This window comes from Bradyrhizobium sp. A5 (assembly GCF_042076515.1).
GTDB classification, from domain to species: Bacteria; Pseudomonadota; Alphaproteobacteria; order Rhizobiales; family Xanthobacteraceae; genus Bradyrhizobium; species Bradyrhizobium cosmicum.
In genome coordinates this window covers 4,738,494-4,853,072 of sequence record NZ_CP148990.1, presented here as the reverse complement: position 1 = coordinate 4,853,072, position 114,579 = coordinate 4,738,494, and the positions used below count along the sequence as shown (strand labels likewise).

Here is a 114,579-nt window from a genome sequence, read left to right as displayed (position 1 = left end):
GACCTGGTCGGCCTCGCCAACGACGCGCTAACCCGCAAGCATCCGTTGCCGGCAGGCGCCACCGAGGTCGAGCCGCTCAACGACGACCCCCGCGCCCACGCGGATACCCCCGCGCAAAAAATCCGCCACCCCCGCAACGTCCGCATCCTGCCGCCGTCGCGGGATTTCCATTGAGGAGGGGGCGGGATGCCGCCGCACTGACGAATTTGTTGAGACGACCGCGCCACAAACTCGGTGTCATACCCCGCGGAGGCGAGGTATCCAGTACGCTGCGGCTTCTCGGCTCAATCGCTGTCGTCTCGGAATACTGGGTCGCCCGGTCAAGCCGGGCGACGACAGTGTGCCCGCCTCAAAAATTCACCCGGTTCGAGATCGCCCCATCCACGACGAGATTCGAGCCCGTGGTGAACCCCGACACCGGGCTCGCCAGAAACACCGCCGCGCTCGCGATCTCCTGCGGCGTCGCCATGCGGCCGGTGGGGTTGCGCTTCATGGCATCATTGTAACGCTCGGGCATGTTCTGCTCGATCATGTTCCAGACGCCGCCCTTGAAATAGACGGTGCCGGGCGAAACGACATTCACGCGGATCTTTTTCTTCGCGTATTGCCGAGCCAGTCCCTTGGCCATGTGGATCAGCGCCGCCTTGATCGGGCCGTAGGAGCTGGCGAGATCGGCCTGCGCCGCTGAGATCGAGGAGATGATCACGAAGGCCGCATCGCCGCTCTTCTCGCCGCTGGCTTCGAGGAACGGCCGCGCGGCATCGAACGCATGCACGGCACCGAGCAGGTCGAGCCGGAAGTTCTGCTCCCAGGACGCCGCATCGTGGCCTTGCGCCATTGCGCCGGCGTTGGAGAACAGCATGTCGATGCCGCCGAGCTCGTTTGCTGCGCTCTCGATCCAGGATTTCAGCGCCGCGCCATCGGTGACGTCGACCGCACCGCCGGTGGCGTTGATGCCGCTTGCCTTTAATTCGGCAACAGTGGCCGCGACCTGATCAGCATTGCGCGCGCATACCGCCACATGGGTGCCTTCACCGGCCAGCGTCGCCGCAATCGCCCGCCCGATGCCGCGCGTGCCGCCGAGCACGATGGCGTTCTTTCCTTTGAGACCGAGATCCATTGGTTGGTTTTCCTTTTTGTTGATAGCAAGAAGTGTAGCTGTTTCAGAAGACCCGCAGAAGCCTCCACGTCGTCACTGCGAGCGTAGCGAAGCAATCCAGGAATGCATCAGCGGAACCAGTCCTGGATTGCTTCGCTACGCTCGCAATGACGTGGAGGAAGGAGTGGCCCGCCTCACTCCGGCGCCGCCCCCACCGGCGGGCCGCCGGGTGGGCGGTGCAGGAAGGTCAGCGACGCGTACGCGCCGGCCCAGGAGCCGATCGCGGCGAAGGCGACGTAGAAGGCGTTTTCGGTATAGCTGATCACCGCGTAGGAGGAGAGCAGATACCACACCGCGCTCCAGTTCGCCGCCGGCACGCGCTTGCGCGCGATCACGGCCGAGGTGAACATGACATAGACCGCGTCGGTGGCCGCCGTTGCGATGAATACGGCGCCTGCGGTGAGGGGATCGATCGCGGCCATTGCAATCCTTTCTGCGGTCATGACATGGTCGCGAAAAGTAGAGGGAGAGACGCGGTATGCAAAGTCCCGCCGACATTCTCAACGATATCTGGACCTCTGCGGGCGGCGAGCCGGCTGCGCTTGCGCGTGTCCGGCTGACCGGCGAAGAGCCGCAAATCCCGTCGTCGTTTCGCGTCGCCGTCCCCGGACAGACCACGATCGCTGCCGCAGGTCTCGCCGCCGCCGAGATCTGGCGGCAGCGCAGCGGGCAGGCACAGGACGTCTCCGTCGACATGCGCCACGCCGTCGCCGAATGCCGCTCCGAGCGCTATTTGCGCCTCGACGACAAGCCGCCGCCCCCGGCCTGGGACGTCATCGCCGGCGTCTACAGGACCGGCGACAACCGCTTCGTCCGCTGCCACACCAACTTCCCGCATCACCGCGACGCCGTCTGCAGGGTGCTCGGCTGCGAACCCGAGCGCGAGAAGGTGCAGGCCGCGCTGATGCAGTGGAAGGGCGAGGATTTCGAGACTGCGGCTTATGCTGCGGGCGGCGTCGTTGCGCTGATGCGCTCCTACGACGATTGGTCCGCGTTGCCGCAGGCGTGTGCGCTCGCCAAACTGCCGCTGGTCTCGATCGAGAAGATCGGCGAGGCTCCGCCAAAACCCTGGCCCGAAGGTGATCGTCCGCTCGCGGGACTTCGCGTGCTCGATCTCTCCCGCGTCATCGCGGGCCCCGTCGCTGGCCGCACGCTCGCCGCTCACGGCGCCGATGTGCTGCTCGTCTCAGGTCCGGAGTTGCCCGCCATTCCCTGGCTCGCGATCGACACCGGTCGCGGCAAGCTCACTACCTACATCGAGCTGAAGAGTGAAGCGGGCAGGGCGCAGCTGCGCGCGCTGTTGCGGGACGCCGACATCTTCTCGCAAGGCTATCGCCCGCGCGCGCTCGCCGCCCTTGGCTTCGCGCCGGAGGAGGCGGCAAGCATCAATCCCGGCATCGTCTACGTCACGCTGTCGGCTTATGGCCACACCGGCCCGTGGGCCGAGCGACGCGGCTTCGATTCGCTGGTGCAGACCACGACGGGCTTCAACCATGCCGAGGGGCAGGCCGCCGGCATCGATGGTCCCAAGGAATTGCCCGCGCAGATGCTCGACCACGCCACCGGCTATCTGATGGCGTTCGGCGCGATGGTGGCCAAGGCGCGCCAGGCCCGCGAAGGCGGCAGCTGGCACGTGCGCGTGTCGCTGGCGCAGACCGGGCGCTGGCTGTGGAATCTCGGTCGGCTCGACGGCGGCTTGAACACCCCTGATCTCACGGGCGAGGCCGTACATGCTGCGTTCATCGAGCCCATGCCATCTGGTTTCGGCATGCTGAAAGCAGTGCGCCATTCCGCACTGCTGTCGGCGACGCCGGCGCAATGGAGCCGTCCGGCGATGCCGCTCGGCAGTCATCCGGCACAGTGGCCGGCGCGAAGCTGACATGAAGCTGACGTGTCGCAAAATTTTAACGCAAACCGAAAGGCGTCCAGCGTTTTTTAGGTTGTTTGAAATCGCAATTCGGCACTATTAGCGCGACCGATAAGGCAGGCGTCTGCCAAGATCGTCGCAGACACGACCGGGCCCCATGGTAGTTGAAAATACCAAGCGATTGCAGGTGGTTACGAAACGACGGGTGATCTCATCCGTAGTTTTACTAGCTCTTGCCGGTGCCGGGGCCTACGGCTTTCTCTATGCGGGGCCCAAGGACAAGAAGCATTCCGAGATCTCCAGCCAGTCGCGCAGGAATGCGCAGAACTTCACGCCGTCGCCGTCCGAATGGGCGACGCTGACGATCGAGCCGGTCAAGGCCAAGACCTTCCGGGCCGAGTATGTCACCGAGGGCAAGGTCGCGGTCGACGAGGACCGTTCGACGCCGGTGTTCTCGCCTTACGCAGGCCGGGTCACCAAGCTGCTTGCCAAGCCCGGCGAGATGCTGAAGCAAGGTCAACCGCTGTTCACGATCGAGGCCGCCGACACTGTGCAGGCCCAGAACGATTTCATCGCCGCGATGACCTCGCAGAACAAGGCGAAGTCGGCGGTCGATCTCGCCGACATCCAGTTCAAGCGCGCCAAGGACCTCTATGAAGGCCACGCCATCCCGCTGAAGGACTATCAGCAGGCGGAAGCGACCCAGGTTCAGGCGCAGAACGATGTGCGCTCCTCGGGCACGGCGCTCGAGGCCGCGCGCAACAAGCTGCGCATCCTCGGCTTCACCGACGAGACCATCAAGGCGTTTCAGGACAAGGGCGCGATAAATCCGGAGGTCACGATCTACTCGCCGATCTCCGGTACGGTCGTGCAGCGCAAGATCGGCCCCGGCCAGTACGTCAATTCCGGCGCCAGCGATCCGGTCTTCGTGATCGGCGATCTCTCCACGGTCTGGCTCACCGCCTTCGTGCGCGAGAGCGATGCGGCCGCGGTGTGCATCGGGCAGGACATCAGCGTCAACGTGATGGCGCTGCCGGACCGTCCACTCACCGCGAAGATCAACTACGTCGCCGCCGCGATCGACCCCAGCACGCGCCGCCTCCTGGTGCGCGCCACCATCGACAACAAGGACGGGCTGCTCAAGCCGGAGATGTTCGCCAACGTCACGATCTACTCCGCAGGCGACCGGGCAGCGCCGGCTGTGCCGAAGCAGGCGCTGATCTACGAGGGCGACCAGGTTCGGATCTGGGTTGCACGCGAGGACAAGTCGGTCGAGCTGCGCCGGATCAAGATCGGCCTCATCAACGGCAATCTCGTCGAAGTCACCAGCAACCTGAAGCCCGGCGAACAGATCATCACCAAGGGCAGCCTGTTCATCGACCGCGCGGCGTCCGGTAGCTGATCGACGACCCAAGAAACTGAAGACCTGAATGGATCGTCTCGTCGCCCTTGCCGTCAACCGGCGCTTCCTGATGGTGGGCATGTTCGTCGCCGTGCTCATCGGCGGCCTGATCGCCTTCAACCAGCTCAACATCGAGGCTTATCCCGATCCGACCCCGCCGATGGTCGACATCGTGACGCAAAGCCCGGGCCTCTCGGCCGAAGAAATCGAGCGCTACATCACGATCCCGATCGAGACCCAGGTCGCGGGTCTGAAGAACATCACGACCATCCGCACCATCTCGCTCTATGGTCTGTCCGACGTCAAAATCCAGTTCTCCTTCGCTTACACCTATGACGAGGCGTTGCAGCAGGTGCTGAACCGCCTGGCGCAGCTCGCGCCGCTGCCGGGCAACGTGCAGCCGCAGATCTCGCCGCTCAGCCCGATCGGCGAAATCTTCCGCTATCGCCTCGTCGGTCCGCCCAACTACAGCGTGCTCGATCTCAAGACCATCCAGGACTGGATCCTGCAGCGCCGTTTCCGCTCCGTGCCTGGCGTGATCGACGTCACCGGCTGGGGTGGCAAGAGCAAGACCTACGAGATCCAGGTCGATTTCAACAAGCTCGTCGCCAACGGCCTGACGCTGCCGCAACTGCTCCAGGCGGTCGGCAATGCGAACGTCAATGTCGGCGGCAACACCGTCAACATCGGCCAGCAATCGGCCGTGGTGCGCGGCGTCGGTCTGATCCGTTCGATCGACGATATCGCGAATACGATGGTCTCGCAGACAGGCGGCAACCCGGTGCTGGTCAAGGACGTCGCCACCGTCACCGTCGGCCAGAAGCCCCGTCTCGGCATCGCCGGCCTCGACGAGTCCGACGACATCGTGCAGGGCATCGTCCTGATGCGCCGCGGCGAGCAGAGCTCGCCGACCATCAAGCGCGTCCACCAGCTCGTTCAAACCATCAACGAGTCCAGCATCCTGCCGCCCGGCGTGCGCATCGAGCGCATCTACGACCGCGGGGACCTGATCGAGCTCACCACCCACACCGTGCTGCACAACATGGTGGTCGGCATCTTGCTGATCGTGCTGCTGCAGTGGATATTCCTCGGCGATCTCCGCAGCGCGCTGATCGTCGGCGCCACCATTCCGTTTGCGTTGTTCTTCGCCGTGATCATCCTGGTGTTGCGTGGCGAGTCGGCAAACCTGCTGTCGGTCGGCGCCATCGATTTCGGCCTGATCGTCGACGCCACCGTCATCATGGTGGAGGCGATCTTCCGGCGCCTGACGCAGACGACACCGATGTCGGAAGCCGAGCAGATGTCGCATGAGACCCTGTTCGGCATGAAGAGCCATGCCATCCTCAGCGCCGCGGCCGACGTGTCGCGCTCGATTTTCTTTGCCGCGGCGATCATCATCGCGGCGTTCCTGCCGCTGTTCACGCTGTCCGGCGTCGAGGGCAACATCTTCGGACCGATGGCGCGCACCTATGCCTACGCGCTCGCCGGCGGCCTGCTTGCGACGTTCACGGTGACGCCGGCACTGTCCGCGATCATCCTGCCCGCGCATGTCCATGAGACCGAGACCAAGGTGATGCTGGTCCTGCACCGGATCTACATGCCGGTGCTGAATTGGGCCGTCGCCAACCGCGGCATCATGCTCGGCGCCGCGGTCGGCCTCGTGCTGATGACGGTGGCGCTCAGCCGGCTGCTCGGTCTTGAATTCCTGCCGAAGCTGGAAGAGGGCAACCTCTGGATCCGCGCGACGCTGCCGCCGACCATCTCGCTCCAGGAGGGCAACTCCTATGTCAACGAGATGCGCAAGGTGATCCGTGCCCGGCCCGAGGTCGAGTCCGTGGTGTCGCAGCACGGCCGCCCCGACGACGGCACCGATGCCGCGGGTTTCTTCAACGCCGAGTTCTTTGCGCCATTGAAACCCGCCAGCCAATGGCCCGGCACCCGCGACAAGGAGGAGCTGACCGCGCAGCTGCTCAAGCAGCTTGACGACCGCTTCCCCGGCGTCGAGTTCAACTTCTCGCAATATCTGCAGGACAACGTCTCCGAAGCCGTTTCGGGCGTGAAGGGCGAGAACTCGATCAAGCTGTTCGGCAGCGATCTCCAGGCGCTCACGGATACCGCCAACAAGATCAAGTCGGTGCTGGCCACCGTCCAGGGCGTGACGGATCTGGCGGTGTTCACCTCGCTCGGCCAGCCGACCGTCCAGATCGACATCGACCGCGCCAAGGCCGCGCGCTATGGGCTCGCGCCCGGCGACATCAACGCCACCATCAAGGTCGCGATCGGCGGCGACACCGCCGGCGATCTCTACGAGCCGGGAAGCGACCGTCACTTCCCGATCATCGTCCGCCTCGCGCCGGAATACCGCCGGAGCGCCGAGGCGATTCAGAATCTGCGGATCGGCGCGCCGGGACCGAACGGCACCGTCACGCAGATCCCGTTGAGCGAGGTCGCCACCATCAGCCTCGTGTCGGGCGCGGCCTACATCTATCGCGAGCAGCAGGAGCGCTATCTGCCGATCAAGTTCTCGGTGCGCGAGCGCGACCTCGGCAGCGCGATCCGCGAGGCGCAGCAGAAGATCGCCGACCAGGTGCAGTTGCCGCCCGGTGCGCACATGGACTGGGTGGGTGAGTTCGGCAATCTCCAGGATGCGATCCGGCGGCTGTCGATCGTGGTGCCGATCTCGCTGGCGCTGATCGGCGTCCTGCTGTGGTTCAATTTCGGCTCGATGGTCGACACGTTGCTCGCGATGAGCGTGATTCCGATGGCGATCTTCGGCGGCGTGCTCGGGCTGTTGATCACCGGCACGCCGTTCAGCGTGTCGGCCGCGATCGGCTTCATCGCGCTGTTCGGCATCGCCGTGATGGACGGCATCATCATCCTGTCGCAGTTCAACCAGCTGATCGAAGAGGGCATGGACCGCATGAGTGCGGTGATACGCACCGGCGAATTGCAGCTCCGGCCCGTGCTGATGACCTGCGTGGTCGCCGGTGTCGGCCTGTTGCCCGCGGCGCTGTCGGAGGGCATCGGCTCGCAGGTACAGAAGCCGCTCGCGGTCGTCGTCGTCACCGGCATGATGCTGGCGCCGGTCGTGATCCTTGTGACCCTGCCGGTCCTGATCTCCTTCTTCTCCCGCCGCGCGCGCTGACCGCCGCCCGTCACAAGATCCGCTGCGCGATTCGTATCAGCATCGTGGTGCCGAGCCCGAGCAGCATCAGGCTGGCGAACCGGCGGCTCAGCGACAGCATCCGCGGCGTCAGCCATGACCGCGCGGTTGCCACCGTCGTGCTGAGCATCGTCCACCATACCGTGGAGCCGACGAATACGCCCGCGATCAGCGGCGCTGCCGCGGATTGTGTGGAGAACGCGTTCAGCGCGGCCAGAAACAGGATCACCGTGAGCGGATTGGTGAACCCGAGCGCGATGGCGCTGAGATAGGCGCGCGCCAGACGCACCTTGTCGAATTCACCGGTCTCCTGAAGCGTGACGGAACCGCGATGGGTCCGGATCGCGAACCACAGCAGGGTGAGTGCGGAGACGATACCGAAGCCAACCGCATTGGCCTCGACCCAGGGCTGCGCCAGCGCGCCGAGCCCCAGGACCGCCAAGGCACTGTAGGCAAGATGCACGGTGGCTGCGCCGAAGCCGGTTGCGAGGCCCGTGGCCATGCCCGATGCCAAGGTGCGCTGGATGCACAGCATGCCCATTGGCCCGATCGGAGCTGCGACGGTGAAGCCAATTCCGATGCCGGAGAAAAGCGCGGCGAGATAATGCGATAAAGGCATGGTTCCGCACGAACAAATGAAATCTGTGCGTGCGTACCGATGAAACGGAATCCTTGCCTCAACCGAAAGGGTGAAAAGCGAAAGCAAAATCAAACACGTTCGTGTGAGTCAGATGTCGTTGTGCTCTCGCGACAACAGTTCCATGACTCGAATTGGAATCACATCGCGCTCCGTTGAACCTAATTGCGCGTGGCGCGACTCAGAACCCGTAGAGCCGCGCAGGATTGTCGACCAGGATCTTCTTGCGCACATCCGCATCCGGCGCCCACACCGGAAGCTGGTTGAGCAGGCGTCCGTCGTCGATCGGATAGAATGGCGCGATATCGGTGGCCTTGCGTCCGGGTACTGGAACGGAGTCCGGATGTGGCCAGTCGGTGCCCCAGACGATGCGGTCGGCGTTGGCCGCGATCAGCGCATGCGCATAAGGCACCATGTCCTGGTAATCGGGTGCGAGCTTCGACGAGCGATAGGCGCCGGAAATTTTCACATAGGCCTTGCCGGATTTGACGAGCGTGATCAGGTCGGAAAATCCGGGCTGCTCCATCCCGAGTGAAGCCTCGACACCTCCAAAGTGATCAAACACGGTGGGCACCGGTGAGGCCAGCACCAGATCCTTGATTGCGGAGATCATCGGCAGCGTGGTGTAGAGCTGCACGTGCCAGCCGCGCGCCTTCATGCGTTCGACTGTGGCAGTAAAGCGCGCCCGCCCGACGTCGGGATTGTTGATGCCGTCGGTCGCAAGATTGATACGGATGCCGCGGAAGCCGTCCGCCTGCATCGCATCGAGTTGCGCCTCGCTGGTCTTGTCGTCGATCACAGCGACCCCGCGCGCAGTCGCGCCGCGCGCTTTCATGCCGAACGAGGTGGATGAGTTGTCGGTGCCATAGACGCTCGGCGTCACGATCACGACGCGCTCGATATGCAGTGCCTTGTGCAGGGCGGCCATTTCCTCCGGCGAAGCTGGCCCCGGCGTGTAGACGCGTCCGGCAAAGAACGGAAACTTCTCGACGTCGCCATGAATGTGCGTGTGGCAGTCGCAGGCATGCGCCGGGACGTCGAAGTTGATCGGCGTCGCGGGCTGTGATGCGCGCTTGTGGGCGTAGCTGGCCATGGGTACTCCGGCGGCGAGGGAGCGAATTGTGTTGTGCGCCTAAGCGCTACGGCAGGATATCACTGCCCCGACGGCGTGCGCAGGCCGTGCCAGGCATCGCGGACCTGCTGGTAGTGCACCTCGGGCAGGTAGTCCGGCGTGTTCAGGCTCAGGGTCTTGACGTCGAGATGGCCGACCGCGCTGAGCAGCGTGTAGGAGGCGATGACGCGGTCGCGCAGTGCGCTGATCAGGCGGGCCTTGGCCTGGATCAGATCGGCCTGCGAGTTCAGCACGTCGACCGTCGTGCGCTGGCCGCCGGCGGCTTCGCGCTGCACGCCCTGCAGCGCGACGGTCGCGGCCTTCACCTCGGACTCCGAGGCCGAGACCGCGATCTTGGCGCCTTCGTTGGCAACCCACGCGCTGGTCGCGGCCGTGCGCGCCTGGTTGCGCACCTGGTCGAGCACGAGCCGGCTCTGCGCCGTGATCTCCTTGGCCTGCCGGGTCTGCGCGGCGGCCTGGCCGCCGTCGTAGATCGGCACGGTGACATTGGCGACGACCGAGGCCTGGTCCTCGGCAAAGGTGCCGAGCGTCGGGTCGTTGTTGCGACTTTTACTGGCGCTGCCCTGAATGCTGGCGCTCGGCAGCAGCGTGCCCTCGGCGAGGCGGATGTTGGTCGAGGCGACATCGACGTCGAAGCCCGCTGCCATCACCGCCGGGTGCTGGCGGATCGCCATCGTCAGCGCGTCCTCGCGGCTCTTCGGCAGATAGCGATCGACGACTTCGGCGGCCCGAAGCTGCGACGGCGCGTTGCCGATCACCTGCGCGTAGACCGCCTGGCTCACCGCGAGCGCGACTTCCGCGGCGTTGAGATCGGCGAGCCCGCGGCTCAGACGGGCCTCGGCCTGCGCGCTGTCGGTCGGCGTGACGTCACCGGCGTTGAGGCGGCGCTGGGTGACCGAGAGCGTCTCGCGCAGGAACGCGACGTTGGAGCGCTGCGCCTCGACCAGCGACTGGTTGGCCAGCACGTTGGTGTAGGCGGTGACCGCGTCGAGCAGCACGCCCTGGCCGACATTGCGCAGCGCCTCGCGGCCGGACTGCACCTGGAGTTCGGCAACGCGCACGCTGTTGCCGGTGCGGAAGCCGTTGAACAGGGTCTGCGTCACGGTGACGCCAATCACCCACGGCTTCAAATTCGCGGTCTGGATGGTGTTGTCGGGCAGCAGATTGCGAACCGATTGCAGGCCGGCGCTGAGGCTCGCCACGATCTGCGGCCGGTAGCCAGCGAGTGCCTGCGGCACGTTCTCGTCGGTCGCGCGTTGCCGCGCGCGTTCGGCGTTGAGCTGCGGATTGGTCTGGTAGGCCTTGGCGAGCGCCTCGGGCAGGGCTTCCGCCCATGCGGCGGCGGGCAGGGCGCAACAGAGCGCCAGCGCGGTCCATGTCGCAAGCACAGGACCCACGCCCGATCGATGCCGCGTCATCACGCGACCAGCTCTGGCGGCACGCCCAATCATGTAATCCCGCAAAACCCCGGCTGTCCGCCCCCGCCGACGGTGGCCTCTTAACTGTTTAACCAGCCGAGGTCCCGCAGGCAAACTGCCGCGGGGGAAACCCCCATGTATTCCGTGCTTGTTGCAGGCGCGTCACAGCATTTTTGCGGGAAGACGCCGGAGCCTTACACCAGCCTGACCGCTCGCAGGTATCACCGGTTCTTGTTCACCGGCTTGCGCTTCTCGATGAAGGCGGCCATGCCCTCGGAGCGATCTTCCAGCGCAAAGGTCGCGTGGAACAGGTTGCGCTCGACGCTCATGCCCTCGGCGAGCGTGGTCTCGAAGGCGCGGTTCACCGCCTCCTTCGCCATCGCGACCGCGGGCCGCGACATCGACGCGATCTTCTCCGCGGCGGCCATGACCTCTTCCATGAGCTTGTCTGCGGGCACAATGCGGCTGACGAGGCCGCTGCGCTCGGCTTCGGCCGCATCCATCATGCGGCCGGTGAGGCAGAGGTCCATCGCCTTGGCCTTGCCGATCGCGCGGGTCAGGCGCTGGGTGCCGCCGATGCCGGGAATGGTGCCGAGCGTGATCTCGGGCTGGCCGAACTTGGCGGTGTCGGCGGCGATGATGAAGTCGCACATCATGGCGAGCTCGCAGCCGCCGCCGAGCGCGTAGCCCGCGACCGCGGCGATGGTCGGCTTGCGGCAGCGCGCGACCCGATCGCCGCCGATCGCGGCGAAATCCTCCGAGAACATGTCGATGAAGCCCTTCGGCTGCATCTCCTTGATGTCGGCGCCGGCGGCGAAGGCCTTTTCGCTGCCGGTCACGACGATGCAGCCGATCGCGTCATCGCCCTCGAGATCGTCGACGGCCGCCGCAATCTCGCGGAAGACGCCAAAGGAGAGCGCGTTGAGCATCTTCGGCCGGTTCAGCTTGATGATGCCGACCGCACCGATGCTTTCGACGATGATATGTTCGAACGTGCTCATGCTCCACCCACGCTTTTGATTGAGCGGGCAATGTGCCCGCTGGCGCGGTGGGCTTCAAGGGGCCAACAGCCGCCGGAACGCGGGACGAACTGCGCGTTCCGGACGAGGCCAGTGATCAGGCCAGAAACTAGGCCATGAACATGCGCGCGGCGGAGGCCAGCGTCAGCAGCGTGCCCACGCCGATGAAGATCTTGCCGATCAGCGAACTCTGGTCCCAGGCCGAACTCTGGCTGCTGGCCATGACCGGGGCGGGCCGCGGCTGCGCGTCGGTTGCGGCAATCACCGCCTTCTGCGCCGGCGGGTTGTCCTGTTGCAGGGCACGATCGATGTCGTTGAGCTGGTCGGGCGCCACCACCTGGGTCCCGGCATCGGGGGCGGCGGTATTATCGGACGCTGCCTGCACATTGTCATTGGCGCGGCCCGTCATCGCGGAGGCTGCAGTCGCGGTCGGCTTGTCGGCGGCGGCGAGCTGCGCATTGGCGTTGGCGACGTCCGGCGGCATCCGGCTGGAGACCGGCACGTCGTTACTCGCCTTGATTTCGGTAGCCTTGGTCTCGGTAGCCTTGTCGTCCGTCTTGGCCTCGTCGGCCTTGGCCGCGGCGTCCTTCCTGCCGGCCTTGTCGTCGGAGGATTTCTCTGCCGTCTTGCTCCCGGAGCGGCGGTGCGCATAGGAGCGCCGCTGCTTGCCGGATTTGACGACGTCCGCCTGTTTGCTCGCGCCGTCCGCTTTGGAGCTTACGGCCGAGCTCGGCGCAGCCTGCGCGGCGCCCCCAAACAGCACGAATACAGCGGCCGTAAGAAGCAATGCCGCACGCCTGCTGGCTTTCAACATGTTGACGATCTCCCCGATTACGCCGTCCCGGGAGCGAACAGAGACCCCGGTGCATGACGACAGCGGGGCAAAAAATGGGAATCTTCGGGCCACACTTGGCGAAAACGGGGCAGTCAGGCTCCCGCGGTCGGCCGCCGGATGCGGACGAGGCCGATCGATGTTATGAGCCTTCGCGGGTTCTTGCGGCCGCCTCGGAACGCAGGCGCCACGCGTCAATCACGAATTCGTGATAATGTGGGCGCAACGTAACAAATTGAACAAGCGGCCGAATTGCAAGGTGAGGGGCGCGCGTGCGCGGACGTGAGGACGAGTGGACCGGCCTGATGCGGTCGGCCATGGCAGGCGATGACGCGGCCTATCATCGCCTGTTGAAGGCGGTCACGCCGGTGCTGCGCGCTGCCGCGAGGCGGGGCCTGGCGCGGGCCGGGCAGCCTCCCGACCAGGCCGAGGATATCGTGCAGGAGATTTTGTTGGCGGTGCATCTGAAGCGGCACACCTGGGACAGCGAAGCCCCCTTTGCCCCGTGGCTGTTCGCGATCGGCCGCAACAAGCTGATCGATACGCTCAGGCGGCGGGGCAGGCGGATCTTCGTCGACATCGACGATTTCGCCGAGACCCTGCCGGGCGAGATGCCCGAGGAGACGGCTTCCGCGGCCGAGGTCGCGATGCAGCTCGGCACGCTGCCGCAGCGCCAGCGCGACGTGTTGCAGGCGATCGCGGTGGAGGCTGCCTCGATCAAGGACACGGCTGCGAAATTTTCGATGAGCGAAGGTGCGGTGCGGGTCGCACTGCATCGCGGACTCGCGGCGCTGACCGCCAAACTGCGGAACCACTAGTCATGGATACCGATCAACTCATTCGCACTCTCGCGGCCGACAATGCCCATCGCGCGCCGCGCGTCGGCGCCATGCTGACCATGGCGCTGCTGGTGGCCGCGCCCTTGTCGATCCTGATCTTCGCGACGTTCCTCGGCGTGCGGTCCGACGTGATGAGCGCGATGCACAATCCGTTCTTCGACATGAAGTTCGCGGTCACGCTGTCGCTCGCGATCCCCGCGATCATCGTCAGCCTGCATCTGTCGCGCCCCGAGGCCTTGATGCGCGGCTGGGGCTGGCTGCTGTTGCTGCCCGTCGGCCTGCTTGCGGTCGCGATCGGCGGCGAGACGATGATGGCGCCGGCGATGCCGATGACGATGCGGCTGATGGGCAAGAACTCCAGGGTGTGCCTGCTTGCGATCCCGGCGATGTCGCTGCCGCTGCTTGCGGGCGCGCTGTTCGGCCTGCGTCACGGCGCGCCGTCTCACCCCGCGCTCGCCGGTGCGCTCGCCGGCCTGGTGTCGGCCGGCCTTGCCGCGACGCTCTACGCCTCGCACTGCACCGACGACTCGCCGTTGTTCGTCGCGACCTGGTACACGCTTGCGACCGCGCTCGTGGCCGCGGTAGGAGCGCTCGTGGGTTCGAAAGTCCTGCGCTACTGAGCGTACCGCCGGCGGCTCAGGCCGCCGACGTCGTGCTCTGCATGCGGTGGAAACGCAGCACCTGCTGCGCGGTCGATGAGCGCAGGGCCTCGTAGGTATCGCGCAGCGTCAGCATGTCGGTCTGCGAGCCGCCTGAGAGCTTCTCGCGCATGGCGACGATCGCGCGCACGCTCGACCATTGCATGCCGGCGACCTTGGCCAGAATCATCACGCCCTCGGTGCGGCTCTCGATCATCATGTTCTCGGCGGTCTCGACCGCGACGCCTGCGAGCGCGGCGAGCCCCGCATTGGTCTCGTCGAACTTGCCCTGCTCGGCAAATGTCGTGACCTGCAATTCGTCGAGACGGCCGTCTTCGTGCAGCGACTTCACCAGCGCGCGCGCCATCTCGGTTTGCCGGGTCATGGCGGCGGCGCGGACGCGCTGGGCTGCCTGCTGGACCGCGCGCGATACTTCGTCAGCGAGCTCCGGATGCGCGGCCTCCAGCTTCCTGCGCACGCTCAAGGAGGCCTTCGCAATCAGTTTCAGGTAATGATGGCGCGGCAAGTCGGGCCGCAGGCCGATGCAGGTGGCGAGGTCGTCGTCGCGTTCGGCGCGTGTGACGAGATCGGTGAGACTTCCCTCCGACAGCTGTGCGCCCGGGTTGCTGACGGTCGATTGCACCACGTCTTCGTTGCCGCGGGTCACCAGCACGTCGGTCAGCGCTTCCGACAGCACTCGCCTCAGCGAGATCGCCTTGAGATGCGCCTGGCCGCGGGTGCGCGCGATCTCCATCAGGGTCGTCTCGTCCAGCCGTTCCGATGTCGACAGCACGGGGCCGGCGACCTCGATGATCTCGTCGAGCGCGAGCGTGCGGATGATTTTCGGCGGCGCTGCTGCGATCGGCGCGAGACGGTCGGCGAGCAGCGCTCTGGCCGACGTCTCGATCTGCTCGACCAGGCAGTGAAATACGTCGTCGAACACGCCGGTGTGCTCGTCGGAATAGTCTACCGCGTTGCCAATGAAGAGATCGGTGACGCGGCGCAACGTCTCGACCCGGCGCGCGACGGTGCCGTGTGAGAGCGCTGCCTGCAATTCCTCCAGCAGGTCCCCGGATGGTTTGGCGGATTTCGATCTCATGGCCCTGTCCTGGAGCGTTCGGTCCGGCAGCGGCTTCTGATGCGCCGGGAGAAAATGAATAGGTCAGCTCGTTGCAATTCGGTTGCGCCCTTGCGCCTTGGCGGAATAGAGCGCGCTGTCGACGCGCGCGAGAAACGTGTCGGCAGTATCATTGTCGCGTAGCGTGGCGACGCCGGCGGAAATGGTAACGTGCATGCTCGGAGAAAATGCGCTCCAGTCGAGATCGGCGACGATCCCGCGGAGCTGTTCGAGCATGCGTTGTGCAGCGTCGCTCGTGGTGTCCGGCAGCAGCAGCAGGAATTCCTCGCCGCCATAGCGGCCAAAGCTGTCGGTCGGGCGGATGTTGGCGAAGATGGTGATCGCAAAGGTACGTAGCACTTCGTCGCCGGTGGGGTGGCCGTGGGCGTCGTTGATGCGCTTGAACCAGTCGAGGTCGATCAGCGCGATCGCGCAAGGTGTGGAGTCCTGCCGCGCCTTCTCGATCTCTGCGTCGAGAAGGCGCATGATACAGCGGCGGTTGTAGGAGCCGGTGAGCTCGTCGAGCTCGGCGAGCTCCTCGATGCGCTGATATGCGGCCTTCAGCTCGATGCTGCGCTGGTACAGGATCTTGCGCAGCGTGGCGCCGAACAGGCCGAGGAAAGCGCATTGGCCGATCACCAGCACGAAGCACAGCATCGAGGCGGTCCGCTGCAGCCTCGTCGCAACGGGCATGCCGATCGGCAGGTCGGAGGCGAGGAACACGGCAGCGAGGCCGATGGCAGCGAGCGCCCAGGTGAGCATGGCCTGAGTGGAGGTCATGCGCAGCGTGCCGAACGCGAAGATCAGGAACAGAACGCTGATGAAGGCGATGCCGACCGTCGGCACCGACAGCAGGAAGACGAACTGCAGCGCCATGTGCGCGGAGATCTGGAACACCGTCAGATAGTGGTCGGTCGACCTGTCCCCGACGCCGGCCTCCGACATCACGACGAAGATGCCGATGATCGAGAGGCCGCCGACCCAGAACAGCGACGGCACGTGCATCGGAACGGCGCCGTCGAAGCCGTAGAGCAGCAGGACGAAGGCGCCCAGCGAGTAGCTCGCGACCTGGCCGACATACATCTGGCGGCGCTGCCGGGCCCGGCGTGCCCGCACCTCGGGCGCGGCCACCGCGGGCGCGAGCACGAGATCCGCGGCGTCAGCGGCATTCCTCTCCGGAAGGGACGTCGCGGCCGTGCTCATGGTCTCGCCGGTGGTGGATGTCAGCCCGAAAATCTACGCGGCAAGCCTTTAGGTTTGGTATCCTTCGAAATCGAATCCGAACCGTGCAGCGCCGAACAGGACGACATTGGCCGGCGGGAGGAATTTGCCGGCGATTAGGTATCGTTTGCGATGCGGTCGAGCCAAAGCAGGGCTTCGTGAGACATACGTCGTGCAGGACTGCTATGGAACCGGACTTGGTCGGCCCATTCGCGCTGGACGGGCATCCCACAGGAAAGTGTTACAGTATTATGTTACCTATCTGGATCCAGGCCGCCAACCGCCGCGGGTGGGACAAGAAAAATGCGCGTTTGTGGGGTGGATCACACAGGCCTCCGTATGACTGCGGTAGGTTGAAGAATTTCGTACCTCCCGTCGAACCGTCCGCCGCGCCGACCCGACCAACTTTGCGAGACGGGCATTGAGCGTGACACAGGCGGCTTCGGACGAGGTCCTGATCGCCAGGATCGCTCAAGGTGACCGGCTCGCCATGCAGGTGCTGTACGGGCGGCATCATGTCAGGGTGTATCGGTTCGGGCTGAGGCTCGTGCGGGACGAGCAGGCGGCGGAAGACCTCATCAGCGAGGTGTTTCTCGACGTCTGGCGTCAAGCCGGCAAGTTCGAGGGCCGATCCGCCGTTTCCACCTGGCTGCTGGCAATTACCCGATTCAAGGCCCTGTCTGCGCTCCGGCGCAGGAAGGACGTTGGGTTGGACGACGAAGCTGCCAACGCGATCGAGGATTCGTCCGACGATCCGGAAGTCGCGGTGCAGAAAAAGGATACGAGTGAAGCGTTGCGGGAGTGTCTGACGGGCCTCTCGCCGGACCATCGGGAAATCGTCGATCTCGTCTACTACCACGAGAAATCCGTGGAAGAGGTGGCCGAAATCGTCGGGATACCGGAGAACACCGTGAAGACGCGCCTCTTCTATGCGCGCAAGAAACTGGCCGAACTGCTCAAGGCAGCCGGCGTTGAGCGAGGCTGGCCATGATGGCATTGAGCAAGAAGATGCTGGAGCAAGAGCCCGGTGAAATTGAGATGCTGCTGCCGTGGCACGCGGCCGGCACGCTGAATGCGCGCGACGCCCGCCGCGTCGAGGAGGCGCTGGCGAATGATCCGGCGCTAGCGAAGCAATATGCCGCGATCCGCGGCGAATACGAAGAGACCATCCATCTGAACGAGAGCCTCGGGGCTCCGTCGGCCCGCGCGATGCAGAAGCTGTTCGCCGCGATCGACGCCGAGCCGGCGCGGGCGACAACGTCGCTGCCGCTGTCGGCGCGCATCTCGACCTTCTTTGCGAGCCTGTCGCCGCGCGCGCTGGCCTGGTCGGCGGGCCTCGGCGCCATCGCGCTGCTGCTGCAGGCCGGCATCATCGGCGCGGTGCTGATGAAGACCCAGACTGCGACCTTCCAGACCGCCTCGCTCTCGACCAGCTCGTCGATCACGCGCGAGCTCGGGGCTGCCGCTGCACCGGCGCGCGCGCTGGTGCGCTTCACGCCCGAGGCGCGCGTCGGCGACATTACCGCGCTGCTCGACAGCTACCAGGCTTCGATCATCGGCGATGCCAAGGGCGGCATGTTCCGTCTCCAGTTCGACAGGGCGATGAGCCAGGACGAACTTGCCTCGCTGCTTGGTAGGATGTCGCGCGAGAAGTTCGTCAACCTCGCCGTCGCGTCGCCGTAGGGCGGCGCTGAACCGATGACGCGCAAGTCCGAGAGTGGGGCAAGATCCGGGGCCTACGCTTCGTCGGTCGGAGCTGGACTGCTGCTTGCTGCCTGTCTTGGCGTCGAGGTCGCGCAGGCGCAGGCGATCATGCGCACGCCCACGATCAGCGTCCCTGCACGCACGCCGACCATTTCTCCCAGCATCGCTGCGCGCGCCAGTCCCGGTGTGGCCGCCAGAGTGGTGGCCGTCGACCGCGGCCCGCCCAGGATCGCCGCCACGACGCCCCGGATCTCGGCGCGGATGGCCCCGACGCCGGTGCTGCCCTATGCGCGCTATTCACCGAACCTCTATCCCGCCTGCACCGCGCCCTATCGAGACGCCGCCGGCGAGTGCCTGGCGCAGCCGGATGCAGATGGCGACGGCACTGGAAAGTCCGGCAAGAAGAGCGCCGGCAACGGCCGCCGCAACAACACGCCGGTTGCCGTGAACCTGCGGACCTTCGCCAACGAATTCGTCGCCGAGATCGACAGCGCGCTGTCGCTGGCCGAGGCCGACGAGTTGGCGCGCCGGCACGGCCTGACGCGCGTCTCATCCGAGAATTTCCCGTTGATCGGGGCCACCATCGGCCTGTTCCGCATCACCGACGGCCGGCCCTCCGAGACGGTGCGGCGCGAGTTCGCCGCCGACGGCAGCGTGCGCTCGATCCAGCCGAACTTCCGCTATGTGCTCCAGGACCAGAAATCGTCCGTGCCGATCGAAGGCGACCCCGCGCAATATGCGCTGGCCAAGCTTCGCCTGCCGCAGGCGCATACCCTGGCGCACGGCGCCAATGTGACGGTTGCCGTGATCGATTCCAGCATCGACGCCAGGCATCCCGAGCTCGCCCATTCCGTCGCCGACAATTTCGATGCGCTGGGCAGCACCGAGGGCCCGCACGTCCACGGCACCGGCATCGCCGGCGCCATCGTGGCGCATGCCAAGCTGATGGGCAGCGCGCCCGAGGCGCGCATCATCGCCATCCGCGCCTTCGGCGGCACCACGGGCGGGGCCCAGAGCTCGTCCTACGTCATCCTGCGCTCGCTCAACTACGCCGCCGAGCACGGCGCGCAGATCGTCAATATGAGCTTTGCGGGCCCCAAGGACGCGGTGATCGAGCGCGCCATCGCCGCGACCGCCGGGCGCGGGCTCGTGCTGATCGCGGCGGCCGGCAACGCAGGCGCCAAATCCCCGCCGCTCTATCCCGCCGCCAATCCCAACGTGATCGCGGTCAGCGCGACCGACCAGCAGGATAAGCTGTTCACGGCATCCAACCGCGGCAATTACATCGCGCTGGCGGCGCCCGGCGTCGACATCTTCCTGCCGGCGCCTGATGGAAAGTACCAGATGACCTCGGGAACCTCGTTCTCGGCGGCCTATGTCTCCGGCGTCGCCGCGCTGCTGCTCGAGCGCAATTACGCGCTGAAGCCGGAAGCGCTGCGCATGACGCTGGCGAAGACCGCGCGCGACCTCGGTTTACCCGGGCGTGATGATCTGTTCGGCGACGGTGAGGCCGATGCTTTTGCCGCGGTCATGGCTATTCCCGCCGACAGCGCGACGCCGGTCGCGGCGGCGTCCGGTACAACAAAACGTGAAGATGCCGAGAAGCGTCGCGACGAGCCCGGCGTTCGCGCCATCGAGCAACCCTCGCTGTCGAGCGCGGACGATAAACCTACGGTTTCTCAGGCGGATAGGCCGGCGACACGATAGCGGCTGCGACAAGATTGCGCGCGCTGCGAAGGTTAAAAAATCGAACGCCGCATTGAACGTCCTGCCCGCTGCCACGACCAAATTATGTGGGAGCGGTCATCCCTCCCCATCAGTCATATTAGGCGCGAGCGCCCATCCACCCCAAGCGCCCATATGGCTCGACCCGTCCGGTTGTCCCCCCGGACGGGTCTTTTCTTTTTGGGGGTCTGTTTCTTTGAAGCTTCCCAGTCGTTCAGCTTCCGGTTGAGGGATCGCGGCCGCGTTCATCGCCATCGCGCGGGCGGCACACCGCACGTCCGCCATGCTTGCGCGAAGCTTGACTCGAAAACCTCGCAAATCTCCGCACGACTACGGTGTTTCCCGGCGAATGCCGTGTCGTCGCTGGACAAGTCAAAACTTTTCCACAAAATATTCATGTCGCGTCTAAATTGATTCGTGTGCGTTGCGTCGCGTCCGTATTTTTTCATCGACGGGCTGGTCCATGACACATCGCCAAGCCGCGGCAGTTAGCCGCGACGTTGCAGCACGCTGGTGCGCTCTCGCCGAACAGCGGCTGGAGCATCTGTCCGAAATGTTCGAGACGGGACGCTGGCGCCGCTATCACTCCGAGATCGCATTCCTCGAAAACATCCAGGAAGCCAAGCGTGCCGTACAGGCCTGGCGCGCGCTTGTAACTGGCGACGACGTCGCCGCGGCTGCTGCGCGGGTTACGCCCGCCTTTGGCTGGTCGCCGGCGGCAATGCCCCGCGCGGCGCCGCGCGAGCAGCCCGCGCAGACCATGCAGCCGAAGGCTGTGCACATCGCCCCCGAGACCGCCATGCCGGTCAGGCTCGATCCCAGGCCGGACGTATTGGCCGAAATCACCGAAGCCCCGCTTGTCCCGACCACGCCGCTTGCGGCTCCTGCTGCGGTGGCCTTGTTCACGGCACCTGATGCCGTCGCACCGCTCAGGGCACCCGCTGCGAGGGCGCCGCTCACCGCACCCGTCGTAAGGCCGCCAGTCGCTGCACACGCTGCCATCGCGCCGTTCACTGCGCCGGCTGTGAAGCCACCGCCCACCAGGCCCGCCGCAATGGCGACGCTGCTGCCCCAGTTCGCCCCGCCAGCCGCCGAAATCGTCACGACCCCCGAGCGCGTCGTCGAATTCACCTTCAGCCTCGACGGCCTGGAAGCGAAGTATCCGCTGCTGCGGAACGCGTTCTAACGCCGAACTGCGTTCCCGCCGACCACGACCTGCGCGAACCGCTGCGCGCCGTCGGCCGACAGGTCCGTCGTCACCGCCCGCGCGTGATCGAGCCCGACCACGGCGCCGCGCGGGGTCTCCGAGATCATGTTGTTGTTGACGAGCGCGGTGGCGGCGCCCGGCACCACGGAGACGCCGATTCCGGCCAGCGCCTTGCGGATCACGTTGCCCGTGATCGCGACGTCGCGCAGATATTTGCCCCAGCCGGCGACGATGCCGTAGGACGGCGCGTTCTCGATCACGTTGCCGGTCACCGATGAATCGGCCTCGATATAGATGCCGACGCCGGCATCGTCGTCGGGCGCGGTGCCGATCGGGCGCTTCGGAATCAGATTGCGGATGATGTTCCCTTGGACCACCGCGATGCGGCCGCCTTCGTTGAAATTGCAGACCGAGACGCCGACGGCGGCACCATCCACGATGTTGTTGGCGATCACCGCGGCCTCGAACGCGAACTCCGAATAGAGCGCGACCTCGCGCACGTCGCTGACGCTGTTGCCGGTGATGTGGATGTTCGAGGCCGAGTTGCCGCGCACGGCCGAGTAATCGCAATTCCTGATGCGGTTGCTGCGCACGATCACGTTGCCGGCGCGGAAGGCGTTGATGGCGTTGCCGTACTGGCCCGAGCCGCCGGGACCGGCCTTGATGTCCTCGATGCGGTTGTCGGCGACCAGCGTGCCGTCGTCGCCGATCGTGGTGCGCAGGATCTCGATGCCGTTGTCGTTGGTGCCGGTGATGGTGTTGCAGGAGACGCTGAGGCCCCTGGCATCGAACGAGACCACGGCCGTCACCGCGATGTTGACAAAGATGTTGCCGGAGATGTCGCCGGACACCTGCTCGAGCCAGATGCCGCTGCCGCCGGAGCCCGTGATCTCGCAATCGGTGATGCGGACGTCACGCCCGCCGAGCACGTGGACCAGCCCGCGCCGCGTCGGCAGCGCAATGCCGCCGCCGTCGAAGGTGATGCCGGTGAGGCCGATCGCATCGGAGCCGTCGCTTTGAATCGCGGAGGCCCCCCCGGTGAAGACGAATTTCGTTGCGCCGCGCACGCCAATCAGTTGCGCGCCATTCGGCAGCCGCAATAGCCCGCTGCGATAGACGCCGGGCGGCAGCGCCAGCGGCACCTGCGCGCGCGCGGCTTCGTCGATCGCGCGCTGCAGTGCGCGCGTCTGATCCTCGCTGCTGCCGGGACGCACGCCGTATTGCGTCGCATCGCGGCCGAGCAGGGACGTCAGCGGCGCGGCCCGCGCGGCATCGGCCGGCATGGCGAGCGCACCGGCGATGCCAGCAGTCGAGGCTCCGATGAGATGACGGCGATTGAGGTCCATGGATGCGTCCTCCGGCGGACGCGGGGTCCGCGCGGGTTAGGTAGCGCAGGGCGGGTGCGGGCGCGGGGATTGTTCGCGGTAGGGTTAAATGTTTACCGCAAGGCGAGGTGCCGTAGGGTGGGCAAAGCGGAGCGTGCCCACCATTGCAAGATCGGATAGAGATGGTGGGCACGGCGCAATGGCGCCTTTGCCCACCCTACGAAACGAGCGTGTTTCGCCCCTTCCGCGCCAACTGCACCATCTCCATCAGCATCGCTTCCCCGGCGTCCACCAGTTCCTCCAGCGTGATCCGCGGCGCGCCCTTGCGCCGCAAGGCGCCGCTGCGCACAAGCAACGGAATATGGATGAACGCCGCAAGCCGCGGCCCATCCGCCTTCACGTTCTCGATCGCGCGCCAGCTCAGATAATTGCAGAGATAGGCGCCGGCATCGCGCGAGGACCGCGCGTCGATGCCGGTGAGGCGCGCGGCGCGCAGCAGCCTTGCCGTGTGCGGACCGAACATCATCGCATCCGCATGGCCGGCAATGCCGCGCTTGCTCGAGCGGGTGTTGGCGGCATCGGGCCAGAGCATGGTGACGGCGTTGCGGGCACGGGTCTCGACGCGCAAATAGGACGTGCGGGAAGCGAGTCCGAACATCAGCAGCGCATCCGGCTTCTCCTTTGCGAGCACCTCCGGCAATTGCCGGTCGACCGCGGCATAGGTCACCGGAAAGATATGGCTCGCGATCGCGACATCGTCGAGCGCCGGACGGCGCAGTTGCGCCAGCCGCGCGACCAGCGGCTGGGTCGGATTATAGGGCGCGCCGGGGAATGGCCCGAAGCCGGTCAGGAGAATGCGGAGTTTTTGGCTCATTGCAGCAACTCCAGAATCTGCTCGGCTGCGATTGCCGGCGTGAGATGGCCCTCGGCGACCTCGGCCTCGATCTTCTTGACCTTCGTCCGTACCGACGCCTCGCTCCGCAGCCGCGCCAGCATGCGCTGCTCCAGCATCGACCACATCCATTTCACCTGCTGCTCGCGCCGCCGCGCGGCGAAATCGCCGGACGCGTTCATCGCCTTGCGGTGATCCAGAACCTTCTGCCAGATTTTTGCGATGCCGTCGCCGGTCAGCGCCGAATAGGTCTCGACCGGCGGATGCCAGTGTTCGGAGCGGGGCGTCAGGATGTGCAGCGCACCGCGATAATCGGCGGCGGTGACGTTGGCGCGCTTGAGGTTGTCGCCGTCGGCCTTGTTGATGGCGATCATGTCGGCGAGCTCGACCAGGCCCTTCTTGATGCCCTGCAACTCGTCGCCGCCGCCCGGCAGCATCAGGGCGAGGAAGAAGTCCGTCATGTCGCAGACCGCCGTCTCGGACTGGCCGATGCCGACGGTCTCGACCAGCACGACGTCGAAGCCGGCGGCCTCGCAGAGCAGCATCGCCTCGCGCGTCTTCGCCGCCACGCCGCCGAGCGTGCCCGAGGACGGCGAGGGGCGGATGAATGCGTCGTCGGAGGCCGACAGCCGCGCCATCCGCGTCTTGTCGCCGAGGATCGAGCCGCCGCTGCGCGCCGAGGACGGATCGACCGCGAGCACCGCAACCTTGTTGCCCTGTTCGATCAGATAGGTCCCGAGCGCGTCGATGGTGGTGGATTTGCCGACCCCCGGCGATCCCGTGATGCCGACGCGAAATGCCTTGCCGGTGTCGGGCAGCAGCATCTGCACCAGCTCGCGCGCCAGCGCCTGATGGTCGCCGCGCCGGCTCTCCACCAGCGTAATGGCCCGGGCGAGGGCCGCGCGGCTGCCGGAACGGAGATCGCGGGCGAGGGATTTGATGTCGAGCGGGGCCTTCTTCTCAGTCATGCCCTGCTTTACAACGCCCCGGCAGGGCAGGCGAGAGCCGCCCGCTGCATTTCACCTGCTTGTTGCCACCGCCGTCTGCGCCGGTTTCACCTTGCGCCAGACCCACACCATCACCGGCCACAGCAGCGCGCCGATCGCCATGGCGGCGAGGATGGCGGCGACCGGGCGCTCGAAGAACGGCAGGATGCTGCCGTCGGATTTGATCAGCGAGGTGACGAAGGCCTGCTCGACCATGGTGCCCATGACGATGCCGAGCACCATTGCGGCCACGGGATAGCCGTTCGCCTCCATCACGTAGCCGATCACGCCGAAGGCGGCGACGGTGACGACGCCGAACATGTTGTTGCCGATCGCGAACGAGCCGACCGCGCAGCACAGCATGATGATCGGCATGATGGCGGAGCGCGGCGCCAGCAGGATGTAGGCGGCAATCCGGATCATGGCGATGCCGAGCGGGATCATCATGATGTTCGCGATGATGAACATCAGGTAGATCGCATACATGCTCGACGCCTTCTCGGTGAACAGCGTCGGGCCGGGATTGAGCCCCTTCATGTAGAGCACGCCGATCGCGATCGCGGCGATGGTGTCGCCGGGAATGCCGAACAGCAACGACGGCACCCAGCCCGAGGCGATGCTGGCATTGTTGCTGGCGCCGGCCTCGACCAGGCCCTCGACATGGCCGGTGCCGAATTTCTCCGGCTCCTTGGAGAAGCGCTTCGACATCGCGTAGGAGACCCAGGCGGCCATGTCGGCGCCGGCGCCGGGCAGCACGCCGATGATGATGCCGACGATGTTTCCGCGCGTCATCTGCCAATGATATTTCTTCGTCAGCTTCCACTGGCCGGCCATGATGCTTCCGAATTTGCGCCGCGGCAGCGGTGGCGGTTCGGGCGTCAGCATCGCGCGCATCACCTGCGCCACCGCGAACACGCCGACCAGCGCCGGGATCGGCTCGATGCCGCCGAACAGATCGGTGAGGCCGAAGGTGAAGCGCGGCACGCCGCCGGGATTCTCGATGCCGATGCAGGACACCAGCAGGCCGAGGAACATGCCGGCGATCGCCTTCACCGGCGAGGAGCGCGCGACCAAGGTGGCGCACATCAGGCCCAGCAGCGCCAGCCAGAAATATTCGTAGGTCGAGAACGACAGCGCGATCTCGGCGAGCGGCGGCGCCAGGATCATCAGCGACAGCACGCCGGCGATGCCGCCGACGGCGGAGAACCAGACGCCGGCCCCGAGCGCCAGCTCGGCCTGGCCCTTGCGGGTCATGGCGTAGGCCTCGTCCGCATAGGCGGCGGAGGCGGGCGTGCCGGGAATGCGCAGCAGCGCGCCGGGGATGTCGCCGGAGAAGATCGCCATCGAAGACGCCGCGACGATGGTCGCGATCGCCGCGATCGGCGACAGATAGAAGGTGACGGGGACGAGCAGGGCGGTTGCCATCGTCGCCGACAGGCCGGGCAGCGAGCCGATCACGAGCCCATACACGGAGGCTGCGAACATCGCGATGATGACCTCCCAGGTGGAGATCAGCGCGAACGCTTCAATGAGGGTCTTCAGCATGGGATCACCAGGGCGTCGGCAGCAGGCCGGCGGGAAGCGGCACGCGCAAGAGCTTGCCGAAGATGAGGTGGATGGCGAACGGGGAGAGCGCCGCGAGCGGCAGCGCCAGCTTCCATTTGGCCCCCAACGCGGTCGAGGTCACATAGACCATGAGCGCGGCGGTGATGATGAAGCCGAGCCGGTCGGCCGCGATCACGTAGAACAGCAGCAGCGCCGGCGGCAGCAGCGCGCGCAGGCCGTAGAGCTTGCCTTGCGGCGGCGGGGCCGCGGCAGTCTGGCCGTCCTCAAGCGGGATCAGCTCTTCCTCCTCCTCGAAGGAATGGCCGATGCCGAACACGATCGCGACCCCGCACAGCGCCAGCCCGATGCCGATCACCAGCGGAAACACGTTGGGGCCGACCGGCTGCCCCGGTACCGGCGGCAGGATATAGCCGCCATAGGCAGAAGCCGCACCGAGCGCGACGAGAAACGATCCCGTGACGGAGTCGGGAAGACGCATGGCAAAAGTCCTAAGAGGTTTTTTCTCCCTCGCCCCGTTCTTACGGGGAGAGGGTTGGGGTGAGGCCTATGTCCGCAATGACGGTGAGGGTTGGACTCGCGGAAGCTCCCCCTCACCCGAATTCGAGCCGAGCTCGAATTCGACCTCTCCCCGCAAGCGGGGAGAGGTGACACGATCACGCCTTGCTCAGGCCCGCGGCCTTCATCGCTTCGCCCATCTGGGCGTCGCCCTTGTCCATGAAGCTGCCGAACTGGCTGCTGTCGCCCCACACCGTGCCGAAGCCGCGGTTGCTCATGAAGTCCTTGAACTCGGCGGAGTCGTAGACCTTCTTCAGCGCCGCGGTGAGTTTCGTTGCGAGCTCCGGCGGCAGGTTTTTGGGCGCGCCGATACCGCGCCAGGCGCCGGTCGCGTAATCGATGCCCATCGCCTCCTTCAGCGTCGGCACGTCCTTGAAGATCGGGTTGCGCGCCGGCGCCATGATCGCCAGACTCCTGGCCTTGCCGGCCTCGATGATCGCGCGTGCCTCCGGCACCGAGCAGGTGGTGAGGTCGAGACCGCCGGCGGCGAGATCCTGCATCGCGGGCGCCGCGCCGTTCGACGGTACCCAGGCGACCTGATTGGCCGGCAGGCCCATCGCCTGCATCCAACCGACCAATGCCAGATGCCAGATGCCGCCCTGGCCGGTGCCCGAGGCCTTGAACTTGCCGGGAGGCGCGGCCTTGATGGCGTCGGCGAGTTCCTTCACCGTCTTGTAGGGCGAGGAGGAGGAGACCTGGATGCCCGGCGGATCCTCGTTCATCAGCGCCAGCGGCGTATAGCTCTTCGGCGTCAGGTCGGTGAGGCCCTGCCAGTGCATCATCGAGATCTCGACGGTGAGCATGCCGATGGTGTAGCCGTCGGGCTGCGCGGTCGCGATTGCGGTATGGCCGACCACGCCGGAGCCGCCGGTGCGGTTGACTACGTTGAAGGGCTGGCCGAGGTCCTTTTCCAGCAGCGCTGCGACGATACGCGCGGTCGCGTCGGTGCCGCCGCCCGCGCCCCAGGGCACGATCACGGTGACCGGCCGGGCCGGATAGGCCTGTGCGCGTGCGGGTGTGAGGCCGAATGCGGCGGATGCTGCAGCCGCAGCGGAAGAGGCCGCAAAGGCGCGGCGCGTAATCTTGGACATGAATGCCTCCCAGCGGCGCCCGTGAAACCGGGCGCTCTTGTCAATGGCGGCATTCTAGTCGGCTTTGCCGGGTCGCTGCAAGGTAGCGCTACCACAGCGCTGTGAGCAACCTGTCGCTGCTCAGGACATGATCACTGCGGCTCGTCCCCGTCCCCCTTCGGCCGCGCGCCGCCGAAGATGCGTGTGCCCTCTGGGGTGAGGTAGGGCTTCAGCGTTTCCCACGGCACGAATGCGACATATTCGCCCTCGGCGTAGGGGCCGACAGCGTAGGGCGGATAGTGGAAGGTGAGGCCGGAGCTCTTGCCCGCTTCGGTCGACGGCGCCAGCGTCACCGCGCCGATCTTGAGCAGGCTCGGCGCCACGCCCTTGAACCATTCATCGGTCGCGGTCTCGCTGGTATCGCGCTTTCTCTTCTCGATTTTCAACGAGGCGATCGCGGCCTTCGCCATCGCCTTCATGGTCGGGCCCTTGTCGACGGTCTCGGTGAAGAATGGACGAATCGAGATGCGCTTGTTCTCGGCCTTGTCCCACAGAATCGTGTTCACATCCGAATTGGGATGCGCCCCGCGGGTGTTCATGTAGTCGTTGCGCAGCACGCTGACATAGCGGTCGGCGACCACCGAGCGGATCGCATATTTGCGCTCGAAATCCCAGCCGCCGTCCTTCAAGAACTGCGGATCCTGCTTGCGCGCGGCGGCGGCTTCGGCGGCACTCTTGTCCAGCCACTTCTTGCCTTCCGTCAGGCAATCCGCCGCCAGTGCCGCATCGGCCTTGATCCTGTCGTCGAGGAGGACGCGCGCATCGATGCTCTTGGTCTTGATGACGGCGTCGGGCTTGGGGTCGGCGGCGAGCGAGGGGGAGACCATGGCGATGGTGGCTATGGCCGAGAGAACCGCGATTGTTTGCGCAATAAAACCCGCGGCAGAGTTCGCACGATGGTTCATGTCATTCGCCGGGGATTTCATGTTCTCTTCCAGATTTTTCCGAGTATGCGCGTCGCCAAGACACATAGCCGATGTATCTCCGCCACGGAAGCGCTTGCCTCAGTTCAGCGCCGTGCCACGTGGTGCCGGATCGACGCGTCCGTGTTTGGCGCTTCTGATGGCGCTCTCTCGGCTGGCGGCGATGCCGCTCCCTGCCGCCCTGTCCGTGATCCGTTCGGCAGCCCAGTTCGCCGCGCACGCTATTAGGATGCCCGCGAGAATGTCGGCGTAATAGTGGCCGCCCATCGAACGGGCGCTGAAGATGATCGCAAATTCGAAAGCCGCGACGAATGGAAATAGTCGAGGGAAACCGCGAAAAGAAAGTCCGATGAGGACTGCGAGGATCGTGTGATACGAGGGAAAGGCGATGATGCCCGTGATGATCTCTGGATCTAGCGCGCGCAGGCTACCGTCGCGGACTGCGACGAATTGTGCGGCCATCGACACCGCGTACGGCGGCTTGAAGAAGGCAACGAAGGCCCCTCCCGCAGGCCATAGCGTTGCTACGGCGAGTGTCAGTGAGAGCGAGAGCGTGTTTGCGAGGATGAATATGCGCAGGCGTCGCGGATCAAGTGAGCCGACAATCGCACAGGCAAGCGGGACCTGGAACAGAAGAGCACGATAGATCAGCGCGACGATCCCGCACATAGTCGGGTCGGAGTTGATCAATTCAAAATGCGCCAACCAATTGTTCCCCAATATCCCGTCGAACCAGATCAGGGGTTGGTCGATCGCTGGGAGATTGAGGCTCGCAAGTGGAAATTGAAGCAGCCAAGCAGCGACATTGAACGCCGAGAACTGCGCAAATGCGTGGAATGGCAGGATGAGAAGCGCGAAGCCCGGTCTAAGAACTCCATATAGTGCGAACGCGAGCGGGCAGAGAACCAGAAGGCCGAGACCTTCAAGCGCGAAACCACCAATATTCAGGTTGAATCCTTGCGACTTGCCGACGATCAGCGCGAGGATGCCTGCGCCGATTGTCAGGCTCCAAGTAATGATAGTTCCAAGATTCATCGTAATAATCCTGAGATTGCATGATATCTTCGATACAATCAAAGGTGTGCCATTCTGTTAATGGCCTCGCGGCGAAGTTGAGTGATACGAGGAAAGCTTGGCGGTGGCGCAGGAAGCAGATCTAGCGATCGCTATGTCTGTAGGCTTGCAATGCTCGGAGATTTCGTAGCTGCGACTCGGTCGCTTGCAGACTGAGCCCGGCCTTGCGAGCAGGCCGCGCTTATTGATGCCGTGACAGCAATGGCTGCAGTTGACACCGCGACACCAGCGAGCATGTCGACCAGATAGTGGCCTCCTCCCAGCGGAGTCGCCGCAATCATCGCGACGTTCCAGGGAATGGCAATTGGTCTGAGCCAGCGCAATGGCCAGAATGACCACATATAGAGGATTGCGGCTGCAGCATGGAAACTCGGAAACGTGCAGACGCCCACGAGCTGCGTCAGATGCAATTCTTGAAGAACTCCTGCACGTACGAGCGGCGCGTCGCGCAGGGTGTCATAGTAACCGGCAGGTTCGAAGTAAGGAAAATCGGAGGCCTGCAAACCCAGCACATGGTAGACGCCGATGGCGGGGACGAGAGCCGAAATGCAGCTTGTCGCCATGAGTGCGAGTACGTAGGCGCATATCATCTCGGCGCCGCGTCGATAGTATCCGGCAATGGGTAGAAGGACCACTGCCATGATCATCTGAACGGTGATCGAACTGTAAGATCGTGCCAGAACGGGGATGAGTTCAGGGTGACGATTGGTGAAATCGAGAAGGCTCTTGAAGTCAAATCCCAGCGCGCGGTCCCAAGCCAGCAGACGGGCATCCTGTAGCGGAAGGTTGATAGAGGCGGCCGCGTAGCTCAAGGTAAGCATCACGGGTATGGCCAACGACATCTGCCCGATAGCGATGAGAGAGAGAAATACTCTCGGATTGGCGTGCGTAGCCGATAGGGCATTGCGCAGTCCGATCCGCCGGTAGAGCGCTGCTAACGCGAAAGTCACGACATAGCCCGAGGGCTCAACATAAAACCGGGTCGCGACAAGCCACGCCAGCACGACGCCGGCTATGCATGCCAGAAGGCTCCAGTTGAATTTGAGCAACTTCCAGGCGGAGACGACTTCGCTATCGAGAAAAGCCAAAGAAGATTGCATTTCGATGGAATCCACTACCGACTGTCGCACGCCTACGGCGCTGTGCGCCGAATCTCCGATCAGCTTTGGTTGATCGAGCTGGTGGTCACAGACCCCTCCGGAAAGGTGTTGTGACGCCAAAGGCACGCTTGCGGGGCGCATTGCCGAATTCCCATTCACGCCCGTAGAAGTACGTATTACAAGTTAAGGTTGCGTGAATCTACGCGGGAAAATATTCCTCATGCTCGGAAAGGTGGTGGTTGTGGAGGTTTGCCGAAACTGTCCGGCCGCGCTGCGACCGTGCTAGCCCCCGGCTTTACGTTGAGGCCTATGACCCCGGACAGCGGGTTCCCGTTGCGGCGGACTTACTCCGCCGCCTCGCTATGCCCGAGCCGCGTATTCAGCTTGTGGATCAGCTCCTCGGCCGCGTCCGCGATCACGGTGCCGGGCGGGAAGATCGCCTCGGCCCCGGCCGCATAGAGCGCGTCGTAATCCTGCGGCGGCACCACGCCGCCGACGATGATCATGATGTCGTCGCGGCCCTGCTTCTTCAGCGCGGCCTTCAGCTCCGGCACCGCGGTGAGATGGGCGGCGGCGAGCGAGGACACGCCGAGGATGTGGACGTCGTTCTCGACCGCCTGTCGCGCGGCTTCATCGGCGGTCGCGAACAGCGGCCCGATGTCGACATCGAAGCCGATGTCGGCGAACGCGGACGCAATCACCTTCTGGCCCCGGTCGTGGCCGTCCTGGCCGATCTTGGCGACCAGGATGCGCGGACGGCGGCCCTCGGCCTCCTCGAAGGCGTCGATCAGCGCCTGAACCTTCTCGACCCGGTTGCCCATGCTGGACGCCTCCCGCTTGTAGACGCCGGTGATGGATTTGATCTCGGCGCGGTGCCGGCCGAACACCTTTTCCATCGCGTCCGAAATCTCGCCGACGGTTGCTTTCGCCCGCGCCGCGTCGATCGCGAGCGCGAGCAGATTGCCGTTGCCTTCGCCGGCCGAGCGCGTCAGCGCAGCGAGCGCGGCGTCGACGTCCTTCTGGCTGCGTTCGGCCTTCAGCCGCGCCAGCTTGTCGATCTGCAGGCGCCGCACATTGGTGTTGTCGACCTTGAGGATGTCGATCGGCGCCTCGTCGGTCGGCTTGTACTTGTTGACGCCGATCACCGCCTGCTTGCCGGCATCGATGCGCGCCTGGGTCTTGGCCGAGGCCTCCTCGATGCGCAGCTTCGGCACGCCGGCCTCGATGGCCTTCGCCATGCCGCCGAGTTCCTCGACCTCCTGGATGTGGCCCCACGCCTTGGCCGCCAGATCGCGTGTGAGGCGCTCGACGTAATACGAGCCGCCCCAGGGATCGATTATGCGGGTGGTGCCGCTCTCCTGCTGCAGGAACAGCTGGGTATTGCGGGCGATGCGCGCCGAGAAGTCGGTCGGCAGCGCCAGCGCTTCGTCGAGCGCATTGGTGTGCAGCGACTGGGTATGGCCTTGCGTTGCCGCCATCGCCTCGACCGTGGTGCGCATCACGTTGTTGAAGACGTCCTGCGCGGTCAGTGACCAGCCCGAGGTCTGGCTATGCGTGCGCAGCGACAGCGAGCGCGGGTCCTTCGGATTGAACGGCTTCAGCAGCTTCGCCCACAAGAGGCGCGCGGCGCGCAGCTTGGCGACTTCCATGAAGAAGTTCATGCCGATCGCCCAGAAGAACGACAGCCGCGGGGCGAAGCGGTCGACGTCGAGACCCGCGGCAATGCCGGCACGCAGATATTCGACGCCGTCGGCGAGCGTATAGGCGAGCTCGAGGTCCTGCGTCGCGCCGGCCTCCTGCATGTGATAGCCGGAGATCGAGATCGAATTGTATTTCGGCATCTTCTGCGAGGTATAGGCGAAGATGTCCGAGATGATCCGCATCGAGGGGCTAGGGGGATAGATATAGGTGTTGCGCACCATGAACTCTTTCAGAATGTCGTTCTGAATCGTCCCTGATAGCTTTTCCGGCGGCACGCCCTGTTCGCCCGCCGCGGCGACATAGAGCGCGAGGATCGGCAGCACCGCGCCGTTCATGGTCATGGACACGCTCATCTGGTCGAGCGGAATCCCCGCGAACAGCGTGCGCATGTCGTAGATGGAGTCGATGGCCACACCGGCCATGCCGACGTCGCCGCCGACGCGCGGATGATCAGAGTCATAGCCGCGATGGGTGGCAAGATCGAAGGCGACCGAAAGGCCCTTCTGACCGGCAGCTAAGTTGCGGCGGTAGAAGGCGTTGGAATCCTCCGCCGTGGAGAAGCCTGCATATTGCCGGACGGTCCAGGGCTGGTTGACATACATGGTCGGGTAGGGCCCGCGCAGGAAGGGCGCGATGCCCGGATAGGTCTCGAGGAAATCGAGCCCGGCCAGATCAGCCTCGCCATAGGCGGGCTTCACCAGAATGCCCTCGGGCGTCAGCCACGGCTCGGCGCTGCCCGTGGGAGACGCGGTTGTGATCCGTTCGAAGGCGATGTCGGCGAAGTCAGGAATGCGGCTCATGGTTTCAACCATATCATAGGGTGGCGCATTGGGCGCTCAATCATGGTCTGGATGCTGATGGCTGACGATGGTCGCCATCTTCGCCGGTCCGTAATTCTGCTGCGTGGTCTGGCTCGGCAGATTGGCGATTCCGACCACCCAGCCGAGCCGGGATTCCGTTCCGTATTGCCGGGTCGGCACCAGCCGGTCGGGGCGATCGAAGGCGCCGGTCATGATTTCGATCCGCTCGCCGTCGATGCGGCCGAAACTCAGGGGCGTGCCGCAGGCGGCGCAATAGCCGCGATCGGCGATCGAGGAGGAGCGGAAGAACGACGGCTGGCCCTTGGTCCAGGCGAAGTCGGTCCGGTTGATGTCGGCGAAGGAGGCGAACGGTGCGCCGCTCGCCTTCTGGCACATCCGGCAATGGCAGATCGAAACCTTGTCCGGTGCTGCCGTCAGGGCAAAGCGCACCGCGCCGCACTGGCAGCCGCCGGTGAGAACGGGTTTGCTGGCCTCGGTCATGCCTGCTCCATTCGGCGATAGGCGTCCTGCAGCGTCGCAAGCGCATCGCCACCAGCGAAGACGAAGCCCGTGACGCCGGCCGCACGCAGCGCGGCCTCGGCATCAGTCGGGCGGCCCGCCAAATAGATATGTTGGCTGCCTGCGGTTTGGAGGGCCTTCGCCGCGGCTTCTGCGTGTTCCGCATAGACCTTGTCGCTGGAACAAAGGCAGGCAAGCTCCGCGCCCGAAGCCTTGAACGCGGCCGCCAGCTTGGCCGGATCGGCAAAGCCCTCGCTGTCGACGGCCTGGATGCCGCCAGCCTCAAAGAAGCTTTTTGCAAAGGTCGCGCGCGCGGTGAAATCGGCGGGCGTGCCGAGATTGGCAAGGAACACGCTTGGCCGCGTGCCACGCGCCTTCAACGCTGCATCCGACTTGTCGCGCAGCGCCTCGAACGGCTGCGCCAGCCGGATCGGAGGCAGCGGATCGAACTTGTACTTCTGCTCGCCGTAAGGTGCGAGCGCGACCGGCGCCATCTTGAGCACGGCCGTCTCGCGCTCATGCAGGTTGGGAAACTCGCTGGCCCCGGTCAGCACGTCGCGGCGTTTTGCGATGTTGGCGTCGCGCGCTTTCCGCGTGGCCGCGACCTTGCTCTGGAACACGCCTTGCTGAAGCGCGGCGAAGGCGCCGCCGGCCTTCTCGCTGTCCTGGAACAGCGCCCAGGCGGCGTCGCAAAGCTGCGCGGTCAGCGTCTCGATGCCGCCGGCGCCGGCCGCGGGATCGCTGACCTTGGCGAGATTGCTTTCCTCCAGCAGCAGGAGTTGCGTGTTGCGGGCCACTCGCCGCGCGAACGGATCGGGCAGGCCGAGTGCGAGCGTATGCGGCAGCACGGTGATCGCATTGGCGCCGGCAAGGCCCGCCGCGAATGTCGCGATGGTCGCGCGCAGCATGTTCACGTAAGGGTCGCGCTGCGTCAGCATGCGCCAGGCCGTGTCGGCGGCAATGAACAGCGGCTTTGGCGTGAGCCCGCACGCGGTCTCGATCCGCGCCCACAGCAGCCGCAGCGCGCGGAATTTCGCCATGGTCAGGAACTGGTCGGCATCCGCAGAGAGTCGCGCATAGATCATGCCCTGCGCCTGTTCCAGCGGAACGCCCGCACTTTCGATCGCGCGTAAATAGGCGACACCGCAGGCGAGCACGAAGGCGAGCTCCTGCACCTCGGAGCCGCCGGCATCGTGGATCACGCGTCCGTCGGCGGAGGCAAACGGTCCCTTGAAGCCGAGCGCGGCGAGGCCCTTGATCGCGCCGGTGACGGCGGGAACGATCTCGTCCCAGGTATAAGGGCTGTCGCCCCACACCGCGCCGGCCGCCAGCGGATCGAGCCCGAAGCGGATGTTGCAGGCGGCGGGATCGAGACCGTTGCTCTTCACGTATTCCGCGACATGGATCGCGGCCATCCGCGACTGCGGCCCGATCTGGAGTTCGATACCGATACCGGCGTCGAGATGAATGTCCTTCAAGACCCTTGCGACGGCATCGGCCGTCGGTTCCAGGCCGAAGCCATGGCTGCCAGTGCCACCGGCGAATACCAGCGCAAGTCCAGTCGCGCCGTTCTCGAGATCCTGCAAGGCCTGCGCATTCGCCGCTGCCGCATCGGGATGGTCGATCCGCTGCACGATCTGCCACGGCGCGGCCGCGGCCCGTCCGACCACGGCGGCAACGCCCTTGGCGCGCGGATAGAGCGGATCGATCTTCAGCCCGTCATAGGTCTTGCCGACCAGCTTCTCGAACGGCGCGCCCTTCAGCACGCCATCGACCAGCTTGCGCCAGTCTTCGACGGTCGCCTTGGGAAAATCGGCCGCCAGCGGCAGGTCGTCAGTCACGGAGGTCATGCGGCGAGGGGCTCCCGAACATCTTCTTGATCGCAGGCGAAATTGCCACGGCCGGGCGTCGCTGCAAACGGTTGTTTTTGGTTAACCGGTATCCGGAAGCCGCTCAATGCCTTGCGTCGAGACGCTGGCGAGCCCGTCGCGGACACGAATGCCCGAGATCATACGGTCGGGCGCGATTTCGGCGAGCGGCACCAGCACGAAGGCGCGTTCGAACAGGCGCGGATGCGGCAAGGTCAGATCAGGCTTCTGCATGGACACATCGTCATAGGCGATCATGTCGAGATCGAGCGTGCGCGGACCCCAGCGCCGCTCCTTGGTGCGCGTGCGGCCGAATTTCTGTTCGACCCTCTGCAGCACGAACAGCAGCGCGTGCGGATCGAGGCCGGTCTCGATCTCGACGCAGGCGTTGATGAAGGGATCCTGGTCCTCGTCGCCCCAGGGCGGCGTCGCATAGTCCGAGGAGCGCGCGACCAGCACGCCTTGCGTCATGCCGCAGACATGCGCGATCGCCTTTCCGAACGTCGCACGGACATCGCCGACATTGCCGCCGAGCGCAATGAGGACGCTCGCCATCTCAGGGATGCCGCGAGCGCGTCAGCATGATGCCGACATCGTCGAAGATTGCGGCGATTGGCGCATGCGGCTTGTGTACGGTGATCTTCACGGCGCGAATGCGCGGGAAGTGCGACAGGATGGCGTCCGCGACCGCGCCGGCCGCGCGCTCCAAGAGCTTGTAGTTGGTGTTCTTGAATGCGGCCGTCGTCGTCGCCACGACCTCGGCGTAGGACACCGTATCGGAAAGCCGGTCGCTGCGCGAAGGCTCCGACAATTCGGTATAGAGTTCGAGGTCGATGATAAAGCGCTGGCCGACTTCGGTTTCGTGATCCATCACGCCGTGGCGAGCGTGGATCGACAGGCCGGTCACGAAGATCGTATCGGTCATTGCTTGCTCTCGATTGCGTGCGCCACCCGCAGGGCCTGCAAGGTCTCGGCGACATCGTGGGTCCGGATGATCTTGGCGCCGCGCTGGGCGGCGATCAGGTGCGCGGCGATCGAGCCGGCGAGCCGTTCTTTCGGCTCCGACGGCGACACTGAGGCAATGAAGCGCTTGCGCGAGGCGCCGACCAGGATCGGCAGGCCAAACATGTCGAATTCGCGTAAGCGCGCCAGCGCGATCATGCTCTGCTCGGCGGTCTTGCCAAAGCCGATGCCGGGATCGAGCACGATCTTCTCGCGCGCAATGCCGGCTTTGGCGGCGATATCCAGCGAGCGGAGGAAGAACGTCTTCATGTCCGCGACGATGTCGATGGCGGAATCGACGTTGTCGCGGTTGTGCATGACGATGACGGGGACGCTCCTGGCGGCGACCAGCGGCGCCATGGCCGCGTCGCGTTGCAGGCCCCAGACGTCGTTGGCGATCGCAACGCCCTGGTCGAGTGCGAAAGCCACGACCTCCGCCTTCATGCTGTCGATCGACACGGGCACGCCGAGCGCCACCAAGTCGGCCAGCACCGGCTTCAGCCGGGCGATCTCGTCCGCCGCTGTGACCGGCCGGGCGCCCGTGTAGGGCCGGGTCGATTCCGCGCCGATGTCGATGATGTCGACGCCGGCATCGATCATCGCCCTTGCCCGCTGCAGCGCCGGCGCGGGCGCGATGAACTCGCCGCCGTCGGAGAACGAGTCCGGGGTGACGTTGAGCACGCCCATCACTGCCGGGATCGGCCGTTCCAGCAATGTCCGCAGCACATCAGGCCCGGCCGAGCCAGCCTGGGGGACGGATGGGGATGGCGAGGCGTTCATGCCGCCCGCTTTAGCGGTCGGGGAGGGGGGATTCAAGGCGGGATTAGGGAGCGATCCGGTCGGCTCGATGCGCTCCCGGGGCCCGTGAGGGGCTATGCTCCTGCCCACACCCCGTCATTGCAAGCGTAGCGAAGCAATCCAGGCTGCCGCTGCGGAGAGACTCTGGATTGCTTCGCTACGCTCGCAATGACGACCTGGGAGTAGCAGTGCCCCATCTGGTCAGCTTCATCCCTGGATCAATACGTAATCTTCGGCGGCAGCTTCTTCGCCTTGGCGATGATGTCGCAGACCGACTTCTCGGAAGGCAGGATGCGGACGAGCTTCTTCTTCTCGTTGGCTTCGCGCATGCTCTGGGCGAGCCTTGCCGGATTTCGATAGGCGAGCTCGCGCACGGTGGTGACGCCGGCGGCGCGAACCAGGCCGACCTTGGCACGGCCCATGCCGGGGATGCGCATGTAGTCGGAGACGTTGGCCCATTCGAGCAGCAGCTGCTCGCTGATACCGGTCCTGGCGGAAAGCGCCTTGCGGCCCTTCACGGTAGAGGCCGCCTCGAGCAGCGCGTCGGTCGTGCGGATTCCCTGCGCCTTCAACTTGTTGGCGGCAAAGGCCGGCAGGCCCTCAATCTCGGAGATCGGATATGTCATGATACTCGATATGAAAAGCGTCGCTCAGGCGAATTGGCTGAGGCCCGGCGTCCCCGCGATGATCTTGCCCATCTGATCCGCTCCGATTTTGTCTCGGCCGTAGCGGAAAAGTTCACGGGCAATGGTCTTAATCTCGGACATGCCAAGTCCGAGGCCCATCAGGCGCGTGCCGACAGCCATCAGACCGCCGCCCATCAGTCGCGACAATCCACCGCCGCTCTTGGACGCCTCGATCGCAGCTTCAGCACCGGGGATCTGATCGATCAGGGTCTGCACGCTGTCGGAAGGTCCCTCGTTGCGGAGGAAGCCCAGGATAATGCCGATGGTCTTTTCAGCGACAGCACTATCTATGCTGGCGTTTGACGCCAGCCGCCCGATCAGTTCGTCCATAAGGCCCGCCCCTCAGCCGGTTTGCACCCGGAGTATTGCTTTCGAAAATGATCTTGAGCCGGTGTGATGTGAAATACAAGCGATGAACGCGGCCAACGTTCCGATTCATTCTCGAAGACGCGAAAGGTGTTGCAACGATGCAAGAGCGGAGATGGAATCGGCGTAAAATTGCCGCGGTGCGAATGCGTCGTTCCTACTTTCGGCGGATGCCATGCCGATGTTTCCGGCAATGTCGCATGCTGGGGCACGTTGAACGGTTTCAATCGGCACGCGACATGCGTTAAACTGCGGAACAGGTGCATTCGCGTTTCAATATGCGAAACACGGCAGAGAGATCAGAGAGAATAAATGACGGCTCAGGACAGCAAGCTCGGCGACACCGGCGACAAGATCTTCGTCGGCAAGGGAGACGAGCAGGCGTGGCTGACGCTGGCGCTCGCCAATCGCCACGGCCTCGTCACCGGTGCAACCGGAACCGGTAAGACGGTATCGCTGCAAGTCATGGCGGAAGGATTTGCGCGTGCCGGTGTTCCGGTCTTCGCGTCCGACATCAAGGGAGACCTCTCCGGTATCTCCGAGGTCGGCGAGGCCAAGGATTTCATCGTCAAGCGCGCCACCGAGATGGGGTTGACGTTCCAGGCCGACCAGTTCTCGACGGTGTTCTGGGACGTGTTCGGCGAGCAGGGCCATCCGGTGCGGGCGACCGTCACGGAGATGGGGCCGCTGCTGCTGGCGCGGATGCTCGACCTGAACGATGTGCAGGAAGGAGTGCTCAACGTCGCCTTTCGCGTTGCCGACGACAACGGGCTGACCCTTATCGACATGAAGGATTTGCGTGCGCTGCTCGATGCCATCGTGCCGGATGCCGGCAAGAAGGCAGCGGATGCCGAGGAAAGCCCGCTTGCCGCCATCAAGAAGGCGGCGCAGGGATTTGGCAATGTCACCAAGGCCACCGTCGGCACCATCCAGCGCCAGCTTCTGGTGCTGGAGAACCAGGGCGGCACCAAGTTCTTCGGCGAGCCCGCGCTGTCGCTCAAGGACTTCATGAAGACCGACCGCGACGGCCGCGGCATGGTCAACATCCTCGTCGCCGACAAGTTGCTGCAGAGTCCACGGCTCTACGCGACATTCCTGCTGTGGATGCTGTCGGAATTGTTCGAGGAGTTACCCGAGGCCGGCGACCTGCCGAAGCCCAAGCTGGTGTTCTTCTTCGACGAGGCGCACCTGTTGTTCAACGATGCGCCGAAGGCGCTGTTGGACAAGATCGAGCAGGTGGTGCGATTGATCCGGTCCAAGGGCGTCGGCGTCTATTTCGTCACGCAAAACCCGATCGACGTCCCCGACCGCGTGCTCGGGCAGTTGGGTAACCGTGTGCAGCATGCGCTGCGTGCCTTCACCCCGCGCGACCAGAAGGCGGTCGCCGCAGCGGCGCAGACCTTCCGGCCCAACCCGAAGCTCGACACCGCCAAGGTGATCACCGAGCTCGGCAAGGGCGAGGCACTGGTGTCCTTCCTCGAAGGCAACGGCACGCCGACCATGGTCGAGCGGGTGATGATCCGGCCGCCATCGGCTCGCATCGGACCGATCACGCCGGAAGAGCGCAAGGCGATCATGGATGCGAGCCCGGTGAAGGGCAAATACGACACCGCCGTGGATGAAGAGTCCGCCTACGAGATGATCCAGAAGCGCATCGCCGGCACCGCGGCGACGGCGGATGCTCCTGCGGGCGCAAGCGGCGGCGGCATCCTCGGCCAGATCGGCTCGATCGTCGGCACCATCTTCGGCACCAATGTCAAGCGCGGCCGCCTGTCGGCGGGCCAGGTCATCGCGCGGGACGTGACGCGGTCGGTGACCAACCAGGTGATCGGGGGTATGGCCGCCAATCTCGGCAAGTCGGTCGGCGGCCAGCTCGGCGGGTCGATCGGCCGCACGCTGGTCCGCGGCGCGCTCGGCGGGCTGCTGCGGAGGTAGGCAGGAAGCCCTGTTTGAGGCAATTCGCCCGCAACTGCGGCCGCTTCCGCGAAGAGGTCGAGCGGGCGGCCGGTACAAATTCAGGTGAGGGGGGCTCTCCAAGCGTCTGTCGGTCTGCTAGGTCCTGTGTTCCCTGACTGGACCACATTGTGACCTCAACCGACCCGTACCCCAAATCCGGCGCGCTCAGAAAGCTGTCGTTGCGCGCGCCGCTCGACCTGCTCTTTCTGTTCTGCTGCGTCCTGTTGACTGCCGACGTGCTCGTTCCCGAGATTTTCGGCCACGGCAAGACCAAGGATTACGGGCTGTGGTACTGGGCCGGACAGCAGGTCCTGGATGGCGGGCCGCTCTATCCGGGCGATGTCCGCGAGTATTTCGAGTTCATCTATCCACCGCTGCCGGCGATCCTGCTGGCGATCCCGAGCTGGTTCGGCAAGATCCCGCTCTATGTCGTGCTGTCGATCCTGAACGCGGCGGCGTGGTGGTACACCGGCATGTTCTCCAATGCCATGACGGGATCGGGCCGCTGGCCCGGCCCATGGCTGGAGGCGCTGCCGGCCCTGGTCACCGTGACCTTCGTGTTCGACATGTTCGACCTCGGTCAGCCGAACCTCGTGCTGCTGGCGATGATGCTCTGGGGCTTCTGGTGCTTGCAGCATCAGCGCTCCTGGCTCGCAGGCTTCGTGTTCGCGCTCGCCACCGCGATCAAGGTGTTTCCGATCGCGGTGCTGCCCTATCTGGTCTGGCGGCGGAAGTGGACCGCCGCCGTCGCGACGGTCGCCTTCACCGGCATCCTTCTTTATATCGCGCCGGCGCCGATCCGCGGCTTCGAGCGCAACGCGGCCGAACTCAAGACCTGGTATCAGGGCATGGTCGGCTCGAGCTCGGAAAAGGGTTTTGGCCAGCGTGACGAGCAGAACTGGTCATGGGTCAACCAGTCCCTCATCGCCATCACGCACCGTCTGGTCCGGCCGATCAACTACAATCAGGAAGATCCCAACAAACCGCCGCGCACGATGAATGTCATCGACGTCGACTACAAGACGGCGAACTGGATCGTGCTGGCGCTGTCGGCGCTGCTCGGGCTCGGCTTCGTCGCGGTCATGCCACCGCAAGCGAAGCGAACGGCGCGCTCGGATGCCGAGGAGCTCGGCATCCTGTTCTGCCTGATGACGGTGGCCTCGCCCCTGGCACGCCAATACTACTTCATGTGGCTGTTCTTCCCGATGACGGTGCTGATGCATCGTGCCGCCTTCGACGAGCGGGCGAATGTGCGGCTGGGGACCTGGCTCGCGCTGGGCGCGGCCGGAATCCTCATGCTGCTGGCGCTGCCGTGGTTTCCCAATGCCTTCCAGGCCTGGGGCAACAACCTCGCCGCGACCGCCGTTCTCGCAGGTACCCTCGCATGGCACATCCGGCATCCGTCGGTTGCGGCTGGCTCCGAGCCCGCGGCGGCGCTAAAACCCGGTACTTCCTAAGACTCAGAAGCAGGGAATACGACCATGGCCAATGCGCAGCTCCAATCCGTGCTCGACCACATCGACAAGGATTTCGACAACAGCCTGGAGCGCCTGTTCTCGCTATTGCGGATCAAGTCGATCTCCGCGGATCCGGCCTTTGCCAACGACTGCAAGGCCGCGGCCGAGCATCTCGCCAGGGATATCGCAAGCCTGGGCGTCGCCACCGAAGTGAGGCCGACCGCGGGACATCCCGCGATCGTCGGCAAAACCGGAGCGGGCGGACGGCCGCACGTGATCTTCTACGGTCATTACGACGTGCAGCCGGTCGATCCGCTCGATCTCTGGCACCGCCCGCCGTTCGAGCCCGTCGTGACCGACCACGCCGACGGCCGCAAGATCATCGTCGCGCGCGGCGCCGAGGACGACAAGGGCCAGGTGATGACCTTTGTCGAGGCCTGCCGCGCTTGGAAGAAGGTGACGGGCTCGCTGCCGATCGACGTCACCTTCCTGATCGAGGGCGAGGAGGAGGTCGGCTCGAAGAATTTCGTGCCGTTCATCGAGGCCAACAAGGACGAGTTCAAGGCCGACTACGTGCTGGTCTGTGACACCGGCATGTGGGACCGCAACACGCCCGCGATCACGACCTCGCTGCGCGGCCTGCTGTATGAAGAGCTGAAGATCACCGCCGCCAACCGCGATCTGCATTCCGGCGTGTTCGGCGGCAGCGCCATGAACCCGATCCGCGTGCTCACCAAAATTCTCGGCGGCCTGTTCGACGACGACAACCGCATCACCATTCCGGGCTTCTATGACGGCGTGAAGGACCTGCCGCCCGATATCCTGGAGCAGTGGAAGAAGCTCAATCTCACGCCCGAGATGTTCCTCAAGCCGATCGGCCTATCGATCCCGGCCGGCGAGAAGGGCCGGCTCCTGATCGAGCAGGCCTCGTCGCGCCCGACCTGCGACGTCAACGGCATCTGGGGCGGCTATATCGGCGAGGGCTCCAAGACGGTGATCCCGTCGCATGCCTCGGCCAAGGTCTCGTTCCGTCTGGTCGAAGGGCAGGATCCCCAGAAGATCCGCAAGGCGTTTCGCGACTACGTGACGGCGCGGCTTCCTGGTGATTGCAAGGTCGAATTCGGCGACCATTCCGCCGCGCCCGCAGTCGCGCTCGACTGGAACATGAAGCCGCTTGCGGCCGCCAGCAAGGCGCTGACGGAGGAATGGGGCAAAGAGACCGTGCTGATGGGCTCGGGCGCCTCGATCCCGATCGTCGCCGACTTCAAGCGCACGCTGGGGCTGGACTCGCTGCTGGTTGGTTTTGGATTGGACGACGACAACATCCACTCGCCGAACGAGAAGTACGACCTCCGCAGCTTCCAGAAGGGCATCCGCTCCTGGGCCCGCATCCTCGCCGCGCTGGCGGAGGTGAGGTAGGCACGGTGCCGTTGGGTCGTAGGGTGGGCAAAGCGCAGCGTGCCCACCACTTCCCAGGCGAGCCGCAAGATGGTGGGCACGGCGCTATGCCCACCCTACGAAGCGGCTTCAAACAAAAACGCCGCCCAGAATTGGGCGGCGTTTCATTCCAAAAGGCGTAGAGGTTCGTTGAACGCTACCCTAAACCAAATCCGGTAAATCTCAAGACCGATAACCCGGCAGCTCGCGGTCGAGCTTGCGCAGCAGCGGCGGCCACACCAGCTTCGTGGCGCGCAGCTCGGCGCGGTCGCGGTTGGCGAGCAGCTCGGTGTTCTTGTCGATCGCGACGTGGTCGACCGGATAGACCGGCGTGCCCAGCGCGCGCGTGCGCACCTGCATCGAGCAGGCCCGCTCGAGGTGGTACATGCGCTCGAAGGCGGAGGCGACCGAGCGGCCGACCGTCAGCGTGCCGTGATTGCGCAGCAGCATGTGGTTGTGGTCGCCGAGGTCCTTCTGCAGCCGCGGCCGCTCGTCGTGATCGAGCGCGATGCCTTCATAGTCGTGATAGGCGAGGTCGTGGGTGACGAGCTGGGCGGTCTGGTTCAGCGGCAGCAGGCCTTCGGCGCTGCTCGACACCGCGGTGCCGTCGAGGGTGTGGAGATGCAGCACGCAGATCGCGTCTTCGCGGACCTCGTGGATCGCCGAATGGATGGTGAAACCGGCCGGGTTGATGCTGTACTCGCTCTCGGAGAGCTGGTTGCCGTGCAAATCGACCTTGACGAGGCTGGAGGCCGTGATCTCGTCGAACATCAGCCCGTAGGGGTTGATCAGGAAGTGATGCTCGGGGCCGGGCACGCGGGCGGAGATGTGGGTGTCGACGAGGTCATCCCAGCCGTACAACGAGACGAGGCGGTAGCAGGCGGCGAGATTGACCCGTTGCTGCCACTCGGCCTCCGTCATGTTGGAGGGCACTTCCCTCAGGCGCGCTTCTGCTGGTGACATTGCTGATCTCTCCGAACCCAGTTGTTGCGGAGCGAGAGCCTAGTCTTGGCGGTGGTCGGCGGCAAGGCGGTCAAATCGCAGCAGCCAAGCGTAGCCCGCATGGAGCGCAGCGTAATGCGGGGGCCACGACAAAGGTCCCGGATTTCGCTTCGCAAAATCCGGGCTACGGTTCAGGGAGAAAATAATTACGGCGCCGGGATCGACAGCAGGCTGGAAATGCTACGGCCGCGGATGTCGTAGACGCGGGCGAACACGACGTCGTCGCGCTTGATCTCGACCATCACGGGCGCGGTGAGGCCCTTGCAATAGAACTCGCCGAGCGTCATGGCGAAATCAGCGGCGTTGGAATCCCATCCGATGGTGAAGTCGGGGCCGAGCGCGACCTGCGCCGGGCGCTGCGGACCACACACCGCGACCTTCCACTTGCGATTGTTGGGCGCCACTTCCTGGCGCTCGATGATCTGCTCACGCAGCTCGTCCGAGGCCTGCTTCAGCGCGAGGCCCCAATAGTCGAGCATGAAGCGGCTGTCGGCGCCGCGCACGGTGCCGGCGATGTGGTTGAAGTGGGTGTATTGGTAGGGATGCAGCCGGATCATCTCGGCGAGCGGGAGCGCGAGGCCAAAGCAGAAGGTCGCGAGCACGACCGGCTGCCAGGTGCGGTGGTTGGTGCGCAGGCGCTCCATGGTCCAGGCGAAGGCGACGCCGCCGAGCACCGCCATCGGCGGGATCACGAAGACGAAATGGCGGATGCCGTTGTACAGCGCCGGCCGTTTCACCATCGCGATCGCGAGCGGCAGCGTGGCCGCGAGCGTCAGCATCAGCATGACGGTCTTGCGGCGCGCCGGAACCTCGCGGCGCGTCAGCATGGCAAAGGTGCTGACCACGGCGCCGCCCATCAGGACCAGCATCACCTCGGGCAATTGCAGCGCGAACAGCGTCGGCAGATAGGACCAGGGCATGTCGGGCACGGACACGATCGCGCCGTCGAACATCTCCTTCCAGGGCTTCTCGAAGAAGTGCGAGAAGTAGGTCAGCGCCTCGAAGGGATTGCCGGGCTCCATGATCGACCATGGCCAGATCAGGCCCATCACGAGATAGCCGAACACGAGGCCGGGCAGCAGCACGTAGGCGACATGGGCGAAGCGGCGGGCCGCCTCGCGGGCGCCTTCAGTGCGCAACTCCTCCAGGAACAGCGGGATGAAGCCGACCATGGCGTAGACCAGCGCAAGCCCGCCGAGGATGCGGCAGCCGATCGACAGGCCCGCACCGAGGCCGACTATCAGGATCGTGCGCGGCGAGGGCTTTGGATATTCTTCGGCGAGCCGGACGAGGCCAAGCATCAGGATGATCATGGCCACCGCGAAGGGCGCATCCTTCGGGTTCATGAACATGTGGCCGTAGAAGATCGGGCAGAGCGCGAGCAACAGCAGCGCCGCGAGCCCGGCAAGCGGTCCGCCGATGCGGCGGCCGAGCCGCCACGTCACCGCAAGTCCAACCACGCCGACGATCGCGCCGAGCAGGCGTCGCGTCTCGAACAGCTCGAGCGGAATGACCTTGTGCAGCAGGGCCGCGACCATGTCGAAGCCGCCACCGTACATATAGAGGTTGGCGAAGGAGAGCGCCGCGGTATCCCTGAAGCCGGAACCGAACAAGCGCAGCAACAGGTCGGCATATTCAGCGTGGGTGTAGTCGTCCCAACCGAGCCCGTAGTCGCGGAAGGTCAAGCCTGCGGTAATGGCGACCGCAGCCAGCACCAGCATGGCGAGATCGTCGCAAGTCCGTTCAACCGAGCGCCGAAGAGGCGTGTCGATCGCCGAAGTCGTGATGGATGTCATGGCTATTGGTGACCCGGAATCCCCTCTTGGCCCTGCCGGTGCGCGCGGGCCACTTCCCCAGAATTCCTATAGCGCAGTTCCATTACCAAGTAATTGGGCATTATGGCTAAATTCCTGATGCGACGCAGCAAATCCTTGCAACTCGGAGTGCATTAGCAGTAGCGAGCCGTAGCTGAAGGGAATGTGAATAAGTCCCTGATTTCCTTCCCTTAGGAACGCAGGGTGCAATTCGCCGTTGGCGAGGAACACCGTATGACGGTATCGTGCCGCGACGGGTGTCGCGTGTGGATGCGCGGCCGGGGGTGAGTTCGATGACCTTGGCATTGTTGATCGCTGGGATTTTCGCCGTTGTGGCGGGCCTCCTTGCGATCCTGTTTGGCTACGCCAACAGGGATTTCAGCGTTGGCAGCACCCTCATAATCTCCGGCACAATTGCCGTCTGCTCTGGAATGCTACTGGCCGGCCTCTATACCGCCGTCGTGGAACTGAAGGGCATCGCCCGCCGGCTGGCCGGATCCGCCGCGGCGCCCGAGGTGCGCGTCAGGCCGGTGCTGCCGGCCCTCGGGGTGCCTGGTGCGCCCGAGCCGGCGCCCGCCGGGAGGATCGAACCATCGGCCCCGCCGCAACCACCCGCCGCGGGTCCGCCGCCCTGGCTGGGCGAAGCCAGCGCGCGCGAGCGTCCGCGCGTCGAGGCGCCGCCGGAGCCGGAAGCTCCAACGCCCCCTGCGGCTCCGGAGCCGCCACGCCGCCGCAACCTGATGTTCGCCTCGACGTCGCGCAAGGAGCGCGAGCGCGCGGAGTCGAAGGCGTCCGATGGTTCGCCGACGCCTCCTGAAGAGCCCGCGGCAGCGGCCGTCCCGGAGATTCCGCCGGCGAGCTTCGACGATGCCTGGCCGAAGCCGGACCGCATGCGTCCACCGGAGCCGCCGGCCGCTTCGCGCCGCCCGCCTCAGCGCTCGCCGTCGATATTTGCGGAAGCGGCCCCGTCGTCGCCTGTACCCGACCCGGCACCGGCGGTCGATCAGCCACCCGTGACGGTGCTCAAGTCCGGCGTCGTCGACGGCATGGCCTATTCGCTCTATTCCGACGGCTCGATCGAAGCGCAGATGCCGGAAGGCATGATGCGCTTTGCCTCGATCGACGAGCTGCGCGCCCATCTCGACCAGCGGGGCGGCTGAAGCCTGCGCTCGATCAAAGCGCCACCGTTCTTGTCACACGGTCGGTCATCAGCTCATATTCGTCAGTCGTCCTGTTTCAGCCGAACCTCTCGTCGACACAAAATGCTTTGGTGGCGTCTTTGCCATGAGACGCAGCGTTTAAGGAAAGGTCGGGCCCATGTCGGATGCCGGGGCTAAGAATTTCATCGAGCTGACGGCGAGCATCGTCTCGGCCTATGTCGGCAACAATCCGACGCCGGCCGCCGAGATTCCGAACCTGATCAGCCAGGTGCACGGCGCCTTGGTGCGGGTCTCGACAGGCCGCGCCGAGACCGTGCCGCTCGAGCCGGCAAAGCCCGCGGTCTCGCTGAAGAAGTCGATCGCGCCGGACTATCTGGTGTGCCTCGAAGACGGCAAGCGCTTCAAGTCGCTGAAGCGCCATCTGCGCACCCAGTACAACATGACGCCGGAGCAATATCGCGACAAATGGGGCTTGCCGGCCGACTATCCCATGGTCGCGCCGAACTACGCGGTGGCGCGCTCGCAACTGGCGAAGCAGATGGGATTGGGACAACAGCAGCGGAAGCGGAAGTAAATTCCTAGGAAGCTTCCGCGAGCGCCTCTTTGGCGTCGGTCTTGATGCGTTCGACCATCGAGCGCAGGCCGTTGGAGCGCTGCGGCGTCAGATGATCGCGAAAGCCGAACTCGTCGAACACGGCGATTGCATCGGTCGCGAGAATTTCCTGCGGCGTGCGGCCCGAATAGAGCGAGAGCACGATCGCGACCAGGCCGCGCACGATATGGGCGTCGCTGTCGCCGCGATACTTCAGGATCGGCGCGCCATTGCTGCGATCGACCAGCTTCTGCAGCCAGACCTGGCTGACGCAGCCATTCACCTTGTTGGCGGCGGAATGTTCCGCCTCGGCCATCGGTTCCAAGGTGCGCCCGAGCTCGATGACGTACCGGTAACGGTCGTCCCACTCGTCCAGAATCTCGAAATTATCCCTGATTTCGTCGATCGTCGTCATGCTGGCCCAAGGTTCCCGCTTCCCGCCAAATATAGGGACGCAAGGCCGCGAAATCGATAGGGCTTGAAGCCTAATTCGCGGGCTGCGGGCCGCGCCATTCCAGCGCGAGGTCGTCCTGGGTCAGGGTCTCGTGCTGCATCTCGTTCGATGCGGCATCGCCTTCGCCGGCCAGCGCGATCGAGCCGGTGTGGTCGGGCGCCTTCTTGTCGGTCTTCTCGAGCTGATCCTTCTTGTCGTTGATGATCTGGTAGATCTTCTTCGCGCCGTCCTGCGCGCGCTGGCCGATGATGGTCGCGGCCTGTCCGCCGACCTCGCAGGCCGCCGGTTGGCGCTTGCAGAACTGGGTCATGTCGGAGACGGCCGCGGTCGCAGCCTGCACCGCGTCGGCAGCGCCGATCTGCGGCAGCTTGTCCGATTCGGGTGTCTTGTCCCGCGGCAGGAGCACCAGCACCAGCCCGAGCCAGAATGTGATGCGGAGCAGAAAGCGCATCTTGTCGACCTGTATGTTAGATCCCGCCGCGGCGATTCCCGCAGAGCGCATCGGACCTAGCAACTCTCGATAAATCGCAAGTGATTGCCTTCCGCTTAATTCGCGGAAAATTGACGCAAAAATCTTCGCAAGCGCCGGTCTCGTAAATTTTCGGTTGACGCCCGCGCCCGTGATTCTGCCGGGGTCCCTCATCCACCAATTCGAAACCATGAGGGGGACGGTGAAACCCTGTGTTCACCATCCCCGATGATGACGTCGTCAAATTGTCTAAAAATCTTCGCGATGACACGGTGTCCGGCGGCAGACCCATCCGCCTTAGCACTCGTTTAAGGTCGCTCTGACACGGTGGCTCAACGATAAGGAGGCGTTCCGGCGCGTCTTCTCGACGAATGAGCCGAAGCGCGAGACCCGTGACAGTTTTGAGTATCATCCGCGATTGTCTCGATGCGCTGCTGCATCCCTCCGCGCGTTACGATGCGCTGACGCGAGCGCGCCATCGTGCCTTCATGGCGCCGCGGCTTCTGGGAAGCCTGGCCGCCTTTGCCGCATTTCCCGTCTATCTTGCCATGCGTGGCGCGCCGAATGCGATCGAGGTCGCCGCCTTCGCCTGGCTGATCGCGCCGATCATGCTGTCGTGGTTCCTGTCGCGCACCGGCCGTTATGAAGGCGCGCATGTGCTGTCGTCGCTGGCGCTCGCCGGCCTGATCATGGTGATTGCGGCCACCACCGGCGGCATCGAATCGTTCGCCGCGGTCTGGCTGGTCGTGGTTCCCCTCGAGGCCGCGCTGTCGGCCTCGCGCCGCGTCGCGGCCTTTGCATCGCTGCTGGCCTTGTCCTGCGCCGGGATCCTGATCCTCGTCAGCCAGTTCGGCTGGTTGCCGCACGCAGACCCCAGCGCCGCAGAACGCGGCGTGCTGATGGCGCTTGGCGTCGCGTCGGCGACGCTCTATGCCGCGGGTCTCGCCTTCGGCGCGGAGTCGCTCGCGCGCACCAGCGTCACGCTGCTGTCGCGCGAGGAGGAGCGTTATCGCCTGCTGGCGCGCAACATGAGCGACGTCATTTCCCGGCATCGGCGCAACGGCGCGGTGCAGTTCATCTCGCCGGCGGTGGAAGCCATGCTCGGCATGCCGGTCGCGCAACTGCTCGGCCATGGCCTGTTCGATCGCGTCCATGTCGCCGATCGCCCCGCCTATCTCACCGCCTTGTCGGATGCCGCGCGCGGCGACGTGCGCAGCGTCGAGTTCCGGCTGCGGCGGGAGCCTGATGGCTCCGAGCGCGGTCAGGTCGATTTCATCTGGGTCGAGATGCGCTGCCGCCCGCTCGACCAGAATCCGGGCCGTGATGCCGCGCAAGAGGCCGAGGTCGTCGGCGTGATGCGCGACGTCACCGATCGCAAATTGTCCGAGCAGGCGTTCGATCAGGCGCGCAGCGCCGCGGAAGCGGCCGACGCCGCCAAGACGCGCTTCCTCGCCACCATGAGCCACGAGCTGCGCACGCCGCTCAACGCCATCATCGGCTTCTCCGAGATGATCGCGCAGGAGCAGACCTTGATGCTGAGCGCGGCCCAGCGCAAGGAATACGCCCAGCTCATCAACGATTCCGGCCAGCATCTGCTGTCGGTCGTCAACGGCATCCTCGACATGTCCAAGATGGAATCGGGCAATTTCGAGATTGCGTCCGAGCCGTTCGCGCCGCGTGCCTCGCTGATGCATTGCTGCAACCTGCTGGCGCTGAAAGCGCGCGAGAACGGCGTCGATCTGGTCACCGACGCGCCGCAGGACCTGCCCGTCATGACCGGCGATCCGCGCGCCTTCAAGCAGATCGTGCTCAACCTCGTCGCCAACGCCATCAAGTTCACCGAGCGCGGCGGCCAGGTGTCCGTCGTGGCCGCGGTGTCCGGTTCGCAGCTTGCGCTACGCATCAGCGACAACGGCGTCGGCATCGCGCCAGACGATCTCAAGCGCATCGGCGCGCCGTTCTTCCAGGCCGGCAAGACCTACCAGCGCCGTCACGAAGGCACCGGCCTCGGACTGTCGATCGTGAAGAGCCTCGTGGCGTTGCATCTCGGCGAATTGACGGTACAAAGCAGGCTCGGCGAGGGCACCGCCGTCACCGTCAAGCTGCCGCTCGTTTACACGCCGCCGCAGGCCAAACCTGCCGATGGAATGCCGACAGAGAGCAAGATCGCGACGCTGACGCCGGCGCTGCGTCAGGAAACTCTGGAACAACTTCACGACCAACCTGCTCTGGTGAAGAAAAGTGCCTAAGAAGTCTGCCAAGGACCAAGCCGCTCCGCGCCGTCGTGGCGCCAAGGCCGCGGCTGTCGATATCGAGACCGAGCGCAACCTCGTGATGCGGGTGCTGCTGCACAGTCCCAAGGACACGCTGGCGGGCCTCGTCGCCGTTGCCGCGATCAGCGCGATCGTTGCGAATGCGCTGTTCCTCCAGACTGGTCGCCATCCCGCGCCGATGTTCGGCACCGTGATCAATCTTCCCGCGCCATCGTCGGTGCCGCTGTCGAACCCCTTGCCGCGTCCGCGCCCCGTCGGTGCCGATACCTCGCCGCTCGAGCCGAAAGCGACCGAGTTTCGTGTCGAGCCGAAACCGGCCGAGAAGGCGCCTGAAAAACCCGTCGAGGCGACCGCGTCGACGCCGCGCGCGGGCGATCCCATGACCAATCTGGTCAAGGCCACGACGTCGACGCCGCCGTCCATCGCCGTCGCACGCCCGCCGGCGCCGATCCCGGTGCAACAGGGCCCGGCCGCGCGGCGCATCGCCGGCGTGCAGCGCGCGCTGTCCGAATACGGCTATGGCAATTTGAAGGTCACGGGCGCGATGAGCGGCGAGACCCAGGCCGCCATCCAGAAGTTCGAGCGCGAGCACAAGATGCAGGTCACCGGTCAGGTGTCCGACCGCCTGTTGCGCGAACTCGGCGCCGCGATCGGCCATCCCGTCGAATAGCGTTCGCGCAGACCTGAAGGCTGGTGCTGATTGCAGCACTGGCTTATCGTGCGCTGATGCGTTTGAAATCAAACATCTGGGTCTCAGCCTATCTGCGCCGGTGCCAGACCGAGGGCGTCTACGGTGCCGTGCGCCGTCGTGGCGCAGAGGAGGCGGGGGCGGTGTTCGTGAAGGTGGCGCTGCTCGACGGCAGTGCGATGCTCTACGTGCCGGCGCCGCAGACCTCCTATGACGACGGCCGGCCGATCGATCGCTTCTTCGTGCCGCTTACCCCGCAGCCGATGCCGGAGCCCGAGGTCGAGGAGCGTCTGACCAAGGAGGTCCGCTTCGATCCCGACGCCTGGATCGTCGAGACCGAAGACCGCGCGGGGCGTCACTTCCTCGACCTTGCGAAGACCTAGCGATCCGACGATCCGTCGGTGCCTGTCCGTACCCCGGGCGCAGAGCCCGGCTGCACGGCCGGCCGCGTCTGGCCTGCGCCAGCACGCGCGCGCTGGCGTTCGCTGTCGTGCAGCGACGACTGATATTTCGCCCGCGTGACGGCGAGCGTGGAGCCGCGCCAGGCCGCCAGCATCACCAGCGCGGAACGGTCGCTGAGGCGATCGTAGAGTCGCGACAGCCGGTAGACCGCATCCACCGAGTTGCCGATCTCCGGCTTGAAGAACAGCAGGATGCGCTGGAAGTTGGGGCTCGGCATGTCGAGCGCGCGCGCGGCGATCGCGAGCGCTTCGCCGCCGGCGTCGTCGACGATCTGCGCCGCGACGCGCGAGGGCAGGATCAGGCTGTCGCCGAGCTCGAAGGTGAAGTTCTCGATGTCGCCGGCGATCGCCGCCATCTCCAGGATCTGGATCGCGCGCTTGGCGCGCACGGTCGGAATCCGCGGCGCGGCCTTCAGCGGGGTCTGCGCCAGATTTTGCAGGATCAGTGCGCGCTGGGACGCATCCGCGCGGAAGAACATGTCGTGGATCTCGGCCGCGTCCTTCGGCTGCATCGCCATATTCGAGGCCATGCGCAATTCCGCGTCGGTCGGCGTACGGACCGGCGAGGGGGCGGATGCGGGTGCGGGGATTTCGCGCGCCAGCGGAACCCTGCGGCCCTCCTGGGCCGCGACGAGCCCGAGCTTCTGCAGCACCGGGACGGGCGTGGAGGGATAAATCGCAAGCCGCGCCTTGACGGCCGCGCGCGTCGCATCGTCGACCTGGTCGATCAATCGTGTGGCGAGCTCGACGAATTGCCGCTGTTCGTCGTCGCTGTGGACGCGCGTCTGGACATAGAGGTCGGTCAGCACGCGCAGCAGCGTCGGGCGGACATCGACGCCTTCGCGACGGGAGAGGCTCATCAGCCCGTCGAATCCGGGAAACAGCGACTTGGTCATGGAGAGATACGCGACCTGAAAAGATACTCGGCCGCCAGCCTATCGCAGGTTCCTTTAAAGGCTCGTTAAGGAAAACGAGGCGTGAAGTTCATGGGGTAAATTGCAGCGTTGGCGTGTCGCAACGGGACGTGGGCAGGCGGCCCGTGCGGTTACGGTCCGGCGGGCGCGTTTACATCCCGTTAACCATGAGCTGATCTTAATGAATGCACATTGCACGAGCGCGCTCGGTCGCGCGGCAATTGATAGAGAGCTGATATGGGGACCATCATCGAATTTCCGGCCGGTCGCCGGGTAGGCTCGTCAGGAGACGCCGCACCGCGTGCGGAAACGGGAACGATTGTGATCCTCCCCGTGATCCGCATCGAACGCGAGACGGACGAAACCAGCGACGGTCGCGGGCCGGAAGCGGGCACAGCGCCGGGGCGCCGTCGTCGTCGCCGCTAGCATCCGGCTTTTGCAATGCCGGACGTCATCCGCCAGATCCGCCCCGTCGTAACGGTCATCCTGCTCGCATTCACGGGCGCGACGCTCGCAGCCTGCAGCGGCGGCGATTTCGGCCGCACCCGCGCCGACATGCGCAGCGACGACATGCATAGCTGGCTCGGCGCCGAGGTCACCTCCAGCGTCGGCTTGAAGCCGTCGCGATTCCAGCTCACCGACGAAGAGCGCCAGCTTCGCGACCTCGCCTATCCCATGATCGAGCCGCCGCTGTCGCGCCCCGCATGGAAGAGCGTGTTCGGCGACTACAAGGCCTTGCCGTCGCCCTGGCGGCAGAAGATCGTATTCGACCGCACCATGTATGGGCGCACGCTGATCGACGAGCCGCACCGCTCGCATTCCTCGCGCTATGCGCAGTTGATCGAGGACGTGCGCAACGACACCAGCCGCTTCGAGCCGTTCTTCGGCTGCGCGATCCGCGTCATCGACCTCGACAAGAAACGCAACGCCAGCATGGCGCGCGTCTCCGGGCTTTCGCCGACGGAGAAGGCGGACGCGGTCGAGCGCATGCAGGAGAACTCGCTGATCATCCAGTGGGTGCAGCTCTCTCTCGAGCAGCGTGTCTCGTCCTACCGCTGGGCGCTCGAACGCCTGGTGATCCAGGCCCCCGACGGCATGGCCGCCGACGCCGACCGCCTGATCGGCGAGCTCGCCGCCCAGACCGCCAACCCGCCGGTTGCCGCGCAGCCGCCCTACGGCCGCGCGGTGGTCTCGAAGGGCTGATGCCTGGCGCTTTCGGGCGCTGCGGCGGCATTGGACCGGGACAAGCGCATCGCCCATCCGTCAGCGCTGCCTGTCGTGCACGGAGATATCGGACGCCTTGAGGCCCCCGAGGTATCGGTCTTCCGAACGATCGTGCCTGGATCGACAGCTCCTGAAGCACGACGATTAATTCCGATCTCACGTGCTTCCGGATTTGTTCGAGATCGCTGCCGACGTTAGTGCGGTTCCAATCTGAAGCGATTCTAATCTGAAGTGATTCTAGTCTGAAGGGATTCTAGTTCGAACGTGCGCAACAGCGCCTGAATACGCTTTCGTCACGTCGCCGTGATTGTTACGGCTGCCCTCGCAATCTCAGTTGGAATGTGAGGCGTGTTGGGAATGAAGAACGCGAAATTTCTGTTTTCGGTTTCGACGATCGCGTTGGCGACCTTGACGTTCGACGTTTCTGCCTTCGGTCAGCCGGCCACTCAACTCGCTCCTGTCGTTGTCGAATCCGCAGAAGCGCGACCTGCAGCCCGTCCGAAACCTTCGCAATCCGCACGAACGGCTGCGCGACGCAACGCGGCACGCGCCGCCAATGCTCAGCCTGCGGCTCCGGTCGCGGGTGCGTCCTCGCCGGGGCGCGAGACCGCAACGGGTCCCGTGCAGGGCTATCTCGCGACCACGAGCGGCACGGGTACCAAGACCGATACGCCGCTGAATCTGACCGCACAGTCGATCTCGGTCGTCAGCGCCGAGCGCGTGCGGGATCAGGGCGTCAGCAACATCCAGGAAACCCTCCGCTACGTGCCCGGCGTCTTTGCCGAGCCGGGCGGCGTCGATTCGCGCAACGATTATTTCAAGATCCGCGGTCAGGACCCGAACGTCTATCTCGACGGCACGCGGGTGAACAACCGTAACAACTTCAACGAATGGCGCGTCGATCCCTACATGCTCGAACGCATCGAGGTGTTCCGCGGGCCCGCATCGGTGCTCTATGGCGACACGTCGACGGCTGGTCTCGTCAACCTGATCTCGAAGCGTCCGCGCGCGGAGCAGGCCAGCGAGATCGGCGTGTCCTTCGACAATTTCGGCCGCAAGCAGGTCCAGATGGACTCGACCGGCAAGGTGACCAGGGACGGCGAATGGCTCTATCGCTTCGTCGGCCTGTTCCGCGACAGCGGCACCCAGGTCGATTTCGTCCCCGACAACCGCATGCTGCTGGCGCCGTCGCTGACGTGGCGCCCGACGACGAACACGAGCTGGACCGTGCTCGGCGTCTACCAGAAGGACAAGACCGGCACTACCAACGGCTTCCTCCCGCGTGAGGGCACGCTGACGCCTGGCATCAACGGCTACATCCCGCGCAACCGGTTCGTCGGCGATCCCAATACCGATCTCTACCAGACCGAGACCGGTGCGATCAGCAGCCTGCTGGAGCACAATTTCAACGACGCGGTGAAGTTCACGCAGAACCTGCGTTACGCCCATGTCGACGGCATCTATCGCAGCGTCTATGCGAACGTGTTCTCTACTGACCCGTTCCTCGACGCGTCCAGGCGGACGGTGAACCGCTACACCAGCAACCAGGAAGTCTCCAACGACAACTACACCGCCGACAACAATCTGCAGATCAAGGCGCTCACCGGTGCGCTCGAGCACAAGGTGCTGTTCGGCGTGGACTACCGCGGCCTCTATGCCCGCTCGTCCGTCGGCGGCGGCTTCGATCCGACGCCGTTCGATCTCTATGCGCCGGTCTACACCAGCGTCCCGCTGCCGGATCTGGTGCGGGGACCGAACGTGCTGCAGACCCAGACCGGCCTTTATGCGCAGGACCAGATGCGCCTCGGTCCCTGGCTCGCGACGCTCGGCGTCCGGCAGGACTATGCCAGCACGCGCATGACCGGCGCGGACAGCGACAGGTCGGCGACGACGGGGCGCGCAAGCCTGATGTACGAAACGCCGTTCGGCTTCAATCCCTACGTGGTCTGGGCGCAGTCGTTCAATCCGGTCTATTTCAGCCCGACCTATGGCGGCAGCAACTGTCTCGCCGGGCCCTGCAAGGACCAGCGCGGCGAGATCTACGAGGTCGGCTTCAAATACACGCCGATGCAGGGCCTCGCGATCAACGGCGCGATCTATGACACCGTGGAGCAGAATCGGCTGGCGGCATCGAATGATCCGTCCAATCCCTACGCATCGACCCAGATCGGACAGGTCCGCATCCGCGGCGCGGAGATCGAGGTCATCGGCAAGGTCACGCCGGATCTCGACGTGATCGGCAGTTATTCCTACATCAATGCCAAGGTGGAAAGGGGCGATAATGTCGGCAAGACCGTCGAGGGCGTGCCCGCCAACCAGGCGTCGCTGTGGGGCAAGTACCGCCTGAGCGCGCTGGGCCTGCGCGACGTCGCGATCGGCGCCGGGGTGCGCTACATCGGCGAGTCCTACGAGGAGACCAACACCTACACCATTCCGTCCTACACGCTGTTCGACATGATGATCGCCTACGATCCCGGCAAGTACAGGCTGCAGCTCAACGTCAACAATGTCGGTGACGAACGTTACGTGGCGGCCTGCTACGCGCGCGGCGATTGCTATTACGGACAGGGGCGGACCATCCTGGGAACGGCGACCGCCCGGTTCTAGGCTGAACCGTCAGGCTTCGATCGCCGCGAAATATCGTCGGCGGGGATGAAGCGGAGCGTGCCGGCACGACGCGTCGGCTTGCCGGTGTCGTTGGTGTGATTGACGCCGTCCATGACCGGAACCTCGTGGAAATCGAACGGGCTGATCCCGTCGAGGCAGGCGACGTTGACGGCATAGAGCGACGTGTCCGATCGCCGCTGATGATGGGTGTAGATTCCACAGACCGAGCAGAAGAAGTGCTGTGCCGATCCGGTATGGAAGCGGTACGTCGTCAGCGTATCCTCTCCCTTCAGGAACTTGATCCCGCCCATCTCCGCCATCGCCACGACGGCGCCGCGCATGCGGCAGTAGGAGCAGGTGCAGCGGCGGATCGACTTGAAGCCGTCGCTGAGCGTCACCTCGAAACGCACTGCGCCGCAATGGCACTGGCCCGCCCGAACGGTCGTGTCGTTCATGGTGCGGCGTCTCCCGTCAATTCGTGAACCTAACGCGCCTCGACCACTTCGCCGTCCTCCTTCACGAACCGGCCGACGGGTGCGTCCAGCAGATCGATAACGGCTTCGGAAGGGCGGCACAATAGCGTGCCTCTGTCCGTCACCACGATCGGCCGGTTGATCAGGATGGGATGTGCCATCATGAAGCCGAGCAGCTCGTCGTCCGTCCACTTGGAATCGGCAAGGCCGAGCTCCTTGTAGGGCGTACCCTTCTCGCGCAGCAATGCGCGCACCGTGATGCCCATCGCCGCGATCAGCCGCTTGAGCGTTTCGCGCGAGGGGGGCGTCTTGAGATATTCGATCACGGTGGGCTCGGCGCCGCTCTGCCGGATCATCGCCAGCGTGTTGCGCGAGGTGCCGCAGTCGGGGTTGTGATAGATCGTAACGCTCATGCGATTATCTCCGCGATCGGGAACGGCCCGTAGGCTGTCATCTATCTTCGTTCACTTGCGTGCCTCGGCGGCCGTGGGAGCTTTGCCGGCGCCCGCTTCATACCAGCCTCTGGTCGCCTTCACGATGCGGACGACGGATAGCATCACCGGGACCTCGACGAGAACGCCGACGACAGTCGCAAGCGCCGCGCCGGAGTCCAGGCCGAACAGGCTGATCGCGGCCGCGACCGCCAGCTCGAAGAAGTTGCTCGCGCCGATCAGGGCCGCGGGAGCGGCGACGCACCAGGCCACGCCAAACCGCCGGCTGAGCCAATACGCCAGGCCCGCATTGAAATAGACCTGGACAAGGATCGGGACGGCGAGGATCGCGATGACGCCCGGCTGCCTGACGATCTGCTCTCCCTGAAAGCCGAACAGCAGCACCAATGTCGCCAGAAGCGCGGCAAGCGAAAGAGGCTGCAGGGTCCGCAGGCTGCGGTCGAAGGCATCGCCGCCCTTTTGCAGCAGCACCCTTCGCCACGCTTGCGCGACGATCACGGGAACCACGATGTAGAGCAGGACCGAGAGCATCAGCGTGCCCCAGGGAACGCTGATGGAGGCCACTCCGAGCAGCAGCCCGACGAGCGGTGCAAACAGGAAGACCATGATCACGTCGTTGAGCGCGACCTGGCTCAGCGTATAGTGGGGCTCCCCCTCGCACAGATTGGACCAGACGAACACCATCGCCGTGCAGGGCGCGGCGGCCAGCAGGATCAGACCCGCAATGTAGGACGGGATCTGGCCCGCCGGCAGCATCGGCGCGAACACATGGCCGATGAAGAACGTGCCGAGCAGCGCCATCGAGAATGGCTTTACGGCCCAATTGATGAAGAGCGTCACGCCGACGCCGCGCCAATGCTCACGGACCTGGCCCAGCGAGCCGAAGTCGATCTTCAGCAACATCGGCACGATCATGAGCCAGATCAGCGCCGCGACCGGCAGGTTGACCTTGGCAATTTCGGCGGTTGCGACCGCGGCAAAGAAGCCGGGCATGACATGTCCCAGCGCGACGCCGGCCACGATGCAAAGCGCGACCCAGAGAGTGAGGTATCGTTCGAACAGTCCCATCGGCTACGCCACGTCGTCATTGGAAAGGGTTGCGCCCTCGGAGCGGCCGATCTCGCGCAGTTTGGTGCCGAGCGAGAGCTTGTCGACGCTCTTCAGCGGCAGGCTCACGAAGGTATCGATCCGGTTCTTCAGGTAGCGGAACGCCGTGACGAACGCCGCCTGCTTCTGCAACTCCGTGCCTTCGGCAGCGGCGGGATCCTCGATGCCCCAGTGCGCGGTCATCGGCTGTCCCGGCCAGATCGGGCAGGCCTCACCGGCGGCGTTGTCGCAGACGGTGAAGACGAAATCCATCACCGGCGCATCGGGCGCGGCGAACTCCAGCCAGCTCTTCGAGCGCATTCCGTCGGCTGGATAGTCCATGCTTTCCAGCGTGCGCAGTGCCAGCGGGTGGACCGCGCCTTTCGGCATGCTGCCGGCGGAGAAGGACTGGAAGCGGCCGGCGCCGTCCTTGCGCAGAATCGACTCGGCGAGGATCGAGCGCGCCGAATTGCCGGTGCACAGGAACAGGACATTGTAGATCTGGTCAGGCACGGACTCGTCCCTTTCGGTTTGGAGCGCAGCAGGCTTGCAGGCTGTCGACCACCGGCTCGCACACCTCAGGCCGCCCGCCGCAGCAATCCCGCAGCAGGAAAACCGCGACGTCGCGGAATTCGGCGAGGTTGGCGCGGTAGACGATCGAGCGGCTGTGCCGCTCGGAGGTCACCAGGCGCGCGCGCGTCAGGATCGACAGATGCGCCGAGAGCGTGTTCTGCGGTACTTCCAGCAGGCGCGCGAGATCGCCGGCTGCAAGGCCGTCCGGCTCGTGCCGGACCAGCGTCCGGAACGCCTCCAGCCGGGTCGATTGCGACAAGGCGGCGAGGGCGAGAACGGCTTCTTCGGTTTCCATATATCCAGACTTATGGAAATGTTGCGCCGTCGTCAATCCGGAATTTCTCGAGCCGCTTCGCGCATGGAATTTCTATTTCGAATATTCTAGAAATACGGTTGACGGAGCCGAGGCAGCGGCTCATATTCGGAGCATGAAGATCGCTGACGCAGCCGCACGTCTGGAAGCCCTGGGCAATCAAACCCGGCTGCAGATCTATCGCGCCCTGGTTCGGGCGGGGCACGCGGGCATGCCCGTCGGCCGCCTGCAGGACAAGCTGAAGATTCCGGCATCGACGCTGTCGCATCACATCAAGTCTCTGGTCGCGGTCGGGCTCGTCAGTCAGGTCCGCGAATCCACGACGCTTGTCTGCCACGCCAACTTCGATGCGATGCGGGGGCTGGTGGATTTCCTGGCGGCGGAGTGCTGTGCGGACGACGTCGGATGCAAGGATGCGCAGACGGCGGCTTGAGTTTTCGTCGTCGATTTATTCGATGATTCTAGAACGATGGGAGTAGTGACATGAGCGGCGCAAAGACAGTTGCCATCATCGGAGCAGGGCCGGTCGGGCTGGCCGCGGCAGCCCATGTGCTCGAACGCGGCCTGTCGCCGATCGTGCTGGAGGCCGGACCCGAAGCGGGGCATGCGGTTCGCCAGTGGCAACAGGTCCAGCTGTTCTCGCCGTGGGAATACAACGTCGACAAGGCCGCGGCGCGCCTGCTCGCACCGACCGGATGGAATTCACCGGACCCGCAGTCCTACCCGACCGGCGGTGAGCTGCTCGATCGATATCTGACGCCGCTTGCGACAAGGACGCCGCTGCGCGATGTGATCCGCACCTCCAGCCGCGTCTCGGCCATCAGCCGCGTCGGCTTCGACAAGGCGAAGACGAAGGGCAGAGAGCAGGCGCCGTTCGAGATCCGCTATCAGAACGGCAAAGGCCCCGAAGTGCTGCGCGCCGATGCCGTGATCGATACGTCGGGCTCGTGGTTCTCGCCCAATCCGGCCGGCCGCAACGGCTTGCCGGCGATCGGCGAGCGTGAATGCGCCGGCCGCATCGCCTACGGCATGCCTGACGTTCGCGGGGCTGCTCGTGCCAGATATGCCGGCAAGACCGTCGCGGTGCTCGGCGCCGGTCATTCCGCGGTGGGCACGCTGATCGATCTCGTGCACCTCGCCGACGAGGCGCCGGGGACGCAAGCCATCTGGCTGCTGCGCGGCGCCGATCCCGCCAAGGCCTTTGGCGGCGGCCGCAACGACAAGCTTGCCGCGCGCGGCGAGCTCGGCAGCACCTTCGCGGCGCTTGTTGCCGCAGGCAGGATCAAGGTCGAGACCGAATTCGGCGTCACGCACCTTTCGGAGTCCGAAGGTCGCCTCACGATCGCGTCCGGCGGCTGCTGCGGCGCGCGGAGCGTGGTCGCGGACGAGCTGATCGTGTCGACCGGCTTTCGTCCCGATCTGTCGTTCCTGTCCGAGCTGCGGCTGCGGCTCGATCCTGCCATCGAGGCGCCCGTTGCCCTCGCGCCGCTGATCGATCCCAACGAGCACAGCTGCGGCACGGTCCGCCCGCACGGCGCGCGCGAACTCGCGCATGACGAGCCGAATTTTTATCTCGCCGGCATGAAGTCGTATGGCCGCGCGCCGACCTTCCTGATGATGACCGGCTATGAGCAGGTCCGCTCGATCGCGGCCGAACTTGCCGGCGACAAGCAGGCCGCTGCGAGGGTCGAGCTCGTGCTGCCGGAGACCGGCGTCTGCACGCGCGGCGGCGTCGAGTCCGCCGAGGTGGCGTCAGGATGTTGCGGCGGTCCGGCGAAGGAGGAGGCGTCCGCCTGCTGCGCCGTCGATGAAACGGCCAGAAAGGCCGGTGCGTCGGGGTGCGGCTGTTCATGAGCCGAGTCCCTGCGGGCCGGGCCCGAGGTCCGTTCGCCATCGTGTTCGCGCTCGGCACCGCGCAGACCATCGCGTGGGCGTCGAGCTACTATCTCCCGGCCATCCTGGCGGCGCCGATCGCGCTCGATCTCGGTCTTTCGCCGACCTGGGTGTTCGCTGCGCTGTCGGGCGCGCTCGTCATCTCCGGCCTGCTCGGGCCGCGCGTCGGCCATGCGATCGATATGTTCGGAGGGCGGAGCCAGCTTGCGATCTCCAACCTGGTGTTCGCGGCAGGCTTGCTCCTGCTGTCGATGGCTCATGGCGCGGCGGTGCTGATCGCAGCCTGGGTGTTGCTCGGGATCGGCATGGGCATGGGCCTCTACGAGGCGGCCTTCGCAACGCTTGCACGCATCTACGGCACTCATGCGCGACGGGCCATCACCGGCATCACTCTGATTGCCGGTTTCGCCAGCACGCTCGGATGGCCGCTCACGACCTGGCTGGACTCCGAATACGGCTGGCGCGTCGCCTGCCAGGTCTGGGCGGCGATCCACATCGCTCTGGCGTTGCCGCTCAATCTTTCGCTGCCACGCGCCGTCCCATTGGATCAGATGCCTCAACCGGATGCGCGGGCGAGCCCACAACCCGGAGCCCAGAGTGAGACCTTCGCGATGGTGCTGCTGGCTTACATGTTCGCGGCGGCAAGCTTCGTCAGCTCGGGCATCTCGGCCATTCTGCCGACCATGCTGGTTGCCTTCGGCGCGACGCCGGCACAGGCCTTGCTCGCGGGCGCGTTGGTCGGGCCGGCGCAGGTCGGCGCGCGCCTTCTGGAGGCAGGGTGGCTCGGCCGGTTTCATCCGCTGCTCTCGGCGAGGCTGGCCATGCTCATGAACCCGATCGGTGTCGTTGCGCTGGTTCTGGGCGGACCCTTGCTCGCGTCGACCTTCACCGTGCTGTATGGCGCGGGCAACGGCATCATCACCATTGCCCGCGGCACGCTTCCCCTGGTGCTGTTCGGGCCGGCCGGATTCGGCAGGCGCGTCGGCATGATCTCGCTGCCTTCCAGGGTCACGGGGGCCGCTGCGCCGCTCGCACTGGGGCTGATGGTGGAGCACATCGGCAGCAATGCGCTGTGGATCAGCGCGCTCGTCTCGGTCTCGGCCTTCCTTGCGCTCTTGCTGCTTCGCACGGAGCAGGCAACATCGGCGCCGATTCAGGCGGGAGGACAAGATTCGTAAGCTACGTGGCCGTTCCCTGATTGCGGTGATGTGCATCGGTCAGGTCGGCAATCTGCTGCCGCATGTGACACTGTCGGCGAACCTGGCGCAGCATTTGATGCCGGCGTGGGGACTCTCGGCCGCCGAAGGCGGTCTGATGGCGAGCGGCTATGCGTTCGGCTACATGCTCGCGGTGCCCGTGCTGACGACATTGACCGACCGGATCGACGCGCGGCTCGTCCTGCTCTGGGGCTCGATCGTCAGCGGCCTCGCGACCGCGGCCTTCGGCATCTTCGCGCAAGGATTCTGGTCGGCGACCGCGATCTGGTCCCTTGCGGGCCTCGGATTTGCCGGCGCCTACATGCCGGGCCTGAAGGCGCTGACGGACCGGCTTCCCGCCGGCGACACCTCACGCGCCGTCACGCTGTACACGTCGAGCTTCTCGGTCGGTGTCGGCCTCTCGTTTCTGGTGGCGCAGCTGATCGCCGACCATTGGGGATGGCGGACCGCCTTCCTCGTCACCGGCTTCGGACCGATCGCAATGGTCGTCGCTTGCCTCCTGATGCAGGGGCAGCGGCCCGCGCCGAAGGCGGGACGCCTGCTTAACTTCGCGCCCGTCTTCGCCAACCGCGAGGCGCTCGGCTATATCCTTGGTTACGGCGCCCACTGCTTCGAGCTCTACGGCATCCGCACCTGGCTTGTCGGCTTCTGGACCTTCGTCGTCGCCCATCAAGGCGCGCCGTCATGGTTGGGCCCCGTCGTACTGAGCTTCTGTTTTGCGGTGATCTCGATGCCCGCCAGCATCCTCGGCAACGAGGCTGCGCTGAAATTCGGCCGTCATCGGGCGATCACGATTGTGATGATCGCGTCAGCCTGCGTCGCGCTGGTCATCGGCCTCAACGCGACCGCGCCCGCATGGGTGCTCGCGCTGCTGCTGCTCGTCTATGGCCTGACTGTGCCCGCCGATTCCGGCGCGTTGACCGCGGGCATGTCGGCCGCCGCCGTCTCCGAACATCGCGGCGCGACCCTGGCCCTGCACTCGACGGTCGGCTTCGGCCTCTCGGCGCTCGGCGCCTGGGGCACCGGCGCCGCGCTCGACGCGGCCGGCGGCCCGCAGAGCGCGCGCGGCTGGCTGCTGGTGTTCATCGTGCTCGCGGCGGGAATCGCGGTGGGGCCGTTGGCGTTGCTGTGGGCGCGGAGGGCTGACGCCCGAGAGAATTTGCCGGGATTGAACTCAAAGTGAGACGACAAGCGATCGTCAGCCGGACCTCACGCGGCAAACGCGTGTGCGTTGCCGCGTGACGTCTGACATCTTCAGAAGCTGACGCCCAGCCGCGCATTGAACGAGCGCCCCGGTCCCTTCACGTTGTAGCCATACGCCGCCGACGATCCCATCATCGAGACGACCTTGTAGTCGACCAGATCTGCGCCGCCGAGCGGCAGGTAGTAGTTCTGGTTGAACAGATTGTCGATGCCGAGGTCGAGGCGCACGTGCTGCCACTGATAGCCCGTGCGCAGATTGACCAATGCATATGATGGCGTCGTCAGCTCGTTGCGGGTCTGGTTGACCTGGTCCTTCGAGCCGATGAGCTGCAGCTCGACGCTGTTGGTCCAGCCGCCGAGGCGATGGTCGAGCGCAAGCTTCGCGTTGACAGGCATCATGTGGTAGAGGTCCGCGCCGTCGGTGCGCTGGCCGCGGACATAGCCGATCAGGCCGCGCAGCTGGCCCTGACCATAGACCGGATTGTCCCACACGCTCAGCCGGCCCTCGAAATTGACGCCGTAGAGCGTCGCGTCGTGATTGGCGAACTGCAGGTAGACGAAGCCGGTGCTGGTCGTCAGGTTGGCCGGATTGCTGGCGAGGCAGCTTGCGGTCGCGCAGCGGTCGACGTCGATATAGTCCTGCACGTAGCTCGCATACGGCGTCACCTTCACGTCCCAGATCCGTTGCGCGGGATCGTGCCATCCGGCGGTGAAGCTGACGGTGTGGGCCTTCTCGGGCTTGAGGTCGAGATTGCCGACATAGCCGTTGCCATCGCCGAACCAGCCGATCATCTGCATCGCCATGGCATTGGTGGACCAGGCGTAGCGCTCGTAGAGATTGGGCGATCGCGTCTTGCGCGCAAAGCCGAGCTCGTACTGGCTGACATCGTTCGGCTCGTAGCGGAGGAGGGCGGAGCCGTCGACATGAACGTCGGTGCGGGCGTGGTTGACGGCGTTGAACGCGGCCGCGTCCGCGCCGTAGTCCATGTCGTTGTATCCCTGCACATTGCCGGTGTTCATCCACACCACATCGTTGCGCAGGCCGACGATCGACGTCCATTGCCGGTCCCAGTGGCGTTCCCACTCGACGAAGGTCCCGACGCGGTCGCGCGTGCCGCCGTTGATGTTGATGAAGGTGTTCGGGCTCATCATCATCGATCCCGCCACAGGGCTCCACCAATCGTCGAGACGGTTGACCGCCAGCTCATTGCCGATTCGCAGCAGGTCGTGACCGGAGAGAGCCACCGTCGCCTTCACCGCGTAGCCGCCGTCGAGACCTTTGGTGTCCATCGGCATGTCGCTGACCTTGTCGGGCGCGATGAACCCCATGGTGTGCCGGATCTGGTGCACGAAGGCGCTGGCTTCGAGCTTGCCCCAGTCGAACACGCCTTCGTAGCGGCCGTTGGCATACAGGCCGCGGTTGTAGACCATGTCCATGTACTGGTTGACGTAGCCCTGGTACGGAATGAACTGGCCACCGATCTGGAACGTGAAGAGGTTGCCGAACGTCTGCTTCGAGACGCTGATCGAATGGTTCTGGGTCTCGTAGAGCGTCGACTTGATCGTCGATCCGTCGCCCGCCTTGTAATCGCTCGCACGGACCCAGCCACCGGTATAGGTGACGCTGGTGTCGCGGTTGGCGACCGTCGCGGTGGCATCGACCCCGTACGCATTGCCGTTGCTGCGGAAGAAGCTCGACAGCTGTGTGCTGGTCACCCAGCCGGCCTGTTCCGGCACGAAGGCCGGCGGCGCGGTCGTCACGTCGATGCGGCTGCCGATATAGTCGCCGCCGACCGACACCGGGCCGACGCCGAGATAGGCCCGCATCTTCGCGATCATCGCCGGATTGACGAACGACAGCGGCGGATTCATTTCGTTGGGACAGGCTGGGCTGATCAGCATCGAGTTGACCGCGACCTGCAGCCTGTCTGCGCCAAATCCGTTGATCGCCGGCAGGCTGGACACGCCGCCGGCGCCCCATGTGGCGCCGCCGGGCAGGTCGGTGACGAGCGAGGCGGAGTCGCTTGACGACAGGCCGCGGTCGAAGCCGGCGCTTGGCGGCAGTTCGGCGGACGCTGGCACTGAATTCCGACGTTCATCTGCCGCCGCCCTGACTCGCTGCGGTGTTGCAGCAGCCGGCGCGGCGGCGACAATGCCACGCGGCTTCCGTTTGCGCTGTTGCGGGGCATCCACGGTCACGGGCGAAAGTTTCTGCTGCGCTTGCGCGAATGCTGATGTGGCGAAGGGTGGAAGCAGGGCGATGGTGGCGAGCAGGGCGGGCGGGACGAGCACCGTCGTCGCGGCCAGGATGGACCGGTGCAGGCTGATTGATGGGTTCGGCATATGCGTGTTTCTATTCTTGGCCAGCGGTTGCGCTGACGCGTGACGGAAGCAGGGCGAGCTTTGGCAGCCCCTGCCGATGATGCTGGAAATAGCGGGTGGACAAGCCGCTCTGACTCCGTGCGCGCGCCAAACGCGGGAGGGGGCACGAGAGCAGAGCCGGTCAGGCGACGTTCGCGCCGGACTGGCGCAACGTCAGGTCAGTGCGGGAGGTCCACGGGACAGGTGGTCGAACGATCGTGCGTGGGCGACGATCCGCTGACGAAAGGAGTAGACCGCACTCGCCGTGAGCGGAATGCGCTCGGCCAGCGTGGATTGGGGCGATGGCAGCGCACCGGAAACATAATGCCCCACGCAGAGCGGGCAGTGCGCGGTCGTCTTGCCGCTGTGCTTGTCGGTGTCGGTTCGCGCGACATCTGCGCTTTCGCTGCTGATGCAGAGCTCATGAGCGCCCGCCGCTGCGAGAGGGGAAATGCTTGCGACGAGAATGCTGGACAGGATGACATTGAAAACCAGAGCGTAGGCCGCAATAAATGCAGCGCCCCATCCGATCCGTCGCTTGAAAGCGAGCCCCGTCATCACTCAATCCCTGTGGATGCACTACCACAGCGAGAGAGCGAGTCAAACGCGCGCAAAGACGCATTGGGCCGAACGTCTCTCAGTGTTGCCTGGCCGCCACGTTGAACCACACGGATCGAGTCGTCTATGGGATTTGGTGCTGCGGAGAGGATAACGGTTCGACGATTTATCGCGATGTCACACGTGATTGCCGTACACTTCCAGACCGTCCGCGACCGCCAATAATTGGCGGCGCTGACATCGCTGCCGCTTCTTGTTTCGAGGCCTCTCGCGCCGCGCTCCCCCGTCAGCTCCCGAGAAGGATCGTGAGAAGGAGGGAGGAATCTTCGATGCCGTCCAGCGAATGGATCTCGCCGCCCGTGAGGTAGACCCACTCGCCAGAACTCAACACGACCGCAGAATCCGCCAAGCCAAGCGATATTCGTCCTTCCAGGCAGTGGAGCATGATGTTGCCGGGCACCTTGTGCGGGGCGATTTTCGTCCCGGCCAGGACGATCAGCCGGACCGCCTCGAAATGTTCGGATTTTATGATCGCTGCCGTTTTGGCGTCCCTTAATTTGCCTCCAAGCGGACGCAAATCGACGATCTCTCCCGGTTTCGCGTGCTGCAATGCCACGACGTACTCCCTCGCTTCGCTTCGACCGGCTACCGACAGCCCACGAATGATGGCAATCGGTCCCGGCCACGCAGCATTACTGCCGTTTCCTCGGCTGCGCAATTAATCGCCCTTTTCCGCGGCTGCATGCGGCAACAGCGGAAAGAGAGCGCTGTCCTACTCCGGATTCTCTCTCGGCTGCGTCGGCCTCATGCAGCGCGAGGATTGACGACCGTATAGCCTCTAAGCGAACGAGCGTGAAGGCGCGTAGCGTGTCCCCCCGAGTTAGCGTCGTATGCCAACCAGGTGTCGCCGCCGATGTGCTGTTCCAAAACAAAGACATGTCCGTGTCGCGCTGCGACCATTCCAGGCGCTGGGGCTGCACGCGGGAAGCGCAGCCAATTGGATGCAAGGTTCAATTCAGGCACGATACGTCCGAACACCCGTACTGCAGCCCCGCAACCACAGAAAGAACGAGGACAACCGGCCGGGCGACCTCCAATCACTCGTCCTCGGCTTACGTCGAGACCGGCAACGGAGATTTGGCTTTCGGAGTTTCGCTCCCTAAGTTGCGACCGTCGCGGATTGGTTTGGCGGCGTTCTTGCGAATAGGAAAAGTCGCAAGGCATGGTCACATTGCATTCGGTTGGATGAGCGGGACGGAAAGTCCGGGCTTCAGAAGCGATCGGCCCAACGAGGGTAAAGACTAACGCAACTAGCGCATTCTTAAACATGCAGGACTCCAAATGTTACAGTCCTGCCCCGCAGCTAGAAACCAATACGAATTAGGCGAAATTTGGTCCGAAATGGCCAGGAGCGCTCATGCTCATGGCGCCGAAGACGCCGCGCGAACTGGCGGAACATCGCTGCATCGGCTACCGGCTCGTCAAGTCAGGTGGCCTCTACGCATGGGATTTTGAGGAGAAAGGACGCCGGTTCGAGGTGCGCGTCGAAGGTCCGCTTGTCTTCAACAATGCAGACCTCATGCGTGATGCCGCCCTCGCGGGCCACGGTCTTGCTTACATGCACAACGATATGATCGCGGCTGACGTGATGGCAGGGCGGCTCAAGCGCGTTCTCGATAAATGGATGCCGACCTTTCCAAGCTGCCATCAGCTTTGAGCACGACAACGTCTGCTACGGCCGGAAGCGGAAGCTGTGTTCCCGCAGGTAGAGTGACGGCTTGGCGCGAGTTCAAGAACACGAATGATCTCAATGCCCCCGCTACTGTGCATGGGGTTGTTTTCGCAGTTTTTGTTTTGAGCTCGAGGAAACGGCCGCGCGTCAGCGCCGTCCGCGCGGCGCCTCGGCCTTGGCGGGCACTTCGGTCTGCGGCGCGCAGGTCGCAGCCTGAAGCGAGGCCTGCGCCTGCGGCATCAGGCCGGGCTCGGCGGCGAGCGCCTTCATCACGATCAGGCCCGTCGCGGTCGGGGAATCGATGATCAGGCGGTCGGCCGCGGTGATCTCTTCGTCCTCGGGCAGCTCGCTGTGCTGCGCTTCCGTCATCAAATCGAGCTCGATCACCTTGCGGCCCGCCGAGCGGTCGTTGATGGCGTAATAGGCGATCTCGTTGCGGGTGTAGAACGACACCGAGGTGTAGGACTGGCTCACCGGCACCATCAGCTTGATCGGCCCGTTCGACAGATCGTAGCGGCAGATCGCCAGCGCAAAGGCCGGGTCCATGAATGGCATCGGCGAAGTGTTGGGATCGGCGAGCGGAAGCTGGGTGACGCCGTTCAGCCGGGTCATCGGCGTCAGCCGCGAATAGGCGTCTTGCGTCGCAATCCGCGGCAGCGCCAGCACGCTGACGAGATGGACCACGAGGCCCAGCACCACACCCGCGACGATGGTGAACAGCAGGCGGATCATGAGCAGCCCACCGTCGAAATCGTCGGCATCGGCGCATCGCGCTGGGTGCGGGTCGCGACCCCGACCGGCGTGTCGTAGAGCCGCAGCATCAGCGAGTAGCGCTCGATGCCGCCGGTCGGCAGCCAATTGCCGGCGCGCGAGCGCGAGGCGATGTGGATCTCGAACGAGCCGTCGGACTGCCGCACGATCTCCTGGCTGGTGAAGCCGTAGCGCTGCAGCGAATTGGCGACGAGGTGACCCTTGCGGTCATACAGCGTCAGCGTCCAGAACCGCGCCGGCGGCGTCACGCCGGAGACGACGATATCGCAGCGGCCATCGAGCGCTTTCTTCTTGTCATCCGCGGTCGCGGTGAAGGCGACGCCGTCGCCGGTGCCGATCGGCAGCTCGCCGTTGCGCACGATGGTGGCGCGCGAATAGGGATCGACGTCGGCGGTGCCGGTGCGCGGGCGCGCGGTCCAGGGGCCGATGGTCAGCGCGCCGATCTCGGTGCCGCGCGTCGTCGTCATCCAGGTCGCGCCGACGCCGACCGCGGTCGCGAGCAGGAGGGCCGTCAATGTGGTCAGGATCAGCCGCACTTGTTTCGATCAGTTCTTGCGCGGGGCGGACGCGTTCGCATTTTCTTCCGCATAGTTCTGCGGGAAGGCGAGCGCGCTGGTCGATGAAGCCGGCTTGGGCTGTTTGCCGTCGTCGGCCGTGGATTTGTTCGCGGTCCTGGCGGCGTCATCGAGCAGCTTCTCGACGCGCACCAGGATGTCGGCGCCACGCTTGGTCAGCACGGGGGGCGGACCGGGCTTGGTCTCCAGCACCTTCGGCGCCGCATTGGCCTGCGCGTTGGCAACGCGTTCCGGCGGCAGCTTCTGTCCCATGCCGACGCCGGGAATTTCCCGGACCTCGACGCCCTGATGCGCCGCGAGCATGATGTCGTGCCAAGTCTGCGCCGGCAGCGAGCCGCCGGTCATACGGTTGGTCGGCGAGTAGTCGTCGTTGCCGTACCAGACAGCGCAGCTGAAATTGCCGGTGTAGCCGACGAACCAGGCGTCGCGATACGCGTTGGTCGTGCCGGTCTTGCCCGCGGTCGGAATGCCGTCGAGCGCGGCGCGGCGCGCGGTGCCTTCGCTGACGACGTGGCTCATCATGCCCGCCATGTCGGCGGCGATGTTCGGCGGAATGGCCTGACGCGGCTTCGGCCCGTCGCGGTCCCAGCGCCAGACGAGATCGCCGGCGCCGGTGCGCACTTCCAGCACCGAATGCGGCGTCACCGACTTGCCGCGGTTCGGGAAGGTCGCGTAGGCGACGGCGTGCTCGAGCACGGTGACTTCGTCCGAACCGATCGGCATCGACGGCGTGTCGGGCAACGGCGCCTTCAGGCCGAAGCGGCGGGCCACCTCGACGATCTTGGCGCGGCCGACCTTGGCCGGGTTCGGCGCCTTGGGCTCGTTCTTCTGGCCGATGGCGATCGACAGCTTGACCGGCACGACGTTGATCGAGCGCGTGATCGCCTGCGTCAGCGTCACCGCGCCGGAATAGGAATGGCCATAGTTCTGCGGACACCAATTGCCGATGCAGACCGGGCCGTCTATCACGATCGAGTTCGGCGTGAAGCCGTTCAGCAGCGCGGTGGTGTAGACGTAAGGCTTGAACGACGAGCCGGGCTGGCGGTAGGCGTCGACGGCGCGATTGAACTGGCTGGCGCCATAGTCGCGGCCGCCGACCATGGCGCGGATGCCGCCGTCGAGATCGGAGACCACGGTTGCCGCCTGCGTCGCGTGATAGTCGCGGCCGAACTGGCGCAGCTGGTTCTCGATCGCGTCTTCGGCGGCCTTCTGCACGTTGGTGTCGATCGCGAGGCGCACCACGAAGACGCGCTCGGTGTAGGATTTCGGGAAGGTGTCGACCAGCTTGCGCATCTCGTCGAAGGCGTAGTCGAGATAGTAGTTCGGCGAAGCCTCGTCGCGGCGGTCGACCGCGAAGGCCGGGTTGCGGCGGGCGCCGAACACCTGGCCCTCGGTCATGAAGCCGGCATCGACGAGGTTGTCGAGCACGACGTTGGCGCGGGCGCGGGCGGCGGGCAGGTTGATGTGGGGCGCGTACTTGGTCGGCGCCTTGAACAGGCCGGCGAGCATCGCGGCTTCCGACAACGTCACGTCGCGCGCCGACTTGTTGAAGTAGAAATGCGCCGCGCCATCGACGCCGAAGGTGCCGCCGCCCATATAGGCGCGGTCGAGATAGAGCTTGAGGATCTCGTTCTTGGTCAGGCGCCATTCCAGCCAGACCGCGAGGAAGGCCTCGTTGACCTTGCGCTCGATGGTGCGCTCGTTGCTCAGGAACAGGTTCTTGGCGAGCTGCTGGGTGATCGAGGAGCCGCCCTGGCGGACGCCGCCGGCCTGGGCGTTGGTGACGAGCGCGCGCGCGGTGCCGGCGATGTCGATGCCGAAATGCTCGTAGAAACGGCGGTCTTCGGTCGCCAGCGTCGCCTTGATCAGGACGTCCGGAAAATCTTCCAGCGGGATCGAATCGTTGTGCTTGATGCCGCGGCTGCCGATCGGGTTGCCGTAGCGGTCGAGGAAGCTCACCGCCAGATCGGACTTCTTCAGCCAGTCCTCGTCCGCGGTCTCGCGGAAGGCGGGAATGGCGAGCGTGAGCATCAGGACCAGGCCGCCGAGCCCGAGCGTCGCGGCCTCCGACAGCGGCTCGATGAACACCCAGCGCTTCCACCGCCCGACATAGAACCGGTCCATGAAGGTCGAGTAGCGCTCATAGAGCTCGCGGATGCCCTTGGCCGAGGAGAACAGCGAGGAGTCGATGCGCGCGTCGAGGTCCAGAAAGAAATTCCGGATGCGGCTCTTCCAATTGGATGGTGTGTTCTGGACCACCTGGAACCCTTGAGGCTCTCTGCGTCAGCGTTCAAGCACCCGGCCGGGGCGGCAGCGAGACGTCTTGCGGGATTGTTGCGGCAAACCCAAGGCGCCCGGTTCGCGTCCGAGGGGACTTGCCGTTCCTTCTAGCCGAGCAGGGTCCATAAACCAATGGTCAGGCTCGCGATTTTGAACAACAGGCCTAATTGAACCCCGGTTCATTACGGGCTTCACGGCGGCGTTGCTTGCAGCATCCCGGCCGCTCGCCCTAGATAGCGCCAGCCGTAGCTCTTTCGAATTTGTTGAGGCGCATGACCGCAGCTCCCAAACGACCTTCAGCCCAGGAAGGATTCTTCTGGAAAACCAAGACGTTGGAAGAGATGTCGGGGCCCGAATGGGAAAGCCTGTGCGACGGCTGCGGTCGCTGCTGCCTGAACAAGCTCGAAGAGGAGGACACCGGGGAGATCTATTACACCCATGTCGGCTGCAAGCTGCTCGATGCCCAGACCTGCGGCTGCAAGGACTATGCGAATCGTTCCGACAAGGTTCCCGACTGTGTCCGCCTGACCCCTGCCAACGTCCGCACCTTGAATTGGCTGCCGGCGAGCTGCGGCTACAAGCTCGTCGCTGAAGGCCGCGACCTCTATTGGTGGCACCCGCTGGTCTCGGGCGATCCCGACACCGTGCATGAGGCCGGCGTCTCCGTCCGCGGACGGGTCGAGGGCAGCGAGGAGGAGATCCCGGATGCGGATCTCGAGCACCACATCGTGCAATGGCCGGCGCAGCTGCCGAAACGGGCACGCATGAAGCGACGCCCGAAGGACTGATCCGCCGCGCCGCCTGGATCACTTGTTCGGGATGGCCCGGGGGTGGGATGCTCCCATGCGCGGCGGTGCCTGCCTGAGAAGAACTTTGCTGTCTACATTGCCTCGATAGAACGAATCCTCCGCGGCGTTGCGCCGCCTCACGGCTTCCGATCGAGATGAACAAGTTCGACCGGCAGAGCAGTTCTGCCGACCTCCAGACGTTGCCCGACGAGATCGCCGAAGAGCTGTCCCGCCTTCCGGGCGAGGTGTTGAGCATCGACGACGCTCCCTCGCTCGCGCCGCCGGCGCCGCTGTCACAGGACGAGGTCCGCACCATCGTGATCAGCCTGATGCTGACGATGTTCCTGGCAGCCCTCGACCAGACCATCGTCGCCACCGCGCTTCCGACCATCGGCCGCCAGTTCAACGACGTCTCCAATCTCTCCTGGGTCATCACCGCCTATCTGCTCGCCTCGACCGCGGTCGCGCCGGTGTTCGGGACGCTCAGCGACATCTATGGCCGCAAGGCCATGATCATCATCTCGCTCAGCCTGTTCGTGGCGGGCTCAGTGCTGTGCGCGATCGCGCCGAACATGCCGATGCTGATCCTGGCGCGCGGCCTCCAGGGGCTCGGCGGCGGCGGCATCATGCCGGTGGTGCAGACCGTGATCTCCGACGTCGTGAGCCCGCGCGAGCGCGGCCAGTACCAGGCCTACTTCTCCAGCGTCTGGATGGTTGGCGGCATCCTCGGTCCGGTCATCGGCGGGGTGTTCGCCGAGCATCTACACTGGTCGATGATCTTCTGGATCAACCTGCCGCTCGCGGCCGCAGCGATCGTGATGTTGCTGCCGAAGATGAAGAAGATCCCGGTGTTCCACCGCAAGCGCAAGGTCGACTGGCTCGGCGGCGTGCTGCTGATGGCTTCTGCCGTCGTCTTCATGCTGGTGCTGACCTGGGGCGGCACGCGCTATCCCTGGCTCTCGCCGACCGTGCTCGCGATGGTCGGCGGCGCCGTGGCGCTCGCGGTCAGTTTCGTCTGGCACGCGCGCCGCGCCGACGAACCGTTCCTGCCCTTGAAGCTGCTGACGGGAAAGGTCGCGCCATTCGCATTGACGGCCGGTGGCTGTGGCCTTGGCGCGATCACGGGTCTCACCGTGCAGCTCCCGCTCTATTACGAGTCGGTCTACCATTTGAGCGCCAGCGAGGCGGGCCTTGCGCTGATCCCGCTCGCGGCGGTCTCGACCATCGGCGCGGCCGTCGCCGGCCGCACCATGGCCCGTGCCAAACACTACAAGCGCGTCGCCATCATCGGCACGTCATGGGCCGCGATTTGCGCGCTGGGCCTCACGCTCACCACCTTGCCGCTGTGGGGCCTGCTGACGCTGATGGCCGCGTTTGCGCTCGGCCTCGGCACGACCTTCCCGGTCTGCGTGGTCTCGCTGCAGAACTCCGTCGCGCGTCCGCAGGTCGGCACCATCACCGGCGCGATGAACTTCTTCCGCTCGCTGATGTCCTCGTTCACGGTGGCGGCCTTCGCGGCAATCCTGTTGATCGCGCTCGGCGCCGACGTTCCGCTCGCCGGCGAGCATTACGCCGCGGGCAGCGTCGCGATTCCCGCCGACGACATGCGGCACGCCTTCCGCTACGTCTTCGGCGCCGCCACCGCGCTGATGGCCACCGCCTCGCTCTGCCTGATCATGATGGAGGAACGGCCGCTGGCCGGTCCCGCCACAGCGACCGGTCAGGTGGAGATGGCGGAATAGGGGGCTATTCGGCTCACGTGCCGGGGCGCGACACCTCGGTCTCCTTGCTGGTGATGAACTCCAGCAGCACCGGCACGCCTTCCCTGGTCTTCTGGATGCCGCGCTTGATCGCGGGGATGATGTCCTCGGGGCGGGTCACGCGCTCGCCGTAGCCGCCGAAGGCGCGCGCCATCGCGGCATAGTCGCCGGAGATGTCGGTCGAGCGATATTTCTCGGTCGAGATCGGCATCACCTTCAATTCGATCGCCATCGAGAAATTGTTGAGCAGGATCGACATGATCGGGATGCGCTCGCGCACCGCCGTCTCGAAATCCATGCCCGTGAAGCCGATCGCCGCGTCGCCCCAGACATTGATGCAGAGCTTGTCGGGCCTGGCGAGCTTTGCGCCCATCGCGAGGCCGAGGCCGTAGCCGAGCTGCGTGGTCTTGCCCCAGCCGAGATAGGAGAGGGGTGTGACCGCCTTCCAGAACGGCGAGAGCTGGTCGCGCGGGCTGCCGGCATCATGGGTGATGATGGTGTTCTCGATGTCCACGGTCTGTTGCAGGTCCCACAGCACGCGATAGGGACTGAGCGGCGCGTCGTTGCTGGTCAGCTTCGGCATCCATTTCGCCAGCCACTCCTCGTGCGAGGCCGCCATCTCCGCCGCGACGGCCGATGCATCGCGGTTCGCGGTGACAGTCTTGCCGATCTCCTCCAGCAGCGCATCGAGCACGAGGCCGGCATCGCCGACGAGGCCGATCTTCGCCTCCACGTCCTTGTTGAGATGGTTCGGATCGAGCGTGGAATGGATGATCGTCTTGCCCTTCGGCATCGCGATGCCGAAGCTTGTCTCGGTGAAGGAGCAGCCGATGCCGAAGATGACGTCGGCCTCGGCGAGGAATTTCGGGACCGCGCGCGGCACCGCGAGGCCGCCGGAGCCGAGCGAGAGCGGATGCGTCTCCGGAAACGACGATTTGCCGCCGAGGCTGGTGGTGACGGGGATGGCCAGCCGCTCGGCCAGCCGTTTCAATTGCGGCCAGGCCTGCGCGTAATGCACGCCCTGGCCGGCATAAATCACCGGCCGCCTGGCGTTGATCAGCAGGCTAGCTGCCTCTTTCACATGGACAGGGTCGGCGCCGTAGCGGGTGCGCAGCACCGGCGTGTAGTCCAGCGGCTCCGGCACCTCCTCGTTCCACATGTCGGCGGGGATCTCGACGATGACAGGCCCGCCACGGCCGTTCTTCAATTTGGTGAAGGCGCGGCGGAAGATGTTGGTGACCTCGGCCGCCAGGATGATCGGCTCGGACGATTTCGAGAACGCCTTCATCGCCTCGCTGGAATTGAAGTTCGGCTCGATATGCGCGAGCCGCCGCTGATAGCCCATCGGCAGCACCAGCACGGGCACGGATTCGCCGAAGCACTGCGCGACGCCGCCCATCGCATTCTCCGCACCGGGCCCATGCTGCATGCAGAACGCGCCGATCGTGCGCCCCGATGTCACCCGCGAGATCGCATCCGCCATGTGCACCCCGACCCGCTCCTGCCGCACCATCACGGGCCGGATCTCCGCCTTTGCCGCGTGCTCGATCAGATGGTTGACGGGATAGCCGCAGAGGATCTCGATCCCCTCGCGCTTCATGATTTCCGCAATGGCGGTGCCGAGCTTCATGGCGTCTCTCTCCCTGGCGAGGCCGGTTGATCCGGCTGGTTGGGGAGAGAGGATCAGGAAATTCGGAGCGGGTAAAGCGCCGCTCGCTGCTCGTGCGGGGAGGTCAGCCATGCAGTTCGGCTTCGCCGATCGGAATGACCGATCGGCTCTTAAGCGCCCGCCAGCAGGCGGCTTGCCGATAACAGGCCGCGTTAGCCGGAGATCACGATGTTCGCATTGCTGCCGGGAAGCGAACCCTGCGGCTGTGGATGCTTCTTGAGCGCAAACTGTGCCGCGAGGGCCAACCCAAATGCCATGCTGAATGTCGTGCCGGTCGCGATGAACTGCAGCTTGCTCGCAACCCAGATTGCGTCGGGCGGTGCAGTCAGGGACAACAGGTTTGGCAGGAGCAGGAGAACCGTTCCGACCGCGAAGACGAAGCAGTTCAGCAATCGCCACCAAACTGTCGCAGCAGAATTGTCGATATCTGGCAGATCGGAGCAGGACTGTCTGTCCAGATAATAGGAGACGTAGACCGAGACGAGCGCAGGCCCCAGCCCCCATTGCAGCATTCTGAAATACAGGTCGGGATACGGCAACTGGCTAAGCGAGGGCTGGCCAAAATAGTGCACCGCAGCCGTCAAGCCTGCCGGCCCGACCACGAACGACACCAGGAAGGTCCAGCAGTACGTGACCAGATGAGACTGACCGGTATCGACTCCCAATGTACTCAGGATCCATCGCAGAAGCAGCACCACGACGATCGCCAGCCCGTAATTGCAGAGTGCATACAGCACCCACGCCAGCAAGCGGTTTGGGTCCTGTCTCAGAACGATGCCCTGGCCGTCGATGAAGTCATAAGCGACGGCCGAAACGATAACTCCGATATAGACCGAGAAGATCAGGGCAATGGCGTAGATGATCCAGTACTGCAAGGGGTTACTATGGGTCGCGGCGTCGATGTCTATTCCAAACTCCTTGGCCTCGGTGCACAAATTGTTTCTCAGGCCATTGCGGTAGATCAGATAACAGGCAACGAGCCTGGCAAAATTGTCGTGAAGTTCCCTGATCGTTTGAGGGAACGTCGTTAGTTCCAAGTCCAGCGCACTGCCGGACTTCCATCGAGCCATAGTAGAAGATGCCCATTGGAACTTTTGAGCGAGCTGCTCGAAAGCAAAACTATCTTCGGTGAAGAAAGTCGCATCTGCTCGGAATTCGCGGCGTTGCGTCAACCACCATCTCATGTAGCAGACCTCCGCCCACATCCGGTCGGGTGTCCTGGGGCCTTTTGAAAAATCTGCTTCCGTCACTCCCGCCGCGCTCGCAATCACTTCTGCGGTCGTCTCGGCGGGCACGCGAAGCGCAAATCTTATCTGCGCGATGATCTGCTTGGCGAGCTGGGGAACGCTGATCCAAGTGTGGATGACGTCACGCATCATCAGGAGGGCGTTCCACGGGGCCTCCTTGGTGAGAAGGTACAGGTAGACGGCACCCATGGCGGCGACGACGATAAGGTAGGGTGGAGACTGGGTCTTGACCGCCTCGAGAATAGCCTCCGGAATCGCCGGAACGAGCGGGGCCAGCATGATGACTTGCCGGTTTTCCTCAACGAGCAACAGGAAGAAGCCGCAGGCGAACAAGACGAAGGCCGAACTTCCGAGCAGGTATTGCCGGTGGCTGGTCATATACTTTGGAAACGTAGGGACGTCGGCAACGGGAACGGCACGGCCGAAGGCCTGCCATGCCAACCGGGCCGCCACGGTCAATCCCAGCAACGTGATAGCCCATTGGGCCACTTGGGGAAGAAAGTCGCCGACGGCGTTGCCCCCTTGATCGGCGAGAGCGGGACTACAAACCAAAACAGCCGTGATGACAACGGGAACAAGGCGTGCCATTTCCGAAACTCCCCTAATGCAATGAGGCGCAGTCTCGAACTGGTTTGGATCCGTGGGGACCCATCCGGACGCTACACCCGAATGTGGAGGTGGTCTGTGAGGGAGTTCACACGCTTCGCGGCGTCGCATGCCACGCAAAGATCGCTGCCGCGAGACGACGATCCGGATAGCGCGTAACCGTTCGGACTTGCCGCCGTTGCCTCAGTGGTGCGGTGCCGCTGGCTCTCACTTGCAGTTCTTGCAGATCGTCAGCTTGCGCTTCAGCGCCTCATCCTCCAGTTCATTCGATTGCCGCGCCGTGGTACCGCTCGTGTCCAGACTGGGGTGGGCGCGTGATTTCGTGGAGCGCGTCGATTGATTGGGCGTGTCATTGTCCTCGACGGTGTCGACGCTCAAGCCATCGTAGTCGACGGCTGGATTCGGTCCCGATGGGAGTCCGCTGATCGCCGGTGTCGACGACACCCTGTCGGATGCTGCGGGTGAATTCCTGGCGCCCACCTGTGGCGGTGCTTTGGGCGGAGCAAGCGAAACCGGCGGAGTAGTTGGAGTCTGCCCTTGCGCGCCATCCTGCGACCAGACGCCAGCCAAGCTGAGGCTGAAAGCCAACAAAATCGTGCGTCTCATCGGCATCCTTCGAAGAACTGGGTTCAATGATGATAGCATGGCGAGCCAAGGCGAAGAAATATCAGCACTCACAGGCCCGTCAAAGTTGACGGAAATGCGGTGCGCGTGGCCGCAGGGCTACGATCCCTAGTGTTACCCGACAGGCGAAACACGCCAGCGCTGGGTCAATGTCGCCTTCATAAAATATTCGTATTTACAGAAATTCGGTTTTGTCGTATGCATCGCGCCATCCCGCCCGCCACAAGGGGCGTTTCGCGATCGTCACGGGACGCGGGCAGGGATGCGGTGGCCGCGACGGCGTCGGCGCGCGAGGTTGGTTGCAGGGCGGAAATCCCGTGAGCAGCTGCCTGCGCGGTACGACACGGCGCTGACAGCGTTTCTGTTCGGTCTCGACGGTGAGCGCACGCCAGCCGTCGGGGGCGCGGGCGGGAATGTGCGCGGACGGAGAAGTCGTGTGGTCCTGACGCCCGGGGTCTGTGCGTCAAGTCCTGCGGTGATGTGGCGGCCAACCGGTGCGCGCATCAGTCATCCGTAAGGGCGACGGGGGCAATAGTGCATCGCTCCCCGAGGAGAGCACGAAGGACACCGTTAAAACCATCCGCGCAGGGAGGGCCGGGCGACCGGCACACCTGTCGTCCACCCCGTGCGCGTTCTCCAGCACACGCGGGACAGTGGGTGCCAGCCGGCGCCCGGCCTTCCCTGCGCCCTTTCTATGAGGGCGACGCAACGAAGCAAAGCTCGGGCGAAACAAGCCGCGAGGTCGCGAAGCCGTGTCCGCAACTGAATGCATCGTCAGGGATGCGCCATCCACCCCACACTCCGTCATTGCGAACGCAGCGAAGCAATGATGAGATCGGGGAGAAGCTATGCCTTCTCCTCCAGCGCGCGCCGCAGCCTCCGGATGATGACGCCGCGGGCGCGGTCGTCGGCCGCCGCGCCAACCTTGTCGCTGATGTCGAGCACGAGTTCGGACATTTCATTGTGCCAGTCGAGATGGGTGACGGCCTCCGGTGCCAGACGCCGGCGATGGTCGACGTCGAGCACGCGCGGTTCGGGCGCGGCGAGTTCATAGATGTCGTCCAGCATCGGCTGGTAGACCTTGGCCGCGGGAACGATGCGTTCGGCGACGCGCTCGGCGAGCCCCGCGATGGCGTCCTCCTCGCCGTGAACCAGGAACAGGCCGCGGGCGATCGGGCGGCGTGCCGCGATCCAGCTGGCCATTCCGGCGCCGTCGGCATGGCCGGAATATTCGTCGATCATGCGAATCCGCGCAGCGACCCTGATTTCCTCGCCCTGGATCCGCACGGCCTTGGTGCCGTTCTGGAGGAAGCGGCCGAGCGTGCCGTTGGCCTGGAAGCCGGCGAGCAGCACGGTCGCACGCTCGTTCCAGAGCCAGCGCTTCAGATGATGGCGGATGCGGCCGGCATCGCACATGCCGCTCGCCGCGATGATGATGTGAAATCCGGACAGCCGCATGATCGCCTTGCTCTCCTCCGGCGTCTCGGTGAACTTGAGATGCGGCGAATTGAGCAGGCGGTCAGCATCGACGGTCGGGTCGAGGCTCGCGGCGTGCTGGCGGAACACTTCGGTGGCACGGATCGCGAGCGGCGAGTCGAGGAAGATCGGGGCCGTCGGAATCTCGCCGTGCTCCATCAGCTCGACGAGATCGACGATCAGCTCCTGGGTGCGCTCGACCGCGAAGGCGGGGATCAGCAGCGCGCCTCCGGCGGCGGCCGCATCGCGCACCTCGGCAGCGAGATGCTGCCTGCGGAGCGCAGGTGTCGTGGGGGCACGGAGCCGGTCGCCATAGGTCGCTTCCGAGATGACATAGCCGAGGTCGGAAGGCGCCTCGGGATCGGGCTGGAGCAGCTTGGCCTCCGGCCCGACGTCGCCGGAAAGCAGCACGCGCAGCGGACGCGGCGAACCTGGCTCGGCGATTTCGAGCTCGATCGAGGCGGAGCCGAGCAGGTGGCCGGCATTCCAGTAGCGGGCGCGGACGCCAGGGATCACGTCGGTCCAGCGTTCGTAGTCGACGGCACGGAACGATTGCAGCGTGGCGATCGCGTCGGCCTGCGTGTAGATCGGCTGCACTTCCTTGCGGCCGCGCGCCGCGTTGCGCCGGTTGAGCTGCGCGACTTCCGATTCTTGGATGCTGCCGGCATCGGGCAGCATGTAGGAGCAGAGGTCGATGGTGCCGCGCGTGGCCAGGATCGGTCCCTCGAATCCCGCGCGCACGAGCTTCGGCAGCAACCCGCTGTGGTCGATGTGCGCGTGCGTCAGCAGCACGGCGTCGATATCGGCGGGGCGGAACGGGAAGGCGCCGTAGTTGAGCTCCTTGAGTGTCTTCTGTCCCTGGAACAGGCCGCAATCGACCAGGAAACGGCCGGATGCCGTCTGAAACAGATAGCTCGAGCCGGTCACGGTGCGGGCGGCGCCGCAAAATCTGACGGTGATGCTCATGGTGTCGTCTCCGGCGAAGGGGTCTTGGTCAGTTCGGACCGCAGGGCGGCCGCGAGGGTTTCGTCGAGCGCGATCGCGTTGGTCGGATGCGGCACGCTGTCGGTCGAACGAACAGACCGGATGCCGGCGTCGGCGAATGCACCGACCATCGCAGGCGGAAACAGCGCGTGGGTGATGACCGCGTCGACGCTGGTCGCGCCCAGCGCTTTGAGCGCCTTCGCCGCCACCATCAGGGTGGTTCCGGAGGAGACGATGTCGTCGGTCATCAGCGCCGGCCGCCCTGCCAGCAGGGCGGCATCGGCAAAATGGATCTCGACGGAGCGATCGCCGCGCCGCAACTTCCGCGCGACCGTATGCTGCAGGCCCAGCCGCCCCGCGAGGTCTTTCACCCAGGGTTCGGATTCGGCATCGGGGCCGATGACGATTGTTGCGGGATCGACGCCGGCTGCCGCCAGCGCGTCGGCAATCGCCGGCATTGCGGACAGGTTCGCGGCCTCGATGCCGGGAAATACGGCGCCGATGTCGGGGGTGCGATGCAGGTGCGCATCCACGGTGACGACGCGGTCCACGATCGTCGCAAGCAGCGTGCCGATGGCATGCTGGCTGATGGCCTCGCCCGCATGAAACGCGATGTCCTGGCGCATGTAGCAGAGATAGGGCGCGACCAGCACCAGCCGCTTCGCGCCGCCGCGGCGCAGCGCCTCCGCGGCGAACAACAGGGCGATCAGCTTGTCGTTCGGCTGATCGAGCGGGGCATAGAGGATGGTGGTGTCTGCAACTGGCGCGACCGCGACGCGCAGTTCGCCGTCCGGAAAGCGGTGCAGCGCGATCTCGTCGCAGGCAAGGCCAAGCCGCGCCGCGAGGCGCCTGGCCGCATCGGTGCCGAAGGGCAGGGTCTGGAGCGAGATGGTGCTCACGATGCCTTGCCCAGGAGGGCCTCGTGACCGTTGACGATGTAGCCGGTCTGCTCTGCGGCCGCAGAGGTAGCCAGATCATGCTCGGGGCGATCGAACGTGTAGACACGATAGAGCGGCTCGCCTTGCTCGACCCGGTCGCCGATCTTCTTGAACAGGCGGATGCCGGCGCCCTTGTCGAGCGGCGCGCCGGCGGTCCGGGCCAGGCGATTGAGGCGCAGGCAGTCGATCGCGGACACCACGCCGTCGCTCGCAGCCTTGACGTCGAAGCTGAGCGAGCCCAGCTCGGTGTTGCATGTCGAGGGCCCCTGCGCGTCGATGATCTTCTGCATCTGTTTCAGCGCCGCGCCGCTGTCCAGGAGTTCGCGCGCCCGCGCATAGCCGGCGCCGCCACGCAGCTTCGGATCGTATTCCAGCAGGTGCGCGGCGAGCCGCAGCGATTTCTCGCGCAGATCGCGCGGTGCGTCCGGATCGTTGCCGAGCACCGCCATTACGTCATTGGCCTCGAGCACGGGCCCGATGCCGTTGCCGATCGGCTGGCGGCCGTCGGTCGTGATCACCTCGACCGTGCGGCCGAACCGGTCGCCGACGAATTCGAACAGCTTTCGCAGCCGCATCGCCTCGACGGCGGTGGTGACCTTCGCGGTCGGCCCGACCGGAATGTCGATCAACAGATGGGTCGAGCCCGCCGCGATCTTCTTCGACATGATGGAGGCGACCATCTGCTCGCGGGTATCGAGGCTCAGGGGGCGCTCGACCGAGATCAGGACATCGTCGGCCGGCGACAAATTCACGTGCCCGCCCCAGATCAGGCAGCCGTTGCACGCCGAGACGATCGCCTTCATCTCCTCGACGCCGACATTGACGCGCGCCAGAACCTCCATCGTGTCGGCGGTGCCGGCGGGCGAGGTGATGGCGCGCGAGGAGGTCTTGGGGATCGGCAGGCCGTGCGCGGCGACGATCGGCACCACCACCATCGAGGTGCGATTGCCCGGAATGCCGCCAATGCAGTGTTTGTCGACGACGATCGGATCCGGCCACGTCAATTGCGTGCCGACCTGCGCCATCGCACCGGTGAGGGCCAGGAGCTCATCGCTGGTGATGAAGCTCGCCGAACCGATCAGGAAGGCGGCGATCTCCATGTCGGAGTAGCGGTAATGTGCGAGGTCGTCGATGATCGCGCGGATCTCGGCCTCGCTCAATGTGCGGCCGCGGATCTTCGCGCGTACCGCCTCGAGGCTCTCGGGAGGAGTGGCGGGTGTGACCGCGACCAGCGTGCCGGCCGGTTCGGCGAAACGGCGGAATGCGGGCTCGGACAGGCCGATCTCGTCGTGGGCGGCCAGCGTGTCGTCATCGGTGATCAGCAGCGTCGCCAGCAGCACCTTGCCGTTGAGGCGGAGCTCGACGCGGCTGAAGCCGCGAAAGATCTCGGCGCGCAGCGCCTTCGATCGCCTCGAAATGACGACGACGTTCTCGCGGCCGGTGTCGAGGTGAACGCGGCGAATCTTCAGTTGGGGACGGTGAGGATCAGGTTGCATGGACGGCGCCGGCGGGGAGGGCTGAATTGATGCTAGACCGCCGGAGTCGCGATGCGCTTGACGCAGATCATGGTCGCGCGGTCGGCGCAACCTGGACGGAGCGCACGATCAGGTTCGCTTCGAACTCGGCTGCCGCTACTTCAGCGACGTACTGATCGAGTTGAATTTGTTGTTGAGGAGCGCGCTGCCCGTGTTGTTCACGACGGTCACGATGGCAAGCGCTATGCCGGCGGCGATCAGGCCGTACTCGATGGCGGTGGCGCCAGTCTCATCGGCAAGGAAAGACTTAATCAAACGCATTGCCAACTCCTGTTCATCCGGCCCAAATCTATGACCGTGTCGTTTTCGAACCGGTAAATTGATCGAATAGAGTTTTATGGCGCGCCAAAACAATTGAGCCCGCAGATGCGCGCCTTCGCCTGATACGATGGCACTCATTAAATTTGGGTTCCATCGATCGATCCAAATGGATGCAAATTGGCCGGCCATCGCGGAACGGGCATGATGACGTGCTTTGTGAGCCCGTCAGCGACGGATCGGGGGGCTCGCCGCGCCATGGAGGCGTCGCTTCAGCGCGCCTGCGAGGCGATCGACCAGATCCTTCACCGTGCCCGGCCGCGACCGCGCCACCGTGTCCGCGGCCTGCTCGTTCGCCGACGCGTCGTTCACGATGCTGATGTAGTTCTTTCTGACGTCCTGCTGCACGGAGTGCAAACCCTGGTTCGATCGGCGAGTTCGACCATGGTCTGCGCAACGGCAATCGGCGGTTAATTTTGTCTCCCGTAGGAATACCCTTGCCGGGGCCGCTTAACCGATTGTTGAGCATATTGATCGCCGTGCCGTCCGTCCGCATTCAGCGCCCGCAACATCGCAATGCGGGCGAACATCAGCCAGCCGCCGCCGGTCTCGGCCGCATGGATCAGGGTCTCGATCGCGGTCTGCCAGTGGGCTTCGTGCTGCGCGTCCTCGGGCAGCTGCATGATGTAGTCCGCCGCCTGCTGCAGCGTCAGCAGTCTGCGCTTGCCGCCGATCTGAACGGGATCGTCGAATGCCGTCGACCAGGGCATGTCAGGCCGGCCGATCGGCGAGGGGAGACATCACGGGGCGATGGCAGACGCGACGCGTCTACCCGGCCTTCTTCGCCCGCGCCGCCGTGCGCACCGGCTTGTCGGCCTTCCTCGAAGCTTCCTTGGGGGCCGCTTCCTTGGCTGTTGTTGTCTTGCCACCTTTGCCGGCGATCGGGAGCAGCATCTCGCGCTGGCCCTCGACGCGCTTCTTCGGCTTCTTGCCCTTGGCGACCTTGGCCGCGGGCGCGACGTCCTTCTCGCTCGCGAGGCTCTTCTTCAGCGCGTCCATCAGGTTGATGACGTTGCCGCTGCTCTTCGGCGTCACCTTGGCCGCGATCGGTGCGCCCGCGCGCTTCTTGTTGATGAGATCGATCAGCGCGGTCTCGTAATGGTCCTCGAACAGCTCGGGCTCGAACGTGCCGGACTTCTTCTCGACGATGTGCTTGGCGAGGTCGAGCATGTCCTTGGTCAGCTTCACGTCCTGGATGTCGTCGAAATAGTCCTTCTCGCTGCGCACTTCGTAGGGATAGCGCAGCAGCGTGCCCATCAGGCCGCTCTCCAGTGGCTCCAGCGCGATGATGTGCTCGCGGTTGGTCAGCACCACGCGGCCGATCGCGACCTTGTCCATGCTGCGGATGGTCTCGCGGATCACCGCGAAGGCGTCGTGGCCGACCTTGCCGTCCGGTACGAGATAGTAGGGACGGATCAGGTAGCGGCTGTCGATGTCGGTCTTCGGCACGAATTCGTCGATCTCGATCGTGTGCGTCGAGTCCAGCGCGATGTCGTCGAGCTCGTCCTTGGTGACTTCGATATAGGTGTCGGTGTCGACCTTGTAGCCCTTGACGATGTCCTCGGAGGTCACCTCGTCGCCGGTCTCGGCGTCGACCTTGAGGTACTTGATCCGGTGGCCGGTCTTGCGGTTGATCTGGTTGAACGACACCTTCTCGGTATCCGAAGTGGCCGGATACAGCGCGACCGGGCAGGTCACGAGCGACAGACGCAGAAAACCCTTCCAATTGGCGCGGGGGGCCATGGGCTACTCCAAACGCAACAGGGACAGACTTATGAGGATACCATCGAGGAACGGCGAATCATAGCAAGGCACGCTGCGGAATCTTGCAACTGCGTTAACCGGCCGCCCGGCCTCCGGTTGCTGCCTGATCCAACGGCAAAGATCGGAACATCGCATCAGATCGGGCGTTGCCACCGTGACAGCCAGAGATTGAGGTCACCATGGCAACCACGCGAGACCAGCATCAGATCGTCGAGACCGCGACCGAAGCGCGCGCGGGCGAGCCCGGGCCGTCGGTCGCAGCCCTGCTCGCCATCTCGACCGGGCTGGCCATCCTGATCCTTGCCGTCATCTGGTTCGTGTTCTTCCGGACCTGACGGCCGCATCGACGGGAAGGGCGGACCTTCCGACTCGCCGCGGTACGCGGCACATTGCGCCCGCCATGCCGCCGGCTCGTCCGCCGGCCTGGCGGGCGCAGTCGCGTCGGCGCGTCAGAGGTCTTATATGACCAAAAAGTAACGCTGCCGGTTCCCCGCGTTCATATTCAGTTCACGCCGGAATTGCTCATCTCTGGCGAGTTCATGCGGCCTATTTCTGGAGAGAAGCGTGCGCCTGCTCGTCGTTGAGGATGACCCCGATCTCAATCGCCAGCTCACCAAGGCGCTGAGCGACGCCGGTTACGTCGTCGATCGCGCCTTCGACGGGGAGGAGGGGCATTTTCTCGGCGACAACGAGCCCTACGATGCCGTGGTGCTCGACATCGGCCTGCCCAAGAAGGACGGCATCTCGGTGCTGGAAGCCTGGCGCCGCAATGGCCGCACCATGCCGGTCCTGATCCTCACCGCGCGCGACCGCTGGAGCGACAAGGTGCAGGGCTTCGATGCCGGTGCCGACGATTACGTCGCAAAGCCGTTCCATCTGGAGGAGGTGCTGGCGCGCATCCGCGCACTGCTGCGCCGCTCGACCGGCCATGCCCAGAGCGAGCTCAGCTGCGGCCCTGTTACCCTCGACACCAGGACCGGGCGGGTCAGCGTTTCCGGCAATCCCGTGAAGATGACCTCGCACGAATATCGGCTTCTGGCCTACCTGATGCATCATTCAGGGCGCGTCGTGTCCCGCACCGAATTGGTCGAGCATCTCTACGACCAGGATTTTGACCGCGACTCCAATACGATTGAGGTCTTCGTCGGCCGCATCCGCAAGAAGCTCGATGTCGATATCATCCAGACCGTCCGTGGTCTCGGCTATCTGCTGACCCCGCCGGCCGCGCCGGGCGCCTGAAGCGTCCGGACTTGACGGGCGATCGAACTGGGGCCTTGGTCGCGTCATGACCACCGACGCCCTGCCGCCTCGCGCCCCCGGGATCATTCCGATGCCCGCCAGCTCGCTTGCCAATCGCCTGTTCCTGTCGGCGACGGCCTGGCTCGTGGTGATTCTGGCCATCACCGGCGTGGTGCTGTCGTCGGTCTACAAGAATGCCACCGAGCGCGCGTTCGACCGCCGGCTCAATCTCTATCTGCGCACCCTCATCGCCGAAGTCGCCACCCCCGACGAGCCGCCGGACCGTCAGTTCCAGTCGCTCGGCGAGCCGCTGTTCGAGCTGCCGCTGTCCGGCTGGTACTGGCAGATCACGCGGACCGATACCGAGAAGCCGGAGGTGCGCTCCTCGCGCTCGCTCTGGGACAAGAAGCTGCCGAAGCTGGAGGAGCAGGGCAGCGAGCTCACCGCCGCCGGCATTCGTCTTGCCTATGTCGACGGGCCCGAGGGGCAGAATCTGCGCATGGTCGAGCGTCCCGTCGATCTTGGTGCCGACGGCAAATATCTGGTCAGTGTTGCCGGCGACGACACTGAGATTTTCGACGAGACGCGGAGTTTCGATTACTATCTCGGCGGCACCTTCACCGCGCTCGGCATCGTGCTGCTGCTGACCACGGTGTTCCAGGTCCGCTTCGGCCTTGCGCCGCTCAAGCGCATCTCGGAATCCATCGCCGACATCCGCTCCGGGCGGGCGGAGCGGCTCGAAGGCGAATTCCCGGTCGAGATCGCGCCGCTGGCGCGCGAGACAAATGCGTTGATCGACGCCAATCGCGAGATCGTCGAGCGCGCCCGTACCCATGTCGGCAATCTCGCCCATGCGATCAAGACGCCGCTCTCGGTGATCGTCAACGAGGCCGGCGCCCATGTCGCCGATCCCTTCGCGGCCAAGGTCATGGAGCAGGCGGACGTGATGCGCAGCCAGCTTGCCCATCATCTCGAGCGCGCCCGCATCGCGGCGCGCGTCTCGGTGGTCGGAACCGTGACGGAGGTTGCGCCCGCCATCGAGGCCCTGCGGCGGACCATGGAGAAGATCCACCGTGACCGCGGCATCATGGTCGAGGCCAACGCCGATCCGTCAGCCAAATTCCGCGGCGAGCGGCAGGATCTGGAGGAGATGGTCGGCAATCTCGTCGACAACGCCTGCAAATGGGCGGCCTCGCGGGTCTTCATCGAGGTTTTGGTGGAGGCGACGCAGCAGGCGGGTGCCGGCCCGCGCCTGCGGATCATCGTCGACGACGACGGGCGCGGCCTGTCGGAGGCGGAACGCGTCCAGGTTTCGCGGCGCGGCCAGCGGCTCGACGAGTCGAAGCCCGGCTCGGGACTGGGGCTGTCGATCGTGACCGACCTTGCCGCGCTCTATGGCGGCAGCCTCTCGCTCAGTGGCGCGCCGATCGGGGGACTGCGGGCGGAGCTGGTGCTGCCCGGAATATAATCCTTTGTTCCGACGTGACTATTTCGCCTGCGCGAGGCCGATCGGCGCGAAACCGGAGGCATTCGCGGCAACTTCCTAAACGGCTTCTTAAGTGGGGCCCACCTATGATCGCGCAGGACGCACCCTACGTCTGCCATTTTACCATGCATTATCCGGGCGCATGAGCCAGACATCGATCGAGCGGCTGAGGGAATATCTCGCGCAGCTCCCGCCGCAGGCGCAGGCGCTGCTGATGCGGGAGTTCGAGCGCGCGCTCGAACGCGGCCAGGACACGGCTGTTGCGACCCTCGTACTCGAGCAATTGCGCAAGATCGTCCGCAAGACGGAAGCCGACGAAGCCCCGCCGCCGCGCACGGACGATCTGTCGCGGCTGCTGTTCCAGTTGCTGGAACCGTTCCTGGTCGAGGCGGGCACGCCGGTCCGGGTCGGCCAGATCCGCCGCTCCTCGCTGCACCCGATCTGGCAATGGCTTGGCCGCGACGGCGCCCCAGACAAGGTCAGCGAATTCGAAGCGGCGCTGGCGCGCATGCCGGTTGCCGACAGTGCCGGCCAGGTCGAGGCCCTTGCGCAAAAACTCCAGGCGGTGGCCGCCGACGCCATCTTCGAACTGACGGGACCGGGCGGCGGCGACAAGTCGCGCGCGCTCGCCCGTGTCGGTCCGCCCAATGTGGTCGAGGACCTCTATTCGATCGGAGCGGTACTTCAGGTCCGGGAAGCCATCGCCACCCTGAACGAGAAGCTGCCACGCTCGCTGCGCGCCTTCGGCGATGCCCAGATCGCGTCGGTGACGGCCACGCTCAATATTCCCGTGCTCCAGACGCCGCAGATGCTGCCATTCGCGCTGTCGATGGTGGTGCAGCGCATGACCGCGCCGTGGCAGATCATCCGCCTCGCCATCAAGATTGCGGCGTCCGACGACGAGATCCGCGTCGCGGCGACGCCCTATGGCGCCGCCGTCACGATCGCCCTGCACGATCTCTCCTGCGTGGCCGCGATCCTGCGCATGGACATCAAACGCGGCCATTTCGACAACGTTGCCGACAACCTCAAGACGCTGCACGACGGTGTGCGCGGCCTGCGCACGGAACTCGACCTGCGCAACGATTCCCCCTGGGGCAAGCAGTTGACCTCGATCCGGGCCGACATTTCCAACGCGCTGCAGTCGGAGATCGACAGTGTTCCCGGCCGCGTGCGCCGCATCCTGCGCCAGCGCCCCGAGAAGGAGATTCCGCCGGGAGCGCGGATCGACAGCACCGAGGTCGAGGAAACCGTCGCGCTGATCGATTTCGTCGCGACTTGCCGAAACTACGCGAGCGAGCTTGCGATCAACGAGGTGACGCTGCGCACCTATTCCGACCTCCAGCAATATGTGGAGCGGTCGACCGAGCAGCTGGTGCAGTCGCTGCGCGCCGCCGATCTCAAAGTCCGCACCTATCGGCAGCAGCAGGTGCAGGCCGCAATCCGTTTCTGCCAGGTGCTGTTCGGCGACGATTACGCCTCGCTGATGAGCCGTGCCGCGGAGAACGCAGCGACGGGCGAGCGCAAATCGTCGCGCGCCAGCTGATTTAAGCGCATTTTTTCGTGATCACAATTTCTGGTTGACCGTGCCGGCGGCGAGCCCTACGGTCTCCGTGCAAGTTTTGGAATTTCTATCTGTGGGCGCATGAAACCCCTTATCAGCTCCATCGAAATTGAAAACCGCGTCATTGTTGCCAAATATCGAAGGCTGATGACCGGCGCGAAGGTGGTGCTGGTCGAGAAGGCAAGCGGTCGGCAGCTGCCTGAGACGATCACCAGGGTTGCATCACCTGTTCCGGTCGGGGCGCTGCGCATCAGATTGCCGGACGCAATCACGCCAGGGACGTACTTTCTGAAGGCCATCAACGGTCACGGCGAGGACGCTGCGCAAAGTGCGGACTTCGAGATCGGCTAAGCCGTTGGATTTTCACCGTTTCGGGACTGTGCGCGGTCGCGGTGAATTGACAATTGTCAATTGCCGCATCATCCGGCCGTGGTGTAAAGCCACCTGTGGGCGCGGGTGGCGCGCTGCCGGAAGCTTGCCAGATGACGCTATGGTTCGTGTTCGCGCTGATGACGGTCGCGGCGATTTTCGCCGTGCTCTTGCCGCTCGGCCGCAGCGGACGCGCGCAAAATCAGGGCAGCGAGGTTGCGGTCTACAAGGACCAACTGGCCGAGGTCGAGCGTGATCTCGCCGCCGGGTTGATCGCCGCGCCCGAAGCCGAGGCCGCGCGCGTCGAGATCAGCCGCAGGCTGCTTGCCGCAGCCGGCACAGAGGCCGCGCAAGCGCCGACGTCGAGCCTCAAATGGCGCCGTGCGGCGGCCGTGCTGGCGCTCGCCGGCCTGCCGCTCGTTGCGGTCGGTGTCTACATGCCGCTCGGCTCGCCCAGGCTTCAGGACTTTCCGCTGGCGCAGCGGGAGCGCGGATCAGGGTCGGGCATGGCGCAGTCGCTCGAGAACCTCGTCGTGCAGGTCGAGCAACATCTGGAAAAGAATCCGACCGACGGACGCGGCTGGAACGTGCTCGCGCCGGTGCTGCAACGGCTCGGCCGCTTCGACGATGCGGTGCGCGCCTATCGCAACTCGCTCACCTACAATGGCGAGAGCGCCGAGCGCCGCTCCGATCTCGGCGAAGCCATCGCAGCCGCCGCAAATGGCGTGGTGACCGCCGAAGCCAAGGGCGAATTCGAGCGTGCACATGCGCTCAACGCCGACGATCCCAAGGCGAACTATTTCCTCGGTCTCGCCGCCGAGCAGGACGGCCGCAAGGACGATGCCGCCAACATCTGGCGCGCGCTGCTGGCGAAGGCGCCGGAGGATGCGCCGTGGCGTTCCCTGGTGCAGTCTTCGCTGGCGCGGGTCGGTGGCGGCACGATGCCGGCGCTGTCGGACGAGACCCTCGCCGCGTCCAGGGACATGAACGAGGGCGATCGCAACGCGATGGTGCGCGGCATGATCGAGCGCCTCGCCACGCGCCTCAAGCAGAATGGCGACGACGTCGAGGGTTGGCTGCGCCTGGTGCGCGCCTATCTCGTGATGGGCGATCGCGACAAGGCGGTGGGCGCATCGGGCGATGCCCGCCAGGCCGTTGCCAACGACGCCGCGCGGCTGCGCCAGCTCAACGAAGGCCTCAAGACGCTCGGGCTCGACGGATGACGATGCGGCGACGAGACCAGCAGGGAACGGATACGCCATGACGCGCAAGCAGCGACGGATGACCATCATCGGCGGCTCGCTCGCCGTGCTCGCCCTCGCGGCCGCGCTGGTGCTCAACGCGCTCAGGGATTCGATCGTGTTCTTCTCGACCCCGACCATGGTCGCCGAGAAGCACGTCGAACCGGGAAAACGGTTTCGTCTCGGCGGGTTGGTGCAGCCCGGCTCGCTCCACCGCGGCGACAATCTGGCGGTGACATTCGAGGTCGCCGATGGCGGCGCAAAGCTGCCCGTCGCCTACAAGGGCATCCTGCCGGATCTGTTCCGCGAAGGGCAGGGCGTGGTCGCCGAAGGCGCGCTCGATGCCAACGGCGTGTTCAAGGCCGATACCGTGCTCGCCAAGCATGACGAGACCTACATGCCCAAGGACGTCGCAGACGCCCTGAAGAAGCAGGGGCACTGGAAGGACGACTACGGCGCCAAAGCTTCTGATAGCGTCAAGCCGGCGGCAACGACGGCGCAGGGCAATTCGCAGGGAGCAGTGCGGTGATCGCTGAATCCGGACATTACGCGCTGGTGCTGGCGCTTGCCCTGGCGCTGATCCAGTCGGTCGTGCCGCTGATCGGCGCCCGCTTGCGCGATGCCGCGCTGATGAACGTGGCGCGCTCGACCGCGCTGGCGCAGCTGCTGTTCGTCGGCGCCTCGTTCATCGCGCTCGTGATGTTGCACGTCAGCTCGGATTTCTCCGTCGCCAACGTCTACGAGAACTCCCACTCGATGAAGCCGCTACTCTACAAGATCACCGGCGTGTGGGGAAACCACGAAGGGTCGATGCTGCTCTGGGTGTCGATCCTGGCGCTGTTCGGCGGCCTGGTTGCGGCCTTCGGCAACAATCTGCCGCTGTCGCTGCGCGCCCATGTGCTGGCCGTGCAGGCCTGGATCGCCAGCGCCTTCTATCTATTTATCCTGGTGACCTCCAATCCGTTCCTGCGCATCGTCAACCCGCCGGTCGAGGGACGCGATCTCAATCCCGTGCTCCAGGACATCGGCCTCGCCGTGCATCCGCCGATGCTCTATCTCGGCTATGTCGGCTTCTCGATCTCGTTCTCCTTCGCCATCGCGGCGCTGATGGAGGGCCGCATCGACGCGGCCTGGGCGCGCTGGGTGCGGCCGTGGACGCTGGTGGCTTGGATATTCCTCACCCTCGGCATCGCGATGGGCTCCTACTGGGCTTATTATGAACTCGGCTGGGGCGGCTGGTGGTTCTGGGATCCCGTCGAGAACGCCTCGCTGATGCCGTGGCTGGCCGGCACCGCGCTGCTGCACTCGGCGCTGGTGATGGAGAAGCGCAATGCGCTGAAGGTCTGGACCATCCTGCTGTCGATCCTGACCTTCTCGCTGTCGCTGCTCGGCACTTTCCTGGTGCGCTCGGGCGTCATCACGTCCGTGCACGCCTTCGCGACCGATCCGACTCGCGGCGTGTTCATCCTGTTGATCCTGTGCCTGTTCATCGGCGGCAGCCTGTCGCTGTTCGCGGGCCGCGCGACCTCGTTGAAGCAGGGGGGCCTGTTCGCGCCGATCTCGCGCGAAGGCGCGCTGGTGCTGAACAATCTGCTGCTCACGGTGGCCTGCGCGGTCGTGCTGTTCGGCACGCTCTATCCGTTGGCGATGGAACTGCTGGCCGATTTCAAGATGTCGGTCGGCGCGCCCTTCTACAATCTCACCTTCGCCCCGCTGTTCACGCTGCTGCTGCTGGCGGTGCCGTTCGGGCCGATGCTGGCGTGGAAGCGCGGCGATCTGCTTGGCGTCACCCAGCGCCTGCTCGCGGCCGGCGTTGCCGGCCTCGTTGTAATCGCCATTGTCTGGGCCTGGACGCGCGGCGGCAGCGCGCTCGCGCCGCTCGCGATCGGGCTTGGCGTCTTCGTCATCGCCGGCGCCGTCACCGACATCGTCGAGCGGACCGGTCTCGTGCGACTTCCGTTCGGAACGGCGCTGCACCGCGCCCGCGGCCTGCCGCGCTCGGCCTGGGGTACGGCGTTCGCGCACGCGGGCCTCGGCGTCGCGCTGATCGGGATCGTCTGCGAAACCACCTGGAACAGTGAATATATCGCGACGATGAAGCAGAACGACGTCGCCCATGTCGCCGGCTACGATCTCAAGCTGGACGGCCTGTTTCAGCGTCAGGGGCCAAACTTCCGCGAGATGATCGCCGAGTTCAATGTCAGTCGCGACGGCGAGACGGTCAGCGTCATGACGCCCTCCAAGCGCAGTTTCACCACGCGCGGCTCCTCGACGACCGAGGCCGCGCTGCTGACGCGTGGCGCAAGCCAGCTCTACGTCTCGCTCGGCGACGCAAACGCGGAGGGCGCCATTGCGGTGCGCATCTATCACAAGCCGCTGGTGCTGCTGATCTGGTGGGGACCGGTGCTGATGGCGTTCGGCGGCGTGCTGTCGCTGTCCGACCGGCGCTTGCGGGTCGGCGCGCCGAAACCGGCGCGGGCCAAGCAACGCCTCCAGCCAGCGGAGTGATCCGATGCGGCGGATGATGCTTGCGATCGTCGCGCTGATGCTGCTGGCTATGCCGGTGGCGTATGCCGTGCAGCCCGACGAGATCATGTCGGATCCCGCCAAGGAAGTCCGCGCGCGCGACCTGTCGCGCGAGCTGCGCTGCATGGTCTGCCAGAACCAATCGATCGACGATTCCGACGCGCCGCTCGCGCGCGATCTGCGCCTGCTGGTGCGCGAGCGCATCGCGGCCGGCGACAGCAATTCGCAGGTGCTCGACTTCCTTGTCGCGCGCTATGGCGAGTTCGTACTGCTCAAGCCGCGCTTCGAGCGCCAGACTGTGCTGCTGTGGCTGCTCGCGCCGCTGCTGCTGATCGGCGGCGGCCTGGCGCTCTGGCTGCAGATCCGTCGCCGTTCGAGAAGCGGTGCAGACGTACCAGCCCCGCCGCTTTCGCCCGAGGAGGAGACGCGGCTCGCCGCGTTGATGTCGGACGAAGCCAAATCCTCCTAGCTGCGTGACGCCGTCCGCGCCTACGTAATGATACGTAGACCGCCTGCGATGGCCTGTTTTCACGCTATGTTGACCTTTATCTGGAAGCTTGGCGGAAAATTCCATTCCTGACTCTGAGTCTCCCCGATGTTCACGAACAGCAATCTGACGATCCGCTTCCTGGTCGGCGCCGTCGTCGCAGCATTATTGTTCCTGCTGGGCATCGGCGGCGGCACCGGCTTCGTCGCGGTGCTCTATCTCAATAACGAGATCACCAGCCTGTCGTCGGATTTCGCAGCGCTGAGCGGCCCCGCGCGCGACCACGCGATGCAGATCTACCAGCAGGCGCAGGCGGCGTTCTCCTATTTCCTGATGGCCTGCGGCGTGATCGCGGTCGTCGCCGTCGCGATCTGCCTCACCACCTGGTTCGCCGTGCGCAACGGCATCCTCAGCCCGCTGGCGGCGATCGTGCATGCCATGCGCGAGGTCGCCGACCAGAAGTTCGAGACATCCGTTCCGGGCCTCGGCGGCACCAACGAGATCGGCCTGCTCGCCGGAGCGCTGGAGGTGTTCAAGACCAACGGGATCGAGCGGCGCCGGCTCACCGAGCAGCAGCTGCGCGAAGCGCAGCACCAGTCGGAGCGCTCGCAATTTCTCGACGACCGCATCAAGCGCTTCAACGATCTCGTCGCCGGTGTCGTCGACAGCGTGGCGTCGTCGGCCGTGCATCTGAAGAGCAACGCGGAGACATTGTCGCGGACGGCCAACGACACCAGCACGAAGGCCAGTGCGGTCGCGAGCGCGGCGAGCCAGGCCAGCGTCAGCGTCCAGACGGTCGCGGGCTCGGCCGAGGCGATGACGAATTCGATCGGCACGATCAGCCGCCGCGTCACCGACGCGACACAACGCGCCGAAGGCGCGGCGTCCCAGGCCGAGAAGAGCCGCGACACCATCCACACGCTGTCGGATGCCGCCGACAAGATCGGCGAGGTCGTGCAGCTCGTGCAGGCGATCGCATCGCAGACCAATTTGCTCGCGCTCAACGCAACCATCGAGGCGGCGCGGGCAGGGGAGGCCGGCAAGGGTTTTGCCGTGGTCGCCTCCGAGGTGAAGAGCCTCGCGCACCAGACCAGCAAGGCGACGGAAGAGATCACCTCGCACGTCGCCAGCATCCAGGGGATCACCGCGGAGACGCGCGGCGCGATCGACGGGATCTCGAAGACCCTGTCGGAGATCTCGTCGATCATGTCCGGCATCGAGGTTGACACCGCCCAGCAGCGCAATGCCACACAGGACATCACGAGCAGCGCGCAGGACGCCGCACACGGAACGCTCGACGTCTCCAATCACATCGTCCAGATCACCTCGACCTCGGCGGAGACCGGGCGCATGGCCGCCGAAGCACGCGATTCCGCCGTCGACCTGTCGCAGCAGGCCGAGACCCTGAAGCGCGAAGTGGACGAATTCATCGTCAGCGTCAGGGCGAGCTGAGGCCGCGAAATACGCGGGTATGCGCCGATCTCGGGAACTCGATTAAGTTCCTGTCACACCACGATTTTCGGGCTGCGATAAACGGCCGCATCCGCGTCGCCGTTCATTACAAAAGTTTAACCCCGCCGCCAGCGCGCGGTAAGGCGGGAGCCCCCATCTTCAGGACCGTAAGGTGCTGCCATCCGGCACCAAATGGATTTCAAGGCCCTGGAGATCTCTGCATGACCGACCGTCCCGACCTCACCAACCTTCCGTCCTATCGGCAGCCGCGCCGCTCGGTTTTCTCCGCGCGGAGGATCGCGCTGATGGCCTCGGTCGTCGCAGGCCTGGGCATTGCCGTCCACGGCTTCAGCCCGTCGACCTCACCAAGCGATCTGTTCTCGAGCCCGGCGCATGCGCAGGTCAACAACGAGGTCCGCAAGGTCGAGCGTCCGATCGGCTTCGCCGACATCGTCGAGCGCGTGAAGCCGTCGGTGATCTCGGTGAAGGTCAACATCAAGGAAAAGACCGCGAGCAACGATGACGGCGACGACTCCTCCTCGCCGTTCCAGCCGGGCTCGCCGATGGAGCGCTTTTTCCGCCGCTTCGGCGGTCCGGATGGCTTCCCGGGCCAGAGGGGGGGCGGTGGCCGCGGCCGCGTCGTGCAGGGTCAGGGCTCCGGCTTCTTCATCTCGGCTGACGGCTATGCCGTGACCAACAACCACGTGGTCGACGGCGCCGACAAGGTCGAGGTCACCACCGACGACGGCAAGACCTACACAGCCAAGGTGATCGGAACCGACCAGCGCACCGACCTTGCCCTGATCAAGGTCGAGGGCAGTTCCAACTTCCCGTTCGCCAAGCTTGCTGACGGCAAGCCGCGGATCGGCGACTGGGTGCTCGCGGTTGGCAATCCGTTCGGCCTCGGCGGCACCGTGACCGCGGGCATCGTCTCGGCCAGCGGTCGCGATATCGGCAACGGCCCCTATGACGATTTCATCCAGATCGACGCGCCCGTGAACAAGGGCAATTCCGGCGGTCCGGCTTTCGACACCAACGGTGAAGTGATGGGCGTCAACACCGCGATCTACTCGCCCTCCGGCGGGAGCGTAGGCATCGCGTTCTCGATCCCGGCCTCCACCGTGAAGACGGTGGTTGCCCAACTCAAGGACAAGGGCTCCGTCAGCCGCGGCTGGATCGGCGTGCAAATCCAGCCGGTGACGTCCGACATCGCCGACAGCCTCGGCATGAAGAAGGCCGAAGGCGCGCTGGTGGCGGAGCCGCAGGCGAACGGTCCGGCTGCCAAGGCCGGCATCGAGTCCGGCGACGTGATCACCTCGGTCAACGGCGAAGCCGTCAAGGACGCCCGCGAGCTCGCCCGCACCATCGGCGGACTGGCGCCCGGCGCCACCGTGAAGCTCAACGTGCTGCACAAGGGCCAGGACAAGGTCGTGAACCTTACGCTCGGCCAATTGCCGAACACGGTCGAGGCCAAGGCCGACACCGACAAGGACAGCGGCAAGGGTGCAAGCCGCGGCACCGACGTGCCCAAGCTCGGCATGACCGTTGCGCCCGCCGACTCCGTGGCCGGCGCCGGCAAGGAAGGCGTCGTGGTCACCGAAGTCGATCCGAAGAGTGCAGCGGCCGAACGCGGCTTCAAGGAAGGCGATGTGATTCTGGAGGTCGGCGGCAAGAGCGTGAGCACCGCCGGCGACGTCCGCGACGCCATCAACACGGCGCGGACCGACAACAAGAACAGCGTCCTGATGCGTGTGAAGAGCGGCGGTCAGTCGCGCTTCGTCGCCGTGCCCATCGCCAAGGGCTGAGCCTTCAGGAGGCTTACGAGATGAGGGGTGTCGCCGGCATCAGTCGCCCCCGCCGCCGACGCCCTTCGGGGGAGCAGCGTAAATTTCGCTTCCCCAGTCTACCTTCCGGTGGAAATACGCCCCCCTCCGTCGGAAGGCCTAGGGCGGTGAGGTCCCCCCAGCTTCACCGCCCGCCTTTTTGCCTACCCAAGTCCCATTTGCTTGGCTTGCATGCGATTGCCGCTCGCGCCATGTTCAGAGAAGGTTAACCCCTTGACCGCCGCCGAACGCACGATGCGCCTCCTCATCATTGAAGACGACCGCGAATCCGCCGACTATCTCGTGAAGGCGTTTCGCGAGGTCGGACATATTGCCGACCACGCTGCAGACGGCGAGGAAGGCCTCGCCATGGCCGAGAACGGCGATTACGACGTGTTGGTGGTCGACCGCATGCTGCCCAAGCGCGACGGCCTATCGCTGATCGGTCTGCTCCGCGACAAGGGCAACACCACGCCGGTGCTGATTCTGTCGGCGCTCGGCCAGGTCGACGACCGCATCAAGGGCCTGCGCGCCGGCGGCGACGACTATCTGCCAAAGCCCTATTCCTTCGCCGAGCTGCTGGCCCGCGTCGAGGTACTGTCGCGCCGCCGCGGCGGCCCGGCCGAGGACACCCTTTATCGCGTCGGCGATCTCGAGCTCGACCGGCTGTCCCACCGCGTCGCCCGCGGCAAGGACGAGCTGACGCTCCAGCCGCGTGAATTCCGTCTGCTCGAATACCTCATGAAGCACGCCGGCCAGGTGGTGACGCGCACCATGCTGCTGGAGAACGTCTGGGACTATCATTTCGATCCGCAGACCAACGTGATCGACGTGCACATTTCGCGGTTGCGCTCCAAGATCGACAAGGGTTTTGAGCGGCCGCTGCTGCACACGATCCGCGGCGCCGGGTACATGATCCGTGACGGCATTCGGTAAACTCGTCCGCACGACGGCATTCCGGCTGACGCTGGTCTATCTGCTTCTGTTCGCGCTCTTCGCGGCTTCGCTGCTCGGCTATTTTGCCTGGAATACGCGGCGGCTGATCACCGAAGAGATCACGCAGACGGTCAATTCCGAGACCTCGGAAATCAACGAGATCTACGGGAGGCGCGGCCTGTTCGGCCTCGTGCGTGCGATCGAGTATCGCGCGCTGCGGCCGGGCGCCAACCTCTACCTCGTGACCACGCCGACCGGGCAGGCGGTTGCCGGCAATGTCGGCTCGCTGGCACCGGGCGTGATGGCGACGCGCGGCTGGACGGAGACGGCCTACCGGCGGATCGAGGACGGGAACGAGCGTGATCATCGCGCGCTGGTGCGCGTCACCGAACTGGAAAACGGCTTCCGGCTCCTGATCGGCCGTGATCTCGACGAGCGGCGGCGCCTGTTCGGCATCGTCGCGAAGGCCGCGCAATGGTCGATCCTGATCGTCGTGGTGCTCGGCCTTGGCGGCGGCGTCTTCGTCGCGCGCAGGGTCCTCAGGCGCATCGACGCCATGACCGGCACCGCGCAGCGCATCATGACTGGCGATCTCAGCGGGCGCCTGCCGGTGGGACGCAGCGGCGACGAGCTCGACCGTCTTGCCGAAAATCTCAACGCCATGCTGGAGCGGATCGAGGCGCTGATGGCGGGATTGAAGGAAGTTTCCGACAATATCGCGCACGACCTCAAGACGCCGCTGACTCGCCTGCGCAACCGCGCCGAGGAGGCGCTGGCGAAATCTGGCAGCGAAGCCGATTACCGTGCCGCGCTGGAGCGGACCATCGAGGAATCCGACGGCCTGATCCGCACCTTCAACGCGCTGCTGATGATCGCGCGTGCGGAGTCCGGCCAGGCGCGCGGCAACATGGATGATTTCGACGCCGCTGATGTCGCGGGCGGCATCCACGAGCTCTACGAGCCGCTCGCCGAAGATGACGGCATGACCCTGAAGGTCAAGGCCGATCATCCGACGCCGGTTCATGCCAACCGCGAACTGATCAGCCAGGCGCTCGCCAATCTGGTCGAGAACGCAATCAAATACGGCAAGCCGGCTGCGCAACCGGCGGGAACCGTGGTCAGCATGGACAGCAGGCAGATCACGATCGAGGCCCGGCGCGAGGGCGACCAGGTGCTGCTCAGCGTCACCGATCGCGGCCCCGGCATCCCCGAAGGCGACCGCAAGCATGCCGTCGAGCGATTCGTGCGGCTTGAGGCCAGCCGCACGCTGCCGGGCTCCGGCCTCGGCCTCAGCCTCGCCTCCGCGGTGGCGACGCTGCACGGCGGAGAATTGCGGCTGGGCGATGCCCATCCGGGTCTCGTCGCCACGCTGGTGCTGCCGGCGCGCGCCGGCGCCGGCGACAGGGTTGCTCCTCCAATACCGGATGTGCCACAGAAGGTGGCATGAACCACTCCGCGCCGGGAAACGCGGACAAGCATGGTGAGGGTCTGGCCGCGCGTTTCGCGGAGGCTCCCCATATTGCCGCTTCCACAACCGACGAACGACGCTTGGAAAGCTGGCTGGCCGAGCTCGAGCCGGCACAGTCGGCGCGTCTCGACGCGCTGCTGGTGCATCCCTTCGCACGGGATATTCTGGCCGGCATCGCGGAATTCTCGCCGTACCTGTTCGATCTGGCGCGCGCCGATGCGCCGCGCCTGATCCGGCTGCTCGCATGCGATCCGGATGCGCATCTCGCCGCGTTGATCGCGGAGGCGAGGGACGCGGTGCTTGCAGCTGGCGACGAAGCCGAGGTGATGCGTCTGCTTCGCCGCATGAAGGGGGAGGCCGCGCTGCTGACTGCGCTATGCGACATCGGCGGGGTCTGGCCGGTGATGCGGGTGACGGCGGCGCTGACCGATGTCGCGGTGTCCTCGGTGCAGGCGGCGCTGCGGTACCAACTGCGGCAGGAAGCCGCACGTGGAAAAATCCTGCCGCCCGATCCCGAGGCGCCGGAAGCGGGCTGCGGCCTGATCGTGCTCGCGATGGGCAAGATGGGCGCCGGCGAGCTGAACTATTCCAGCGACATCGATCTGATCGTGTTCTTCGATCCCGATAACACGACGCTCGCACCCGATATCGAGCCGCAGCCGTTCTTCGTCCGGGTGACGCAAGGCATGGCGCGCATCCTCCAGCAGCGCACCTATGACGGCTACGTCTTCCGCGTCGACTTGCGGCTGCGTCCCGATCCGTCCTCGACCCAGGTGGCGATCTCCCGCGACGCCGCGCTGCATTACTACGAGCGCGAAGGGCGCACCTGGGAGCGCGCCGCGATGATCAAGGCACGCGCCTGCGCCGGCGATCCCAGGGCGGGCGAGGCGCTGCTTGCCGAGATCGCCCCTTTCGTCTGGCGCAAGCATCTCGACTTCGCCGCGCTCGCCGACGTGCACGACATGAAGCGGCAGATGCAGACCTATCGCGGCCAGAGCGAGATCGCGGTGGAGGGCCACAACGTCAAGGTCGGCCGCGGCGGTATCCGTGAGATCGAGTTTTTCGCGCAGACGCAGCAGCTGATTGCCGGCGGCCGCCATCCAGAATTGCGGGTGCGACCGACGCTCGCCGCGCTCAATGTGCTGGCGGCCAACAACTGGATCACTTTCGCCGCGCGCGATGAATTGACCATTGCGTATGAATTCCTGCGCCGGGTCGAGCATCGTCTCCAGATGATCGCGGACGAGCAGACCCATGCGCTGCCCGACGACAAGGAAGCGGTCGAGCGTTTTGCACGCTTCTTCGGCTATCCCGATCGCGAAGCCTTCGCGCGCGATCTGTTGCGGCAACTCGAGATCGTCCAGGGCCATTATGAGAAGCTGTTCGAGGGCGATGATCCGACCGGCACGGCAAAGCTGCCGGCGCTCGACTACAGTGCAGGCCCGGATGATCCGCGCCTGTTGCAATATCTGACGACGCTCGGCTTCAAGAAGCCGGCCGCCGTGGCCCAGACCGTGCGCGACTGGGTCACCGGCGACTACCGGGCGTTCCGCAACGAGGCGACGCGAAGCGCCTTCGTCGACTTCGTGCCGGCCCTGATCGACGGCCTCGCGCATGCCGAGGAGCCGGATCGCGCCGTCGTGACGTTCGATCATTTCCTCGGGGCGCTCCAGCTTGGCGGCCGGCTGATCACGCTGCTCGCCCAGAACCGCGATCTCGTCGCGCTGGTGGCGCTGGTGCTTGGCGCGGCGCCGCGGCTCGGCGAGATGCTGGCGCGGAAGCCGCAGCTCATGGACGGCCTGATCGATCCGCGCTTCTTCGGCGCGATGCCGGACAAGCAGGAACTGTCGGCGCGATTAGCCGCGACGGTGCGCGATGCCGGCTCCTATGAGGAATTCCTCGATCGCCTGCGCTTGTTCGGGCAGGAGAGCCTGTTCCTGATCGGCACGCGCATCCTCTCCGGGACCGTCTCGGCGCAACAAGCCAGCACGGCCTTTGCGGACGTCGCCGAGGGCACCGTCCATACCGTGCATGGTCTTGTCGCCGAGCGCTTTGCCGCCCAGCACGGCCGCATCAAGGGGCAGGAGACCGCGATCATCGCGATGGGCCGGCTCGGCAGCCGCGAGATGACGGCGTCGTCCGATCTCGACCTGATCCTGCTCTACGATTTCGACAGCGAGGCCCCGGACTCGGACGGGCCAAAATCGCTGCATGGCGCGCACTACTTCGCGCGCTTCACCCAGCGTCTGATCAGCGCTTTCACCACGCGCACCAATTACGGCGTGCTCTACGAGATCGACATGCGGCTTCGTCCCTCCGGGCGCGCCGGCCCGGTGGCGTCGAGTCTTGCCTCCTTTGCGGACTACCAGGCCAACGAGGCCTGGACCTGGGAGCATATGGCGCTGACCCGCGCGCGCGTGGTGTCTTCATCGGATGCATTCCGTGAACGGATCGAACGCATCATCCGCGATGTCCTGACGCGCCGCCGCGACCGCGCCGTCGTCGCCAACGACGTCGCCGACATGCGGCGCGCCATCGCGCAGGAGAAGGGCGAGAGCGACCATTGGGATCTCAAATACGCCGCCGGCGGCATGGTCGATATCGACTTCATCGCGCAATATCTCCAGCTCGTGCACGCCCACGACAAGCCGGATATTCTCGACGTCGGTACGATGCAGGTGCTGGACAACGCCGCCAAGCTCGGCGTGCTCCCGCAGTCGGAGGCGGAGATCTTGCGTGCCGCCGCACGGCTCTATCATGACCTGACGCAGATCCTGCGGCTTTGCGTCAGCGATCGATTCAAGCCGGAGACCGCCGGCACCGACCTTCAGCGCGTGATGGCGCGCGCCGGCGACGCACCGGATTTCTCGTCGCTCGAGGCCCGCGTCAAGGAAACGCAGGGCGAGGTGCGGCGCGTGTTCAGCGCGCTCCTGGAAGGGAAGCAGTCTGTTTCAGCGACGTGAGGGCGTCGCGCACGTTCGGCTCCAGACCCGCGCCGCCCGCGTCGAGATGCGCGAAGATCGCGCGCTTCATCCGGGGGTCCCAGAATTTCTTGATGTGCTCGGCGATCCCCGGCACGGCCTTGTCGTGGCCTTGGCTGCGGAAGAACGTGCCGATCTGGTTGGCCATGTAGACGAGGCGGTCAGGCGACGACATCGATGATCTCCTGAGCACGACGAGCCGCGACGCGGCCCTGGTGCGTGAACACTTCAAATCCGTCGCTACGCGCAATCGCGATCAGCGTGATGCCGGCGGCTTCCGCTGTGCGCACCGCGAGCGCGGTGGGCACGGAGACCGCAACAAGCACAGGCGCGCCAATGGCGGCCGTCTTCTGCACCATCTCGACCGAGACGCGGCTCGTCAGCAGCACCAGGCCGCCGCTCGCCTCCGTCCGGCTGCGCGCCAGCGCACCGGCGAGCTTGTCGAGCGCGTTGTGGCGGCCGACATCCTCGCGAAGGGCGACGATGCCGTTTGACGGGGACCAGAAGGCCGCGGCGTGGACCGCGCGGGTCTGTATGTTGATCGATTGCAGAGGGGCGATGGTCTGCATCGCCGTCATGATCTGTTCGGGTGTGAAGGTCTGTCCCGGCGGCACCACGGCCGCAGGCCGCACGGCTTCTGCAATCGATTCGATGCCGCAGATGCCGCAGCCCGTGGGGCCGGCAATATGCCGCCGACGCTCGTTGATGCGCGCGGCTTTTTCTTCGTCGAGCCACATGCGCAGCTCGATGCCATCGTCGAGGCGAACCATTTCGAGGGATTTGACGTCGTCGACCGATTTGATGATGCCCTCGTCAAGGCTGAAGCCGACCGCAAAATCCTCGAGGTTCTGCGGCGTGCCCATCATGACGGCATAGGTGCCGCCATTGTAGGTCAGCGCCAGCGGCGTCTCTTCCGGGACTAGCCGTGTCCCTTCCGACGCGGCACCGTCGCGCCAGATTTCGCGGTCGATGGCCTGGACCGGCACGTGCATGCCGTTACTCCGCCGCCTCGGCCGGGGCGATACGGCGGGAGTGCCGCGCCTGCGCGTCATAGGTCTTCTGCCAGTCGGACGGACCGTTTGACGGCGAGATCTGCACCGCCGTGACCTTGTATTCGGGGCAGTTGGTCGCCCAGTCCGAATAGTCGGTGGTGATCACGTTCGCCTGCGTATCCGGATGATGGAAGGTCGTGTAGACGACTCCCGGCGATACGCGGTCGGTAATCTCCGCGCGCAGCGTGGTCTCGCCCGCGCGACTCGTGAGCCGCACCCAGTCCCCGTCGCGCACGCCGCGCAACTCGGCGTCGTAGGGGTGGATCTCAAGCCGGTCCTCCGCATGCCAGACCACGTTCTCGGTGCGCCTGGTCTGCGCGCCGACATTGTACTGGCTGAGGATGCGGCCCGTGGTGAGCAGCAGCGGGAAGCGGGGACCGGTGCGTTCGTCGGTCGCGACATATTCGGTGACGATGAACTTGCCCTTGCCGCGGACGAAGCCGTCGATATGCATCACCGGCGTGCCCTCCGGCGCCTTCTCGTTGCATGGCCATTGCACCGAGCCAAGCTCGTCGAGCTTGGCGTAGGAGACCCCGGTAAAGGTCGGCGTAAGCGCGGCGATCTCGTCCATGATCTCGGACGGGTGATTGTAGGGCATGTCATAGCCCATCGCCTTGGCGAGGCCGATCGTAACCTCCCAGTCGGCCATGCCGTTCTTCGGCGACATCACCTTGCGCACCCGCTGGATGCGGCGTTCGGCGTTGGTGAACGTGCCGTCCTTTTCCAGGAAGCTCGAGCCGGGCAGGAACACATGGGCGTAGTTCGCGGTCTCGTTCAGGAAGAGGTCGTGGACGATCACGCATTCCATCGCGGACAGCGCGGCCACCACGTGCTTGGTGTTGGGATCGGATTGCAGGATGTCCTCGCCCTGCACATAGATGCCCATGAACGAGCCTTCGATCGCGGCGTCGAACATGTTGGGGATGCGCAGGCCCGGTTCCGGGTTGAGCTTGACGTTCCAGAGCGCCTCGAACTGGTCGCGCACGGCGTCGCCCGAGATGTGGCGATAGCCCGGCAGCTCATGCGGGAACGAGCCCATGTCGCACGAGCCCTGAACGTTGTTCTGGCCGCGCAGCGGGTTCACGCCGACGCCGGAACGGCCGATATTGCCGGTTGCCATCGCGAGGTTGGCGATCGCGATCACCGTGGTCGAGCCCTGGCTGTGCTCGGTGACACCGAGGCCGTAATAGATCGCGCCGTTGCCGCCGGTGGCATAGATGCGGGCGGCTTCGCGCAAATCCCTCGGATCGACACCGGTCAGGATCGCGGTCGCCTCCGGGCTGTGCTTCGGCTGGGCGACGAACGCCGCCCATTCCTCGAACTCTGTCCAGTCGCAGCGCTCGCGCACGAAGGCTTCGTTGACGAGCCCCTCGGTGACGATGACATGCGCCAACGCGGTCACGACGGCAACGTTGGTGCCGGGCATCAGAGGCAGGTGCAGCGCCTTCACGTGCGGCGATTCCACCATTTCAGTGCGGCGCGGATCGATCACGATCAGTTTGGCGCCCTGACGCAGCCGCTTCTTCAGGCGTGAGGCGAAGACTGGATGGGCGGAGGCTGGATTGGCGCCTATGATGACGGCGACATCGGTGTCCTCCACCGAGTCGAAATCCTGCGTGCCGGCGGACGTGCCGAAGGTCTGCGAGAGGCCATAGCCGGTCGGCGAGTGGCAGACGCGGGCGCAGGTGTCGACATTGTTGTTGCCGAAGCCGGCGCGGATCAGCTTCTGCACCAGATAGGTTTCCTCGTTGGTGCAGCGGGACGAGGTGATGCCGCCGATGGCGTCGCGACCGTATTTCTTCTGGATGCCGCGCATCCTGGCGGCGGCAAACGAGAACGCCTCATCCCAGGACACTTCCTTCCAGGGATCCTCGATCCGCTCGCGGATCATCGGCTTGAGGATGCGTTCCTTGTGATTGGTATAGCCCCACGCGAAGCGGCCCTTGACGCAGGAATGGCCACGATTGGCCTTGCCGTCCTTGTACGGCACCATGCGCACGACTTCCTCGCCGCGCATCTCGGCCTTGAAGGCACAGCCGACACCGCAATAGGCGCAGGTGGTGACGACCGAATGCTCGGGCTGGCCGATCTCGATCACGGACTTTTCCGTCAGCGTCGCGGTCGGACAGGCCTGCACGCAGGCGCCGCAGGAGACGCATTCGGAGCCGAGGAAGCTTTCGCTCATGCCGGGGGAGACGCGGCTGTCGAAGCCGCGGCCGGAGATGGTCAGCGCGAATGTGCCTTGCACCTCCTCGCAGGCGCGGACGCAGCGCGAGCAAACGATGCATTTGGAGGGATCATAGGTGAAGTAGGGATTGGACTCGTCCTTCGGCATCCAGCCGGCGTTGATCTCACCGTTGGACTTGCCAGGCGTCCTGGCGAAGACGTGGTTCTCGCCCTCGTAGCCGTAGCGCACCTCGCGCAGGCCGACGGCACCGGCCATGTCCTGCAATTCGCAGTCGCCATTGGCGCTGCAGGTGAGACAGTCGAGCGGATGGTCGGAGATGTAGAGCTCCATCACGCCCTTGCGCAGCTTCTTCAGCCGCTCGCTTTGGGTATGCACGACGAGGCCGGGCATCACGGGCGTGGTGCACGAGGCTGGCGTACCGGCGCGGCCCTCGATCTCGACCACGCAGAGCCGGCAGGAGCCGAAGGCGTCGACCATGTCGGTCGCGCAGAGTTTTGGGATCTGGTGTCCCGCGTCCATCGCGGCCCGCATGATCGAGGTGCCTTCCGGCACCGTGATCTCGTTGCCGTCGATGGTCAGCGTGACCATCGTTGTTGATCTGGAGCGCGGCGTGCCGTAGTCGATTTCTTCGATCAGAGACATCGTTGCTCTCCTATTCCGCGGCCTGAAGCGTGGTTGGCGCCGGGACGAAATCCTCCCGGAAGTGCCTCAATGCGCTGAGCACGGGGTAGGGCGTGAAGCCGCCGAGTGCGCAGAGCGAGCCGAATTTCATGGTGTTGCAGAGGTCCTCGACGAGCGCGAGGTTTTCGCTGACGCGCTCGCCGCGGATGATCTTCTCGATCGTCTCGACGCCGCGGGTCGAACCGATCCGGCAGGGCGTGCACTTGCCGCAGGATTCGATGGCGCAGAACTCCAAGGCGAAGCGCGCCTGCTTGCGCATGTCGACGCTGTCGTCGAACACGACGATGCCGCCATGACCGATCAGGCCGTCGCGTGCGGCGAAGGCTTCGTAGTCGAACGGCGTGTCGAACAGCGCGCGCGGAAAATAGGCGCCGAGCGGGCCGCCGACCTGAACCGCGCGAACGGGGCGGCCCGTGAACGTGCCGCCGCCGATATCGTCGACGAGTTCGCCAAGCGTGACGCCGAACGCCGTCTCGAACAGCCCGCCGTAGCGGAGATTGCCGGCGAGTTGGATCGGCATCGTGCCGCGCGAACGGCCCATGCCGTAATCGGCATAGGCCTTGGCGCCCTCGGCGAGGATGAAGGGGATCGCGGCCAGCGACAGGATGTTGTTGATCGCGGTTGGCTGGCCGAACAGGCCGTGATGGGCCGGGAGCGGCGGCTTGGCGCGCACGATGCCGCGGCGACCTTCGAGGCTCTCAAGCAGCGACGTCTCCTCGCCGCAGACATAGGCGCCGGCGCCGACGCGCACTTCGAGATCGAAATCGTAAGTGGACCCGCCGATCTTGCTGCCGAGATAACCGCCGCGCCGGGCCGCCACGACGGCGGCTTTCATGGCCTCGACCGCGTGCGGATATTCGCTGCGGGTGTATATGTAGCCTTTGGTGGCGCCGACGGTGATGCCTGCGATCGTCATGCCCTCGATGACCAGGAAGGGATCGCCCTCCATGATCATGCGGTCGGCGAAGGTGCCACTGTCGCCCTCGTCGGCGTTGCAGACGATGAACTTGCGGTCGGCCTTGGCTTGCGCGACCGTCTTCCACTTGATGCCGGTTGGGAAGCCCGCGCCGCCGCGACCGCGCAGGCCGGACGCCGTCACTTCGTTGAGGATCGCGTCGGAGCCGAGCGACAGCGCGCGCTCCAGGCCCTTGTAGCCGCCATGGGCGCGGTAGTCGTCGAGCGAGCGTGGGTCGATCACGCCGCAGCGGGCAAAGGTGAGGCGGGTCTGGCGCTTCAGCCAGGGAATCTCGTCGGTTGCGCCGAGCCGTAGCAGATGCGGCGTGTTGCCGGCGAGTGCGTCGAGCAGGGAGGGGACATCGGCCTCGGTCACGGGGCCGAAGGCGATCCGGCCCTGCGGTGTCGCAATCTCGACCAGCGGCTCCAGCCAGTACAGGCCGCGCGAGCCGGTTCTGACGATCTCGACCGCAACGCCGCGCTTGGCCGCGGCCTGCTGCAGCGCAATCGCAACCTCGTCGGCACCGACGGCAATCGCACCGGCATCGCGTGAGACGAATAGACGCATGCTCATCGCTGGGCCTCCGCAACCAGCGCATCGAGGCGCTTCTCGTCGAGCCGGCCAACGAGGCGGCCGTCGAGCATCGCCGACGGTGCGGTCGCGCACAGGCCGAGGCAGTAGATCGGCTCCAGCGTGACGCGATCGTCGGCTGTCGTGTTGCCGAGCGGCACGCCGAGCTTTGCTTCCGCGCGCGCCGCCAGCGCATCTCCGCCCGCGGCCTGACAGGCCTCCGCGCGGCACAGCTTCAGCACGTGGCGGCCGGCCGGCTTGTGCCTGAAATCATGATAGAACGTGACCACGCCATGGACCTCGGCGCGCGACAGATTCAGCGCCTGCGCGACCATCGGAATGGCGGCCTCCGGCACATAGCCGAACGCCTCCTGAAGGGCGTGCAGAACGACCAGCGTTGCGCCTTCCTGTTTGGAATGTTCGGCGATGATCTCGGCGCCGCGCGTCTCGTCCCAAGGCTCGTGCGAAGGCTGGTGCGAAGGCTCGTAAACCGTTGTCATTCTTCGTTCTCAGATTGAGCGTCCCTTCCTCGCAAACTATTTGGAATCGTTCGAAGATCAATAAAGCTGTCTCATGCGGCGATTGCGAATTCAGATCGATTTGCGATTACGATCGAACGATATGAAACTGCAATCGACACCATTCTGCGGGGCGGTTTTCGCGTGTTGACTGGGATAGGTCGTGCTAGCTTGCATGCCACGACAAAACCTGAGGGGACGTCCGGTTGATCGACAAGCTTGAACTGCTGCTGGCGCTGGCAAAAGAGCGGCATTTCGGACGCGCGGCCGAGGCCTGCGGCGTGACGCAGCCGACCATGTCGACCGGGCTGAAGCAACTCGAGGAGATCCTCGGCGTGATGCTGGTCCAGCGCGGCTCACGCTTTCAGGGCTTTACGCCCGAAGGCGAGCGGGCGCTGGACTGGGCGCGGCGGATCGTGGGCGATGCCCGCGCGATGCGTGACGAGATCAACGGGCTGAAGCATCAGCTCTCCGGCGAGATCCGTATCGCCGCGATCCCGACCGTGCTCGGCATGGTCGCCGCGCTGACGACGCCATTCCGCGCGCGCCACCCCGAGGTGCGCTTCCGCATCCAGTCCACCACCTCATCGGAGGTGCTGGGGCTGCTCGAAAATCTCGAGGTCGATGCGGGGCTGACCTATATCGAGAATGAGCCGATCGGGAAGGTGCGCACCATCCCGCTCTACAACGAGAGCTATCGCCTCCTGACCGCGCCGGACGGGATGTTCGGTGACCGCGAGACGGTGACGTGGAAAGAGGTCGGGCAGGTGCCGCTGTGCCTGCTCACGCCCGACATGCAGAACCGCCGCATCATCGACCGCGCATTGCGCTCGGTCGGCGCGGAAGCGACGCCGACCTTGACGTCGAACTCGCTGCTCGTGCTGTTCACGCATGTGAAGACGGGGCGCTGGGCGAGCGTGATGCCGGCCAAGCTGGCCGAGACGCTCGGCCTGTCCGACACGGTGCGTTCGATCCCGATCACCGATCCCGATGTCAATTACAGCATCGGCATGGTGATCCCGCAGCGCGATCCGATGACGCCGCTAATCGCCGCGCTGGTCAATGTCGCGCGCGAAGTCGCACCGTCGCTGCAGCTGTAGGGTTCAGGCCGCAGCCGATATCCCGGACGCCGCCTTGATCGCATCGCGCGGCAGGGTCACGCGCACGACGGTGCCGACTTCAAGCTTCGAGCGCAGCCGCATCGAGCCGCCGTGGAGCTGCGCCAGCGAACGGGCGATCGCGAGCCCCAGGCCGGAGCCGTGATAGGTCTTGGTGAGCTGGCTCTCGACCTGCTCGAACGGGCGCCCGAGCCGCGCCAGCGAATGCTGCGCGATCCCGATGCCGGTGTCGGCGATCATCAGCACGATCCTGTCGTCGAGCTGCCGGCTGCGCACCACGATGCGGCCGCCGTCGGGCGTGAACTTCACCGCGTTGGAGAGCAGGTTGACGATGATCTGCTTGGTGGCGCGGCGGTCCGCGACGACCGAGATGGATGTCTCGATATCGGCATCGAGCGTCAGATTCTTGTCCTGGGCACGGCCGGTGACGACCCGCAGGGATTCCGCCAGCGTCTGTGCGAGGTCGAGCTCTTCCATGTCGAGCTTCATGCGGCCGGCTTCGATCTTGGACATATCGAGGATGTCGTTGATGACCTCGAGCAGGTAGTGGCCGCTGGTCAGGATGTCGTGGCAGTATTCCTGGTACTTCTCGCTGCCGAGCTCACCGAACATGCCCGAGCCCATGATCTCGGAGAAGCCGATGATGGCGTTGAGCGGCGTGCGCAGCTCGTGGCTCATATTGGCGAGGAATTTCGACTTGGTCTGGTTGGCTTCCTCGGCGCGGGTCTTCTCGCGCTGGTATTTCTCGGCGAGATCGGCCAGCTCGTTGGTCTGGCGCTCGAGGGCCGCCTGCGAACGCTTGAGGTCGATGACGGTGGCACGCAGGCGCAGATCGTTGTCGACCAGCTTCTGCTCGTGCTCCTTGATCCGGGTGATGTCGGTGCCGACCGAGACGTAGCCGCCGTCCTTGGTGCGGCGCTCGCTGATGTGCAGCCAGCTGCCGTCGTCGAGCTGGGCCTCGAAGGTGCGCGCGCCCGGACCCTGGCTCGCGGTCTCGTTGTGGCGGGTGCGCACCTCCGGCATGCGGCCGACTTCGAGCACGGTCTCGTAGGAGGTGCCGGGGATGACGGCCGAGTCGGGCAGCTTGTGCAGGCGCTGAAAGTGCGAGTTGCAGAGCACCAGGCGGTCGATCGCGTCCCACAGCACGAACGCTTCCGGAATGGTCTCGATGGCGTCGCGCAGGCGGAGGTCGGCTTCGACGGTCCGTTCGGCGAGGCTCTTCTGCTCTGTGATGTCGACGGCGATGCCGATCAGGTGCACGCTGGAATCGGTCGCCCCGCGCGTCTTCTCGCAGCGGACGCGCAGCCAGATCCAGTGGCCGTCGACATGCTGCATGCGGAAGGTCTGGTCGATGTGGGCGATCTGACCCGAGATGAGCTGGTCGGCGATCTCGAACAGGTCGATGTCGTCGGACTTCACCAGCGCATTGACCTCGCCGAAGGTCAGGAGCTCGTTGCGGCCGTCGAGGCCGAGCATCGAGAACATCGACTGCGACCAGAAGATCCGGCCGCGCGACAGGTCCCAGTCCCACAATCCGCAGCGGCCGCGGTTGAGCGCGGTGTCGATGCGGCCGCGCACGGCGTCGTTGATGAGGTCGCCCTCGCGGGCGCGGGTCGACTGCCAGTGGAAGGCGAAGCCGAGGATCAGCACGACGAAGCCGGTCGTCGCCGACAGCGTCACCGAGAGCGCGGCGTCCGAGCCCCAGATCGGCTCGTTGCGCTCCTGGATCACGGTGACGAGCCCCGGCATCGACTTGATCTGCCGCGAGGTCGCCATCGCGGCGTTGCCGTTCGGCAGTGTCATGTCGGAGATGGTGTTGTCGCGGGGCGGCGCCACCAGCATTTGCGCCGTCGTGATCGCGTCGAGCAGGCGGTCGTTGCCCGAAGGATCGTTGTCGACGGGAATGCGGGCGAGGATGCGGCGGTCGATGCCGGCCGAGGTGACGATGACGTGGCGGCCGGAGGCCGTGCCCCAGGTCGGGATGAGATCGGGCAGCAGCGTCGGCAGGTTGTCGATGTTCTTCAGCCGCTCTTGCCGGGACGACGTCAGGCGGTCGAGGCGCTCGGCGAGCAGGTCGGCCAGGGCCGAGATGTCGTGGCGGGTCACCAGTCGCTTCTGGCGCGTCTGATCGACGACTTGCACGAATGCACCGAGGCAGATCGTGATCAGGAACGCGATGATGAGCGTCGGCACGGCGCGGCGCAGCGCGGGCTCCGCGATCAGGAGCCGATGATAGGCAGGTTTCGCGATCGATTGCGCCAATCCCTTGATCGAATCGGATTGCGCGCACGCGTTCGCGGCGTCTGCACGCGACATGCCTTTAGCCCCCGGGAAACTTGCTGCGACTCGATTCGAAAGCAGCCCCACATCACTTTCGAATCAAAGCGATTTGAATCCACTTTCCGCAGGCTGTCGAGAGTCAACGAAACGTTAACGCGAAATTATTCTTATCCAACGGAGAGTTCGCGCGTCCTGCGTCGGTAAATCGACGTGCACGATGAGTCCGAAACGAGAACGCGTGACTTTCGATCGTTCCGCATCATGCGTGCGGCGGCTCGGCGTGGCTGATGACCCGCTTCACGCTCGGGAAGGCACGGCGCAGCTTGCGCTCGATCGCGTCGACATGCTCGTGCACCCTGATCACGCTCATCGACGGGGTGGCGCGGCAGTGGAAGTTGACGATCTCGCCGCCTTCGGTGTCGCGTACGCGCACGTTATGAATGTCGTGGATCTCGCCGCCGGCGGCATATTCGGTGAGCGCTGCGGCAATGGTCTGCACCCGTTCCGGCGCGGCATCGACCCCGAACGGTAGTTCCGGTTCCAGCGGCTCGATATGGACGTCGACCTCGACGTCCGCGCCAAACTCCTCCTGGATGTTCCGCTCCAGCGTGTTGGCGACGTCATGGGCGGCGTCGAGCTGCATCCGGGCGTCGACCTCCAGGTCAATGCTGACGATTAGCTTGCCGCCCAGGTCGTGCACCGTGACGTGGTGGACGGCCAGGCCCGAATTGTGCGCGATCACCATGATGCGGTCGCGCACGGTCTCGTTGTCGCGAGCGACGGGGACCGCGGTGAAGGTGAGGTCGGTATCGCCGAAGGCCGTGTCGACGGCGGCCTGCGCCTTGCGCTTGATCTCCTCGACGCGGTCGATCGGATAGGTCCGCGGCACCTTGGCGATGGTGTCGATGAAGGTGGTCGCCCCGACCATGCGCACCCGCAGCCGCTCGACGTCGATCACGCCGGGGACACTGCGGATCGCAACCGTGGCCTTCTCCTGCGCGCCTTCCGGCGCACGGTCGACCAGCGTCTGCACGGTCGAGCCGGCCATGCGCAGGCCGAGCAGGGCGATCATCACGGCAACCGCGGCGGCGGCGGCCGCGTCGCCCCACCAGAAACCGAGGGCGGCGAGGATCAGGCCCGCGATCACAGCGAACGAGCCCATGACATCCGAGGCGAAGTGGAGCGCATCGGCCGCGAGCGCCTGGCTCCCGGTCTCACGCGCGGCACGGTGCAGCGCGCGGGCGCGCCAGAAATTGACGACGATGTCGATCACCAGCACCACGAACGGCACGGCCGAAATGGTCGGCGGCGGGGTTCCCTCGCGCAGCCGGCTATAGGACTCCACCAGGATGCCGCCGGCCAGCACGTAGAGCAGGGCGGTGACGCCGAGCGCGGAAATGCTCTCCAGCTTGCCGTGGCCGTAATGGTGCTCGTCGTCCGCCGGCTTGTCGGAGACCCGCACCACCGCCCAGGTGATGATGGTCGCGATCAGGTCGACCGAGGAGTGCAGGGCTTCGGAGATCAGCGCGAGCGAGCCGATCGCGATTCCTACCGCGAACTTGGCCGCCGC

General features: G+C 65.2%; 101 protein-coding genes and 1 pseudogene (2 of these 102 running past the window's edge). 43 read left to right on the top strand and 59 right to left on the bottom strand.

The window, feature by feature from the left end; translation table 11 throughout:
* Positions 1–174 carry the final stretch of an error-prone DNA polymerase gene (locus WHZ77_RS23245; protein WP_375310074.1) on the top strand. It extends 3,207 nt beyond the left edge of the window, so the window shows 174 of its 3,381 coding nt (coding positions 3,208–3,381); its start codon lies off the left edge, out of view; it ends in the stop codon at positions 172–174.
* Positions 175–349: 175 nt separating this feature from the next.
* On the opposite strand, the gene WHZ77_RS23240 is transcribed toward WHZ77_RS23245, so the two are convergent.
* Together WHZ77_RS23240 and WHZ77_RS23235 are read right to left on the bottom strand one after the other, a co-directional pair.
* Positions 350–1,120, bottom strand: coding sequence for an SDR family NAD(P)-dependent oxidoreductase (locus tag WHZ77_RS23240; protein ID WP_375310073.1), 771 nt, complete (start codon positions 1,118–1,120; stop codon positions 350–352).
* A gap of 173 nt (positions 1,121–1,293) precedes the next feature.
* A complete protein-coding gene (locus WHZ77_RS23235) occupies positions 1,294–1,581 on the bottom strand; it encodes a hypothetical protein (protein ID WP_008136644.1) in 288 nt (95 codons plus the stop codon).
* Between the two features lie 56 nt (positions 1,582–1,637).
* Here WHZ77_RS23235 and WHZ77_RS23230 point away from each other — a divergent pair, with 56 nt between their 5' ends.
* From WHZ77_RS23230 to WHZ77_RS23220, 3 genes are all read left to right on the top strand, one after another.
* Positions 1,638–3,038 (top strand): CoA transferase, encoded by a 1,401-nt coding sequence (locus WHZ77_RS23230; RefSeq protein WP_375310072.1) that lies wholly within the window; start codon positions 1,638–1,640, stop codon positions 3,036–3,038.
* Between the two features lie 145 nt (positions 3,039–3,183).
* Complete coding sequence (locus WHZ77_RS23225) at positions 3,184–4,428, top strand: efflux RND transporter periplasmic adaptor subunit (RefSeq protein WP_375310071.1); 1,245 nt, start codon at positions 3,184–3,186, stop codon at positions 4,426–4,428.
* 28 nt (positions 4,429–4,456) lie between these two features.
* The gene (locus tag WHZ77_RS23220) at positions 4,457–7,573 is read left to right on the top strand and encodes an efflux RND transporter permease subunit (protein ID WP_375310070.1); all 3,117 of its coding nucleotides are present in this window, start codon (positions 4,457–4,459) and stop codon (positions 7,571–7,573) included.
* 10 nt (positions 7,574–7,583) lie between these two features.
* Here the strand turns inward: WHZ77_RS23220 and WHZ77_RS23215 are convergent, their stop codons facing one another.
* The 5 genes from WHZ77_RS23215 to WHZ77_RS23195 form a co-directional block, all read right to left on the bottom strand.
* The gene (locus tag WHZ77_RS23215; RefSeq protein WP_375310069.1) at positions 7,584–8,210 is read right to left on the bottom strand and encodes a LysE family translocator; all 627 of its coding nucleotides are present in this window, start codon (positions 8,208–8,210) and stop codon (positions 7,584–7,586) included.
* 199 nt (positions 8,211–8,409) lie between these two features.
* Positions 8,410–9,321: an amidohydrolase family protein gene (locus tag WHZ77_RS23210; protein ID WP_375310068.1), complete on the bottom strand. Its 912-nt coding sequence runs from the start codon at positions 9,319–9,321 to the stop codon at positions 8,410–8,412.
* Between the two features lie 59 nt (positions 9,322–9,380).
* Complete coding sequence (locus WHZ77_RS23205; RefSeq protein ID WP_375310067.1) at positions 9,381–10,811, bottom strand: TolC family outer membrane protein; 1,431 nt, start codon at positions 10,809–10,811, stop codon at positions 9,381–9,383.
* 188 nt (positions 10,812–10,999) lie between these two features.
* Positions 11,000–11,779 carry an enoyl-CoA hydratase gene (locus tag WHZ77_RS23200; RefSeq protein WP_375310066.1) on the bottom strand — a complete coding sequence of 260 codons (780 nt, stop codon included), beginning with the start codon at positions 11,777–11,779 and terminating at the stop codon, positions 11,000–11,002.
* 127 nt (positions 11,780–11,906) lie between these two features.
* The gene (locus WHZ77_RS23195; RefSeq protein ID WP_375310065.1) at positions 11,907–12,611 is read right to left on the bottom strand and encodes a hypothetical protein; all 705 of its coding nucleotides are present in this window, start codon (positions 12,609–12,611) and stop codon (positions 11,907–11,909) included.
* Positions 12,612–12,901: 290 nt separating this feature from the next.
* On the opposite strand from WHZ77_RS23195, the gene WHZ77_RS23190 reads away from it, so the two are divergent.
* Together WHZ77_RS23190 and WHZ77_RS23185 are read left to right on the top strand one after the other, a co-directional pair.
* Positions 12,902–13,447 (top strand): sigma-70 family RNA polymerase sigma factor, encoded by a 546-nt coding sequence (locus tag WHZ77_RS23190; RefSeq protein ID WP_375310064.1) that lies wholly within the window; start codon positions 12,902–12,904, stop codon positions 13,445–13,447.
* 2 nt (positions 13,448–13,449) lie between these two features.
* Complete coding sequence (locus WHZ77_RS23185) at positions 13,450–14,088, top strand: NrsF family protein (RefSeq protein WP_375310063.1); 639 nt, start codon at positions 13,450–13,452, stop codon at positions 14,086–14,088.
* 16 nt (positions 14,089–14,104) lie between these two features.
* On the opposite strand, the gene WHZ77_RS23180 is transcribed toward WHZ77_RS23185, so the two are convergent.
* A complete protein-coding gene (locus tag WHZ77_RS23180) occupies positions 14,105–15,205 on the bottom strand; it encodes a DUF2336 domain-containing protein (RefSeq protein ID WP_375310062.1) in 1,101 nt (366 codons plus the stop codon).
* Positions 15,206–15,268: 63 nt separating this feature from the next.
* Positions 15,269–16,426 (bottom strand): GGDEF domain-containing protein, encoded by a 1,158-nt coding sequence (locus tag WHZ77_RS23175; RefSeq protein ID WP_375310061.1) that lies wholly within the window; start codon positions 16,424–16,426, stop codon positions 15,269–15,271.
* 439 nt (positions 16,427–16,865) lie between these two features.
* On the opposite strand from WHZ77_RS23175, the gene WHZ77_RS23170 reads away from it, so the two are divergent.
* From WHZ77_RS23170 to WHZ77_RS23155, 4 genes are all read left to right on the top strand, one after another.
* Positions 16,866–17,435, top strand: coding sequence for a sigma-70 family RNA polymerase sigma factor (locus WHZ77_RS23170; protein WP_015687426.1), 570 nt, complete (start codon positions 16,866–16,868; stop codon positions 17,433–17,435).
* Positions 17,432–18,127, top strand: a complete 696-nt coding sequence (locus WHZ77_RS23165) for a hypothetical protein (protein WP_375310060.1) — start codon at positions 17,432–17,434, stop codon at positions 18,125–18,127. Before WHZ77_RS23170 ends, WHZ77_RS23165 begins: the two co-directional genes overlap by 4 nt.
* Positions 18,128–18,142: 15 nt before the next feature.
* Complete coding sequence (locus WHZ77_RS23160; RefSeq protein ID WP_375310059.1) at positions 18,143–19,855, top strand: S8 family serine peptidase; 1,713 nt, start codon at positions 18,143–18,145, stop codon at positions 19,853–19,855.
* Between the two features lie 481 nt (positions 19,856–20,336).
* Entirely contained in the window at positions 20,337–21,059 is a 723-nt protein-coding gene (locus tag WHZ77_RS23155; protein WP_375310058.1) for a TIGR03809 family protein, read from the top strand.
* Here the strand turns inward: WHZ77_RS23155 and WHZ77_RS23150 are convergent.
* The 17 genes from WHZ77_RS23150 to WHZ77_RS23070 all read right to left on the bottom strand — a co-directional run bounded on the left by WHZ77_RS23150 (position 21,056) and on the right by WHZ77_RS23070 (position 38,335).
* Positions 21,056–22,426: a TIGR03808 family TAT-translocated repetitive protein gene (locus WHZ77_RS23150; RefSeq protein ID WP_375310057.1), complete on the bottom strand. Its 1,371-nt coding sequence runs from the start codon at positions 22,424–22,426 to the stop codon at positions 21,056–21,058. The two genes, WHZ77_RS23155 and WHZ77_RS23150, sit on opposite strands and share 4 nt — an antisense overlap.
* Before the next feature lie 196 nt (positions 22,427–22,622).
* On the bottom strand, positions 22,623–23,279 hold the full coding sequence (locus WHZ77_RS23145; RefSeq protein WP_375310056.1) for a pyroglutamyl-peptidase I: 657 nt from the start codon (positions 23,277–23,279) through the stop codon (positions 22,623–22,625).
* Complete coding sequence (gene meaB / locus WHZ77_RS23140) at positions 23,276–24,265, bottom strand: methylmalonyl Co-A mutase-associated GTPase MeaB (RefSeq protein ID WP_375310055.1); 990 nt, start codon at positions 24,263–24,265, stop codon at positions 23,276–23,278. Before meaB ends, WHZ77_RS23145 begins: the two co-directional genes overlap by 4 nt.
* Before the next feature lie 51 nt (positions 24,266–24,316).
* Positions 24,317–25,828, bottom strand: coding sequence for a tripartite tricarboxylate transporter permease (locus tag WHZ77_RS23135; protein ID WP_375310054.1), 1,512 nt, complete (start codon positions 25,826–25,828; stop codon positions 24,317–24,319).
* Between the two features lie 4 nt (positions 25,829–25,832).
* A complete protein-coding gene (locus tag WHZ77_RS23130; RefSeq protein WP_375310053.1) occupies positions 25,833–26,327 on the bottom strand; it encodes a tripartite tricarboxylate transporter TctB family protein in 495 nt (164 codons plus the stop codon).
* A gap of 175 nt (positions 26,328–26,502) precedes the next feature.
* Positions 26,503–27,495: a tripartite tricarboxylate transporter substrate binding protein gene (locus WHZ77_RS23125; protein ID WP_375310052.1), complete on the bottom strand. Its 993-nt coding sequence runs from the start codon at positions 27,493–27,495 to the stop codon at positions 26,503–26,505.
* A 131-nt stretch (positions 27,496–27,626) separates the two neighbouring features.
* Positions 27,627–28,361, bottom strand: coding sequence for an RsiV family protein (locus tag WHZ77_RS23120; protein ID WP_375314797.1), 735 nt, complete (start codon positions 28,359–28,361; stop codon positions 27,627–27,629).
* A 177-nt stretch (positions 28,362–28,538) separates the two neighbouring features.
* On the bottom strand, positions 28,539–29,492 hold the full coding sequence (locus WHZ77_RS23115; protein ID WP_375310051.1) for a phosphatase PAP2 family protein: 954 nt from the start codon (positions 29,490–29,492) through the stop codon (positions 28,539–28,541).
* A 131-nt stretch (positions 29,493–29,623) separates the two neighbouring features.
* Complete coding sequence (locus tag WHZ77_RS23110; RefSeq protein WP_375310050.1) at positions 29,624–30,646, bottom strand: phosphatase PAP2 family protein; 1,023 nt, start codon at positions 30,644–30,646, stop codon at positions 29,624–29,626.
* A 329-nt stretch (positions 30,647–30,975) separates the two neighbouring features.
* Positions 30,976–33,132, bottom strand: coding sequence for a methylmalonyl-CoA mutase (gene scpA / locus WHZ77_RS23105; protein WP_375310049.1), 2,157 nt, complete (start codon positions 33,130–33,132; stop codon positions 30,976–30,978).
* A gap of 36 nt (positions 33,133–33,168) precedes the next feature.
* Positions 33,169–33,633, bottom strand: a complete 465-nt coding sequence (locus WHZ77_RS23100; protein ID WP_375310048.1) for a GFA family protein — start codon at positions 33,631–33,633, stop codon at positions 33,169–33,171.
* Positions 33,630–35,501, bottom strand: coding sequence for a methylmalonyl-CoA mutase family protein (locus WHZ77_RS23095; protein WP_375310047.1), 1,872 nt, complete (start codon positions 35,499–35,501; stop codon positions 33,630–33,632). Before WHZ77_RS23095 ends, WHZ77_RS23100 begins: the two co-directional genes overlap by 4 nt.
* An 81-nt stretch (positions 35,502–35,582) precedes the next feature.
* Entirely contained in the window at positions 35,583–36,074 is a 492-nt protein-coding gene (gene folK, locus WHZ77_RS23090; RefSeq protein WP_375310046.1) for a 2-amino-4-hydroxy-6-hydroxymethyldihydropteridine diphosphokinase, read from the bottom strand.
* 1 nt (position 36,075) lies between these two features.
* Positions 36,076–36,444 carry a dihydroneopterin aldolase gene (gene folB, locus WHZ77_RS23085; RefSeq protein WP_375310045.1) on the bottom strand — a complete coding sequence of 123 codons (369 nt, stop codon included), beginning with the start codon at positions 36,442–36,444 and terminating at the stop codon, positions 36,076–36,078.
* A complete protein-coding gene (folP, locus tag WHZ77_RS23080; protein WP_375310044.1) occupies positions 36,441–37,301 on the bottom strand; it encodes a dihydropteroate synthase in 861 nt (286 codons plus the stop codon). The genes folB and folP overlap by 4 nt, the downstream gene beginning before the upstream one ends.
* Positions 37,302–37,537: 236 nt before the next feature.
* On the bottom strand, positions 37,538–37,945 hold the full coding sequence (locus WHZ77_RS23075) for a DUF4332 domain-containing protein (RefSeq protein ID WP_375310043.1): 408 nt from the start codon (positions 37,943–37,945) through the stop codon (positions 37,538–37,540).
* A gap of 24 nt (positions 37,946–37,969) precedes the next feature.
* Complete coding sequence (locus tag WHZ77_RS23070; protein ID WP_375310042.1) at positions 37,970–38,335, bottom strand: DUF2267 domain-containing protein; 366 nt, start codon at positions 38,333–38,335, stop codon at positions 37,970–37,972.
* 348 nt (positions 38,336–38,683) lie between these two features.
* On the opposite strand from WHZ77_RS23070, the gene WHZ77_RS23065 reads away from it, so the two are divergent.
* From WHZ77_RS23065 to WHZ77_RS23055, 3 genes are all read left to right on the top strand, one after another.
* Entirely contained in the window at positions 38,684–40,306 is a 1,623-nt protein-coding gene (locus WHZ77_RS23065) for a helicase HerA-like domain-containing protein (RefSeq protein ID WP_375310041.1), read from the top strand.
* Positions 40,307–40,455: 149 nt separating this feature from the next.
* Positions 40,456–41,784: a glycosyltransferase family 87 protein gene (locus WHZ77_RS23060; RefSeq protein ID WP_375310040.1), complete on the top strand. Its 1,329-nt coding sequence runs from the start codon at positions 40,456–40,458 to the stop codon at positions 41,782–41,784.
* Positions 41,785–41,808: 24 nt separating this feature from the next.
* Positions 41,809–43,203, top strand: coding sequence for a M20/M25/M40 family metallo-hydrolase (locus WHZ77_RS23055; protein WP_375310039.1), 1,395 nt, complete (start codon positions 41,809–41,811; stop codon positions 43,201–43,203).
* A 201-nt stretch (positions 43,204–43,404) separates the two neighbouring features.
* Here WHZ77_RS23055 and WHZ77_RS23050 read toward each other — a convergent pair whose 3' ends face one another.
* Together WHZ77_RS23050 and WHZ77_RS23045 are read right to left on the bottom strand one after the other, a co-directional pair.
* Positions 43,405–44,184, bottom strand: a complete 780-nt coding sequence (locus WHZ77_RS23050) for a class II aldolase/adducin family protein (RefSeq protein ID WP_375310038.1) — start codon at positions 44,182–44,184, stop codon at positions 43,405–43,407.
* Between the two features lie 185 nt (positions 44,185–44,369).
* Positions 44,370–46,019, bottom strand: a complete 1,650-nt coding sequence (locus WHZ77_RS23045) for a glycosyltransferase family 39 protein (protein ID WP_375310037.1) — start codon at positions 46,017–46,019, stop codon at positions 44,370–44,372.
* A 311-nt stretch (positions 46,020–46,330) separates the two neighbouring features.
* On the opposite strand from WHZ77_RS23045, the gene WHZ77_RS23040 reads away from it, so the two are divergent.
* Positions 46,331–47,197 (top strand): DUF308 domain-containing protein, encoded by an 867-nt coding sequence (locus tag WHZ77_RS23040; protein ID WP_375310036.1) that lies wholly within the window; start codon positions 46,331–46,333, stop codon positions 47,195–47,197.
* 157 nt (positions 47,198–47,354) lie between these two features.
* Entirely contained in the window at positions 47,355–47,771 is a 417-nt protein-coding gene (locus WHZ77_RS23035; protein WP_375310035.1) for a MucR family transcriptional regulator, read from the top strand.
* A 4-nt stretch (positions 47,772–47,775) separates the two neighbouring features.
* Here the strand turns inward: WHZ77_RS23035 and WHZ77_RS23030 are convergent, their stop codons facing one another.
* The gene (locus tag WHZ77_RS23030; RefSeq protein ID WP_375310034.1) at positions 47,776–48,204 is read right to left on the bottom strand and encodes a SufE family protein; all 429 of its coding nucleotides are present in this window, start codon (positions 48,202–48,204) and stop codon (positions 47,776–47,778) included.
* Positions 48,205–48,274: 70 nt separating this feature from the next.
* A complete protein-coding gene (locus WHZ77_RS23025) occupies positions 48,275–48,694 on the bottom strand; it encodes a DUF5330 domain-containing protein (protein ID WP_375310033.1) in 420 nt (139 codons plus the stop codon).
* A 389-nt stretch (positions 48,695–49,083) separates the two neighbouring features.
* Between WHZ77_RS23025 and WHZ77_RS23020 the strand changes: the two genes are divergently transcribed.
* Genes WHZ77_RS23020 through WHZ77_RS23010 form a run of 3 tightly spaced genes read left to right on the top strand, consistent with a single transcriptional unit; the run spans position 49,084 to position 52,056 of the window.
* Positions 49,084–50,961, top strand: coding sequence for a PAS domain-containing sensor histidine kinase (locus tag WHZ77_RS23020; RefSeq protein ID WP_375310032.1), 1,878 nt, complete (start codon positions 49,084–49,086; stop codon positions 50,959–50,961).
* The gene (locus WHZ77_RS23015) at positions 50,954–51,655 is read left to right on the top strand and encodes a peptidoglycan-binding protein (RefSeq protein ID WP_375310031.1); all 702 of its coding nucleotides are present in this window, start codon (positions 50,954–50,956) and stop codon (positions 51,653–51,655) included. The genes WHZ77_RS23020 and WHZ77_RS23015 overlap by 8 nt, the downstream gene beginning before the upstream one ends.
* 56 nt (positions 51,656–51,711) lie before the next feature.
* Positions 51,712–52,056 carry a DUF1491 family protein gene (locus tag WHZ77_RS23010; protein WP_143844198.1) on the top strand — a complete coding sequence of 115 codons (345 nt, stop codon included), beginning with the start codon at positions 51,712–51,714 and terminating at the stop codon, positions 52,054–52,056.
* Here the strand turns inward: WHZ77_RS23010 and WHZ77_RS23005 are convergent.
* The gene (locus tag WHZ77_RS23005) at positions 52,053–53,030 is read right to left on the bottom strand and encodes a DUF2336 domain-containing protein (RefSeq protein WP_375310030.1); all 978 of its coding nucleotides are present in this window, start codon (positions 53,028–53,030) and stop codon (positions 52,053–52,055) included. The two genes, WHZ77_RS23010 and WHZ77_RS23005, sit on opposite strands and share 4 nt — an antisense overlap.
* A 255-nt stretch (positions 53,031–53,285) precedes the next feature.
* Between WHZ77_RS23005 and WHZ77_RS23000 the strand changes: the two genes are divergently transcribed.
* The 3 genes from WHZ77_RS23000 (at position 53,286) to WHZ77_RS22990 (ending at position 56,879) form a co-directional block, all read left to right on the top strand.
* Positions 53,286–53,474: a hypothetical protein gene (locus WHZ77_RS23000; RefSeq protein ID WP_375310029.1), complete on the top strand. Its 189-nt coding sequence runs from the start codon at positions 53,286–53,288 to the stop codon at positions 53,472–53,474.
* 15 nt (positions 53,475–53,489) lie between these two features.
* Positions 53,490–54,251, top strand: a complete 762-nt coding sequence (locus WHZ77_RS22995; protein ID WP_375310028.1) for a hypothetical protein — start codon at positions 53,490–53,492, stop codon at positions 54,249–54,251.
* Positions 54,252–54,893: 642 nt separating this feature from the next.
* Positions 54,894–56,879: a TonB-dependent siderophore receptor gene (locus WHZ77_RS22990; protein WP_375310027.1), complete on the top strand. Its 1,986-nt coding sequence runs from the start codon at positions 54,894–54,896 to the stop codon at positions 56,877–56,879.
* On the opposite strand, the gene WHZ77_RS22985 is transcribed toward WHZ77_RS22990, so the two are convergent.
* From WHZ77_RS22985 to WHZ77_RS22965, 5 genes are read right to left on the bottom strand one after another with little or no spacing between them, the layout of a single operon-like run.
* Positions 56,876–57,334, bottom strand: coding sequence for a GFA family protein (locus WHZ77_RS22985; protein ID WP_375310026.1), 459 nt, complete (start codon positions 57,332–57,334; stop codon positions 56,876–56,878). The genes WHZ77_RS22990 and WHZ77_RS22985 overlap by 4 nt on opposite strands.
* 29 nt (positions 57,335–57,363) lie before the next feature.
* Positions 57,364–57,765: an arsenate reductase (glutaredoxin) gene (arsC, locus tag WHZ77_RS22980; RefSeq protein ID WP_375310025.1), complete on the bottom strand. Its 402-nt coding sequence runs from the start codon at positions 57,763–57,765 to the stop codon at positions 57,364–57,366.
* A gap of 51 nt (positions 57,766–57,816) precedes the next feature.
* A complete protein-coding gene (gene arsB, locus WHZ77_RS22975) occupies positions 57,817–58,872 on the bottom strand; it encodes an ACR3 family arsenite efflux transporter (protein ID WP_375310024.1) in 1,056 nt (351 codons plus the stop codon).
* 3 nt (positions 58,873–58,875) lie between these two features.
* Positions 58,876–59,403: an arsenate reductase ArsC gene (locus WHZ77_RS22970; RefSeq protein ID WP_375310023.1), complete on the bottom strand. Its 528-nt coding sequence runs from the start codon at positions 59,401–59,403 to the stop codon at positions 58,876–58,878.
* Entirely contained in the window at positions 59,396–59,758 is a 363-nt protein-coding gene (locus tag WHZ77_RS22965) for an ArsR/SmtB family transcription factor (RefSeq protein ID WP_375310022.1), read from the bottom strand. Before WHZ77_RS22965 ends, WHZ77_RS22970 begins: the two co-directional genes overlap by 8 nt.
* A 133-nt stretch (positions 59,759–59,891) precedes the next feature.
* Here WHZ77_RS22965 and WHZ77_RS22960 point away from each other — a divergent pair, with 133 nt between their 5' ends.
* From WHZ77_RS22960 to WHZ77_RS22945, 4 genes are read left to right on the top strand one after another with little or no spacing between them, the layout of a single operon-like run.
* Complete coding sequence (locus WHZ77_RS22960) at positions 59,892–60,209, top strand: helix-turn-helix transcriptional regulator (RefSeq protein WP_015687384.1); 318 nt, start codon at positions 59,892–59,894, stop codon at positions 60,207–60,209.
* A gap of 50 nt (positions 60,210–60,259) precedes the next feature.
* Positions 60,260–61,630, top strand: coding sequence for an NAD(P)-binding domain-containing protein (locus tag WHZ77_RS22955; RefSeq protein WP_375310021.1), 1,371 nt, complete (start codon positions 60,260–60,262; stop codon positions 61,628–61,630).
* Positions 61,627–62,847 (top strand): MFS transporter, encoded by a 1,221-nt coding sequence (locus WHZ77_RS22950; protein ID WP_375310020.1) that lies wholly within the window; start codon positions 61,627–61,629, stop codon positions 62,845–62,847. Before WHZ77_RS22955 ends, WHZ77_RS22950 begins: the two co-directional genes overlap by 4 nt.
* A 28-nt stretch (positions 62,848–62,875) precedes the next feature.
* Positions 62,876–64,069 carry an MFS transporter gene (locus WHZ77_RS22945; protein WP_375310019.1) on the top strand — a complete coding sequence of 398 codons (1,194 nt, stop codon included), beginning with the start codon at positions 62,876–62,878 and terminating at the stop codon, positions 64,067–64,069.
* A gap of 71 nt (positions 64,070–64,140) precedes the next feature.
* Here WHZ77_RS22945 and WHZ77_RS22940 read toward each other — a convergent pair whose 3' ends face one another.
* The 3 genes from WHZ77_RS22940 to WHZ77_RS22930 form a co-directional block, all read right to left on the bottom strand.
* Positions 64,141–66,432, bottom strand: coding sequence for a TonB-dependent receptor (locus tag WHZ77_RS22940; protein WP_375310018.1), 2,292 nt, complete (start codon positions 66,430–66,432; stop codon positions 64,141–64,143).
* Between the two features lie 192 nt (positions 66,433–66,624).
* Entirely contained in the window at positions 66,625–67,008 is a 384-nt protein-coding gene (locus WHZ77_RS22935) for a DUF2946 family protein (protein WP_375310017.1), read from the bottom strand.
* A 286-nt stretch (positions 67,009–67,294) separates the two neighbouring features.
* Entirely contained in the window at positions 67,295–67,624 is a 330-nt protein-coding gene (locus tag WHZ77_RS22930; protein ID WP_375310016.1) for a cupin, read from the bottom strand.
* 807 nt (positions 67,625–68,431) lie between these two features.
* Here WHZ77_RS22930 and WHZ77_RS22925 point away from each other — a divergent pair.
* Positions 68,432–68,725, top strand: coding sequence for a LysR substrate-binding domain-containing protein (locus WHZ77_RS22925; protein WP_375310015.1), 294 nt, complete (start codon positions 68,432–68,434; stop codon positions 68,723–68,725).
* Positions 68,726–68,887: 162 nt separating this feature from the next.
* On the opposite strand, the gene WHZ77_RS22920 is transcribed toward WHZ77_RS22925, so the two are convergent.
* From WHZ77_RS22920 to WHZ77_RS22910, 3 genes are read right to left on the bottom strand one after another with little or no spacing between them, the layout of a single operon-like run.
* Positions 68,888–69,472, bottom strand: a complete 585-nt coding sequence (locus WHZ77_RS22920; protein ID WP_375310014.1) for a DUF1254 domain-containing protein — start codon at positions 69,470–69,472, stop codon at positions 68,888–68,890.
* A complete protein-coding gene (locus WHZ77_RS22915; protein ID WP_375310013.1) occupies positions 69,469–70,047 on the bottom strand; it encodes a DUF1214 domain-containing protein in 579 nt (192 codons plus the stop codon). The genes WHZ77_RS22920 and WHZ77_RS22915 overlap by 4 nt, the downstream gene beginning before the upstream one ends.
* Positions 70,048–70,056: 9 nt before the next feature.
* A complete protein-coding gene (locus WHZ77_RS22910) occupies positions 70,057–72,345 on the bottom strand; it encodes a transglycosylase domain-containing protein (RefSeq protein ID WP_375310012.1) in 2,289 nt (762 codons plus the stop codon).
* Between the two features lie 293 nt (positions 72,346–72,638).
* On the opposite strand from WHZ77_RS22910, the gene WHZ77_RS22905 reads away from it, so the two are divergent.
* Together WHZ77_RS22905 and WHZ77_RS22900 are read left to right on the top strand one after the other, a co-directional pair.
* Positions 72,639–73,154, top strand: coding sequence for a YcgN family cysteine cluster protein (locus WHZ77_RS22905; protein ID WP_375310011.1), 516 nt, complete (start codon positions 72,639–72,641; stop codon positions 73,152–73,154).
* 155 nt (positions 73,155–73,309) lie between these two features.
* A complete protein-coding gene (locus WHZ77_RS22900; protein ID WP_375310010.1) occupies positions 73,310–74,896 on the top strand; it encodes an MDR family MFS transporter in 1,587 nt (528 codons plus the stop codon).
* Positions 74,897–74,909: 13 nt separating this feature from the next.
* On the opposite strand, the gene WHZ77_RS22895 is transcribed toward WHZ77_RS22900, so the two are convergent.
* The 10 genes and pseudogenes from WHZ77_RS22895 to WHZ77_RS22850 all read right to left on the bottom strand — a co-directional run bounded on the left by WHZ77_RS22895 (position 74,910) and on the right by WHZ77_RS22850 (position 86,054).
* Positions 74,910–76,544, bottom strand: coding sequence for a thiamine pyrophosphate-requiring protein (locus WHZ77_RS22895; protein WP_375310009.1), 1,635 nt, complete (start codon positions 76,542–76,544; stop codon positions 74,910–74,912).
* A 191-nt stretch (positions 76,545–76,735) separates the two neighbouring features.
* The gene (locus WHZ77_RS22890) at positions 76,736–78,418 is read right to left on the bottom strand and encodes a hypothetical protein (protein ID WP_375310008.1); all 1,683 of its coding nucleotides are present in this window, start codon (positions 78,416–78,418) and stop codon (positions 76,736–76,738) included.
* Positions 78,419–78,643: 225 nt separating this feature from the next.
* Complete coding sequence (locus tag WHZ77_RS22885; protein WP_375310007.1) at positions 78,644–79,042, bottom strand: hypothetical protein; 399 nt, start codon at positions 79,040–79,042, stop codon at positions 78,644–78,646.
* Between the two features lie 864 nt (positions 79,043–79,906).
* Positions 79,907–81,502, bottom strand: a complete 1,596-nt coding sequence (locus WHZ77_RS22880) for an MBL fold metallo-hydrolase (RefSeq protein ID WP_375310006.1) — start codon at positions 81,500–81,502, stop codon at positions 79,907–79,909.
* The gene (locus tag WHZ77_RS22875) at positions 81,499–82,419 is read right to left on the bottom strand and encodes a ribose-phosphate diphosphokinase (protein WP_375310005.1); all 921 of its coding nucleotides are present in this window, start codon (positions 82,417–82,419) and stop codon (positions 81,499–81,501) included. Before WHZ77_RS22875 ends, WHZ77_RS22880 begins: the two co-directional genes overlap by 4 nt.
* Entirely contained in the window at positions 82,416–83,954 is a 1,539-nt protein-coding gene (locus WHZ77_RS22870) for a thymidine phosphorylase family protein (protein WP_375310004.1), read from the bottom strand. Before WHZ77_RS22870 ends, WHZ77_RS22875 begins: the two co-directional genes overlap by 4 nt.
* 135 nt (positions 83,955–84,089) lie before the next feature.
* Positions 84,090–84,254, bottom strand: a complete 165-nt coding sequence (locus tag WHZ77_RS22865; protein WP_375314796.1) for a Flp family type IVb pilin — start codon at positions 84,252–84,254, stop codon at positions 84,090–84,092.
* A 225-nt stretch (positions 84,255–84,479) separates the two neighbouring features.
* Positions 84,480–84,659 (bottom strand): hypothetical protein, encoded by a 180-nt coding sequence (locus WHZ77_RS22860; protein WP_375310003.1) that lies wholly within the window; start codon positions 84,657–84,659, stop codon positions 84,480–84,482.
* A gap of 134 nt (positions 84,660–84,793) precedes the next feature.
* Positions 84,794–85,021: pseudogene (locus WHZ77_RS22855) on the bottom strand (hypothetical protein); the annotation flags it as partial.
* 58 nt (positions 85,022–85,079) lie between these two features.
* Positions 85,080–86,054, bottom strand: a complete 975-nt coding sequence (locus tag WHZ77_RS22850; protein ID WP_375310002.1) for a Ku protein — start codon at positions 86,052–86,054, stop codon at positions 85,080–85,082.
* 200 nt (positions 86,055–86,254) lie between these two features.
* Here WHZ77_RS22850 and WHZ77_RS22845 point away from each other — a divergent pair, with 200 nt between their 5' ends.
* The 14 genes from WHZ77_RS22845 (at position 86,255) to WHZ77_RS22780 (ending at position 103,629) form a co-directional block, all read left to right on the top strand.
* Positions 86,255–86,410 (top strand): hypothetical protein, encoded by a 156-nt coding sequence (locus WHZ77_RS22845; protein WP_015687353.1) that lies wholly within the window; start codon positions 86,255–86,257, stop codon positions 86,408–86,410.
* 229 nt (positions 86,411–86,639) lie between these two features.
* Positions 86,640–87,314 (top strand): response regulator transcription factor, encoded by a 675-nt coding sequence (locus WHZ77_RS22840; RefSeq protein ID WP_143844227.1) that lies wholly within the window; start codon positions 86,640–86,642, stop codon positions 87,312–87,314.
* 91 nt (positions 87,315–87,405) lie between these two features.
* Positions 87,406–88,782, top strand: a complete 1,377-nt coding sequence (locus tag WHZ77_RS22835; protein ID WP_375310001.1) for an ATP-binding protein — start codon at positions 87,406–87,408, stop codon at positions 88,780–88,782.
* Positions 88,783–88,942: 160 nt separating this feature from the next.
* Positions 88,943–90,346, top strand: a complete 1,404-nt coding sequence (locus tag WHZ77_RS22830; protein ID WP_375310000.1) for a hypothetical protein — start codon at positions 88,943–88,945, stop codon at positions 90,344–90,346.
* A 99-nt stretch (positions 90,347–90,445) separates the two neighbouring features.
* The gene (locus WHZ77_RS22825; protein ID WP_143844229.1) at positions 90,446–90,715 is read left to right on the top strand and encodes a hypothetical protein; all 270 of its coding nucleotides are present in this window, start codon (positions 90,446–90,448) and stop codon (positions 90,713–90,715) included.
* 131 nt (positions 90,716–90,846) lie between these two features.
* Positions 90,847–91,956 (top strand): c-type cytochrome biogenesis protein CcmI, encoded by a 1,110-nt coding sequence (gene ccmI, locus WHZ77_RS22820; protein ID WP_375309999.1) that lies wholly within the window; start codon positions 90,847–90,849, stop codon positions 91,954–91,956.
* Between the two features lie 37 nt (positions 91,957–91,993).
* Complete coding sequence (gene ccmE / locus WHZ77_RS22815) at positions 91,994–92,503, top strand: cytochrome c maturation protein CcmE (protein ID WP_143844230.1); 510 nt, start codon at positions 91,994–91,996, stop codon at positions 92,501–92,503.
* Positions 92,500–94,482, top strand: a complete 1,983-nt coding sequence (locus WHZ77_RS22810; RefSeq protein WP_375309998.1) for a heme lyase CcmF/NrfE family subunit — start codon at positions 92,500–92,502, stop codon at positions 94,480–94,482. The genes ccmE and WHZ77_RS22810 overlap by 4 nt, the downstream gene beginning before the upstream one ends.
* A 4-nt stretch (positions 94,483–94,486) precedes the next feature.
* The gene (locus WHZ77_RS22805) at positions 94,487–94,969 is read left to right on the top strand and encodes a cytochrome c-type biogenesis protein (RefSeq protein ID WP_041748435.1); all 483 of its coding nucleotides are present in this window, start codon (positions 94,487–94,489) and stop codon (positions 94,967–94,969) included.
* Positions 94,970–95,095: 126 nt separating this feature from the next.
* Positions 95,096–96,439: a methyl-accepting chemotaxis protein gene (locus WHZ77_RS22800; protein ID WP_375309997.1), complete on the top strand. Its 1,344-nt coding sequence runs from the start codon at positions 95,096–95,098 to the stop codon at positions 96,437–96,439.
* A gap of 221 nt (positions 96,440–96,660) precedes the next feature.
* A complete protein-coding gene (locus WHZ77_RS22795) occupies positions 96,661–98,244 on the top strand; it encodes a Do family serine endopeptidase (RefSeq protein WP_375309996.1) in 1,584 nt (527 codons plus the stop codon).
* Positions 98,245–98,517: 273 nt separating this feature from the next.
* Complete coding sequence (locus tag WHZ77_RS22790; RefSeq protein ID WP_375309995.1) at positions 98,518–99,198, top strand: response regulator transcription factor; 681 nt, start codon at positions 98,518–98,520, stop codon at positions 99,196–99,198.
* A complete protein-coding gene (locus WHZ77_RS22785) occupies positions 99,182–100,645 on the top strand; it encodes an ATP-binding protein (RefSeq protein WP_375309994.1) in 1,464 nt (487 codons plus the stop codon). The genes WHZ77_RS22790 and WHZ77_RS22785 overlap by 17 nt, the downstream gene beginning before the upstream one ends.
* On the top strand, positions 100,642–103,629 hold the full coding sequence (locus tag WHZ77_RS22780) for a bifunctional [glutamine synthetase] adenylyltransferase/[glutamine synthetase]-adenylyl-L-tyrosine phosphorylase (RefSeq protein ID WP_375309993.1): 2,988 nt from the start codon (positions 100,642–100,644) through the stop codon (positions 103,627–103,629). Before WHZ77_RS22785 ends, WHZ77_RS22780 begins: the two co-directional genes overlap by 4 nt.
* Here the strand turns inward: WHZ77_RS22780 and WHZ77_RS22775 are convergent.
* The 5 genes from WHZ77_RS22775 to WHZ77_RS22755 are packed head-to-tail and all read right to left on the bottom strand — an operon-like array spanning position 103,586 to position 109,593.
* Positions 103,586–103,822, bottom strand: a complete 237-nt coding sequence (locus WHZ77_RS22775) for a formate dehydrogenase subunit delta (protein ID WP_375309992.1) — start codon at positions 103,820–103,822, stop codon at positions 103,586–103,588. The two genes, WHZ77_RS22780 and WHZ77_RS22775, sit on opposite strands and share 44 nt — an antisense overlap.
* On the bottom strand, positions 103,809–104,639 hold the full coding sequence (gene fdhD, locus WHZ77_RS22770) for a formate dehydrogenase accessory sulfurtransferase FdhD (protein ID WP_375309991.1): 831 nt from the start codon (positions 104,637–104,639) through the stop codon (positions 103,809–103,811). The genes WHZ77_RS22775 and fdhD overlap by 14 nt, the downstream gene beginning before the upstream one ends.
* Before the next feature lie 4 nt (positions 104,640–104,643).
* A complete protein-coding gene (gene fdhF, locus WHZ77_RS22765; protein ID WP_375309990.1) occupies positions 104,644–107,529 on the bottom strand; it encodes a formate dehydrogenase subunit alpha in 2,886 nt (961 codons plus the stop codon).
* Between the two features lie 10 nt (positions 107,530–107,539).
* Entirely contained in the window at positions 107,540–109,096 is a 1,557-nt protein-coding gene (locus WHZ77_RS22760; RefSeq protein ID WP_375309989.1) for a formate dehydrogenase beta subunit, read from the bottom strand.
* Entirely contained in the window at positions 109,093–109,593 is a 501-nt protein-coding gene (locus tag WHZ77_RS22755) for a formate dehydrogenase subunit gamma (RefSeq protein ID WP_375309988.1), read from the bottom strand. Before WHZ77_RS22755 ends, WHZ77_RS22760 begins: the two co-directional genes overlap by 4 nt.
* Positions 109,594–109,817: 224 nt before the next feature.
* On the opposite strand from WHZ77_RS22755, the gene WHZ77_RS22750 reads away from it, so the two are divergent.
* Positions 109,818–110,711 (top strand): LysR family transcriptional regulator, encoded by an 894-nt coding sequence (locus WHZ77_RS22750; protein ID WP_375309987.1) that lies wholly within the window; start codon positions 109,818–109,820, stop codon positions 110,709–110,711.
* Positions 110,712–110,714: 3 nt separating this feature from the next.
* Here WHZ77_RS22750 and WHZ77_RS22745 read toward each other — a convergent pair whose 3' ends face one another.
* Together WHZ77_RS22745 and WHZ77_RS22740 are read right to left on the bottom strand one after the other, a co-directional pair.
* Positions 110,715–113,045, bottom strand: a complete 2,331-nt coding sequence (locus WHZ77_RS22745; protein ID WP_375309986.1) for a PAS domain-containing sensor histidine kinase — start codon at positions 113,043–113,045, stop codon at positions 110,715–110,717.
* Between the two features lie 223 nt (positions 113,046–113,268).
* A protein-coding gene (locus WHZ77_RS22740) for a cation-efflux pump (RefSeq protein WP_375309985.1) crosses the window boundary here: on the bottom strand, positions 113,269–114,579 show its 3' portion. It continues 63 nt past the right edge of the window; only the last 1,311 of its 1,374 coding nucleotides appear in the window; its start codon lies off the right edge, out of view; the stop codon is at positions 113,269–113,271.

Excerpts from the sequence above, each read along its gene's own strand:
- WHZ77_RS23240 (WP_375310073.1), bottom strand. The coding sequence starts at position 1,120 with ATGGATCTCGGTCTCAAAGGAAAGAACGCCATCGTGCTCGGCGGCACG.
- WHZ77_RS23235 (WP_008136644.1), bottom strand. The coding sequence starts at position 1,581 with ATGGCCGCGATCGATCCCCTCACCGCAGGCGCCGTATTCATCGCAACG.
- WHZ77_RS23230 (WP_375310072.1), top strand. The coding sequence starts at position 1,638 with ATGCAAAGTCCCGCCGACATTCTCAACGATATCTGGACCTCTGCGGGC.
- WHZ77_RS23225 (WP_375310071.1), top strand. The coding sequence starts at position 3,184 with ATGGTAGTTGAAAATACCAAGCGATTGCAGGTGGTTACGAAACGACGG.
- WHZ77_RS23220 (WP_375310070.1), top strand. The coding sequence starts at position 4,457 with ATGGATCGTCTCGTCGCCCTTGCCGTCAACCGGCGCTTCCTGATGGTG.
- WHZ77_RS23215 (WP_375310069.1), bottom strand. The coding sequence starts at position 8,210 with ATGCCTTTATCGCATTATCTCGCCGCGCTTTTCTCCGGCATCGGAATT.
- WHZ77_RS23210 (WP_375310068.1), bottom strand. The coding sequence starts at position 9,321 with ATGGCCAGCTACGCCCACAAGCGCGCATCACAGCCCGCGACGCCGATC.
- WHZ77_RS23205 (WP_375310067.1), bottom strand. The coding sequence starts at position 10,811 with ATGATTGGGCGTGCCGCCAGAGCTGGTCGCGTGATGACGCGGCATCGA.
- WHZ77_RS23200 (WP_375310066.1), bottom strand. The coding sequence starts at position 11,779 with ATGAGCACGTTCGAACATATCATCGTCGAAAGCATCGGTGCGGTCGGC.
- WHZ77_RS23195 (WP_375310065.1), bottom strand. The coding sequence starts at position 12,611 with ATGTTGAAAGCCAGCAGGCGTGCGGCATTGCTTCTTACGGCCGCTGTA.
- WHZ77_RS23185 (WP_375310063.1), top strand. The coding sequence starts at position 13,450 with ATGGATACCGATCAACTCATTCGCACTCTCGCGGCCGACAATGCCCAT.
- WHZ77_RS23180 (WP_375310062.1), bottom strand. The coding sequence starts at position 15,205 with ATGAGATCGAAATCCGCCAAACCATCCGGGGACCTGCTGGAGGAATTG.
- WHZ77_RS23175 (WP_375310061.1), bottom strand. The coding sequence starts at position 16,426 with ATGAGCACGGCCGCGACGTCCCTTCCGGAGAGGAATGCCGCTGACGCC.
- WHZ77_RS23165 (WP_375310060.1), top strand. The coding sequence starts at position 17,432 with ATGATGGCATTGAGCAAGAAGATGCTGGAGCAAGAGCCCGGTGAAATT.
- WHZ77_RS23160 (WP_375310059.1), top strand. The coding sequence starts at position 18,143 with ATGACGCGCAAGTCCGAGAGTGGGGCAAGATCCGGGGCCTACGCTTCG.
- WHZ77_RS23155 (WP_375310058.1), top strand. The coding sequence starts at position 20,337 with ATGACACATCGCCAAGCCGCGGCAGTTAGCCGCGACGTTGCAGCACGC.
- WHZ77_RS23150 (WP_375310057.1), bottom strand. The coding sequence starts at position 22,426 with ATGGACCTCAATCGCCGTCATCTCATCGGAGCCTCGACTGCTGGCATC.
- WHZ77_RS23145 (WP_375310056.1), bottom strand. The coding sequence starts at position 23,279 with ATGAGCCAAAAACTCCGCATTCTCCTGACCGGCTTCGGGCCATTCCCC.
- meaB (WP_375310055.1), bottom strand. The coding sequence starts at position 24,265 with ATGACTGAGAAGAAGGCCCCGCTCGACATCAAATCCCTCGCCCGCGAT.
- WHZ77_RS23135 (WP_375310054.1), bottom strand. The coding sequence starts at position 25,828 with ATGCTGAAGACCCTCATTGAAGCGTTCGCGCTGATCTCCACCTGGGAG.
- WHZ77_RS23130 (WP_375310053.1), bottom strand. The coding sequence starts at position 26,327 with ATGCGTCTTCCCGACTCCGTCACGGGATCGTTTCTCGTCGCGCTCGGT.
- WHZ77_RS23125 (WP_375310052.1), bottom strand. The coding sequence starts at position 27,495 with ATGTCCAAGATTACGCGCCGCGCCTTTGCGGCCTCTTCCGCTGCGGCT.
- WHZ77_RS23120 (WP_375314797.1), bottom strand. The coding sequence starts at position 28,361 with ATGGTCTCCCCCTCGCTCGCCGCCGACCCCAAGCCCGACGCCGTCATC.
- WHZ77_RS23115 (WP_375310051.1), bottom strand. The coding sequence starts at position 29,492 with ATGAATCTTGGAACTATCATTACTTGGAGCCTGACAATCGGCGCAGGC.
- scpA (WP_375310049.1), bottom strand. The coding sequence starts at position 33,132 with ATGAGCCGCATTCCTGACTTCGCCGACATCGCCTTCGAACGGATCACA.
- WHZ77_RS23100 (WP_375310048.1), bottom strand. The coding sequence starts at position 33,633 with ATGACCGAGGCCAGCAAACCCGTTCTCACCGGCGGCTGCCAGTGCGGC.
- WHZ77_RS23095 (WP_375310047.1), bottom strand. The coding sequence starts at position 35,501 with ATGACCTCCGTGACTGACGACCTGCCGCTGGCGGCCGATTTTCCCAAG.
- folK (WP_375310046.1), bottom strand. The coding sequence starts at position 36,074 with ATGGCGAGCGTCCTCATTGCGCTCGGCGGCAATGTCGGCGATGTCCGT.
- folB (WP_375310045.1), bottom strand. The coding sequence starts at position 36,444 with ATGACCGATACGATCTTCGTGACCGGCCTGTCGATCCACGCTCGCCAC.
- folP (WP_375310044.1), bottom strand. The coding sequence starts at position 37,301 with ATGAACGCCTCGCCATCCCCATCCGTCCCCCAGGCTGGCTCGGCCGGG.
- WHZ77_RS23075 (WP_375310043.1), bottom strand. The coding sequence starts at position 37,945 with ATGACATATCCGATCTCCGAGATTGAGGGCCTGCCGGCCTTTGCCGCC.
- WHZ77_RS23070 (WP_375310042.1), bottom strand. The coding sequence starts at position 38,335 with ATGGACGAACTGATCGGGCGGCTGGCGTCAAACGCCAGCATAGATAGT.
- WHZ77_RS23065 (WP_375310041.1), top strand. The coding sequence starts at position 38,684 with ATGACGGCTCAGGACAGCAAGCTCGGCGACACCGGCGACAAGATCTTC.
- WHZ77_RS23055 (WP_375310039.1), top strand. The coding sequence starts at position 41,809 with ATGGCCAATGCGCAGCTCCAATCCGTGCTCGACCACATCGACAAGGAT.
- WHZ77_RS23050 (WP_375310038.1), bottom strand. The coding sequence starts at position 44,184 with ATGTCACCAGCAGAAGCGCGCCTGAGGGAAGTGCCCTCCAACATGACG.
- WHZ77_RS23045 (WP_375310037.1), bottom strand. The coding sequence starts at position 46,019 with ATGACATCCATCACGACTTCGGCGATCGACACGCCTCTTCGGCGCTCG.
- WHZ77_RS23040 (WP_375310036.1), top strand. The coding sequence starts at position 46,331 with ATGACCTTGGCATTGTTGATCGCTGGGATTTTCGCCGTTGTGGCGGGC.
- WHZ77_RS23035 (WP_375310035.1), top strand. The coding sequence starts at position 47,355 with ATGTCGGATGCCGGGGCTAAGAATTTCATCGAGCTGACGGCGAGCATC.
- WHZ77_RS23030 (WP_375310034.1), bottom strand. The coding sequence starts at position 48,204 with ATGACGACGATCGACGAAATCAGGGATAATTTCGAGATTCTGGACGAG.
- WHZ77_RS23025 (WP_375310033.1), bottom strand. The coding sequence starts at position 48,694 with ATGCGCTTTCTGCTCCGCATCACATTCTGGCTCGGGCTGGTGCTGGTG.
- WHZ77_RS23020 (WP_375310032.1), top strand. The coding sequence starts at position 49,084 with ATGAGCCGAAGCGCGAGACCCGTGACAGTTTTGAGTATCATCCGCGAT.
- WHZ77_RS23010 (WP_143844198.1), top strand. The coding sequence starts at position 51,712 with ATGCGTTTGAAATCAAACATCTGGGTCTCAGCCTATCTGCGCCGGTGC.
- WHZ77_RS23005 (WP_375310030.1), bottom strand. The coding sequence starts at position 53,030 with ATGACCAAGTCGCTGTTTCCCGGATTCGACGGGCTGATGAGCCTCTCC.
- WHZ77_RS23000 (WP_375310029.1), top strand. The coding sequence starts at position 53,286 with ATGGGGACCATCATCGAATTTCCGGCCGGTCGCCGGGTAGGCTCGTCA.
- WHZ77_RS22995 (WP_375310028.1), top strand. The coding sequence starts at position 53,490 with ATGCCGGACGTCATCCGCCAGATCCGCCCCGTCGTAACGGTCATCCTG.
- WHZ77_RS22985 (WP_375310026.1), bottom strand. The coding sequence starts at position 57,334 with ATGAACGACACGACCGTTCGGGCGGGCCAGTGCCATTGCGGCGCAGTG.
- arsC (WP_375310025.1), bottom strand. The coding sequence starts at position 57,765 with ATGAGCGTTACGATCTATCACAACCCCGACTGCGGCACCTCGCGCAAC.
- arsB (WP_375310024.1), bottom strand. The coding sequence starts at position 58,872 with ATGGGACTGTTCGAACGATACCTCACTCTCTGGGTCGCGCTTTGCATC.
- WHZ77_RS22965 (WP_375310022.1), bottom strand. The coding sequence starts at position 59,758 with ATGGAAACCGAAGAAGCCGTTCTCGCCCTCGCCGCCTTGTCGCAATCG.
- WHZ77_RS22960 (WP_015687384.1), top strand. The coding sequence starts at position 59,892 with ATGAAGATCGCTGACGCAGCCGCACGTCTGGAAGCCCTGGGCAATCAA.
- WHZ77_RS22955 (WP_375310021.1), top strand. The coding sequence starts at position 60,260 with ATGAGCGGCGCAAAGACAGTTGCCATCATCGGAGCAGGGCCGGTCGGG.
- WHZ77_RS22950 (WP_375310020.1), top strand. The coding sequence starts at position 61,627 with ATGAGCCGAGTCCCTGCGGGCCGGGCCCGAGGTCCGTTCGCCATCGTG.
- WHZ77_RS22945 (WP_375310019.1), top strand. The coding sequence starts at position 62,876 with ATGTGCATCGGTCAGGTCGGCAATCTGCTGCCGCATGTGACACTGTCG.
- WHZ77_RS22940 (WP_375310018.1), bottom strand. The coding sequence starts at position 66,432 with ATGCCGAACCCATCAATCAGCCTGCACCGGTCCATCCTGGCCGCGACG.
- WHZ77_RS22935 (WP_375310017.1), bottom strand. The coding sequence starts at position 67,008 with ATGACGGGGCTCGCTTTCAAGCGACGGATCGGATGGGGCGCTGCATTT.
- WHZ77_RS22925 (WP_375310015.1), top strand. The coding sequence starts at position 68,432 with ATGGCGCCGAAGACGCCGCGCGAACTGGCGGAACATCGCTGCATCGGC.
- WHZ77_RS22920 (WP_375310014.1), bottom strand. The coding sequence starts at position 69,472 with ATGATCCGCCTGCTGTTCACCATCGTCGCGGGTGTGGTGCTGGGCCTC.
- WHZ77_RS22905 (WP_375310011.1), top strand. The coding sequence starts at position 72,639 with ATGACCGCAGCTCCCAAACGACCTTCAGCCCAGGAAGGATTCTTCTGG.
- WHZ77_RS22900 (WP_375310010.1), top strand. The coding sequence starts at position 73,310 with ATGAACAAGTTCGACCGGCAGAGCAGTTCTGCCGACCTCCAGACGTTG.
- WHZ77_RS22895 (WP_375310009.1), bottom strand. The coding sequence starts at position 76,544 with ATGAAGCTCGGCACCGCCATTGCGGAAATCATGAAGCGCGAGGGGATC.
- WHZ77_RS22890 (WP_375310008.1), bottom strand. The coding sequence starts at position 78,418 with ATGGCACGCCTTGTTCCCGTTGTCATCACGGCTGTTTTGGTTTGTAGT.
- WHZ77_RS22885 (WP_375310007.1), bottom strand. The coding sequence starts at position 79,042 with ATGAGACGCACGATTTTGTTGGCTTTCAGCCTCAGCTTGGCTGGCGTC.
- WHZ77_RS22880 (WP_375310006.1), bottom strand. The coding sequence starts at position 81,502 with ATGAGCATCACCGTCAGATTTTGCGGCGCCGCCCGCACCGTGACCGGC.
- WHZ77_RS22870 (WP_375310004.1), bottom strand. The coding sequence starts at position 83,954 with ATGCAACCTGATCCTCACCGTCCCCAACTGAAGATTCGCCGCGTTCAC.
- WHZ77_RS22865 (WP_375314796.1), bottom strand. The coding sequence starts at position 84,254 with ATGCGTTTGATTAAGTCTTTCCTTGCCGATGAGACTGGCGCCACCGCC.
- WHZ77_RS22850 (WP_375310002.1), bottom strand. The coding sequence starts at position 86,054 with ATGGCCCCCCGCGCCAATTGGAAGGGTTTTCTGCGTCTGTCGCTCGTG.
- WHZ77_RS22845 (WP_015687353.1), top strand. The coding sequence starts at position 86,255 with ATGGCAACCACGCGAGACCAGCATCAGATCGTCGAGACCGCGACCGAA.
- WHZ77_RS22835 (WP_375310001.1), top strand. The coding sequence starts at position 87,406 with ATGCCCGCCAGCTCGCTTGCCAATCGCCTGTTCCTGTCGGCGACGGCC.
- WHZ77_RS22830 (WP_375310000.1), top strand. The coding sequence starts at position 88,943 with ATGAGCCAGACATCGATCGAGCGGCTGAGGGAATATCTCGCGCAGCTC.
- WHZ77_RS22825 (WP_143844229.1), top strand. The coding sequence starts at position 90,446 with ATGAAACCCCTTATCAGCTCCATCGAAATTGAAAACCGCGTCATTGTT.
- ccmI (WP_375309999.1), top strand. The coding sequence starts at position 90,847 with ATGACGCTATGGTTCGTGTTCGCGCTGATGACGGTCGCGGCGATTTTC.
- ccmE (WP_143844230.1), top strand. The coding sequence starts at position 91,994 with ATGACGCGCAAGCAGCGACGGATGACCATCATCGGCGGCTCGCTCGCC.
- WHZ77_RS22805 (WP_041748435.1), top strand. The coding sequence starts at position 94,487 with ATGCGGCGGATGATGCTTGCGATCGTCGCGCTGATGCTGCTGGCTATG.
- WHZ77_RS22800 (WP_375309997.1), top strand. The coding sequence starts at position 95,096 with ATGTTCACGAACAGCAATCTGACGATCCGCTTCCTGGTCGGCGCCGTC.
- WHZ77_RS22795 (WP_375309996.1), top strand. The coding sequence starts at position 96,661 with ATGACCGACCGTCCCGACCTCACCAACCTTCCGTCCTATCGGCAGCCG.
- WHZ77_RS22790 (WP_375309995.1), top strand. The coding sequence starts at position 98,518 with ATGCGCCTCCTCATCATTGAAGACGACCGCGAATCCGCCGACTATCTC.
- WHZ77_RS22780 (WP_375309993.1), top strand. The coding sequence starts at position 100,642 with ATGAACCACTCCGCGCCGGGAAACGCGGACAAGCATGGTGAGGGTCTG.
- WHZ77_RS22775 (WP_375309992.1), bottom strand. The coding sequence starts at position 103,822 with ATGTCGTCGCCTGACCGCCTCGTCTACATGGCCAACCAGATCGGCACG.
- fdhD (WP_375309991.1), bottom strand. The coding sequence starts at position 104,639 with ATGCACGTGCCGGTCCAGGCCATCGACCGCGAAATCTGGCGCGACGGT.
- fdhF (WP_375309990.1), bottom strand. The coding sequence starts at position 107,529 with ATGTCTCTGATCGAAGAAATCGACTACGGCACGCCGCGCTCCAGATCA.
- WHZ77_RS22760 (WP_375309989.1), bottom strand. The coding sequence starts at position 109,096 with ATGAGCATGCGTCTATTCGTCTCACGCGATGCCGGTGCGATTGCCGTC.
- WHZ77_RS22755 (WP_375309988.1), bottom strand. The coding sequence starts at position 109,593 with ATGACAACGGTTTACGAGCCTTCGCACCAGCCTTCGCACGAGCCTTGG.
- WHZ77_RS22745 (WP_375309986.1), bottom strand. The coding sequence starts at position 113,045 with ATGTCGCGTGCAGACGCCGCGAACGCGTGCGCGCAATCCGATTCGATC.